At 29.5% G+C, this 115,343-nt stretch carries 113 protein-coding genes, 5 tRNA genes, 1 pseudogene and 1 riboswitch (1 of these 120 running past the window's edge); of the genes and pseudogenes, 21 read left to right on the top strand and 98 right to left on the bottom strand.

The genetic code is table 11. From position 1 onward, the window contains the following. From ISS06_00595 to ISS06_00485, 23 genes are all read right to left on the bottom strand, one after another. Positions 1-48: the start of a peptidylprolyl isomerase gene (locus tag ISS06_00595; GenBank protein MBL7053687.1), read on the bottom strand. 492 nt of this gene lie to the left of the window's left edge; 48 of the gene's 540 nt are visible here — the first part of the coding sequence; its start codon is at positions 46-48; its stop codon lies off the left edge, out of view. 172 nt (positions 49-220) lie between these two features. Then, positions 221-2,941, bottom strand: coding sequence for a UPF0182 family protein (locus ISS06_00590; GenBank protein ID MBL7053686.1), 2,721 nt, complete (start codon positions 2,939-2,941; stop codon positions 221-223). Positions 2,942-3,000: 59 nt separating this feature from the next. Continuing rightward, positions 3,001-3,561 (bottom strand): threonylcarbamoyl-AMP synthase, encoded by a 561-nt coding sequence (locus ISS06_00585; protein MBL7053685.1) that lies wholly within the window; start codon positions 3,559-3,561, stop codon positions 3,001-3,003. A gap of 10 nt (positions 3,562-3,571) precedes the next feature. Continuing rightward, positions 3,572-3,964, bottom strand: a complete 393-nt coding sequence (locus ISS06_00580) for a YjbQ family protein (GenBank protein ID MBL7053684.1) — start codon at positions 3,962-3,964, stop codon at positions 3,572-3,574. Beyond that, positions 3,957-4,487, bottom strand: a complete 531-nt coding sequence (locus tag ISS06_00575; GenBank protein MBL7053683.1) for a hypothetical protein — start codon at positions 4,485-4,487, stop codon at positions 3,957-3,959. The genes ISS06_00580 and ISS06_00575 overlap by 8 nt, the downstream gene beginning before the upstream one ends. Positions 4,488-4,504: 17 nt before the next feature. Then, a complete protein-coding gene (polX, locus tag ISS06_00570) occupies positions 4,505-6,220 on the bottom strand; it encodes a DNA polymerase/3'-5' exonuclease PolX (GenBank protein MBL7053682.1) in 1,716 nt (571 codons plus the stop codon). A 14-nt stretch (positions 6,221-6,234) separates the two neighbouring features. Further along, complete coding sequence (locus ISS06_00565) at positions 6,235-7,266, bottom strand: magnesium transporter (protein ID MBL7053681.1); 1,032 nt, start codon at positions 7,264-7,266, stop codon at positions 6,235-6,237. 113 nt (positions 7,267-7,379) lie between these two features. Then, a complete protein-coding gene (locus ISS06_00560) occupies positions 7,380-7,523 on the bottom strand; it encodes a hypothetical protein (protein ID MBL7053680.1) in 144 nt (47 codons plus the stop codon). Positions 7,524-7,573: 50 nt separating this feature from the next. Beyond that, positions 7,574-8,881: a M23 family metallopeptidase gene (locus tag ISS06_00555; protein MBL7053679.1), complete on the bottom strand. Its 1,308-nt coding sequence runs from the start codon at positions 8,879-8,881 to the stop codon at positions 7,574-7,576. Positions 8,882-9,165: 284 nt separating this feature from the next. Continuing rightward, positions 9,166-10,065, bottom strand: a complete 900-nt coding sequence (locus tag ISS06_00550) for a hypothetical protein (GenBank protein ID MBL7053678.1) — start codon at positions 10,063-10,065, stop codon at positions 9,166-9,168. Between the two features lie 31 nt (positions 10,066-10,096). Continuing rightward, entirely contained in the window at positions 10,097-10,471 is a 375-nt protein-coding gene (locus ISS06_00545) for a hypothetical protein (protein ID MBL7053677.1), read from the bottom strand. A gap of 81 nt (positions 10,472-10,552) precedes the next feature. Continuing rightward, entirely contained in the window at positions 10,553-11,107 is a 555-nt protein-coding gene (locus ISS06_00540; GenBank protein MBL7053676.1) for a DUF4340 domain-containing protein, read from the bottom strand. 15 nt (positions 11,108-11,122) lie between these two features. Beyond that, positions 11,123-13,348 carry a Gldg family protein gene (locus ISS06_00535; protein MBL7053675.1) on the bottom strand — a complete coding sequence of 742 codons (2,226 nt, stop codon included), beginning with the start codon at positions 13,346-13,348 and terminating at the stop codon, positions 11,123-11,125. 7 nt (positions 13,349-13,355) lie between these two features. After that, positions 13,356-14,285 (bottom strand): ATP-binding cassette domain-containing protein, encoded by a 930-nt coding sequence (locus ISS06_00530; GenBank protein MBL7053674.1) that lies wholly within the window; start codon positions 14,283-14,285, stop codon positions 13,356-13,358. Between the two features lie 184 nt (positions 14,286-14,469). Then, on the bottom strand, positions 14,470-14,856 hold the full coding sequence (locus ISS06_00525; GenBank protein MBL7053673.1) for a hypothetical protein: 387 nt from the start codon (positions 14,854-14,856) through the stop codon (positions 14,470-14,472). Between the two features lie 95 nt (positions 14,857-14,951). Then, a tRNA-Gln gene (locus ISS06_00520) sits at positions 14,952-15,022 on the bottom strand. Between the two features lie 113 nt (positions 15,023-15,135). Continuing rightward, positions 15,136-16,233, bottom strand: a complete 1,098-nt coding sequence (gene dnaX / locus ISS06_00515; GenBank protein MBL7053672.1) for a DNA polymerase III subunit gamma/tau — start codon at positions 16,231-16,233, stop codon at positions 15,136-15,138. Further along, on the bottom strand, positions 16,226-18,712 hold the full coding sequence (locus ISS06_00510; GenBank protein ID MBL7053671.1) for a type IV secretion system DNA-binding domain-containing protein: 2,487 nt from the start codon (positions 18,710-18,712) through the stop codon (positions 16,226-16,228). Before ISS06_00510 ends, dnaX begins: the two co-directional genes overlap by 8 nt. Before the next feature lie 10 nt (positions 18,713-18,722). Then, complete coding sequence (locus ISS06_00505; GenBank protein MBL7053670.1) at positions 18,723-19,220, bottom strand: hypothetical protein; 498 nt, start codon at positions 19,218-19,220, stop codon at positions 18,723-18,725. A 2-nt stretch (positions 19,221-19,222) separates the two neighbouring features. Then, complete coding sequence (locus ISS06_00500) at positions 19,223-19,624, bottom strand: hypothetical protein (protein ID MBL7053669.1); 402 nt, start codon at positions 19,622-19,624, stop codon at positions 19,223-19,225. Between the two features lie 299 nt (positions 19,625-19,923). Continuing rightward, on the bottom strand, positions 19,924-20,634 hold the full coding sequence (locus ISS06_00495) for a hypothetical protein (GenBank protein ID MBL7053668.1): 711 nt from the start codon (positions 20,632-20,634) through the stop codon (positions 19,924-19,926). Positions 20,635-20,843: 209 nt separating this feature from the next. Beyond that, entirely contained in the window at positions 20,844-21,809 is a 966-nt protein-coding gene (locus ISS06_00490; GenBank protein MBL7053667.1) for a radical SAM protein, read from the bottom strand. Positions 21,810-21,976: 167 nt separating this feature from the next. Continuing rightward, positions 21,977-23,767, bottom strand: coding sequence for an ABC-F family ATP-binding cassette domain-containing protein (locus ISS06_00485; GenBank protein MBL7053666.1), 1,791 nt, complete (start codon positions 23,765-23,767; stop codon positions 21,977-21,979). A 123-nt stretch (positions 23,768-23,890) separates the two neighbouring features. On the opposite strand from ISS06_00485, the gene ISS06_00480 reads away from it, so the two are divergent. From ISS06_00480 to cadA, 6 genes are all read left to right on the top strand, one after another. Then, positions 23,891-24,229: a hypothetical protein gene (locus tag ISS06_00480; protein MBL7053665.1), complete on the top strand. Its 339-nt coding sequence runs from the start codon at positions 23,891-23,893 to the stop codon at positions 24,227-24,229. Between the two features lie 231 nt (positions 24,230-24,460). Continuing rightward, a complete protein-coding gene (locus tag ISS06_00475) occupies positions 24,461-24,733 on the top strand; it encodes a metal-sensing transcriptional repressor (protein MBL7053664.1) in 273 nt (90 codons plus the stop codon). Positions 24,734-24,738: 5 nt separating this feature from the next. Further along, a complete protein-coding gene (locus ISS06_00470; protein ID MBL7053663.1) occupies positions 24,739-25,557 on the top strand; it encodes a DUF2318 domain-containing protein in 819 nt (272 codons plus the stop codon). A 139-nt stretch (positions 25,558-25,696) separates the two neighbouring features. Continuing rightward, a complete protein-coding gene (locus ISS06_00465; GenBank protein ID MBL7053662.1) occupies positions 25,697-25,966 on the top strand; it encodes a hypothetical protein in 270 nt (89 codons plus the stop codon). A gap of 72 nt (positions 25,967-26,038) precedes the next feature. Then, positions 26,039-27,535 carry a sulfite exporter TauE/SafE family protein gene (locus ISS06_00460; GenBank protein MBL7053661.1) on the top strand — a complete coding sequence of 499 codons (1,497 nt, stop codon included), beginning with the start codon at positions 26,039-26,041 and terminating at the stop codon, positions 27,533-27,535. Positions 27,536-27,552: 17 nt separating this feature from the next. Continuing rightward, positions 27,553-29,763, top strand: coding sequence for a cadmium-translocating P-type ATPase (gene cadA / locus ISS06_00455; protein MBL7053660.1), 2,211 nt, complete (start codon positions 27,553-27,555; stop codon positions 29,761-29,763). A gap of 218 nt (positions 29,764-29,981) precedes the next feature. Here the strand turns inward: cadA and ISS06_00450 are convergent, their stop codons facing one another. Beyond that, the gene (locus tag ISS06_00450) at positions 29,982-30,245 is read right to left on the bottom strand and encodes a hypothetical protein (protein ID MBL7053659.1); all 264 of its coding nucleotides are present in this window, start codon (positions 30,243-30,245) and stop codon (positions 29,982-29,984) included. Positions 30,246-30,360: 115 nt separating this feature from the next. On the opposite strand from ISS06_00450, the gene ISS06_00445 reads away from it, so the two are divergent. Continuing rightward, on the top strand, positions 30,361-30,735 hold the full coding sequence (locus ISS06_00445) for a hypothetical protein (GenBank protein ID MBL7053658.1): 375 nt from the start codon (positions 30,361-30,363) through the stop codon (positions 30,733-30,735). 51 nt (positions 30,736-30,786) lie between these two features. Here ISS06_00445 and ISS06_00440 read toward each other — a convergent pair whose 3' ends face one another. From ISS06_00440 to ISS06_00425, 4 genes are all read right to left on the bottom strand, one after another. Further along, on the bottom strand, positions 30,787-31,941 hold the full coding sequence (locus ISS06_00440) for a methionine adenosyltransferase (protein ID MBL7053657.1): 1,155 nt from the start codon (positions 31,939-31,941) through the stop codon (positions 30,787-30,789). 55 nt (positions 31,942-31,996) lie between these two features. Beyond that, positions 31,997-32,108: riboswitch (SAM riboswitch) on the bottom strand. Between the two features lie 28 nt (positions 32,109-32,136). Then, on the bottom strand, positions 32,137-32,547 hold the full coding sequence (locus tag ISS06_00435) for a hypothetical protein (GenBank protein ID MBL7053656.1): 411 nt from the start codon (positions 32,545-32,547) through the stop codon (positions 32,137-32,139). Between the two features lie 150 nt (positions 32,548-32,697). Next, positions 32,698-32,895: a hypothetical protein gene (locus ISS06_00430; protein ID MBL7053655.1), complete on the bottom strand. Its 198-nt coding sequence runs from the start codon at positions 32,893-32,895 to the stop codon at positions 32,698-32,700. A 19-nt stretch (positions 32,896-32,914) separates the two neighbouring features. Then, positions 32,915-32,986, bottom strand: a tRNA-Glu gene (locus ISS06_00425). Positions 32,987-33,071: 85 nt separating this feature from the next. Here ISS06_00425 and ISS06_00420 point away from each other — a divergent pair. The 8 genes from ISS06_00420 to ISS06_00385 all read left to right on the top strand — a co-directional run bounded on the left by ISS06_00420 (position 33,072) and on the right by ISS06_00385 (position 38,880). Continuing rightward, on the top strand, positions 33,072-34,274 hold the full coding sequence (locus ISS06_00420; GenBank protein ID MBL7053654.1) for a serine hydroxymethyltransferase: 1,203 nt from the start codon (positions 33,072-33,074) through the stop codon (positions 34,272-34,274). A gap of 2 nt (positions 34,275-34,276) precedes the next feature. After that, positions 34,277-35,098, top strand: coding sequence for a bifunctional 5,10-methylenetetrahydrofolate dehydrogenase/5,10-methenyltetrahydrofolate cyclohydrolase (locus ISS06_00415; GenBank protein ID MBL7053653.1), 822 nt, complete (start codon positions 34,277-34,279; stop codon positions 35,096-35,098). A gap of 15 nt (positions 35,099-35,113) precedes the next feature. Beyond that, the gene (secG, locus tag ISS06_00410) at positions 35,114-35,329 is read left to right on the top strand and encodes a preprotein translocase subunit SecG (GenBank protein MBL7053652.1); all 216 of its coding nucleotides are present in this window, start codon (positions 35,114-35,116) and stop codon (positions 35,327-35,329) included. A gap of 10 nt (positions 35,330-35,339) precedes the next feature. After that, positions 35,340-37,043 carry a peptide ABC transporter substrate-binding protein gene (locus tag ISS06_00405; protein ID MBL7053651.1) on the top strand — a complete coding sequence of 568 codons (1,704 nt, stop codon included), beginning with the start codon at positions 35,340-35,342 and terminating at the stop codon, positions 37,041-37,043. Positions 37,044-37,068: 25 nt separating this feature from the next. Continuing rightward, a tRNA-Leu gene (locus ISS06_00400) sits at positions 37,069-37,152 on the top strand. 135 nt (positions 37,153-37,287) lie between these two features. After that, on the top strand, positions 37,288-37,737 hold the full coding sequence (locus ISS06_00395) for a hypothetical protein (GenBank protein MBL7053650.1): 450 nt from the start codon (positions 37,288-37,290) through the stop codon (positions 37,735-37,737). 85 nt (positions 37,738-37,822) lie between these two features. After that, entirely contained in the window at positions 37,823-38,365 is a 543-nt protein-coding gene (locus ISS06_00390; protein ID MBL7053649.1) for a sigma-70 family RNA polymerase sigma factor, read from the top strand. Beyond that, the gene (locus tag ISS06_00385) at positions 38,350-38,880 is read left to right on the top strand and encodes a hypothetical protein (GenBank protein ID MBL7053648.1); all 531 of its coding nucleotides are present in this window, start codon (positions 38,350-38,352) and stop codon (positions 38,878-38,880) included. Before ISS06_00390 ends, ISS06_00385 begins: the two co-directional genes overlap by 16 nt. Positions 38,881-38,942: 62 nt before the next feature. On the opposite strand, the gene ISS06_00380 is transcribed toward ISS06_00385, so the two are convergent. Further along, positions 38,943-39,413 (bottom strand): hypothetical protein, encoded by a 471-nt coding sequence (locus ISS06_00380; GenBank protein MBL7053647.1) that lies wholly within the window; start codon positions 39,411-39,413, stop codon positions 38,943-38,945. A gap of 54 nt (positions 39,414-39,467) precedes the next feature. Here ISS06_00380 and ISS06_00375 point away from each other — a divergent pair, with 54 nt between their 5' ends. Beyond that, complete coding sequence (locus ISS06_00375) at positions 39,468-41,696, top strand: hypothetical protein (GenBank protein ID MBL7053646.1); 2,229 nt, start codon at positions 39,468-39,470, stop codon at positions 41,694-41,696. On the opposite strand, the gene amrB is transcribed toward ISS06_00375, so the two are convergent. From amrB to ISS06_00355, 4 genes are read right to left on the bottom strand one after another with little or no spacing between them, the layout of a single operon-like run. Continuing rightward, positions 41,674-43,203 (bottom strand): AmmeMemoRadiSam system protein B, encoded by a 1,530-nt coding sequence (gene amrB / locus ISS06_00370; GenBank protein MBL7053645.1) that lies wholly within the window; start codon positions 43,201-43,203, stop codon positions 41,674-41,676. The two genes, ISS06_00375 and amrB, sit on opposite strands and share 23 nt — an antisense overlap. A gap of 9 nt (positions 43,204-43,212) precedes the next feature. Beyond that, a complete protein-coding gene (amrS, locus tag ISS06_00365) occupies positions 43,213-44,319 on the bottom strand; it encodes an AmmeMemoRadiSam system radical SAM enzyme (GenBank protein ID MBL7053644.1) in 1,107 nt (368 codons plus the stop codon). Next, the gene (locus tag ISS06_00360; protein ID MBL7053643.1) at positions 44,316-44,630 is read right to left on the bottom strand and encodes a hypothetical protein; all 315 of its coding nucleotides are present in this window, start codon (positions 44,628-44,630) and stop codon (positions 44,316-44,318) included. The genes amrS and ISS06_00360 overlap by 4 nt, the downstream gene beginning before the upstream one ends. Positions 44,631-44,639: 9 nt before the next feature. Then, complete coding sequence (locus ISS06_00355) at positions 44,640-45,263, bottom strand: sulfite exporter TauE/SafE family protein (protein MBL7053642.1); 624 nt, start codon at positions 45,261-45,263, stop codon at positions 44,640-44,642. Positions 45,264-45,340: 77 nt separating this feature from the next. Between ISS06_00355 and trpS the strand changes: the two genes are divergently transcribed. Then, positions 45,341-46,321, top strand: coding sequence for a tryptophan--tRNA ligase (trpS, locus tag ISS06_00350; protein MBL7053641.1), 981 nt, complete (start codon positions 45,341-45,343; stop codon positions 46,319-46,321). Positions 46,322-46,355: 34 nt separating this feature from the next. Here the strand turns inward: trpS and ISS06_00345 are convergent, their stop codons facing one another. Together ISS06_00345 and ISS06_00340 are read right to left on the bottom strand one after the other, a co-directional pair. After that, positions 46,356-47,750 carry a phosphomannomutase/phosphoglucomutase gene (locus tag ISS06_00345; protein MBL7053640.1) on the bottom strand — a complete coding sequence of 465 codons (1,395 nt, stop codon included), beginning with the start codon at positions 47,748-47,750 and terminating at the stop codon, positions 46,356-46,358. 9 nt (positions 47,751-47,759) lie between these two features. After that, the gene (locus ISS06_00340) at positions 47,760-48,425 is read right to left on the bottom strand and encodes a class I SAM-dependent methyltransferase (protein MBL7053639.1); all 666 of its coding nucleotides are present in this window, start codon (positions 48,423-48,425) and stop codon (positions 47,760-47,762) included. A 54-nt stretch (positions 48,426-48,479) separates the two neighbouring features. On the opposite strand from ISS06_00340, the gene ISS06_00335 reads away from it, so the two are divergent. After that, a complete protein-coding gene (locus ISS06_00335) occupies positions 48,480-50,051 on the top strand; it encodes a tRNA uridine(34) 5-carboxymethylaminomethyl modification radical SAM/GNAT enzyme Elp3 (protein ID MBL7053638.1) in 1,572 nt (523 codons plus the stop codon). Positions 50,052-50,388: 337 nt separating this feature from the next. Here the strand turns inward: ISS06_00335 and ISS06_00330 are convergent, their stop codons facing one another. The 35 genes from ISS06_00330 to murB form a co-directional block, all read right to left on the bottom strand. Beyond that, entirely contained in the window at positions 50,389-51,681 is a 1,293-nt protein-coding gene (locus ISS06_00330; protein ID MBL7053637.1) for a hypothetical protein, read from the bottom strand. Between the two features lie 2 nt (positions 51,682-51,683). Beyond that, positions 51,684-53,480 (bottom strand): penicillin-binding protein 2, encoded by a 1,797-nt coding sequence (locus ISS06_00325; GenBank protein ID MBL7053636.1) that lies wholly within the window; start codon positions 53,478-53,480, stop codon positions 51,684-51,686. 6 nt (positions 53,481-53,486) lie between these two features. After that, on the bottom strand, positions 53,487-53,792 hold the full coding sequence (locus ISS06_00320) for a hypothetical protein (protein MBL7053635.1): 306 nt from the start codon (positions 53,790-53,792) through the stop codon (positions 53,487-53,489). 4 nt (positions 53,793-53,796) lie between these two features. Next, a complete protein-coding gene (gene rsmH / locus ISS06_00315; protein ID MBL7053634.1) occupies positions 53,797-54,669 on the bottom strand; it encodes a 16S rRNA (cytosine(1402)-N(4))-methyltransferase RsmH in 873 nt (290 codons plus the stop codon). 9 nt (positions 54,670-54,678) lie between these two features. Further along, positions 54,679-55,110 (bottom strand): division/cell wall cluster transcriptional repressor MraZ, encoded by a 432-nt coding sequence (gene mraZ, locus ISS06_00310; protein MBL7053633.1) that lies wholly within the window; start codon positions 55,108-55,110, stop codon positions 54,679-54,681. Positions 55,111-55,277: 167 nt separating this feature from the next. Continuing rightward, positions 55,278-56,405, bottom strand: coding sequence for a hypothetical protein (locus ISS06_00305; GenBank protein ID MBL7053632.1), 1,128 nt, complete (start codon positions 56,403-56,405; stop codon positions 55,278-55,280). A 3-nt stretch (positions 56,406-56,408) separates the two neighbouring features. After that, positions 56,409-57,338 carry a DNA recombination protein RmuC gene (locus tag ISS06_00300; GenBank protein MBL7053631.1) on the bottom strand — a complete coding sequence of 310 codons (930 nt, stop codon included), beginning with the start codon at positions 57,336-57,338 and terminating at the stop codon, positions 56,409-56,411. A gap of 15 nt (positions 57,339-57,353) precedes the next feature. Further along, the gene (locus ISS06_00295; protein MBL7053630.1) at positions 57,354-57,563 is read right to left on the bottom strand and encodes a hypothetical protein; all 210 of its coding nucleotides are present in this window, start codon (positions 57,561-57,563) and stop codon (positions 57,354-57,356) included. Between the two features lie 3 nt (positions 57,564-57,566). Continuing rightward, positions 57,567-58,430, bottom strand: coding sequence for a hypothetical protein (locus ISS06_00290; GenBank protein ID MBL7053629.1), 864 nt, complete (start codon positions 58,428-58,430; stop codon positions 57,567-57,569). Continuing rightward, a complete protein-coding gene (locus tag ISS06_00285) occupies positions 58,427-60,706 on the bottom strand; it encodes a hypothetical protein (GenBank protein ID MBL7053628.1) in 2,280 nt (759 codons plus the stop codon). Before ISS06_00285 ends, ISS06_00290 begins: the two co-directional genes overlap by 4 nt. After that, complete coding sequence (locus ISS06_00280; protein ID MBL7053627.1) at positions 60,672-61,841, bottom strand: glycosyltransferase family 4 protein; 1,170 nt, start codon at positions 61,839-61,841, stop codon at positions 60,672-60,674. Before ISS06_00280 ends, ISS06_00285 begins: the two co-directional genes overlap by 35 nt. 272 nt (positions 61,842-62,113) lie before the next feature. After that, positions 62,114-63,190, bottom strand: coding sequence for a glycosyltransferase family 2 protein (locus ISS06_00275; protein ID MBL7053626.1), 1,077 nt, complete (start codon positions 63,188-63,190; stop codon positions 62,114-62,116). Between the two features lie 14 nt (positions 63,191-63,204). After that, complete coding sequence (gene acs, locus ISS06_00270; protein MBL7053625.1) at positions 63,205-65,067, bottom strand: acetate--CoA ligase; 1,863 nt, start codon at positions 65,065-65,067, stop codon at positions 63,205-63,207. A gap of 5 nt (positions 65,068-65,072) precedes the next feature. Then, entirely contained in the window at positions 65,073-66,062 is a 990-nt protein-coding gene (locus tag ISS06_00265) for a carbohydrate kinase family protein (protein ID MBL7053624.1), read from the bottom strand. Positions 66,063-66,069: 7 nt separating this feature from the next. Beyond that, positions 66,070-68,400 carry a phenylalanine--tRNA ligase subunit beta gene (locus ISS06_00260; protein MBL7053623.1) on the bottom strand — a complete coding sequence of 777 codons (2,331 nt, stop codon included), beginning with the start codon at positions 68,398-68,400 and terminating at the stop codon, positions 66,070-66,072. Between the two features lies 1 nt (position 68,401). Beyond that, a complete protein-coding gene (pheS, locus tag ISS06_00255) occupies positions 68,402-69,442 on the bottom strand; it encodes a phenylalanine--tRNA ligase subunit alpha (protein MBL7053622.1) in 1,041 nt (346 codons plus the stop codon). Further along, positions 69,435-69,797, bottom strand: a complete 363-nt coding sequence (locus ISS06_00250; GenBank protein MBL7053621.1) for a hypothetical protein — start codon at positions 69,795-69,797, stop codon at positions 69,435-69,437. Before ISS06_00250 ends, pheS begins: the two co-directional genes overlap by 8 nt. Positions 69,798-69,942: 145 nt before the next feature. Then, entirely contained in the window at positions 69,943-71,595 is a 1,653-nt protein-coding gene (gene groL / locus ISS06_00245) for a chaperonin GroEL (GenBank protein MBL7053620.1), read from the bottom strand. 27 nt (positions 71,596-71,622) lie between these two features. After that, positions 71,623-71,916, bottom strand: a complete 294-nt coding sequence (locus tag ISS06_00240; protein ID MBL7053619.1) for a co-chaperone GroES — start codon at positions 71,914-71,916, stop codon at positions 71,623-71,625. A 194-nt stretch (positions 71,917-72,110) separates the two neighbouring features. Then, on the bottom strand, positions 72,111-72,338 hold the full coding sequence (locus ISS06_00235; protein MBL7053618.1) for a hypothetical protein: 228 nt from the start codon (positions 72,336-72,338) through the stop codon (positions 72,111-72,113). A 74-nt stretch (positions 72,339-72,412) separates the two neighbouring features. After that, complete coding sequence (locus ISS06_00230) at positions 72,413-72,670, bottom strand: hypothetical protein (protein MBL7053617.1); 258 nt, start codon at positions 72,668-72,670, stop codon at positions 72,413-72,415. Positions 72,671-72,753: 83 nt separating this feature from the next. Continuing rightward, positions 72,754-73,437, bottom strand: coding sequence for an ATP-binding cassette domain-containing protein (locus ISS06_00225; GenBank protein ID MBL7053616.1), 684 nt, complete (start codon positions 73,435-73,437; stop codon positions 72,754-72,756). 16 nt (positions 73,438-73,453) lie between these two features. Continuing rightward, positions 73,454-73,525: transfer RNA gene (locus ISS06_00220), tRNA-Thr, on the bottom strand. A 118-nt stretch (positions 73,526-73,643) separates the two neighbouring features. Further along, positions 73,644-73,718, bottom strand: a tRNA-Gly gene (locus ISS06_00215). Positions 73,719-73,861: 143 nt separating this feature from the next. After that, positions 73,862-74,365, bottom strand: a complete 504-nt coding sequence (gene def, locus ISS06_00210; protein ID MBL7053615.1) for a peptide deformylase — start codon at positions 74,363-74,365, stop codon at positions 73,862-73,864. Positions 74,366-74,459: 94 nt separating this feature from the next. Then, the gene (rplM, locus tag ISS06_00205; GenBank protein MBL7053614.1) at positions 74,460-74,822 is read right to left on the bottom strand and encodes a 50S ribosomal protein L13; all 363 of its coding nucleotides are present in this window, start codon (positions 74,820-74,822) and stop codon (positions 74,460-74,462) included. 6 nt (positions 74,823-74,828) lie between these two features. After that, complete coding sequence (gene rplQ, locus ISS06_00200) at positions 74,829-75,179, bottom strand: 50S ribosomal protein L17 (GenBank protein MBL7053613.1); 351 nt, start codon at positions 75,177-75,179, stop codon at positions 74,829-74,831. Between the two features lie 19 nt (positions 75,180-75,198). Then, the gene (gene rpoA / locus ISS06_00195) at positions 75,199-76,092 is read right to left on the bottom strand and encodes a DNA-directed RNA polymerase subunit alpha (protein ID MBL7053612.1); all 894 of its coding nucleotides are present in this window, start codon (positions 76,090-76,092) and stop codon (positions 75,199-75,201) included. A gap of 18 nt (positions 76,093-76,110) precedes the next feature. Then, positions 76,111-76,743 (bottom strand): 30S ribosomal protein S4, encoded by a 633-nt coding sequence (gene rpsD, locus ISS06_00190; GenBank protein MBL7053611.1) that lies wholly within the window; start codon positions 76,741-76,743, stop codon positions 76,111-76,113. An 11-nt stretch (positions 76,744-76,754) separates the two neighbouring features. Further along, positions 76,755-77,132: a 30S ribosomal protein S11 gene (gene rpsK / locus ISS06_00185; GenBank protein ID MBL7053610.1), complete on the bottom strand. Its 378-nt coding sequence runs from the start codon at positions 77,130-77,132 to the stop codon at positions 76,755-76,757. 17 nt (positions 77,133-77,149) lie between these two features. Continuing rightward, on the bottom strand, positions 77,150-77,539 hold the full coding sequence (rpsM, locus tag ISS06_00180) for a 30S ribosomal protein S13 (protein ID MBL7053609.1): 390 nt from the start codon (positions 77,537-77,539) through the stop codon (positions 77,150-77,152). A gap of 12 nt (positions 77,540-77,551) precedes the next feature. Next, entirely contained in the window at positions 77,552-77,665 is a 114-nt protein-coding gene (rpmJ, locus tag ISS06_00175) for a 50S ribosomal protein L36 (GenBank protein MBL7053608.1), read from the bottom strand. A gap of 11 nt (positions 77,666-77,676) precedes the next feature. Further along, on the bottom strand, positions 77,677-77,907 hold the full coding sequence (infA, locus tag ISS06_00170; protein ID MBL7053607.1) for a translation initiation factor IF-1: 231 nt from the start codon (positions 77,905-77,907) through the stop codon (positions 77,677-77,679). 62 nt (positions 77,908-77,969) lie between these two features. Next, positions 77,970-78,548 (bottom strand): hypothetical protein, encoded by a 579-nt coding sequence (locus ISS06_00165; GenBank protein MBL7053606.1) that lies wholly within the window; start codon positions 78,546-78,548, stop codon positions 77,970-77,972. 79 nt (positions 78,549-78,627) lie between these two features. After that, on the bottom strand, positions 78,628-79,569 hold the full coding sequence (gene murB / locus ISS06_00160; GenBank protein ID MBL7053605.1) for a UDP-N-acetylmuramate dehydrogenase: 942 nt from the start codon (positions 79,567-79,569) through the stop codon (positions 78,628-78,630). 62 nt (positions 79,570-79,631) lie between these two features. Here murB and ISS06_00155 point away from each other — a divergent pair, with 62 nt between their 5' ends. Both ISS06_00155 and ISS06_00150 read left to right on the top strand, forming a co-directional pair. After that, positions 79,632-80,558, top strand: coding sequence for a magnesium transporter CorA family protein (locus ISS06_00155; GenBank protein MBL7053604.1), 927 nt, complete (start codon positions 79,632-79,634; stop codon positions 80,556-80,558). A gap of 5 nt (positions 80,559-80,563) precedes the next feature. Continuing rightward, a complete protein-coding gene (locus tag ISS06_00150; protein MBL7053603.1) occupies positions 80,564-81,961 on the top strand; it encodes a cysteine--tRNA ligase in 1,398 nt (465 codons plus the stop codon). On the opposite strand, the gene rplA is transcribed toward ISS06_00150, so the two are convergent. The 26 genes from rplA to ISS06_00020 all read right to left on the bottom strand — a co-directional run bounded on the left by rplA (position 81,951) and on the right by ISS06_00020 (position 111,032). After that, a complete protein-coding gene (gene rplA, locus ISS06_00145; protein MBL7053602.1) occupies positions 81,951-82,628 on the bottom strand; it encodes a 50S ribosomal protein L1 in 678 nt (225 codons plus the stop codon). The genes ISS06_00150 and rplA overlap by 11 nt on opposite strands. A 19-nt stretch (positions 82,629-82,647) precedes the next feature. Further along, positions 82,648-83,070: a 50S ribosomal protein L11 gene (gene rplK / locus ISS06_00140; protein ID MBL7053601.1), complete on the bottom strand. Its 423-nt coding sequence runs from the start codon at positions 83,068-83,070 to the stop codon at positions 82,648-82,650. A gap of 20 nt (positions 83,071-83,090) precedes the next feature. Further along, positions 83,091-83,636 (bottom strand): transcription termination/antitermination factor NusG, encoded by a 546-nt coding sequence (nusG, locus tag ISS06_00135; protein ID MBL7053600.1) that lies wholly within the window; start codon positions 83,634-83,636, stop codon positions 83,091-83,093. 20 nt (positions 83,637-83,656) lie between these two features. Continuing rightward, positions 83,657-83,839 (bottom strand): preprotein translocase subunit SecE, encoded by a 183-nt coding sequence (gene secE, locus ISS06_00130; GenBank protein ID MBL7053599.1) that lies wholly within the window; start codon positions 83,837-83,839, stop codon positions 83,657-83,659. Positions 83,840-83,907: 68 nt separating this feature from the next. Then, positions 83,908-85,971 (bottom strand): DNA topoisomerase (ATP-hydrolyzing) subunit B, encoded by a 2,064-nt coding sequence (gyrB, locus tag ISS06_00125; protein MBL7053598.1) that lies wholly within the window; start codon positions 85,969-85,971, stop codon positions 83,908-83,910. Between the two features lie 504 nt (positions 85,972-86,475). Next, on the bottom strand, positions 86,476-91,572 hold the full coding sequence (locus ISS06_00120) for a hypothetical protein (GenBank protein ID MBL7053597.1): 5,097 nt from the start codon (positions 91,570-91,572) through the stop codon (positions 86,476-86,478). A gap of 10 nt (positions 91,573-91,582) precedes the next feature. Then, on the bottom strand, positions 91,583-91,756 hold the full coding sequence (locus ISS06_00115) for a hypothetical protein (GenBank protein ID MBL7053596.1): 174 nt from the start codon (positions 91,754-91,756) through the stop codon (positions 91,583-91,585). 15 nt (positions 91,757-91,771) lie between these two features. After that, positions 91,772-92,113 carry a hypothetical protein gene (locus ISS06_00110; protein MBL7053595.1) on the bottom strand — a complete coding sequence of 114 codons (342 nt, stop codon included), beginning with the start codon at positions 92,111-92,113 and terminating at the stop codon, positions 91,772-91,774. A gap of 264 nt (positions 92,114-92,377) precedes the next feature. Continuing rightward, entirely contained in the window at positions 92,378-95,362 is a 2,985-nt protein-coding gene (locus tag ISS06_00105) for a UvrD-helicase domain-containing protein (protein ID MBL7053594.1), read from the bottom strand. A 12-nt stretch (positions 95,363-95,374) separates the two neighbouring features. After that, positions 95,375-96,157 carry a TatD family hydrolase gene (locus ISS06_00100; protein MBL7053593.1) on the bottom strand — a complete coding sequence of 261 codons (783 nt, stop codon included), beginning with the start codon at positions 96,155-96,157 and terminating at the stop codon, positions 95,375-95,377. Between the two features lie 6 nt (positions 96,158-96,163). After that, positions 96,164-96,613, bottom strand: a complete 450-nt coding sequence (gene cdd / locus ISS06_00095; protein ID MBL7053592.1) for a cytidine deaminase — start codon at positions 96,611-96,613, stop codon at positions 96,164-96,166. 25 nt (positions 96,614-96,638) lie between these two features. After that, the gene (gene truB / locus ISS06_00090) at positions 96,639-97,283 is read right to left on the bottom strand and encodes a tRNA pseudouridine(55) synthase TruB (GenBank protein ID MBL7053591.1); all 645 of its coding nucleotides are present in this window, start codon (positions 97,281-97,283) and stop codon (positions 96,639-96,641) included. Between the two features lie 3 nt (positions 97,284-97,286). Further along, complete coding sequence (xseB, locus tag ISS06_00085) at positions 97,287-97,493, bottom strand: exodeoxyribonuclease VII small subunit (GenBank protein ID MBL7053590.1); 207 nt, start codon at positions 97,491-97,493, stop codon at positions 97,287-97,289. Positions 97,494-97,497: 4 nt separating this feature from the next. Next, positions 97,498-99,078, bottom strand: coding sequence for an exodeoxyribonuclease VII large subunit (gene xseA, locus ISS06_00080; GenBank protein MBL7053589.1), 1,581 nt, complete (start codon positions 99,076-99,078; stop codon positions 97,498-97,500). Between the two features lie 231 nt (positions 99,079-99,309). Then, positions 99,310-99,819: a hypothetical protein gene (locus ISS06_00075; GenBank protein ID MBL7053588.1), complete on the bottom strand. Its 510-nt coding sequence runs from the start codon at positions 99,817-99,819 to the stop codon at positions 99,310-99,312. A 204-nt stretch (positions 99,820-100,023) separates the two neighbouring features. Then, entirely contained in the window at positions 100,024-101,256 is a 1,233-nt protein-coding gene (locus tag ISS06_00070) for a replication-associated recombination protein A (protein MBL7053587.1), read from the bottom strand. Positions 101,257-101,265: 9 nt separating this feature from the next. Continuing rightward, the gene (gene ychF / locus ISS06_00065; protein MBL7053586.1) at positions 101,266-102,327 is read right to left on the bottom strand and encodes a redox-regulated ATPase YchF; all 1,062 of its coding nucleotides are present in this window, start codon (positions 102,325-102,327) and stop codon (positions 101,266-101,268) included. A gap of 134 nt (positions 102,328-102,461) precedes the next feature. Continuing rightward, positions 102,462-102,677, bottom strand: a complete 216-nt coding sequence (locus ISS06_00060; protein ID MBL7053585.1) for a hypothetical protein — start codon at positions 102,675-102,677, stop codon at positions 102,462-102,464. A gap of 75 nt (positions 102,678-102,752) precedes the next feature. Beyond that, positions 102,753-103,160: a desulfoferrodoxin gene (locus ISS06_00055; GenBank protein ID MBL7053584.1), complete on the bottom strand. Its 408-nt coding sequence runs from the start codon at positions 103,158-103,160 to the stop codon at positions 102,753-102,755. 22 nt (positions 103,161-103,182) lie between these two features. Beyond that, on the bottom strand, positions 103,183-103,770 hold the full coding sequence (locus tag ISS06_00050) for a rubrerythrin family protein (protein ID MBL7053583.1): 588 nt from the start codon (positions 103,768-103,770) through the stop codon (positions 103,183-103,185). Between the two features lie 10 nt (positions 103,771-103,780). Continuing rightward, positions 103,781-104,866, bottom strand: a complete 1,086-nt coding sequence (gene mnmA / locus ISS06_00045; GenBank protein ID MBL7053582.1) for a tRNA 2-thiouridine(34) synthase MnmA — start codon at positions 104,864-104,866, stop codon at positions 103,781-103,783. Next, on the bottom strand, positions 104,859-105,116 hold the full coding sequence (locus ISS06_00040) for a hypothetical protein (GenBank protein MBL7053581.1): 258 nt from the start codon (positions 105,114-105,116) through the stop codon (positions 104,859-104,861). The genes mnmA and ISS06_00040 overlap by 8 nt, the downstream gene beginning before the upstream one ends. A gap of 14 nt (positions 105,117-105,130) precedes the next feature. Further along, positions 105,131-106,372 carry an NAD(P)/FAD-dependent oxidoreductase gene (locus ISS06_00035; GenBank protein ID MBL7053580.1) on the bottom strand — a complete coding sequence of 414 codons (1,242 nt, stop codon included), beginning with the start codon at positions 106,370-106,372 and terminating at the stop codon, positions 105,131-105,133. Between the two features lie 311 nt (positions 106,373-106,683). Continuing rightward, a complete protein-coding gene (locus ISS06_00030) occupies positions 106,684-108,162 on the bottom strand; it encodes a DUF1669 domain-containing protein (protein MBL7053579.1) in 1,479 nt (492 codons plus the stop codon). Then, complete coding sequence (locus ISS06_00025; protein MBL7053578.1) at positions 108,134-109,846, bottom strand: ABC transporter ATP-binding protein; 1,713 nt, start codon at positions 109,844-109,846, stop codon at positions 108,134-108,136. The genes ISS06_00030 and ISS06_00025 overlap by 29 nt, the downstream gene beginning before the upstream one ends. After that, entirely contained in the window at positions 109,794-111,032 is a 1,239-nt protein-coding gene (locus ISS06_00020; GenBank protein MBL7053577.1) for a hypothetical protein, read from the bottom strand. The genes ISS06_00025 and ISS06_00020 overlap by 53 nt, the downstream gene beginning before the upstream one ends. A 293-nt stretch (positions 111,033-111,325) precedes the next feature. On the opposite strand from ISS06_00020, the pseudogene ISS06_00015 reads away from it, so the two are divergent. Further along, positions 111,326-112,324, top strand: a pseudogene (locus ISS06_00015) (virulence protein RhuM/Fic/DOC family protein). 131 nt (positions 112,325-112,455) lie between these two features. Here the strand turns inward: ISS06_00015 and ISS06_00010 are convergent. Together ISS06_00010 and ISS06_00005 are read right to left on the bottom strand one after the other, a co-directional pair. Further along, positions 112,456-112,947: a hypothetical protein gene (locus ISS06_00010; GenBank protein MBL7053576.1), complete on the bottom strand. Its 492-nt coding sequence runs from the start codon at positions 112,945-112,947 to the stop codon at positions 112,456-112,458. A 370-nt stretch (positions 112,948-113,317) separates the two neighbouring features. After that, on the bottom strand, positions 113,318-115,343 hold a 2,026-nt coding region (locus ISS06_00005), incomplete at its 5' end, for an N-6 DNA methylase (GenBank protein MBL7053575.1).

The raw sequence follows: 115,343 nt of genomic DNA, 5'->3' as shown, positions 1-115,343 counted from the left end.
ATCAAATTCAGTTGGCTCTATTTTTTTAACATCTTTAACTATTTCCATAATTAACTTGTCTTTAGGCTGATTAATTGCTTCAGGTAAATCTTTAACTGTTTTCACAACTGGTTCTTTAATTGTCTCTGCATCCTCCTTTTTTATTGTCTCAGATGATACACACCCAGACACAACTAGAGGGATTAAAAGTAAAAATAATAGTTTAATTTTCATAGTTTTTTTATTTTAATTTTTTAAGGATATTACCAAGATTTTCTAATTTAGTTCCATATTTAGACCAATCCCCTTGTTGCTGTGCTTGAATCGCTTCCTCAAAATATTTTTGGGCTTGCTTTATTAAGTCATTGGTTGTAGGGGCTGTTATTGTTTCTTGTTTATCGATTTTATCATTATATTGATTATTTCCAAATATTTCAGCTAAGCCAGTGTCTAAGTCTTCGGCCATAACTATATGTTTTTCATAAGCAACTATTACCCGTTTTAATTCTGGAATTTTACCACCTTCTGCTCTTAAATAAATTGGTTGAACATATATAAGCGATTCTTCAATTGGAATTACCAATAAATTCCCTTTAATTACCTCTGACCCTCTTTGGTCCCATAAAGTTAATTGTTGAGATACTTCTGTGTCTTGATTTATTCTATTGTTTATTTGGGTTGGACCAAAAATTAATCTTTGTTTTGGAAATTTATATATAATTAATTCTCCATATTTTTCATTATCATTTCTCGCCACCATCCAAGCAGCTAAATTATCCTTGCCTCTTGGAGTAAATGGAATCATTAAAATAAACTCTTCTTTATCTTCTTCTGGAAGTTTCATTATCATTCTACGCATCATTGGGTCATCTGTGTCGAGTCCTATTCTTGACGGAATAACCCACTGGTCTTCCTTGTTATAAAAAATCTGAATTTTATCCATATGATAAGTGGAATAAAGCTTGGTTTGATAATCAAATAAATCTTCTGGATATCTTGTATGTTCTCTTAAAGTTGTATTCATTTCTTCTATTGGCATAAACAAATCTTTAAAAATTTTGGCATATGTTTGTATAATTGGGTCATTTTTATCAGAAATATAAACTTTAATATCTCCATTATAAGCATCTATTACTATTTTAACAGAATTTCTAATATAATTTATGTTATTGGAAATATATGACTGATAATCATTAAAACCTGTCATAAAAATGGAATACGGATACTTGTTACTGACCGTATAAGCATCATAAATCCATTTTAAATCTCCTTCTTTTCCAATAACTAAATAAGGATCATTGTCAAATTTTAAAAATGGCAACACTTTTTTCACTCTTGTTCTAATATCTCTATAATACATTATCCTAGAGTCATTATTTATGTCATTTGAAAGAAGAATTTTTAAAGAACCAAATTTTATTGCAAATAATGCTTTTCTAAAAAAAGAATTAATCTTCACTCCCCCGCTCCCGCTATAATTAGTAAAAATATTTTCTTCTCCAGATGGATAATCGAATTCTTTAGCGTTTGTTTTCACAACAACATATTCATTAGAAAGCTCGCCATAATATATCTCTGGGTCGTTTATTAAAAGAGAATCAATACTTGAAACAGGCGGAAGGTCTTTTATTAATAACACTGGTAATCCTTCAGAAGTAACCTCATTAACAGGACTTAATGTTAATCCAAATCCGTGTGTAAAAGTTAAATGTTCATTAATAAAATTTCTTTGTGGTAAACTGTAGGAATTAAGCTCTCTGGGTGATAACAACACTTGCCTATAATCGCCATTTAGTTGATATCTATCATTATCAACTGAAACAAAGTCATAATAAGTCCTAATTTCTTGAATTTGAGAAAATGTATCTAATAAAGGTTCTCTGTCCCATAATCGAACATTTTTTATTGTTGATTGATTATTATTAATATCCTCTATTGTGAGTGACGCTTCTCCCTTTAAATTTCTTTCTATAATATTATCAATTCCAAAAGCTTTTCTAGTGGCAGCAATATGATGTTCCATATAGGGAGTTTCTTTTACAAGTTCATTTGGCAAGACAATAAATCTTTGTAACATGGCTGGATAAATAGTCCCACCTAAAATTGAGATGACAAAATACAACCCAATTGAATATATAATCCATTTATTACTTGATTTAAAAATACTTAAAATACATAAGCAAGCCACTAGCAATGCAAATATTATTGATATTTTTAGAAAAGGCAAGATAGCATGAATATCAGTATAACTTGCTCCAATAAAAGGACCCGTAGAACTATAAAGCAAGCTCGGAATTTTAACAAAATTAATATTCAAGGCAATTAAAAGAAAAAACAAGCCAGCCAAGATTGAAAGATGTATTTTTGCTCGCTTATTTTTAATTAAAAAACTATCAAAACTTTTCAATGATTTTAGCCCCCTTAAACTATAAGTAATCATAACTCCTATGAAAGAGAAAATTATTAGCCAAAAACATAAAGAAATAAAAAATTGAAAAAAAGGAAGTTGAAAAAAATAAAATGAAATATCTTTCCCAAATATAGGGTCATTTAACCCAAAACTAGTAGAATTAAAATATTTTAAAATGACTTCCCAATTACTTGCACAAGCAATCCCGATTATTATTGACAATATTAATGTTAATATTATTTTAAGTTTATTAATTCCATTAAATGCTATTTTTTTGACTGGATTAATCTCAATGTATTTTGCTGATAAATCTGATGATTTGGCTGTTTTTTGACTGATTAATAAGTTTAAAAATATAATTAAAAAAGAAATTATTCCAGCAATTATGCCAATCAAAATTTGTGACCAAATAATCGTCTTGAATACTGATAAGTATCCAATATTAGCAAACCAATGCCAATCAACTAAAATATTAAAAATATTTGGCATCAAAAAAATTGTTAAAAATAATAGTATAAAAATAATAGTTTGAATTTGTATTTTATTTTTCATAATCTCTTTTTTATAATTTTATTATATTAAAAATATCAGTCAACTAACGGATTTTCTGTTTATTTTCTTTTTATAATTATCTTTTGTTTGCTTATTTCAATAACCTTAGATGGTTTAGCGCTAATTAGTCCTTTGTCAACATAAAAATCTATTTTATTAGAAAAATATTTTTGAGCTTGGCTGACTGTTTTAGAATAGGCCATGCCAGCTATGTTAGCACTAGGGGCTACTATTGGTCCTGTTTGTTTTAACCAACTTCTTAATTTTTTGCCAGCAGGTAATCTTATTGCTAACGTTTGTTTTCCTCTATGAAGATATGAAAACTTAGGGTCAGAACATTTAAAAATAATACTTGTTTTTCCTGGCCAAAAACCAGCTAAAGCTTTTCTTATTTTATTATCTACTCTTATATTAAATATTTCTAAATCATTTAAATTCCCTATTAAAATAATCATTGGTTTATCTAACTCTCTTTTCCTTATTTTATAAATCATGGTTACTGCGCTTTTGTTTAAGGCACTGGCTACAATTCCATAAATTGTATCAGTTGGAATTACGCCAAGGCCTCCCTTCATTATAATTTCAGCTGTCTTTGTGTTTAGTTCATCAAATAATTCCATGATTTATTAATTATATAATTTTAATTATTATTGTCCTTGTTCTAGGGCCATCAAATTCAGCTAAAAAAATTTGTTGCCAAAATCCTCTATTTAATTTATTATTCTCAATTGAAATAGTTCTCCCCTGCCCCATTAAGCCGGCCAAAATATGTGAATCAGCATTATTGTCAATTTGGTTATGTTTAAAATCAATCCCAGACATCATTCTTTTAAAAAAATTAATCCAATCTTGTTTTAATCCTGCTTCATTTTCAGTTAAAATAACTCCGGCCGTAGAATGACGAACAAATATAAGAGCTAATCCATTTTTAATGCTTGCTTTTTTAATAATTTCTTCTAATTTATCAGTAATATCAATCATTTCATATCTTTGCTTGCTTAAAATTGTAATTTCTTTAATCATATTTTTTATTTTGGTCTTGTCCATACTGATATTTGTCTTTAATAATATCTTTTTTTTGCCAATCTTCAATCCATTCTTTTATAACAAAAATTTTAAATTTATTATTTTTCATAGAACAAATAACTTTTTTAATGCCGGAATTTATAATCATTTTTTTACAAATGAAACAAGGAAACATATTTATTTTTTCATTGTTAGTTGTCATTCCGGCAATATACATAATCCCATCAAAAATATTTGTACCTGCTCTAGCAGCATTTATGATTGCATTTTGTTCAGCATGAACAGAACGACATATCTCGTATTGACTACCATGTGAAATATTTAATTTATTTCTAAGACAATTTCCCCTAACAATACAATCTTTTGTTTTTCTAGGAGCCCCTATGTATCCAGTTGCTGCGATTTGATCTTTAGTTAAAATTACAACCCCTATTTTATTGCGAAAACAAGTTGAACGAGAGCCGATCTTTTCAGCAATTTTTAAATAATATTCATGCTTACTAGGTCTTGATTTCATAATTTATTAATTTTAAGATTTTAATCTTGAATTTTTAATTGTCGTGCAAATTGTTTAAAGCTTTTGGCATTAACTACATCTTTTACTTCTAACCACCCTCTCCGAGCAGTTAAAATGCCGTAAAACATTGTATTAAGATGGCTAGTTGAATGCGAGTCTGTTGAAATAACCATTTTAACACCAATGTCTTTAGCCATTTTAACATGTATGGCATTTAAATCAAGGCGAGTGTAAAATGCATTTATTTCTATTATTTTCTGAGCATCTTTAGCTGTTTTTAAAATTTCTTCCATATCAACTTTATATGGTTCTCTTCTGTTTATTAATCTGCCAGTTGGATGTCCTATAATATGAACACAAGGATTTCTAATGGCTATTTTAATTCTTCTAGTCATCTCTATTTCGTTCATCTTAAACCCTGAATGAACCGAAGCTATGACTAAATCTAATTTTTTTAAAATTTTATCTGGCAAAAATAATGAACCATCTTTTTTGATATCAACTTCTGCTCCTGCTAAAATTTTTATTCCTTTTACTTTTTTATCAGCCAATTTTATTGCTTTGATGTATTTTAATATTCTATGCTTATCCAGTCCGTTTACAATTTTTAATGGAGAGGCATGATCTGTGATTGCAATATATTTATATCCTATTGCCTGACAATGTTTAGCCATTTCAATTATTGTTCTAGTCCCATCAGACCATTTTGTGTGCAAGTGTAAATCTCCTTTAATATCATTAAAATTTATTAATTTTGGCAACTTGTTCTCTTGAGCTATTTTTATTTCATTCATCCCTTCCCTTATTTCAGGAGGAATAAAAGGGATTTTTACTGCCTCAAACACACTTGTTTCTGTTCGGCCAGCTATCTTTCGATTGTTTTTAAAAACACCATATTCATTAATTTTCAATCCTTTTGATATCCCTAACTTACGAAGCTTAATATTATGGGACCTTGAACCAGTAAAATAATGCATAGCTGACCCAAAACTAGCTGGCTTTACTACTCTTAAATCTGTCTCAGGGCCACTTTTAATAAGAACTCGAGCTTTGGTGTTTCCTTTTAATAATATTTTTTTTACAAAATTCATTGAACAAAAAAAATCAATTGCTTGCAATGGTTTTTTAGATGTCACTAAAATATCTAAATCCCCTACTGTTTCTTTTCCTCTTCTTACGGAACCACAAATAGCAGCTTTATCTATTAATTTTTCTTTGGTTAGTTGGTTAATAATATTATTAGCTAAAGGATAAATTTTTCCTAATAAAAAACGATTTTTAAATCTTTTATAAACTGTTATTTTATGAAGAATGTCTGCTTGGCTTTTATCTCCCCACCCCTTAAGTTTATCTAATTTTTTTGATTTTATTAATTTTTCAAGCGCTCTAATTGATTTTACGTTAAATTTATTAAAAAAAAGAGCCACTCTTTTGGGACCTATTCCTTGTATTTCTAATAATTTTACTACTCCTCTGGGGATTTCCTTTTTTAATTTTTCAAACTCTGAACATGTTCCAGTTTTAATTAGTTCTTTAATTTTACCTGCCAGCGCAATCCCTACGCCCGGAATATCTTCCAAATTCCCTGATTGATAAATAGTCCTAACATTAACTGGCATTTGTTTAATTGTTTCTCCAGCTCTACGAAAAGCAATAATTTTAAATCTATTAGCTTGTTTTATCTCTAAAATATCAGCCATTTGATTAAAAATCTCTGATACTTGTTTGTTGTCCATTTATTTATTTTATATTAAAGAATAATATTTGCTGTTAAAAAATATATTATAATGCTTGAAATATCTTGTATTGTTGTTGTGAATGGGCCCGCACTAAGAGCTGGGTCAAATTTGAATCTATTTAAAAGATAAGGAAGCACTAAAGATAAAACAGCTCCCCATAAAATGGTCAGTAGCATAGCTATGCCAAGAGCTAAAGCTAAATTAAATGAATCACCAACAAAAAATACAACCAAAAAAAGAAGTGAGCTTAAAAAGATTGCTAAAGAAAAACTTATTTTTATATGTTTTAAATAATATTTTAATAATGGCAATTTAGAAGTCATGGCCATGTCTCTCACAAAAAGAACTCTTGTTTGAGATCCAACTGCTCCACTCATATAAACAATGATAGGAATAAACATTGCTAAAATTAGATTTTCCTCCAATGATTCTTTAAAAAATCCAATTATTGCAGCTGAAAGTAGTCCACCACCAAGTCCTATAATTAACCATGGTATTCTTTGTTTTATTAAAGCAATTAAAGAAACACTTAAAATGTTACTTAAATGCGAACCAGGAGCATATATACCAGCTATGTGTAATAAATCTTCTCCATATTCTTTATCTAATATCTTTAAAATTTTATCACTTGGAACAATCCCTAATAAAACTTGGTTTTTGTCAACAACCGGGATTGACTTTATATTATTTTTAAGAGCCAACCAAACCACATCCTCTTGATCTGTTTTAGGAGAAACCGAAATAAGATTTTTAATCATTATGTCTTTGGCTTGCTTGCTATTTGGCTCTTTAAATATTTTTTTTATTGAAAAAACACCAACTAATTTTTTATTATAATCCACTACATAAATATAATTTATTGTATCTATGTATTTATTCTTAATTTTATCTGCTAGTTGATTTTTTATCTTCTCAATACTATCTCCTGGACTAACAATTGGGATTAACTTTATCATTTTTCGCCCAGCCATATCTTTCCCCCACTTATATTTAATGGTTTTGGCAATGATTTTTTCTGATATTATTTTAATTTTATTATTCATTTGATTTAATTTTATAAAGTGTTATCGCCTTGACAAAAATAAAGCCAAGGCGATTTCTGCTTAAAAGCAAAACTCTGCTATTTGAGAATAAAAAGGATTTTAAAAGACCCTTTTTATGCTTTTCCTAAAATTCTGTACATTCCAGTACCACATTTTGGGCATTTTCCTTTTAATGCCTTTCTTTTGTTCTTCATTGTAACTTCTTTGGCCTCTGCTATTTCTCTTTTTGCTTTACATTTTACGCAATAACCTTCCATAAATTTAAAAATTAGTTTATTATTTATGACTATATTATAACATATATTTTCTATTCTTTCAATAGGTTTATAAGGATATTTTTTTCAAATTCAAAATTTCCTACAAAATCTGCTTTAACCGGGTCTGAACGGTCGAATTTTTGTAACAACGGATTTACTGCTTGTCCATATTTTTTCATTCCATAATCAAGATGGCAACCTGTTGAAGTTCCTGTTGTGCCAACAAAAGCAACTATTTGTCCTTGTTTGACTTTAGTACCATATTTTATTCCTTTGGCAAAATTAGAAAGATGAGAGTATCTTGTTTGATAAACTCCATTATGTCTTACTTCAACCGTATAACCATAAACATAATTTTTCCAACCCGCGAATGTAATTATGCCATCCCCGGGAACATACACAGGCGTACCACAAGAGGCAGCATAATCAATTGAAGTATGAGTTGTATATACTCCCCAAACAGGATGCATTCGCTTATAACTGAATCCTGAACTAATATACCTATAGTTTATAGGCGAACGAAGAAATTGTCTACGCAAATTATGACCATTTATATCATAATAATCCCAACTTCCTTCAGGGTCTTTATAATATAAGGCCGTATGAACATTATTTTGATTATTATAACTAGCAATTAATATTTTTCCAGGAGACACTTCTTGTCCATCTAAAAAGCGTTTTTCATATAAAAATTCAAACACATCTCCTTGTTTGACTTCCATGCCAAAATCAATGTCCCATGCAAAAATATCAGCCATTTCCATTATGGTTTTGTCTTTAAGTCCGGCAGTTTGTCCGGCAAGATAAAAAGATTCGTCTACAATGCCTCTCACTTTTGTTAGTTTAATGTCATATTCTCTTTTAATTTTTTTTACTATTATATCTAAATTAGTATTTTCTATTAAAATATAATTATTTTCATTTATATTATAGACCATTTTTACAAATTCATTTGTTTTGAAATCAAAAAATGACTGAATAGAATTTCCAGCCATTATGCTGGCAAAATCATAAACATTGTTTGAATTATTTATAATTTGATGAATTCGTTCATTAGTTATGCCTAATTCTTCTGCTAGTAGTGAAAACACATCTCCTGACTGCACTATATATTCTTTGATAATAAATTCTGGTTGTGTTTGCCTCTCAGCAACATTAGGAATGTTTAATAAATTATCCGACTGATTATTTGGTAAAACATGTTTTGTTTGATTATTGTTTTTAGAATTGTTTTGAGCTATAACAATATTTTTTAAAAAAAAGTTACCAAATAATAAAAATGATAAAATACCGAAAACAATGAGCCAGTAATAAATCTTAGTTAAATCAGATTGTTTAATTTTAGAAATATATTCCATGTTTTTATATTATCAAAAATACATTATTTTTTCAACATACAAAGCTTGACAAAATATTTAAATATGCTATTGTTATAATACTTAAGAAATTATACAAAAAAAATGGAGGTTTTTAAGGTCTATGCTTATCCTTTATTGAATATCTCTCTGCTTTTGAAAAATCTTGGATAAAGATTTTGGGCAGTTTCTGCTATCCTCCTTAATAAGCGTAAGCAAGACCATAAAAGGGCTAGAAAATTCTAGCCCTTTTTTTATATACTTAAATTATTTTTAATAAAGTATTCTTACTTGTTTGCTTGTCTGTGCGCTGAAATCATTTGTTTAATACTATTTCTGCCTTCTTTTATATATGTCTGCGCTTGGCTAACAAACCCTCTACCTTTTAAAAATAGATTATTAGCCTCTGACAAGTTTGATATTGACGAAAATGTACTTTTAGCTGAGGTTGCTTTTACTTTTGCTAAATTAATTTTCTCATTAAGAACATTTGGAATTGCTTCTATGGCTGAAACATCTTTACCAGCTTGTTTTAATTTTTCTATTCTGCTTGAAATTTTAGTTGAAATTAATTCACTTTTTTTAATAAGAAAACTGATTCTTGATGCCATGATTTGACCAGTAATTTTTTTCATCTTTACACGATGCTCTTTCCAGTAATCTTTTACTTCTTTTGCTTTGACTTTTACTTGTTCTTGGGTTGCTTCATCTATATTGTCAACCATTGAATTTAGCCATGAAATATCTGAATCTAACTCAGTAATTATATTATTTTTTTCTTGGTCTTCTATGCTTTTATCATTAGAGACCCAGTCATTGATTGATTCTGTTTTTTTTATTAATACTAATATTGTCTTTTTTAAATAATCCCTAGCACTGTCTTCAAGCACTGCTTTGTTTTCTTTATTTTTGAAGCTCTTGAATTTCCCCCTGGCATCTAAAAATTGTTTTTTTGTATTCTTAAATGCATCTACTTCTTGCTTGTAACTACTTTTAATGCTTTTATATTTTAATATAGGTTTTTTGCTTTTAGCGGTTGGAGATTCGAGCATAATAGTACGGGCTTTTATTTGTTGTTTGGTCTTTAAATCACCTGCCTGAGCCAATGTGGCTGAAACTAAAATGCTAGACAAAATAGTACCAATTATAGCAATAATAAAAGTGCTTTTGATGTTTTTATTTTTCATAAAAATATTTTTATTTTTTTATTTTATTATTTTATTCAAAAATGTTAACTAATTCATCATCAAGAGATTCTAAAGCACTATCATCCCCTAAATCTTCTTCGATTTGTTCAAGTTCATTTAAAAATGAATCTATTTCTCCTGTAAGAGATTCTTCAATGTCCTCTAAATTAGCTTCCAATGTTTCTGCTCCACTAATTTTTTCTCCAAAAGGATCAAGTAATGCGTCTTTGTTGGTTGGGTCAACCAACAATTCCTCTGAATCTGTTTTAATTATTTCTTGTTTTTCAGTCGCATCAATTAATGCTTCTTCTGTAAGATTTTTGGTTGTGGTCTGAGAAATCATGCCAACAACAATTATTATTAACACAATGATTGCGATTAATAAATAAAGATACTTTTTTTCCATATTTTTTTAGATTAATTTCTTAAATGTAATTAATTATACACAGGTTAAATTATAACACTTTTTTTTACTAAAAAACAATTTTTAATCTATATTTTTATCTGTATTTACATTAATATCTTTATTCTCCCATTCTTGAGATTGTTTAATCAAAAAATCATTTATATTTGTTTTTACTAGATATACTTCATCTTGGTTGGGCCATCTTAAATAAACAGAATTGTATTCAACTCCTTTTTTCCCAGTCAAAAAACTTATTATATTATCTTCCTGGATTATAATAATTTCTTTACCCAAGTCATTCCCAAGCAAAAATTCTTTATGATTGCTTGGATTTTTTGAAACAATTTTATCTACTTTTATATTTTTTAAACTATTCAAAAAATTATTTACAATTTCCTTGTCTGCTTGAAAGCCATTCACTGACCATAAATCATCGTCTTTTTCTAAAAGAATTTCATCTTCATCAATTGATTTTATTCTTATTTTTTCAATTAAATTCAAATTTATGCCTACTAAAAAATTTGTGTCAATTTTTGTTTTATTGTTTGTATTTCTATTTTCAATAAAAGGATAAAGAACAATTAGCCCCAGCAAAAGAAATATAACAGCAAATGTAATTATTAATTTTTTAGACATAATTTATTGTTTTGTTTAAGACAAATAAGTTAGTTGTTGCTTGTTGCGTCTTTTTAATAAATAAGTAAACCCAATTATAAAAGGGATTATGATACTAATTGATAAATTAATATATTTAATTAATTTTGGTTGATTTTGATTTTGAAATAAAAGTTTATTATTATTTTTTTGTTTTATTTTTATACCAGCCAATGATATCTCTTGACTTAGCCATGAAGATGATTCAAGCGCAAAAGCGCTGTTTTGAATACTTCCCTGAATATGAGCATTAGAAAGAAAGTCAGAATCTGGAACCACTATAATCCTGCCTAAATTTGATTTTAATTGCTTTGGTTCTAAAGCAATTATTAAATCTTGTTTAGCTAAATTATCCTTAGGAAAAGTTTGGTCAGGAGCTATATTATAATTTTCTTTTATAGACCCGGCTGACTGACTTGTAGTAAATAAAACCATTGGATTAAATCCTTGTTCCAATGCCTTTGTTTCATTTACCTTTAAAGAACTGGTCCAAGGCAAAACAATATTAGAGATTCTATTAGTGATTGGAATATTGTCTAATGGTAATCCCCTAACCCATAATGGGTATGGTAAACTATAGCTAAAAAATCCTCCACCAAAAGAAACCATCTCGTTTGACTGCAAATCATAAACCAAATCATTATTTAATGTTATCCCGTAATTATCTTTTAGCCATAATATCAAATTGGTCTCATTTTTGTTAATCTGCTGTGCCTGAGGATTTATAAAAACGCCGTCCAATAAAACCATAATCGCTCCTTTGTTTTTAACATAGTTATCAAGCCCTTGCAAAACTGATTCATCAATTTGCTCTGACACTCCCGGAATAATTAACAAGTTAGTATTACTTGGAACTTCTGGTGTTTCAAGATTAATTTCAAAACTACTAACTTCAAATTGTTGTTCAAGTTCTTGTCTTATTAAGCTAAAGTCTTCTATTTTTTTTGACCCATAACCATCAAAAAAAACAATTTTCTTTTTATTTTTATTTGTTAATTTAGTTATAAATTTAGTTAAATTATATTCCAAATCTCTTGTATCTTGAACAAATGGTATTGTTTCGTATTTTGAACCATAAGAAACCACAATTCCTAATGTTCCTTTTTTTATTTTTAATTCCTCTTGTTCAATAACATTAAATTGCATTTCATTAACTCCATATGACCTCATTTCATTAACAACCGCTGGATTAACTGTTGGATTTTTTAAATCAACCTGAATATTCCCTTTTGCTAGTTTTTTATAATCATTTAAAGTATATTTTATTTCATTCATAACTGGCTTAACACGAGCAGGCAAATCTTTTGATACATATAATGTGATATTAACAATATCATCTAAATCTTTCAGTGTGTTTTTGGTTGTGGTTGTTAATGTAAAAATTTTATCTTGAGTTAAATCAATTCTACCAGGCAAGCGAGCACCAATAATATTTGTAAAGATGACTATGCCAATAAATAATAAAATACCTGTTTTATATGTCCTGTATCTCTTGGCTTGATTGCTATATTTGTTCTTCATTAGACGCAAATAAGCCAAAGCTGAAAATAACGATACAAAAGATATAAAATACCAGACATCTCTAAAATCAATAACTCCACGAGACATTGAAGTAAAGTGGGTTAGAACAGACAATTCTCCTGTAATATTTGCCAACCAATAAGGCAAACTAGCTGTAATAATGTCAAATCCAATAATTATAATAAAAAAACTTGATATAGCAGAAATTAAAAATGATGAAATTTGATTGTCAAAATAACTTGAAACAAATATACCTAAACTTATTAAAACACCTGCTAAAAATACTGCTGCTAAATATTGTGTTACAAATGCTCCCCAATCAAAATTTCCCAAAGTAGAAAAGCTAGCTGCTATGGGAATAAAAAATGATAAACTTATTGTTACAAAAATTAAAGATGATAAAAGCTTTCCAATAATAAGGTCTATTTCTTTTAAAGGTTTTGTTAAAAGGAACTCAAGAGTTGATTGATTTTTTTCTTGCGAGATTGAGCCCATGGTAATAGCTGGTATAAATAAAAGAAACAGCCATGGCAATAAAAAAAATAAAGATTGCAAAGAACTTTGTCCAATAAGAAATGCTTGTTTGAAAAATAAAAACTCGGCCATAAATAAAAAAGCAGCCACAATAACATAAGCAGTTGGATTATTAAAATAAGCTGATAACTCTTTTTTTATAATTGTTAAGATATTTTTTTTATTCATAATTTATTTAATCTTTTCTCGAAGTAAGAATTCTAAATACATCTTCAAGTTGTTTTTCTTGAGGATACATTTTCCAAATAGTCCAATTATATGTGCGAGATAATTTAGAAATTTGAGGTTCTACAACCCTGTCTTGTCTCACTATTATTTTAGCAGCCAAAACATCCTTATTTGATTGTAATAAATCAAATTCTTGAACATCATCCAATCTTTCAATATGTTTTTGAACATCATTTCCTTGAATTTTAACAACAATGATGTTTTCTGGTTGAGTTGACCTAGCAATATCTTCTGGAGAACCATCGCTTATTATTCTCCCTTTATTTATAACAATCAAACGACTACAAACAGCTGAAGCCTCTTGCATAACATGAGTACTCAAAATAACAGTTCTATCTTTTGCTAAATTTTTTATCAATTCTCTAATTTCAATTCTTTGATTAGGGTCCAACCCTTCGGTTGGTTCATCTAAAATAATAACTTTTGGTTTTCCCAAAAGTGCCAAGGCAATCCCAACTCTTTGTTTATACCCCTTAGACAACTCCTTAATTGGTCTGTAATAAATTTCTGAAATACCAGTTGCATTAACTATAAATTCAATTGATTTTTTTAATTTTGTTTTTTTTATATTTTGTAATTTTCCAGTAAAATTAACCATCTCCGATACAAGCATATCTCCATATAGTGGATTATTTTCAGGCAAATATCCAATCAATTTACGAGCATTGATTGGATCTTTGTTTACTGAAATGCCAACAATTTTAACATCTCCTCTGTCCGGAGATAAAAAGCCTGTGATAATTCTCATCGTAGTTGTTTTACCAGCTCCATTTGGTCCTAAAAATCCTACCACTTCTCCTTTATTTATATCAAAAGAAACATTATCAACCGCTAAAATATGTCCGAATTTTTTTGTTAGTTTATTAACTTCAATCATAATAATATTATAAAAAAATATTAAATTTTGTCAAATAAATTTCTGTGGAGTATGTTTATAATAAAAAGGTCGCTGAGGACAGAAGAACGCATTATGGCTAAAACATGCGCATTCTTGGATTAAAGAAGGAAAAGAAAACCTCTAATCCCCAGCGACAAAATTGTCCGCTCCTTTTTATATTATTTTATAAAGAAAATCCCATATATGCTAAATATGCCCCAAGCACCATCATAAAGACCACCATTGCTTGCAAGATACTGTCTTTTTTTTGAAGCTTGTGAATCATTTTAACTGTATATTTTGGACAAGCAAGCCTGACTATTCCCTTAATTAAAGCTAGCCAGCCAATAAGAGTAATTATAACTCTCCATATACCGCCATACCAGAAATCATGTCCAACTACCATGCAAAGCCCGAGCACTAATGAAAGGTAGCCAGATAAAACCATTGCTTCTTCATTGGCTATTGCTTTAAAGATTATTTTAAAGTTTTTTTTGTAAAAGAAAAATAACAGACCCATTATTACAAATAAAAGTCCAATTACTTTTGCCAGAAAAATAGATAATGCCATAAGATTAAAAATTAATACTAATTATATAAATTAATTATAACACATAAATAATCAAAATCCAGTCTTTTTTATTAAAAAAATTTAAAATATCTAAACTCGGGGGCAGGGACTCGAACCCCGATTCTTAGGACCAGAACCTAATGTCCTGCCATTAGACGACCCCCGAACAATATATTTATTCTATTTCTAATTTTTTACCAGTTATAAAAATATGAGAAAAATTCTCGAAATAATTACTCCTCTAATTATTTCTAATAAAAAATCACTCATATTATATTTTTAATTACAAATTTTTAAAACTGCTAATTCTAAAGGCAATTGTGCGATTTCATTGTATCTGAATTGCACTTTTGCTTTGATAAACTCTTCTATAAATAAAATTAAATCATTTAATTCAACTTCTTTGGCAAGTTTAGTCATTTTTTTGAAAAATTGTTCATCATATTTCCAAAAAACACTCTGTTTTACAGTGCCAATTTTTATAAGCATAATTCTTCTTAAAAACTCAATCAATTCTGTATTAAATTGTTCAACATTCATTCCTTTATCTATAAAATCATTAATCATTTTAATTGCACGAGCATCATTTTTTTTAAATATTACAGATGAAAACTCAAATAACAATCCTGATTGAGCCAACGGAATTACTAATTCTGCTTGTTTGGCTGTTATTTTTTTAGTATCAATAGCTAATACCTGATTTAATAAACTTTCAGCATCCCTGACACATCCTTCACTTCTAATAGCAATTGATTCTAATACTTGAGGATTAACTCTAATTTTTTCTGCTTTAACAATTTTAGCTAATCTTTTAATAATTTCATCAATAGAAACTTTTGCCAAGTCAAATCTCTGACATCTTGAAATAATTGTATCAGGTAGTTTAAAAATTTCCGTGGTTGCCAAAATAAAAATAACATTAGCAGGTGGTTCTTCTAATGTTTTTAACAAGGCATTAAAAGCTGACTTGCTAAGCATATGACATTCATCAATAATAAATATTTTATATTTTCCAGCGGATGGCGGAATACGACTAATTGAAATAATATTTTCCCTAACATTATCAACTCCTGTATGTGAAGCTGCATCAAGCTCTATTAAATCAAGAAATCTTGCTTGAGTGATGTTTTGACAATTTGAGCATTTATTGCATGGTTCTGATTCTCCCTTTTTTCTTGTTTGACAATTTACTGCTTTAGCGATTAAGCGAGAAATGGTTGTTTTTCCTAGCCCTCTTGGGCCTGTAAATAAATAAGCATGAGCTATTTTATCTTGTTTTATTTGCCCTTGTAAAATCTCAATAATATTGGCTTGTCCAATCACATCTTTAAATTTTTGTGGTCGATATTTTCTATAAATAACCATAATTTTATTCAAGTTCTTTTAATTTATTAACCCTGTCTGCTATTTCTCTTTCTATTATGGTTCTGTCTTTGCCATATTTAAGCCGGGAAATTTTAGCAATGGCTTCAGCCATGGCTGGATTAGCATCTCCAACCCCTGGAATATCATCAAATGGTACCGTGGCCATGCTAAAACCAGGGGGATTAGCATTATCAATCAACAGTTTAGTATAAGTTGTATATTTTGGCATATTCAAGAAATCACTGTCACTAAAAACAGGCGCAAACTCTTTTGTTAAGGCCTCTGCATCATCAACTCCAATTCTAAAAGCAACTTTTGTCCCCACATTACCGAAAATAGCATCTTTAAATTTAGTATCCCCTGCCTTTACTAACTGGCCTATGTATTGATGGGCAATGGTTAAACATAAACGATATTTTCTAGCTTCTGATAAAATCGTTTCCATGCTATCAGTTAAAAAATTTTGAAACTCATCAATGTATAAATAAAAATCATTCCTTTCTTCTTCTGGGATGCCCCCTCTTCCCAGGGCAGCCATTAAAAGTTTGGCGATTAAAATCATGCCTAATAAATAAGCATTATTATCCCCTATCTTCCCTTTTGACAATTTTACTAAAATAATTTTTTTATTATTCATGGCTTCACTAAAATTTAAACTACTTTTTTGTTGTGAAATAATGGGCCTCATAAAATCATTAGCAATAAAAGGGGTTAGTTTACTAGAAATATACGGAACCATGTTTTGTAAAGAAGCCTCTCCACCAGCTTTAAGAGCTTGTTTTTCCCAAAAATCCTTAACAACTTCTGTCTTGCATTTTGCTAATTTCATTTTTCTAAATTCTTCATCAGCCAAAACTCTTGGGACCTCTAATAAGGTTGAGCCTGATTCAGGGTCATCCATTATTAGTAAACATGCATTTTTAAAATATTGTTCAAACATTGGCCCCCCGGTTGCTTTTAAATCATATAGTTTGTCAAAAATATTCATTACTTCATTAACAACAAATGTTTTTTGTTCAGGAGTATCATATTCAAGCAAGTTAAGTGCTAAAGGTCTCTCAATATCAGCCGGGTCAAATAAAATAACATCTTCTGCCCGTTGTTTAGGGATTCTTTCCAAAAGATGGTCAATTGCGTCTCCGTGCGGGTCAATAAAACAAGCCCCTTCCCCATTAACAATATCTTGCATGCATAGTCCTTCAATAAACCATGATTTACCTACTCCTGTCATGCCAATAACATACATATGTCTTCTTCTGTCCCCTCTTTTAATTCTAATTGGTGTTTTCTCCCCCCTAAAAATATTATATCCCAAGAATAATCCTTGCTGAGGAATATTTATTGGTCCCGGGGCTTTTTTTGCTAAAAGCCAATTTATATTTGGAGTCTGTATTTCAGCTGTTGGTAAATGAAAAACACTAGCCATTTCTTCTGCATTAAGCAAACAAGCTCTTTTTCTATCTAGAAATCTGTATATAAAGTCATGAATTGTTTTGGCTTGCTTTTTCTTGTTTGGGAGAAAACCATTACCATATTCATAAGTTGTAAATTGAGCAAATGAATTTATAATATTATTTAAATACATCTCTGCTTTTTGAACTGTCTTTGAAGAAACAATAATTCTAATATTAACATCAAGGCCTGCCTTGCTTGATTTTTCTTCCAATGATTTAATAACCTCTTGATCCATTGGAGAAAGCTTATGTTCTTTGGGTTGTTCTGTTGACTGTTTTACTCCTCCAAACAAGCTTAAAAGATTATTTATCAAAGACATAAAACGACCAGTCATGGCAACTGAAATAGCTTTATCTAACTTTTTGCCTTGTTGCATCTCTCTAGCAACCTTGCTTCCCCAATTGTGCCAACCTTTTTTAGCTGACTGAACTACAAATTGAACACAAGCTGCATCTTCTTTTGGAATTTGACTTAGAGAATTTATTACTGCAATTAAAAGATCGGTTTCTGATTTTAAGTATGTTTTTATAGGAAACATTGAATAATTTTTTAGTTTTAAATAAGAACTTGTTACTTCTCCCTGGGGAATAAAAATATTATAATCAGACACTTGTTCTACATTAGCACTTGGATATTGTGCTTGAATTTGTTGTTCAAAAAATTGTTGAGATTCTTTTGGAATAACAAAATAAAAAGAAATTAAGCCGTCTTTATCAGATACAATTTCAAATGAAAAAGCATCACTTCTACCAAAAAGATATGATTTTATGCCTTTCTGCGCCTTGAGTCCAGCCACAATACTGAAAAAATCTTCCATTGGCTTTAACATTTCTTTAGCTGATTTTTGCTGGTTATCTTTGTTCTTGTCTCCTGAATGTTTTGGAATTGTAATCAATAAAACAATTCTCTCAAAAGAAAACTTAAAAGCACTAATTTTTCTTAAATATTTAATTAAAATAATAAAAATAACCATGCTGGCTATTCCTATTAAAGCTATCCCTATCATGTTAGAAGTAATTGTTATTGTTTCAAACATTTTAATATATTTATTCTTTTTTATACTTGTCAGCAAATTCTAATATTTTTTCTGTTTTAATTTTTGTTTCTTGTTCTAAAAAAAACTTATTAACTCCTGGGATAATTATTAACCATTTTTTAATAAGTCCAATGATTTTATAAATAGCTATTTTGGTTTTTGAAATAATTTCATCAATCTTAAAAGCTGTTTCCTCTCCTTGCTTTTTAAATTCTTTTTTAACATCATTTGGCAATTCATCATAAATCAAGTCCACTCCATCAGCTAAAATGTCTTCAATCTTTTTCAACCTAACTGACTTGTCTACTACTTCAACTGGTTGTTGAGGAACAGTTGGCTGAATTGATTGAATAGGGGTTTGAGGATGTTCTGCTTGAGGAACAGATTCTGATTGTTCATTGGTTTCTGTTTCGGGAATTGGGAAGGATTCTGTTTTAGATGTTTTTAATCCTTCTGGGGCTGGTTTTATAACCGACTCTATTTTTTTTTCCTTATTTAATTCAGGCATAATTAAAATTTAAATCTATTATTATTTTGTCTATCTTTTAAGAGATAGAGCACTAAACAAGTAGACAAAAATATAATCAAAATATTTATAATCCTGTCATCAATTTTTTGTTGAGTTATCTTTATCTCATCAACTTCTTTCCACACGCCAGTGCCAGTTCCATCTAAGTCAGTCAAAACTTTATTTATGCCTGGATTATCAGTTATTCTAATGCCACCTATTTCAATATTTTCTCCTAAAATTTTCCCAGCCACATTTAATCTTGCCTCCCCATTATTTTTATTTGAATTTACTTGTGTTTGCTCATTATTTTTATTAGAAATTAAATTAGAATAATTAAACATCAAAAAAATAGCCACCATTACCACTAAAATCTTGCCAAACTTTTTTGAACTAATTATCATGTTAAATATTATAAAGAATATTATGCTTAAAGTAAATACTCGTCAATCTTGACAAAAAACAATATAATTGATATTATTAAGCCATCTTTAAAATCAATCAACGGAGGAAAAAATGAAACAGAATCAAACAGATTTTGACCTTTTCATAAGAGAAATAATAAAAAATGCCTCTTCTCCAGGAGTTGTAGTAATAATGGCCTTTTTCAGTGGAACTATATTTGGCCTATTTCTCGGCTCATTTCTCAGATTTATGAATTGGTAAGTCTTCTTAAAAAAAAGCCCATATAAAATGGGCTTTTTTATTTTTCTTTTATTTCACAAATATCAGAAGCAAATTTATCTTCATATCCATCTAAACAATCACCGCACTTAAATTTCCCCCAACCCCCTGGCAAACAAATAGTTTCTCTTTTTTGTTGGTCGTAACAAAAATCACTCCTGTCACACCAAAATTTTTCATTATTATCACAAAAGGGCGCATTATTGTCTATGGGTGCATAACAATTAATTAAAAATCCTCCATTGGCTAATTTATTATCATATAAAAAATCTGCCCAATTTTTATTTGAAATTGCAATTGATTTTGGGGGAATTAATTTATTCATATTGTAACATTGAGCTATTTTATTACTTTTTCCGCAAATTTGATTTGGTTTACAATTTTGCCCTGGGAAAATTGACAAATCAAAATATGGACAATCAGCTGGATCTACAACCCATAAACCATTTTTATCAACTATTATTGTGGCTGGTTCTCTAAATATTTTTTGACTTGAAGTAATTGTCCTGTTTTTTAATTCTTTTATTTCTAATACTAATTTATCAATTCTATTATTAATAACATTTTGTTCTGTTGTCATCCTAGAATACATTCCAACAATTAAAACAAGGGCGATTAAGCCAAGTATGCCTGAACTAAAAATTGTTATTTTTATTTTTTTAGGTTGCTTGCTTTTAGATATCAATTTCCCTATTAATACTTTGACTTTTTTTGCTTTCTTTAAAAACATGTTTTAATTATAACAAAAATATTATAATAAAGTAAAGAAAAATCTCCATAAAAATTTTGTGGAGATTTTTTTACCAGAACTCCATATTCTAAAACAAAGAACAATGTTGCGTTAAAAATTACAATAATATCAAATAATCGCTATATTTTCATAACAGCATCTTTTTTTATTATTAAAAAATTCAATGAACTTTTCTTAACATATCACTTTTAAGCCCTTTTGTTAATCTGTTTTAAATATTTTTTGAACTCTTGAATTCCGTATGGATCAAGTCCATTTATATTTTTACTAAAAATATAAGATCGAGCTTGACATTCTTTAATGTTTCCTTCCCGAAATTTCATAAATAAAAAATTATTTTTCCATGCATTTAAAAAATTTTTATTAAAGGTTGGCAAAATATTATTATTATAATACCCAGCTAATTTTAAAAAAGGGCATGGAACCATTTTTCCATCAACATTTATTGTTAATCCAGACAATGTGGCCCTGCATTCATTTCTATCTTTTTCGCACATTAAACAAGAAACAATTGCTGCATTAGTTAACCCAATTTTCGCTTTGTTTTTTAATCTTTGACTAAAAATATCTTGAACAAAATTAAAATATTTGTCTGGATCAAGTATAAGATTTTTTTGACTACAATGAAATGGTTTAAATAAATTAAAATTACAAGGAATGTCTAACGACTTACTATAATCTATTATCTCTTGATAATTATTAATATTATTTTTACTTATTGTTGTAGAAATTTCTACATGTATATTATGTTTTTTTAAATTTTGAAGAACTTTATCAACTTTTTTAAAAACACCTATTCCTCTTATCTTGTCATTAACCATGTGAACGCCTTCCAAACTAACTAAAAATACAATATTTTTGAATTTTGCTAATTTTTTTATGAATTTATTATCTAACAATGTAGCATTAGTTATTATGTTAATTGCAAAATCATAATTATTACACAAATCTAAAATATCCCAAATATTTGGATGTGTAAATAATTCTCCGCCAACCAAACTAATTTCAAAAACATTTTTTTTATATAATATCTTCAAAATTTCTTTGATTTTATTCATGGGCATTATTTTTGAATAATTATCCTGACAACAATGTTTGCATCTTAAATTACATTTGTCTGTAATTTGTAATTCAATTGCAATCGGTGCATCCATAAGCTCTTTGTCAAGAATTGGATAACCTCCTTGAGATGGAGTGGCTAACTCTTTTTTTACTTGTTTTAAAAAATCAGAAATTTTATTTTTCTGATTTTTATTATTCTTTTTTTTATTTAATTTTTTTACAATTTCTCCAATGCTTAAATTTTTGTTAAAAAAATAAATTATAAAAAATTTTGTACTTTTTTAGTTAAACCTTGAACTTTATTTTTTATTGATTTTCTATGTTTACTATAATCTGATAAATATTTGACCTTTTTATCTGCTACCAAATAAAATTTATCTGGATTTATTTTTTCTAAAAAATAACGGTCATGAGAAGACATTATAATTGTCCCTTCATAATTTTTTAACGCAATTTCTATTGCTTTCATTGTTCTAATATCAAGATAATTTGTTGGTTCATCTAAAATTAAAACATTCGCTTTTTTTACTGAAAACTTTGCTAAAATTAACTTTGTTCTTTCTCCTGGACTTAAATTTTTGATTTTTTTATCTATATAATCAGATTGAAATTCAAAATGATTTAATATACGATGGATTTCATCATCCCTTATATTAGAATTTTTTTTAATATAAGAAAAAATTGTCTGATCTAACGGCAAATCTTCATGATTTTGCATAAAATTACCAACATTTAATTGCTTGCCTATTTCTATTTTTCCTGATATTGGTTTAATTTTTTGAGCTATTGTTTTAAGCAATGTACTTTTACCAGCTCCATTATCTCCAACAAAAACAATCTTTTCTCCGTGTTTAATATCTAAATCTATTGGACCCAATGAAAACCCATCTTTGTAGCCAACTTTAAGTTGATCTAATTGAATTGAATTTTTTGTGCTTATTTCTTTAAATTCTATTTTTATTTGTAATTCTTTTTCTTGAAATGGTTGTTTCGTTGTTTCTTTTATTCTTTTAATTTGCCTGTCAATAGCTTTTGCTCCGCTCCCCATTTTTGAAGAACGATCTCTTTGGTGCCCGCGCAAATATTTATCCTTGTCTTTAGTAGATTGGCCAGATCCTTGTATTGCCCATTGTTTTTTCTTTTTAGCAATTTTTTCTAAATTACTAATTTTTTTTTGTCCTTTTTTATATTCATTTTTTTCTCTTTCATTTTTTTTTTGTTTTCTTTCTAAAAATTCAGAATAACTACCAGATTGTTCAATAATATTTTTTTTATAAGAATCTATTTCAATTGTTCCTCCTATAATATTATCTAAAAATATTTTATCATGCGAAACAACCAAACAAGCCATATCACTTTGTTTAATAAAGTTTTCTAGCCAAATAATTGATTGTAAGTCCAAATTACTTGTTGGTTCATCTAACAATAACATGTCTGGGCTTCTTAACAAAGCTCCGACAAACATCAATTTAGATTTCTCTCCTCCACTTAGCTCTTCTACTTTTTTATCTAAATATTTCTCTAGTCCAAATCCTGATAGGATTATCTCTGCAATTGATTCAAAGTCATATCCATTTAATCTTTCATACTGTTCCTGTAATTTTCCGTATTCTTTTAATTTTTTTTTATCTGCTAGATCCTCTGCTAATTCTTTCATTGTTTTTTCTATCTGCATTATATGTGTTATTTTTTTTAAATAATCTAAAATATTTAAATTTAAATCATTTTTAATTGATAGTTCTTGTGGCAAATATTCTATTTTCATATTATTTGTCTCAATTCTCCCAAAATCTGAATTTTCTTCCCCTGCCATTATTTTTAATAAAGTACTTTTGCCGGACCCGTTATTTCCAACAAGAGCTTTTTTTTGTTTTTTAGCCATGGTAAAATTAATATCTTTAAAAAGATCTTTATTATTAAAAGATTTTGATATTTTTTCTACTCTTAAAACCTTTGTTTTGATTTTTTCCTTTTTCAAGATATTAAATTCAAAATTATTGCTATTGGCTATCATATAAAATGATTTTGATTTATTATATATTCTTAACATATCACTTTTAAGCCCTCTTGTCAATAAAAATTTATTTTGACAAAATTTATTTTTTGTGATAAGATAAATTTATATACATGCTTATGTAATATAAGTTACTTACAACAAAAAAAGGAGTAAAAAATGCCTCGGGAAAAAACAGAGATAGAAAAAATCAAAAAAGACGTGGAAACAATTCAAGCCATGCTTAATCTTTGGCAAATACCAAAGGAATTAAAAACAAGCAATAACGACGAATTGATTCCCATCTTAATCGTAGAAATAGAAAGTTCAGACGAAACTAATGATGAAGTGCTTGATACATTTGAATTTGTAGAAAAGCATATTGGCTGGACTGATGAAATATGCAAAATAAGAGGTCAATGCATTGATTGTGCTGACCCCGGCATAATGAGGCGCGGACACAGATCAAGTTGCATTAATTGTAATCAACCAGATCTAGGCATGCAAGCAGTTAATTAAATAATTAACCGTAAAATAAAAAGCCCTGTTAAAAAACAGGGCTTTTTTTTGTCACTTATCCCATTGAAAAGCACCCCATTAAGAAGCAAGGCCTATCAATGTTGTTATGGTATGTGTCTGACAAAAAGTTATCCACAATCAAATTACTTGATTATATAATTGTTTGATTATATAATTATAATACCTATACCATGGGTATAGGTATTTTAATAAATATTTTAATAAAAAATTATGACCAATGAAAAAAAGAAAGTCCTTGTTAATTTTAAAAAGGTTCAAGGCCTAATGACAAAAATTAATAGTATGATAGAAAACAAGGAATATTGCATTAACATTATGCAACAAAATTTAGCTGCTATTGGACTATTAAAATCAGCTCATCAAAAATTAATGGAAAACCATCTTAAAACTTGTTTTAAGAAAGCAATGGGGACAAGTAACGAAAAACTAAAAACACAAATGACAAAAGAAGTCCTTGGTGTTACTAAATTATTTAATAAATAAAATATATGTCAAAAAAATATTTATCATTTATTATTATTGCTATTGTAGTAATAATAGGAGGAATAATGATCATTCAATCAAGAGGAAACAAAATTGAAAGAAATAAACAAAACAATTCAGTAGCTTATCAATGTGAAATCAATAAAATGATTTTTTATTATCTTGACACTTGTGGCTGGTGTCAAAAAGTAAAAGATGAAGGGACTATTTCAGAATTAGAATCATTCGGAGTAAAAGTTGAGCAAATCAATGCTAATACTGGACAAGTTCGACATCAATTCAGGACAGTTCCGACTTTTGTAATAAATGAAAAACTATATAGTGGATACAAAAAACTACCTGAATTAAAAGAATTATTAAAATGTTCAACAAATCAACCAACTTTTTCACAAAACACAATCCCTTTTAAAGCATCTATGAAATTGCCTAATATTAAGTTTAATGGAGAAAATGGACAAAATCTTTCGTTATTAAGCAATAAAGTAATCTTAAATGCAAGTGATATTGATGTTGATGGATTTCATTATTACAATACAGAACTTCCTAATGGAAAAGTCGTTTATTATTTTGTTGTTAAAGACAAAAATGGTGTTTATAGGGCAGCTGCCAATGCCTGCCAAGTTTGTTTTGATGCTAGATTAGGATTTAAAAAAGAGGGTGATTTTATGACTTGTGATGCTTGTGGAAATAAATATCCTTTAGCTAAAATTGCAACTGAAAAGGGTGGTTGTAATCCAGCGCCAATCAATCCAAACTTAAAAAACGAGAATGGAAAAATAAAAATTACTCTATCAGAGCTCGAAAAAATTGCTAACCTTTTTTAAATAAATATATGAAAAAATTTATTATAGTTTTTTTAATAGTTTTAACTAGTATTTTTATTAGAAAAACTTTAATTAATAATACTAATTCATCTTGTCAAATTATTAAAGGAGAGTGTGATTTAATAAATCAATAATTAAAATGAACAATAAATTAAAAACAATTTTTTTATCTATAATCTCTTTTCTTACAGGCGGATTAGGCATCATCGGCCTACTGGGGTGGTGTTGTACCTTAACAGGAGCAGCTATTTTATCTTTTCTTGGAATTGCTTCTTTTAGTGCCTGGTTAGTATCTTATAATAAATTACTTATAATCATATCAATAATTTTTTTGATATTGGCAATTTATTCATATATTAAATTTAAACAAACAAAAACTTGTAATAATAAAAACAACACTTGCAAATAGTTTTGCTTGAAACTCCTCAGAGGCTGAGCCTCTCAAAAATAAAATAATAAATAATAAAATAATAAAAAAAACATGCTTAAAAAAATCAAAATCAAAATCAAAGGAACTCATTGTCAAAGTTGCAAGACATTGATTGAAACAGAAGTTGATATTTTAAAAGGAGTTAAAGATATTACAGTTGACCATGTTACTGGAAAAACTGAAATAGAATTTGATGACAACCAAATATCTCAACGAAAAATTTTTGCTAAAATTGAAAAATTAAAATATAAGGTTGAAAAGATTAAAAAAACAAAAGCACAAGTAAATAAAAAGAAGAAGATGTTAATTGCTTCTGGATTATTTATTTTACTAATCATTGTTTATGTTTTAATTAAAAATTCTGGTGCACTTGAATTACTAGCTAAATTAAATGAAGCCAAAATAAGTTATTGGCTTATTTTTTTAATTGGCATCTTGGTTAGCTTTCATTGTGTTGGTATGTGTGGAGGATTAGTAGTTGCTTATACGGCCAGACATCATGCCAAGGGAGATAAACAAACAAAAGCTTCTTGGCCCCATATTCAATACAATCTTGGAAGAACAATATCTTATACAATGGTTGGCGGAATTTTAGGTGGATTGGGATCATTTTTTGCCATCAACCCTACTTTTACAGGCAGTGTTATCTTAATAGCTGGTATTTTTATGATTTTAATGGGATTATCTTTTATTACCAGTATGTCCTGGTTTGAAAAAATCAAACTTAAAATGCCATCTTTTATGGGAAAATTTCTTTACTCACAAAGACATACTAGAAAACCAAAGGGACCTTTTATCATTGGTTTACTTAATGGCCTTATGCCTTGTGGACCATTGCAAGCAATGCAAATATATGCCCTAGCATCTGGGAGCATTGTCAGAGGAGCTCTTTCAATGGGAATATATGCATTAGGAACAGTGCCATTAATGTTTGGTTTTGGTAATTTTATTTCTTTAATTAGTAAAGATAAAATTAAACAAGTAATGAAAATATCAGGAATTGTAGTGATAATACTTGGATTATTTATGATTAACAGAGGTTTGACTAATTTTGGATATGGCTTTAGGGAATTTGTGCCACGAGAATCAAGTGCCCAAACAGAGTTTATAGTAACTGGCGATGTTAAGGAATATCAAACAGTTAATATGGCAATTAAATACAGAGGATATGATCCAAATGTTATATATATTAAAAAAGGCGTTCCTGTTAGATGGATTATTACTGCAAAAGAAATGACCAGATGCACTGATGAAATCATTCTGCATGATGGATATAATATAAGAAAAAAATTAAAACAAGGTAAAAATATTATTGAATTTACACCAACCAAAGTTGGTGAAATTAAGTTTTCTTGCTGGATGCAAATGGTTTGGGGCAAATTTATTGTCACTGATGAAAACAAACAACCGTCAAGAGAAACTATCTACAAAGAATCACTTAATTTACCTGAAGGAAGTTGTGGAGGCACTACTGGAAGCAGTGGCTCATGTGGCGGAGATTGTGGCATCCCAAGTTGTGGTTGTGGTTCTATAATTAGGGCATATTAATTAAAAAAAATAAAATTATGGAAAAAAAAGAAATATTAAAAATAAAAGGCATGCATTGCGCTTCTTGTTCAACAATTATTGAAAATAAACTAAAAAAAACAGAGGGAGTAAATTCAATTAATGTAAATTTTGCCAATGAAAAGGCTTATTTAGATTTTGATATCAATAAAATCAACCTCAAACAAATAACTAAAATTATTAATAACCTAGGATATAAAATTCAGTCAAAAGAGGAAGTAAACACCAATGATTATTCCTCCTCTCTAAAAAAACGCCTTATTTTTAGCTTTATATTTGGGCTACCTGTTGTTTATATGTCTATGGGGAAAATGATTGGTCTGCCAATCCCCTATTTTATAGAAACAAATACTCATATAATCGAATTTATTTTTGCCTCTGTTGTTATTGGATTTTCTATTAAAATATGGACAAATGGAATTAAAAATTTATTACAACTCAAACCAAATATGGATTCATTGGTTTTTATTGGAACCCTATCTGCTTATGTTTATAGTTTAGCAATTTCTTTATCATTGATATTTGGCTATAAAACCATCATACAAGATTTATATTATGAAAGCGCTGTCTTTATTTTAATTTTTATTAATTTAGGAAAATATCTTGAAGCCATTACAAAGGGAAAAACTAGCCAAGCAATTAAAAAATTAATTGGGCTTCAGCCAAAGCAGGCAATAATTTTAAAAGACAATCAAGAAGTAAAAATAGACGTATCAGAAGTAAAAGTAAATGATATTATTTTAATTAAGCCAGGAGCAAAAATTCCAGTTGATGGAATTATTATTGATGGCTATTCAAGCGTTGATGAAAAAATGATTACCGGAGAAAGTATTCCAGTTGAAAAAAATATTAATGAGCAAGTTATTGGAGGAACCATCAACAAAACAGGTTTTTTAAAATTTAAAGCAACTAAAATTGGAAAAGATACTATGTTATCTCAAATTATTGAAACCGTAGAGAAAGCCATGGGGTCTAAACCGCCAATTCAACTTTTGGCTGATAAAACTGCTCTTTATTTTGTGCCAGCTGTTATTTTTATAGCCATCATAGCGTTAACAACCTGGTTATTATTAGGTAAATCATTTGCTTTTGCCTTAACAGCTTTTGTGGCTGTTCTTATCATTGCCTGCCCCTGCGCTTTAGGGTTAGCCACTCCAACCGCCATAATGGTTGGAACTGGATTAGCAGCCAAATATGGCATTTTAATTAAAAGCAGTCAGGCACTAGAAAAAGCCAAAAATGTTGATTTTATAATTTTTGACAAAACAGGCACATTAACAAAAGGAGAACCAACTGTCACTGATATAATTAAAATAACCCAAAACACAAATGAACAAACCATACTACAATTAGCAGCTTCAATTGAAAAGTATTCAGAACATCCTTTAGCACAAGCAATCATTAACAAAGCTAAAGAGAAGCAAATAAATTTACTTGAAGCTAAAAACTTTCAAGCAATTTTAGGAAAAGGAATAAAGGCAGATATAAATAATCAAACAATATTATTGGGTAAACCAGCTCTAATAAAAGAAAATCAAATTAATATTGATTTGATTGAAAAAAAACTACAAAACTTAGAAGCAAGCGGAAAAACCTGTGTAATATTAAGTGTTGATAAAAAAATCCATGGAATTATCGCTATTGCCGATACATTAAAAGAATATTCTCAATTAGCAATTGCTAAACTTCATAAATTAAACAAAAAAACAGGCATTATTACAGGAGATAATATTATGGTTGGGCAAGCAATTGCTAAACAGCTTGGCATGGATAAAGTTTTAGCAGATGTCCTGCCTTCAGATAAAGCAGCTGAAATAGCCAAACTACAAAAACAAGGATACAAGGTGTGCATGGTCGGGGATGGTATTAATGATGCTCCTGCTTTAGCCCAGGCTGACATTGGTATTGCACTTGGATCTGGCAGTGACATTGCCGTGGAAACAGGAGAAATAGTATTAATTAAAGACGATTTGCGAGATGTTGTAACAGCCATTGATTTAAGTAAATATACCCTTAAAAAAATAAAACAAAATCTTTTTTGGGCATTTTTTTATAATACAATTAGTATTCCAGTTGCTGCTGGAGCTTTTTACTCTATGACTCAATCACTGCTATCCCCTAGTATTGCAGCTGGAGCCATGGCTTTTTCTTCTGTTAGCGTTATTTCTAACGCCTTGCTAATGAAAAGATATAAACCATTAATTAAATAAACATTGACAATATATATATTAAAATAAATTTTATTAACATTGACCAATTCATTAAAATCTAAAAAGTAAAAAAAACAAAAAAACAAGCGCGTAATCCATTTTAATGACATCACAATAACAAAAAGCCCTGTTAAAAAACAGGGCTTTTTTCTTTAATCATCTTGCTAATAGGCCTTGTCTCAATAAATTGATTGTCATGGCCTCTCTTTCACAAAGAATTATTTATCAATTTCACTTAATACTTGTCTTAAATAGTCCTCTATTTTTACTATATCTTTATTTTCTAGTAAAACAAATTTTCTTTTGAGAATTTTTGCGCTTCTATTTGTCTTGTCATTAATTAAAATATTAAAATATTCTGAATGATTTTTGTCTAGAGTCAATCTATTGTCATGAATATTATTAACAATCTCCATTGCCTCTTTGTCTGTTAATTTTTCAGGAATACTTTCTCTGTCAAAATTTTCAAATATTTTCTTCATATTCATAATAATAGCAAAAATACTAAAAAAAGCAAGGACTTTGTAATATCTTGACAAAAACACTAAAAAATGATATCTTAATGCATAGTACATCAAAATAAAAAAGGAGATGATTATGGAAACTCCAGGGATTCACTCTCTAGAAATGGCCCTAAAAATTAAAGGGCTAATAGAGTTAATCAATGAAAAAAAGAGATTTATGAAAAAAATAATCACTTATTTTTCAAGACACCCAGATAATAATCTAGCCCTAAAGTGCATCCTTTTAATAACAGAAGATGGTATCTTTGAAGACCTGAATAAGAAAGAACTATTATTAATTTCTGAAGCACTTAAAAATGTACCAGAAAAAGTTCTAGCAATGAAAGATAACCACTATAATATTACCACTAACAAGCATGTCCAGGTCTGTATTTGGAAGGAAATAAAAAACCTACACAAAATTCCTGATCAAGATATTAAAAGGATTGATAAGGTGATTCTTTGCTAATAAATCTCTCATCAAAAAGCCCTGTTAAAAAACAGGGCTTTTCTTTTTATTTCATCTACTTAATAAGGAATTAATTGAATTTAGCTTGTTTAACTTTTCCCATGGCAAATCCAAATCATCCCTGCCAAAATGTCCGTATTTAGCCGTTGGCTGATAAATTGGCCTTAATAAATCAAGTTCTTTAATTAACATACCTGGTCTTAAATCAAATACTTTGTTTATTATTTTAATAATTTTTTCATCTGCTAGCTTGGCAGTATTAAAAGTATCTATGTTAATTGATAATGGTTGAGCTTTACCAATAGAATAGGCCAACTGTATTTCAATTTTATCTGCCAACCCCGCGGCTACTATGTTTTTAGCCACCCAACGCGCTCCATAGCTAGCACTTCTATCAACCTTGCTTGGATCTTTTCCGGAAAAACATCCCCCACCATGTCTACCTGCTCCTCCATATGTATCAATAATAATTTTTCGTCCTGTTAAACCAGTGTCTGCTGCTGGACCACCAAATACAAAACGGCCCGTGGTATTAATAAAATATTTAATATTAGAAGTAAACATTTTTTGAGGAATAACTGGTTGAATGACATTTTTAATAATATCTGCCCTTAATTGATTTATGTCAATCTTAGGATTATGCTGTGCTGCCACGACAATATTATTTATTTTGCTTGGTTTATTATTCTTGTATTCTACTGTTACCTGACTTTTTCCATCAGGTCTTAAATAAGCCAATTTTTTACTCTTTCTAATAAGCATTAATTGTTTGGTAAGTTTATGCGCTAAAACAATTGGCAGGGGCATGTATTCATCTGTTTCGTTAGTTGCATAGCCATACATTAATCCTTGATCACCTGCCCCAATGGCTGTTAATTTAATTGCATTAACTCCCTGAGAAATATCTGGAGATTGCTTTTGAATAAATACCCTAATCTCACAATTATTAATATCAAAACCATAATCAGGATTATTATAGCCAACATTATTAACAACTTTTTTAACGATTTGTTCAATATCTACTTGTGCACTAGAAGTAATTTCGCCAGCCACAATAATATTATCTTTTGTTATTAATGTTTCGCAAGCAACTCGTGACTTAAAATCTTTTCTCAGATAAACATCCAAAATAGCATCTGATATTTGATCTGCTAATTTATCTGGATGTCCTTCTGTTACAGACTCTGATGTTAAATATTTTTTCATATGTTTTTAATTTAAAAAGCTCTTTCCTAGAGGAAAGAGATAAACAAATAATAGACCTTTATCTTCCCCTATTTTAGGGCTGAAATTAGCACCTTCTTAAAAAATTATTTTAAGGGTTGCTAGCAGGATCATTGGGTCAGTTCCCTACCCTGCTTTCTTAATAATTTAATTATTCAATTGTACTAAATAAATTTTTTACCAGTTAGACCCTCTAAAAAATGAGGATACTTGATTAAATCTTACAAGAACACCATCTTTCACTTCTGCCTCATAAGTCTTGTGTTCACTTCCTATATATCCCTTTCCATGATCATCATGCTTATCAATGTGCACCCATATCTTATACTTAACAATCCTGTCATCACTTGAATCAAATTTTTTTATGTCTCTTAAATGAATTAGGCCATTTTCATTAGCTTTATTATAATGCTTTCTTAATTTATCAATTTCTAGGCCAACAACATTTGGCAATTCTTCTATATTAACATCAATCCCTTTTTCTGGCATCATTTTATTAACAAGATCTTTAAAAAATCTTTTTTTATTCTTTTCTTCTTTTTTTTTCTCTTGGTTTCCATCTGGTTGCCCTATTTTTTCAAAATTCATAATATTTATATCAATTATTTATTATGCTTATTTTTATGAATTTATTTATAAACTAAAAAAATAATACCAAGAAAAATGTAATAAATAGCACTCTCAAAAAATAATCCACGATAAAATTTTTCTCTTTTTAAATTTATGTTTACTTTTTAATTAATTAAATAACATCCCTAAAACAGAAAATACAATCATTACAACCATACCAAGACAAATGCCTATAACAACCATTCTCCAATAAAATTCCCAAACAACTTTCCATAATGTAGGATTATTATCAAAAAAATCCTTGATTTTAATTTTCTTTTTTTTATTCTGCTTTTCTGAAATAGAGGCCTTTTTTTTGTTTTCCATAAAATTATTAATTTTTAAGTAGCCCTGAGGGGAGTCGAACCCCTGTTACATGATTGAGAATCATGCGTCCTGACCATTAGACGACAGGGCCATATATTTACAATAGCAAAAAATTCAATAAAAGTAAAGATTATCTAAAATTGACAAAACCCTACTTTTATTTTATTATTAAACAAATGGCTGATTTAAAAATACAAAAATTGATTAAACAAGAAAAACAACGCCAAACAAATGGACTGGTTTTAATTGCTTCTGAAAATTTTGTTTCTAACAATGTATTAAAAACAATTGGCTCTATTTTAAGCAATAAATATTCTGAAGGATATCCTCAAAAAAGATATTACACTGGCAATCAATTTATTGATAAAATCGAGCAAGTTGCCATTGAACGAGCAAAAGCAATATTCAATGTCCAACATGCCAATGTCCAACCCTATTCTGGTTCGCCAGCTAATCTGGCCGTTTATTTTGCCCTATTAAAACCAGGTGATAAAATTATGGGCATGAGTTTATCTGGTGGCGGGCATTTAACTCACGGTCATAAGGTTAATTTATCTGGCAAAATATTTGATTTCATCCAATACAATGTTGATCCCAAGACCCATTTAATTAATTATGATGAAGTAGAAAGATTAGCAATCAAGCACAAACCAAAAATAATTATTTCAGGAGCAACTGCTTATCCTAGGATTATAAAATTCAAACGCTTTCATCAAATAGCCAAAAAAATAGGAGCAATTTCAATGGCAGACATCTCGCATATTGCTGGATTGATCATTGGACAATGTCACCCATCCCCTGCTCCATATACAGATATTATTACAACTACCACCCACAAAACATTAAGAGGCCCCAGAGGAGCAATAATTATGTGCAAGCATAAATATGCTGCAAAAATAGATAAAATGATTTTTCCAGGCATGCAAGGAGGTCCTCATAATAACACCATGGCTGGTATTGCTGTAGCCCTAAAAGAAGCCAGTCAACCTAATTTTAAAAAATATGCCAAGCAAGTTGTTAAAAATGCCAAAGCATTAGCACAAGAGCTGAAAAGACAGGGATTAAATTTAATTTCAAATAACACTGATAATCATTTAATTTTAATTAATTTAATAAACACAAATATAACTGGTCAGCAAGCAGAACTTGCCCTAGAAAAAACAAACATTTATGTCAATAAAAATATAATTCCTTATGACAAGCAAAATCCTTTTAATCCTACTGGCATCCGGTTAGGCACTCCTGCCCTAACAACCATGGGCTTTAGGGAAAAAGAAATGAAAATTATTGGAAAATTAATTGCTAAGGTTATTTATAATATTGATAATAAAAAAATTTTAAAAGAAGTCAAAAAAAGAGTTAGCAAATTAACTAAATAAATATGAAAATATTAGATGGCCAAAAACTGGCTAACAAAATTGAAACAAATCTAAAAAAAAAGATTGCTAAAAATAATCTTCGACCTGGCTTGGCTGTGATTTTAATTGGTAAAAATCCTTCATCAATTATTTATACAAAATTAAAAGAAAAATTTGCTAAACGAATAAATGTTAATTTTAAAAAAATTTCTTTTTCATATGATGTAACTCAAATAAAAATATTAAAATTAATTGAACAATTAAATAAAGACAAAGCAATTCATGGAATTATAGTTCAAATGCCTTTGCCCAAAAAATTAAATGCCTCAAAAATTGTTGCTAAAATTTCTCCTTTCAAAGACATTGATGGCTTTCATTCCAAAACAAAATTTGTATCACCAGTTCATCAAGCAATTATTGAATTAATTAAATCTACTAACAAGTCAGTTAAAAATAAGAAGTTTGTTATTTTGTCTAAAAACCCTATTTTTGTCCGACCCTTGGTAAAGTTATTTGAAGAAAAACAAGCTCAATCTCTTTACAAAAGCTTAACTCACAACATAAAACAACTTACTAAAGATTTCAAAAAAATAGATATATTAGTAAGTGCACTTGGTATTCCTAAAATAATAAAACCAGCCATGTTAAAAAACAACTCTATTATCATTGATGTTGGATTTACTAGAAGACAGCAAAAAATATTTGGGGATGTTGATACAAGTGAGAAAACAAGCAATCTTTATTTGTCCCCCGTTCCTGGCGGAGTTGGTCCATTAACTATTGCTTATTTATTTAAAAATTTACTAATTTCATCTTCAAAGAGTTTACAAAATTTTAAAAAGTGATAAAATTTATATATCATGGAAAAAATATTAAGCATAACACAAATTATTGTTTCTTTTCTCCTTATAGTTGGAGTACTTTTGCAATCACGTGGAGGCGGATTATCTAGTTTAATGGGTGGTGGTGGCGAAGTATATCACACCAAGAGAGGAGCTGAAAAAATAATATTTAGAACAACAATTGTATTATCTGTTTCATTTCTTGTTTTAGGAATTGTTCGTTTAATTATTTAATTTTATTAAAATGCTTGCCAAGTATTTTAAATTTAAACTACCTGTATTAAAAAAAATTAAATATTTGAACAAATTTTTAACAACCAAAGAAAAAGAGATTATTCTTTTATTATCAATAATTGGATTTATATCTCTTTTTTTTCTTATTGCTAGAGTTTATTTTATTAAATCAGAAGTAAAATCAGTCAGCGGTGGTACATATATAGAAGGAATTGTTGGCCAACCAAATATAATTAATCCAATTCTATCAAATAATGAGGTTGATTTATCTTTATCAAAATTAATTTTCTCAGGACTTTTAAAATATAATAAAAAATTGGAACCAATTAATGATTTGGCCAAAGAATTATACATAAATTTTGACAAGAAAAAATACACAACCTGTCTAAAAAATGACATTTTGTGGCACGACAACAAAAAACTGACTGTTGATGATGTTATCTTTACTTTTAATTTCATAAAACAATCTGTCCCACAAAATCCTTTAGCTAGAATATTTAAAAATGTAAAAATATCAATAATAAACGAAAATTGTGTAGAATTTTCGTCTGAACAAGAATTACTTGATTTTGAAGAATATCTAACTTTTAAAATTCTCCCCAAACATATCTGGGAACAAATACCAGCTGAAAACTTCGGTCAGACAGAGTTTAATATAAAACCTGTTGGCAGTGGCTTATTTAAATTTTCATCTTTGACCAAAGATACACACGAGAACATAAAGTCATATGAATTTACAAGAAATGATAATTATTATAACCAGCCAGCATATTTAGAAAAAATAATTTTCAAATTTTTTCCAAGCTTTGAAATTGCCGAACAAGCAATAAATAATAAACAAATAAATGGACTAGGATATCTAGCCAGAGAAATGAAAGGAGAAATAGAACAAAATAAAAACATAAATTATCATCAATTCAATTTACCATATTATAGTGCCATGTTTTTGAACAACAGAGATGACTCAATATTAAAAGAAAAAACAATTAGAAAGGCATTATCATATCTAACGCCAAAAGAAAAAATAGCCGAAGAGGTTTTTAATAATAATGGAATTATTATTAACGGACCAATATTACCAAGCTCTGATTATTTTAATTCAAGTATAACAAAATATCCTCATAATCAAGGATTAGCAGAACAAGAACTGCAACAAAATGGATGGAAAATTAATGAACAAGGCTTCTGGCAAAAAAATAATGAAATTTTAAAAATAGACATAAAAACTATCAATACTTTTGAACACCGCCTGACAGCCGAAATAATACAAAAAACATGGGAAAACAATGGGATTAAAACAAAGTTAACCATTCTTTCTCCTGAACAAACAAGAGAAATAATTACTGCCAGGGATTTTGATTGTTTAATTTTTGGAATTTTAGAAAATTTTAAGACTAATCCTTATGCTTTTTGGCACTCCTCTCAATCAAATTCTCCTGGACTTAATTTGTCTGGATTTAGCAACCGAAGAATTGACGAATTACTTGAAAAGGCAAATATAACTAAGGATAAAAATAAAAAGCAAGAATATTATAATGAATTTCAAACAATAATCTCATTAAATGCCCCAACTATATTTCTTTATAATCCTACTTACACTTATGCAGTTGACCATAGAATAAAAGATATACAAACGGGCAATCTAAGGTTTTCAAAAGACCGATTTATTGAAATTGAAAAATGGTATATTCAAACAAAAAGAGTCATTAAATAAAATAATAATCAATAACTAATATATAGCCAGAGTGGTGAAATTGGTAAACACGTACGGTTCAGAGCCGTATGCCTTTACGGGCTTGTGGGTTCGAGTCCCTCCTCTGGCATTATATATTTTTTGAAACCATATGCTTACAAATAAATCTAAAATTATAAATTATTAAAATGAAATAAAAACGATCTTTCTATTGTATAATAATCAGAAAGGTCGATAATTATTAATAAATAAATATAAAAATAATATGAGTACTAAAAAAATTCTAATTTCTATTTCTGCTTTTGCCTTAATGGGTATTGTGGTAGGATTGACAACAACTAGCTTTAGTTCTGCATCATATTATAGCGATAGTGCTCTTAGGGGGTCTGACTGTACTCCTGACAGACACAAAGCAATGGAAGAAGCATTCGCTAATAACGATTATAATGCCTGGCTCGAGTTAATGACAGGCAAAGGAATAGTAAAAGATATTGTCAATGAAGAAAATTTTCACCTTTTCGCAGACATGCATAATCTTAGAGAACAAGGAGACATTGAAGGGGCTAATGAAATACGAGCCGAATTAGGATTAGGAGTTGGACGAGGAATGCACCGAGGATATGACCAAGGAAGACACGATCATGAATCATGCGAGGACGAATGTAATTTTGAACACATGAATATTGAGCACGGATACAAAACCTTGAACAATTAAAAAATTCCATGGTTTAATTAAGGCACAAGACTCCAAAAAAATTGGAGTTTTGTGTATTTAAACTTTTTAAATAAAAATCAAAAGAATGAAAGAATTAAAAAAAATGACAGACGAACAAATAATAGAATATGTCCGTACAAAAGACGAAGAAGCTTATAGTCAGATAATAAACAGATATCAAAATAAACTTATTAGATATTCTAATTACCTAATCAATGACAATGATGATGCTGCTGATATTGTACAAAATTCTTTCATTAAAGCATTTATTAACTTAAATAATTTTAATATAAAGAAAAAATTTTCTTCATGGATATATAGAATTGTTCATAACGAAGCAATTAATGCTATTAAAAAAAATAAATACGAACTACCAATAACAGACAAGATGGATTTTAAAAGCGAAGAAGATATTGAAATGGAATTTACTAAAAAAGAAATACAAGCAATGATACACAATTGCTTATCTCAAATCCCTCTTTTATATTCCGAACCATTAACTTTATTTTTTATAGAAGAAAAATCATATTCAGAAATTAGTGATATTTTGAGAGTGCCAGTTAATACAGTCGGGACAAGAATTAAGCGAGCTAAAATTTTAATGAAAAAAATATGTCAAAAAAAATAGACAAAATACAACAAAATGTAATGTCTTTAATTAAAAAAAAGAAAATTAAAATAAAACCAAAATGGCAATTTGTTTTAAATTCACTAACCATGATTACTGGTTTAACTGGAGTTGCTATTTTAACAATATTTTCAATAAGTTTAGTAACATTTTCCTGGCGGACACATGGCCGAATGAAAGAATTTCATTACCAACAACTATTAGCAAGTTTCCCTTGGTGGGCACTTGGCTTAGCTATTATCGGTATTGGAATTAGTGTCTGGCTTTTAAAAAAATTTGATTTTTCATATAAGAAAAATTTTGTTTTGATATCAACTAGTTTTATTTTGGCTATTTTATTAGCTGGTTGGTTAATAAATTATTCTGGTCTTGATGTTTTCTGGATTAAACATCGCCCAATGAGACAATTTTATCAAAGATATAATGGCGGCATGATGAATAGGTATAAATTTCAGGTGATGCCAGAATATGAAAATCATCAAAGAATGTTCCGTAATAGACAAGTCAATCAATAATCAATCTTTCAAAAATAAAAATACTGGCAATTAATTGCTAGTATTTTTTAATTAACAATTTACTAAGTTTTTATTGCTTGAATAAATTTTTTTAATTTAATAGAATACTCGTGATTTATAATCTGCTTAGTTGTAAAATCAATCACAGCTATCGGCTTTTGCTTACATAGCTCTTCCATGTGTTTAAATGTTTTCTCATGCCCCTTGCTTCCTTGCGTGCAAAAAAAAGCTACTTGCTTAAACTGCTTATAATAATTATTTATATAAGTTCTGATTGGAACTGACATTGTAAAAACCCAAACAGGAGTGCCAATTATCACTAAATCATATGAATCTGGTTTATTTTTAATTGGTTCAAGTAATGTTAATTTTTTCTGAATTGTTTGTTTGCCTGAAATCAAATAACCTCTTGCTCCTTGTCTATCAAATGTGTCAATAATCTCCTCTGAATCACAATCAATTTTGCCTGCCATTACTTTAGCAAGCTTGGCTGTTGTTTTAGTTCTAGAATAAAAAACAAGTAGGATTTTCATATTAAAAGCATAACAAACTAGAAATTATCTGTATATATATGTTATAATATATTTATGAGGAAGAAAAATGCTTTAACATCTATTTTTGTACTGGGGATTAGTTCTATTATAACTCAATCAATTATTATAAGGGAAGCGATTTCCACTTTTTATGGCAATGAATTTTTTATTGGCATAATTTTAGCTGCTTGGTTAGGATGGATTGCTTTTGGCAGTGGTTTTTTCAAAAAATATTTAAACAAATCTAAACAAGACTTATATTCCCTTGTCAAAATCCATTTTTGGATAGGGTGGTTATTTTTACTGGAAATATTTTTAATTAGAATTGTAAAATTATATCTAGGACTGGCAGGAGAAATTCCAAACTTAATTCATTCTTTTGTATTTGCCTTTATAATTCCAGCTCCTTTATGTATTACATTAGGATTATGGTGGACAATAGCCAGTAAAATTATTTCTAAATTATTTAATCAAAATAAAATTAAAGAAATAAATAAAGCCTATTTTTTAGAAATAATCGGCTTTATAATTGGAGGTTTTTTATTTAGTTTTTGGTTTATTAGATTTAATGAATTCTTTGTTGCTTTGATTCTACTTGTAATAAATCTAAGCATGATACTTTTGCTTGTTCATAAAAAACCACCCTATTTTTTAATAAAAATTTTTACAAGCATTTTAATAATAATACTAATTTTTCTTTCATTTTCTCCATATTTGAAACAACTAAACACAGCCACACAATCTCTTAGGTTCAAAAATCAAGAATTGTTAGCCACCAGCAACTCTTATTATGGAAACATTGCTGTCACAAAAATTGACTCACAACATAATTTTTATTTAAACAATAAGCTTATTTATTCAGACAAGGAAGCCTTGTTTTATGAAAGTTTTATTCATTTATCATTGCTACATCATTCATCTCCTAAAAAAATTCTTTTAATAGGCAATAACCTTTCTCAAGCCCTTGAAGAAACATTGAAGCATAATCCTGACCAGGTTTATTACGTAGAGCCAGACAAACAAAAATTAAACATATTTAAAAAATATATTTCAAAACAAGCTCGCCAAGCATTAAAAAATGATAAAGTAAAAATTATTAACAAAGATGCCTTTTATTTTTTAAACAAAACAAATGAACAATTTGATTTTATTATCATAAACATACCTAATCCTTCGACTGCTCACACTAACCGATTTTATACTCAAGAATTCATTCAAATAACTCATAAAAAACTAGCCAATAGTGGCATAATAGCAACTCACATGTCTTCTTCATTAAGCTCTATGACTGGCAATCTAGCTAATCTTAATGCATCTTTATACAAAACTTTAAAACAAGTTTTTCCAAGAGTATCTGTTTTAGCAGATGAATCAAATTTATTTTTAGGACACAAAAACCCTTATACTGGCATCAGTTCTAAAATTTTATCAAGTAGAATTAGCCAAAGAAACATTAACACTAAATTTATAAATAAAGATTATATTAAATACCGCATGACCAATCCTCGCTCAGTCAAAATGATTGAATTGTTTGATGAAAATAAACAAGCAGCCACAAATAAAATGTTCAAACCAATTGCCTATTTTTATCAAAACTTATTCTGGTTAGATCATTTTTATTTAAATTTCTCAAAATTATTAAAAACCTTATCCTCATATTTTTGGGAAATCTTTGCCATGTTATTACTAACAATATCTTTATATTTATCAAAGTCAAAACAACAATTATTAAAAAAATTACCTATAATTTCAATAATCATAGGCGGATTTTGTTTGATGGCCTTAGAAATAATAACTATTTTTACGTATCAATCAATTATTGGCCATATTTATCTCCGAATTTCTCTATTAATATCAGTATTTTTTATTGGTATGGCCCTAGGCATATTTTATGGTCAATCAAAAAAAGATTTTAATGATTTAATTAAAATGCACTTAATTTTAATAATATTTCCAATTATCCTTATAGGAATTTTGCCTTTGTTAATAAATATAAGTCATGTTCTATCTGAAATTATTATTTTAATAATCTTGCTAATGACTGGTTTTATAGGAGCAGCCATCTTTCCAATTTCAAATAATATTTTTCTATTATCTCAAACAAACCTTGATAATAAAACAGGCACCATATATAGCGCTGATTTAATTGGCTCAATGTTAGGCTGTTTGTTGCCTTCATTAATTTTAATTCCTATTTTCGGAATAATTAATAGCCTAGCATTTATATCAATAATAAATTTGTGGTTTATTTTAATTCTATCTATTCGAAAACCTGGGCCGTAAAAACATAAATTTCAACATTATTATTTTTCCAGCAATCATATGCCAGCCCTGCTTTTTGAGAACATAACTCACCCATAAACCTATTTATGTCCCAATTGTTATCAGTAGCAACTTGTGGCAAAAACACGCCACTTCTCATGCCCTGCCTGATTTGCACACCATGCTTACCTAATTCAATTTCTTGCCAATCATCAATTTTTATCAAATTACTTAAAACAGAAACCTCGTAATCAAGCTCTGCTAACTCATTTGGTTGAACTGGCGGAAATCTACTATCATTTGAAGAGGCAGATATAGCCATTTCAGATACAACTTGATGTAATGGAACTGTTGTTGGAGAAAACCTACCAATACAACCTCTTAGTCTCCCCTGTTTTCTTATGGTGACAAAGGCTCCTAAATTTTCTTTTAATTTGCCTGAATTAATTTCGAATTCAGGAATTTTTTTATTTAAAACATGCGATGTTATTGTTTGTTTAGCAATCTGTAAAAGTTTTTCTTTTTCTAATTTATTCAATAAATCCCCTCTTCTGGCTCCAAAAAAACCAATACTAGTATATCCAACCACTTTTTGCTCTGTCTCTATAACATCGCCTGAATTAGCATAATTAAATAATTTAATTTCATTTGCATTCATTTGTTTCAATGCCTGCATCACTGTTTTTATAGCATCCTGTCCACAAGCAAAGGTTGAGGCATTTGGAATCCCCTCTTGCTTTAATTTAAGTATAGTATTTTTAAATTGATCAACCTCTCCAGTTAAAATTGAATCAATTGTTTTTAAGTCAGCAATTCTCGCATGATTTCTGGACGGATAATGAGATAAGTCAGAACTAGCAATTAATAAAACATTTTTATTAGCCGTGTGTTTAACAATTGCTTCAGCTAAAATTTTATAATCATCATCGCTACCATTTCCAAACATAATCGGCACAATCTTAAAATTATCTAATACTTGTTGTAATAAAGGTAACTCAACCTCCAAACCATGTTCTTGCTCATGCGCTTTAGTTCTAAAAAAAATTCGCTTATTAGCATTGATAATCTTGCTCGCTAAAACAGAATCTATCTTGACTTCCCCCAAGGGTGTTTTATAATATCCTTGTTCATAAACAGAGATTCCGTCAAACCTATCATAATGACTATTGCCAATTAAAATAATTGTGTCTATTGATTGCCCTGCTAATTGCTTAATTCCATAACTAGCTACCTGGCCCGAATATTGATAGCCCGCATGAGGCAATATTAACCCCATTATTTGATTATCTGTTTCTATTATTTGCACTTTGTCTAAAAATTGATTGATAGTGTTTTTCAAAACAGATGGAGATGAAGGATAAAAAGTTCCAGCCACTGCCGGGCTTCTAATAATTTTTACTTGTGCTTGTTCAATAGGGAGTAATGAATATAATTGTTGATTTTTTTTGACCTGCCAAGATAACCAAAGCAAACAAATTACTATTATTAACAAAAACCAAAAACTAATTTTTAAATATTTCTTTTTCATATAATAAAATCATTGCCAAATTCCTGGCACTTGCGAGTCAGGCGAACAATAGCCATTTTTATCTAAATTATTATCTAAAAGAAAAAAACCTTGCCTTTTAATGGCTACATCCCCTGAGTCAGGACAATACGTAATACTGCCATCCGGGTCATAAATATTGCCCGTATAAACATAATTTAGTCCTGCGTTTAAAGCTATTTGTCTAGCTTTTTTTAGAGTATTAATTGGAGTTGGAGGAACATTTAACAATTTATAGTCTGGATGGAACCTAAGAAAATGTAACGGAACATCTTCTCCTAAGTTATCTTTTATCCATAAAGCTAAATTTTTCAAATTTTCATCATTATCGTTTTCTCCTGGAATAACTAAATTGACAATTTCCAACCAAGTGCCTGATTGCTTTATAATTTTCATTGTTTCTAACACTGGCTCTAATTCTCCTAAAGTCATTTCTTTGTAAAAATCAGGAGAAAATCCCTTAAAATCAATTTTGTAAGCATCAATATATTCCAAAAGGTCTTGCAATGGCTCTGGATTTATATATCCAGCACTAATCACCACATTTTTAAGCCCATTTTTATGAGCCAATTTAGCAATATCATACATGTATTCATAAAAAATAGTTGGCTCTCCATAAGTATAAGCAATTGCCTTAGCATTACTAGCCAAGGCATTATCAACAACCTCTTGCGGAGACATCTCCATTGAGGTTGCTTCCCATGGAAAAACTTGAGCAATTTGCCAATTCTGACAAAACTTGCATTGTAAATTACAACCAGCTGTTGAAATAGAATAAGCTGTTGTGCCTGGCAAAAAATGATAAAGTGGTTTTTTCTCTATGGGATCAACATGGGCTGCTGCCACCTTGTTATAAACCATTGTTTTTAATTCTCCATCAACATTTTTTCGGGCCTTACAAACCCCTATTTCTCCTGGCGATAAAATACATTTTCTAGGACATAAATTACATTGAACAATTTTATTCCCTAATGTTTGATAATATTTGGCTGGATAAAAATCAATTTGGTCTTTATTTTTTTCAGAACCATAAATCAAAAATCCAACTAAAAAGATAATTATTATTAAAAATAAAATTGCTCCTATTTTCCTAATCATAAAAAGTATAAATAAAGACCAGCCAACATAAATAGACCAAATAAAATAATTGTCCAAATATCTGCAATTATATCTTTACTAACTCTTTTTCTTAAATTAAAATTCATTTTAATAAAAGCATGCAAACCAATTACCATGAATAAAGGAATTGGCAACAATCTGCTATGCAAGGATTTGGCTAACAAGGGAGACATAATCCCTTTGGTTATGCCATAGCCCGATATAATATATATCAACATAATAATTCCCAACAAAGGTCCTGCATAATTTGATATTTTAAATAAAATTCTATTAATTTTGTTTCTATCCATATTTTTTTATTAATTTATTAGTAAAATGATATTATATATTCCATAAAACAAAAACAAGCAACCAACTATTAGCCCTGAAATTTTGCCGACAAGTTGGAACTCTTTCATTTTATTTAACAACCCTAAAAGCACTAAAGGAATAAAATAAAGAGTGGTGCCAACAAAAAACATTAAAAAATAAATAATACCTTTTAAAGCACTATTAAGAGTGAAAATGTAAGCCAATGACATTAAAAATGGCGGGCAAACATTTATCCCCATAAAAAAACCCATTAATAGTGGGAATTTTTTATTATGTTTTTTAATATTAGCACAAAACGAAGATTTAGTTGACCTTAACAAACCAAAAGCATGTAAGATTAAAATCAAAGACATTAAAACAAGAGCAATATTCAAGATAATATTTAAATTATCATTATTAATACTTTCCCCTAAATAACCAAACACAGCCCCAAATAAAATATAGCCAATTAATCTACCTAGAATAAAATGAGTAAGTGTCTTAATGTCTTGTTGTTTGCCTCTTTTCTCAGAAATCATTACTGGAGCAATAAAAGGAATACAATAAACAAAACAATATATTCCAGTTGAAAGACCTAATAAAAGAGGGGCTATGATAAAAGATTCTGGCATCTATAAATTATAACAAATTCTCTATATTTTTAAACCCTTTATGTTGAAAAAATTATAAAAAATGGTATAATAATACTATGAAATTATTTAGTGGCATTCAACCATCTGGAACAATCCATATTGGAAATTATTTAGGAGCAATTAAAAATTGGGCTAAGTTGCAAGATAAATACCAAAGCTTATTTTGTGTGGTTGACTATCATGCTATCACATCTCCATATGACCCTGACAAGCTACCAGCCCGAGTGATTAATACTGTACTTGATTTCGTTTCCTGTGGAATTGACCCTCAAAAGTCAATTATATTTGTTCAGTCTCATGTCAAAGAACATACTGAATTAGCCTGGCTTTTAAACTCTATTACATCTATTGGCAGCTTAAAAAGAATGACCCAATTTAAAGAAAAAATGATAAAATATCCCAAAGATGTAAATGCTGGTATTTTAAATTATCCTATTTTAATGACAGCCGATATATTGCTTTACAAGGCAGAAGTTGTACCAGTTGGAGAAGACCAGGTTCAACACATTGAATTAGCTAGAGAAATTGCTAGAAAGTTTAATAAAAAATTTGGAAAAACATTTCCTGAGCCAAAACCATTATTAACAAAATCCCGTCGCATAATGAGTTTAATTGACCCTACTAGAAAAATGAGTAAATCTTTTGACAAAAATACTTATATTGCCATGACTGACTCAAAAGAAACTATTTGGAAAAAAATAGCTTCAGCCATGACAGACCCAGCCAGAAAAACAATCAAAGACCCTGGCAATCCAAATAAATGTAATATTTATAATTTTCATGAAATTTTTTCATCAAAACAAGAACTAAACAAAGTAGTTGATGCTTGTACTAAAGCAAAATTCGGTTGCCTTGATTGCAAGCAAATATTATTTAAAAATATAATGAAAGAATTAGAACCAATTCAAGCCAAAAGAAAACAATTAGAACAAAATCCTGCTATGATTCAAGCAATTATAAAAAAAGGAGCTCAGCAAGCTCAAATAATTGCTACTCAAACAATACTTGAAGTTAAGAAAAAAATGGGAATAATTTAATATTCCCAAACAATATTCAAAATAAGAAAAACCATTAATTTTGGTTTTTTATTATTTTTGAAATAGCTGCTAATTTCTTTTTAGCAAAATCTTTTGTTTTTGCCTCAACAACAACTCTAAGCAAAGGTTCTGTATGAGATTCTCTAACATTAAACCACCAAGTTTTAAATTCAACTGTCAGGCCATCCAACCATGTCTTTTTTCCATGCCTATATTTTTTTGCTAACAATTTAATAACTCCTTGTTTATCTATAGCTTTAAAATTATTTTCTCCAATCCAATAATAATGTTTATATTTTTTAATTATAGATGACAAGGGTTGTTTACTCTGTGATAAAATTTTTAACATCAATAAAAGCGTGTATCCTCCTGATTCTGCATAAAAAATATCTTGATAATAAAAATGTCCTGATATTTCTCCACCAAAAATCGCTTGATTGGCTCTAGCAGCATCTTTCATAAACGCATGCCCTGTTCTTGTTTTTACTGGCTTGCCTTTATTTTTCTTTATTATAACTGGCACTGCTTTTGAACAGGTAAGATTATATACAATAGTAGATTTTGGGTTTTTCTTTAAAAAATACTCTGAGAACATGGAAATAATCATACTTGTCTCTATAATATCTCCATTTTCATCAACAAAAACAGCCCTATCTCCATCTCCATCAAAAATCAATCCAAAATTAGCCTTTTGTTTTATCACCTCTTTTTGTAAATCTTCAAGATTTTCTTTTATAGATGGATTTGGTAAATGATTTGAAAATTTACTATCCAAGGTAGAATATATAAAAAGCAAATCAGCTGAAATTTCTTTTGCTAATTCTTTCATAAGAACTGACCCCGTCCCACCAGAACAATCAATTACTGCTTTTATGTCTTCTGTCCCGTCCATATCTATTAGAGAAAAAATATGGTCTAAATATTTTGAAGTAATATTATAATGAGTAAGTTCTCCTCCTTTATCTGCCTTTAAAGGAATTTCATCCAAGGCATATTCTTTTATCTTATCCATTCCCCAGTCCGAACATATAAATTTAGCATATGGTTTTTTCTTGTTAAAAGAAATCCTGGCCACTAGTTTGATCCCATTATACTCTGGGGGGTTATGACTGGCTGTAATCATGGCTGCACCATCTGCCTCAAGAAAATTAAGGGCAAAATATAAAGCATCTGTTGACACTGTTCCAATATCAATTATATCAACCCCGTGTCTTAGCGCTCCTGAAACAAAAGATTTAAAAATCTCGGGAGAAGAAAAGCGTGCATCTTTCCCCACTATTATTTTTAATTTTCTTCTCCTTATTTTTGTAACTAATTTCAAAAATTTAATAAAAGCCAGACCTATTTTATAAGAGGAAATCTCATTTATTTCATCAGGGTAAATCCCGCGGATATCATATGCTTTAAAAATTTTTTCAGAAATTTGCATATATTTAAATTATTTCTTTTTAGCAAATATAGTAAAATTATGACTTTTCTTTTTATTAAAAATTAAAAAACCAGCTGATTTTATTCTTGTCTGAAACTCTTTAAATCTAAAAACATAATAATAACGCATTATTTTTTTAGATTTTAAAGTAAAAGGAATAAGGATGTTTTTTTGGCCCAGAAAAATTTGCCAAATTTTATATTTTTTAATTAAATTAATTTGCCAAAAATTCCACACACTTATAATCATAATTCCTCCTGGCTTAAGAATATTATAACAATCATTTAGAGTTTTTAATTGTAATTTTTTAGTTGGAATATGATGCAAAAAAGCAATGCTAAAAATAACATCAAACTTTGATTGTTTAAATGGCATGTTTAACGCATCTCCAACAATAAAATTAGCATTTGATGCTTGAATCCTTTGTTTTGCCTTGGCAATCAATTTGGCTGATTTATCAATACCAGTATATTTTATATTTCTATGTTTAAATAGATCATAAACACGTCCATTCCCGCATCCTAAATCAAGTACAGAATTATTATCTTTCACATACTTTGTTAAGGGAGATAATTCAGGCCAAAGATTTTCCCTTGATTTGGAAAATTCGTCAGCTATTTCTTCCCAGGCTTGTTTACTTTTATCTAAAATCTGCCTAACTTTTATTTGTTTCATTATATTATATTCTAACATTTTTTTTAAAAATAAAAAAGACAAATTCTTAAAAAAATGCTAATATTAAAATCAATGGCAAATAAAATAAATAATTATAAATTAACCCAGGAAATTAAATCAAGCAAAATTAATAATTTTGATGATTTTTTAAAATGGAAAAGAAAAATTTCAAAAAAATTAAATATCAACATGATTAGCAACATTGATATTTTAAGTGCATACAAACAAACCCGAGCAACAAACAAAATAAATATAATTCCATTTTTTGAAAATCAATTAAAAAAAAGACCTGTCCGATCTCTTTCTGGTGTAGCTGTCGTGGCTGTCCTAACTAAACAATGGCCATGTCCTGGAGATTGTATTTATTGCCCAACTGAAGCTGGTATTCCAAAAAGCTATCTATCAGGCGAACCAGCTGTTGAAAGAGCAAAATTACTTGATTTTGATCCATATAAACAAGTGGTGACGAGAATAAAATCATTAAAACAAACCGGTCACCCTGTTGATAAAATTGAATTAATTGTAATTGGGGGTACTTGGAGTTACTTGCCTAAACAATATCAAATTTGGTTTATCAAAAAATGTTTTGACGCAGCCAATCAAGCAAAAAGTAAAACTTTGCTATCTGCTCAGAAAAAAAATGAAACAGCCAAACATCGTATTATTGGATTAACACTAGAAACAAGGCCTGATTATATTAACAAGACAGAAATCAAGAGAATGAGAAAACTTGGTTGCACAAGAGTAGAAATCGGGGTTCAATCTGTTTATGATGATATTTTAGAAAAAAATAATCGAGGACATAAAACAAAAGAAATAATTAAGGCAACTAAATTATTAAAAAATAGCGGCTTTAAAATATGTTATCATATGATGCCTGGATTATTAGGGTCTTCAATTAAAAAAGATCTAGCCATGTTTAAACAAATTTTTACTAATCCTGTGTTTCAGCCAGACATGCTTAAAATATATCCTTGTGTAATTACTAAAGGATCTAAATTGTTTGATATTTGGAAAAACAATAATTATAAACCATATACTGACGAACAATTAATTGACTTAATTATTAAAATAAAATCAATCACTCCTAGATATGTTAGAATTAATCGATTAATTCGCGATATTCCTGCTTGGCAAATTGAAGCAGGTAGCAAGACTTCAAATTTAAGAGAGATAATTCAAGAAAAAATGAAAGACATGAAACTAAAATGTAAATGCATTAGATGCAGAGAGATAAAAGACAAACAAATAACAATTAAAAACTTGAAATTATTAAACAAAGAATATACTGCCTCTGATGGACAAGAAATATGGTTATCTTTTAATGACACTAAACAAGATAAATTAGCTGCTTTTATTAGATTAAGATTGCCAACCAACAGCTCAACAGCCCTAATAAGAGAATTGCATACATATGGACAATTAATTGAAATTGATTCAAGTAAACAGCCGCATAAAGCAACTCAGCATCTAGGATTAGGAAAAAAATTAATATTAGCAGCAACTAAAATCGCTAAACAAAGAGGTTGTAAAAAGATGTCAATAATAGCCGGCATTGGCACTAGAGAATATTACCGCAAACTAGGATATAGACTCAAAAACACCTATATGATCAAATCCCTCTAATCCCATCTACATGAAAACAATCTACTTACTCTACTTACTCTGCTTATTCTACTTAGGGGCAAGGCCCCTAAGTGATTCTTAGGAAGATTCGTGCTCAATATTTACTTAGGGGCAAGGCCCCTAAGTGATTCTAATTGAGATTATTGATTATTGATTATTGATTACTGATTATTGATTACTGATTATTAATTTCTATTCTACTTAGGGGCAAGGCCCCTAAGTGATTCTAATTGAGATTGTTGATTATTGATTATTGATTACTGATTATTAATTTCTATTCTACTTAGGGGCAAGGCCTCTAAGTGATTCTTAGGAAGATTCGTGCTCAAGATAAACATTATAACCAAGTAGGATTTTGCCTTACTAGTAAATCTTTTGCCTTGCCTGAATCCATTATTATTTCCTTAACAATCTGCTCCATTCTTGACGCCTGAGAGCCCTTTATTAAAATAATATCTCCTGTTTTCAATCTTTGCTTTAAAAAATCAATAACCTTGCGATAATCATGAAAGCTAAATATATTATTATCATTCATACCTGATTCTTCAGCTCCTTGTGCTAATGCTCTAGATTCTTCTCCAACTGTAATTAAATAATCAAAATTCATTCCTGCCACCAGCTGTCCAACTTCGTAATGAGATTTTTCAGACAATACTCCAAGTTCTTTCATGTCTCCCATAATAACCCATTTTTTAGCTTGAGAAGATGTATTTATCTTGGCAAATGTATTTAAAGCAGACATAGCTGCTCTAGGAGAAGAATTATAAGTATCATCAATTATTAATGTCTTGTTTATGCCTTTAAGCGGATTCATTCTTCCTTTTAATGGTTTATACCTCTTAAACGAATTAACCATGTCTTTAGTCTTAATATTAAATGTTATTCCAATCGAAATAGCTGCTAACACAGAATAAATACTTGATAAAGAAACCATCCCGGGCAAAAACAATGAAATAATATCATCTTTATATTTAACCTGAATTTTTATTCCTTTTATTTTAACCTGGTTGTCTTTTATTTCCTGTTCCATTGATGAATAAATAACTCTAACATCCGCATCAATTGAATTGCCAAAAGTTATTATTTTTGCCCTAGTAATCTGTTTCATTGGAATAATTCTTTCATCATCAGCATTTAAAATTGCCCAATCATTACTTGATAATTTTTTAATAATGGCTTGTTTTTCTCTAGCAATATTATCAAGCCCTCCTAAAAATTCACTATGAGCTGGGCTGATAGCTGTTATTATTCCCCTACTAGGAAGAGCAATATCTCTTAAATAAGCAATATCTCCAATCCTGTCAGCCGCCATTTCAAGTATTAACACTTTTGGGTAATCCTTTTTTGTAAAAAAAAGATTAAAGGAAGATAATAAAAATATTTTTAACCATCCAAAAACATTTTTCCCGGGCGAATCATATCCAATAATAGTTAATGGTAGGCCTATTTCATTGTTATAATTTTTAATATTTTTTCTACAAAAAATATGATTGCTTAAAATAGTATAAACAGCTTCTTTTGTGCTGGACTTGCCAACACTGCCAGTAATTCCAATAATTACTGGTTTATATTTTTTAATTGTTTTTTTAGCAAGTATTGCTAAAAAATTTTCTATGATACTTAAAAACATAATTAATTTTCTTTATCTAATGGTACATTATAATAATTTAAAATAAATTCTGCAATTTTTCCAAAACAAGGAGCAGAAGTTAAATCTGCAAAACGATGTTGCTTGGGTTTATCCAACTTAACTAAAGCAACAAACTTGGGATTAAAAGCAGGAGCAAACCCAACAAAAGAATGAATCACGCCTTCTTCCAAATATCCTCCTCCTTTTTTAGGAATAATAGCTGTTCCTGTTTTGCCAGATACTTGATATCCTTTAACTTTTGCCCTTCTACCATACCCGTTTTCAAGCACAGAAACCATCATTGAAGTTATTGTCGCAGCAGTATATGGGGAAATAACCTGTCTAATAAATTCAGGACTATAAATAATTTTTTCTTTGTCAGGGCTTATAATTGACTTAACTATATATGGCTTCATTAATTTTCCTGAATTAGCAATTACTGAAATTGCATTAAGCATTTGAATGGGGGTAACTGATATACCATGCCCATAAGATGCTGTGGCTAGATATGTTTTTGATTTTTTAGTTAAATTATCTATGTTTGCCTTTGCTTCCCCTGCCAATCCTATGCCTGTTAAACTGCCCAGCCCAAACTTTTTTGTATAATTTCTAAAATTATTTATTCCAATTAAATCAGCCACAAAAACTGCCCCTGTATTTATAGATTGTTCCAAGACATTGTTCATGGTGGTAATCCCAAAACTTTTTTCATCAACGTTTTTTATAATATAATCCTCTATCTCAATATATCCCTTATCATTATATGTTGATTCTGGTTTAACTAATCCTAAATCAATTCCCATAGCCATTGTGATTACCTTAAAAACAGACCCTGGTTCAAATGCAGAAGAAATTGCATTATTTTTAAATAGAGAAATGTCTTCCTCAAAAAACTTATTAGAATCAAAAAAAGGATAGTTACACATGGCTAAGATTGCACCTGTCTTTGGATCGGCTACCAAAATTGACCCTGATTCAGCCTCATATTCATTAACAGCCTCAACCAGGGTATTGCATACAAAAAACTGTATGGAGCGATCAATTGTAATTATAATGTCTGCCCCATCTTTAGCTGGCTTAATAATATATCTTTGAGAAGGAATAATATTACCCAGAGCATCAACATCTGACTTATACTCGCCATTTTCTCCAGCCAGTGTTTTGTCAAAAAATTCTTCTATTCCATATTGACCTTTTGCATTAGGGCAATTTTGCTCTTCAAAACAATCTTGATTTTTACTTAAAAAACCAATTAAATGAGAAAAAATATTTTTTTCAGGATAAAATCTTCTCTCTAGTGGCTCAAAGCTTATGCCAGCTAATCCAAGCTTTTTTATTTGCTGAACCTCCTCTACTTCTACTTCTTTTTTTAATAATTCATAAGAATCTGTTTTAGAAGAAAGACGAGAAAATAAAAATTTCAAATCTGCAGTGGTTTTATTCTCCTCAATCAATTCAACATCTTTATCATTTAATTCATATTCTATGTCTAAATAAGGACTTATTTGCATTATCCAATTGTCTAAACTTTCTTTATCTATTTGTCTTGGAGAAACAATTAAATTATATTTTCTAGAATTAACTGCTAATCTATATTCTTCCTTGTCTTCTTTTATAATTATTTCCCCTCTTCTAGCTGGGATTAATTTAACTAAAGAATCATCTCTATGAAGCGAATAGCCCCTTAAATGATCCTTTTTTAAAATTTGTAACTCAAAAAGTCGAGCAATTATCACGAAGCCAAAAAGAAAAATAACTAAAACAATAGTTATTTTTAAGCGCCCTGTCATGTTTTTCATATTGGTTTATTTTTGAGCAAATACTTCTTGATTTAAAGCAATATAATCAAATTTTTCGACCTTAACCATGTCTAAATTTTTGGAAACATAGGAAATATTCTCCATTGAATTAAAACTAACTATTTTTTTTGTTAAATATTCATTTTGAATCAAAAGGTCTTGAAGCATATCATTATTTTTATCAATCTCCAACCCATAATAAACCATTGAATTTGATTGATACAATAAAGCTCCTGTTAAAGCTAAAAATAAAATAATAAAAATACAATTTAATAAAGTAAAATTGATTATTGTTGTTTTTGTTTGTGCCATATTATTATTTTTTTTCTCCAGCCCTAAGCTTAGCACTTCTTGACCTCTTATTTAATTCAATCTCTTGCTTGCTTGGGGTTATTGGTCTTTTAGTCAAAATTTTAATTTGCTCTTGTGTTTTAAAAAATCTCTTAACAATCCTGTCTTCCAAAGAATGATAACTAATCACGACAATTCTTCCGCCTAGCTCCAATACATCAATGCTCTGTTCTAATACCTGTTTTAAATTATTTAATTCATTGTTTACTTCGATTCTTAACGCTTGAAAAACCCTTGCCAACGACTTAACATGAAATCCTTGTTTAAAAGAATTTATAACAATATCTCTTAATTCTGCAGTTGTTTTTATTTTTTTAATTTTTCTTTTTTCAATAATATTCCTGGCTATTTTTCTAGAATTTCTTTCTCCTCCATATTCATAAAAAATATCTGCTAGGTCTTGCTCTGAATAACCATTAAGTATTTTCATGGCCGTGAGACCTGATTGTGTTTTACCATATCTCATGTCAAGTAATTCCTCTCTCATAAAACTAAATCCCTTATTACTCTCTTCTATCAAGTTTGTTGAAAGTCCGAGGTCTAATAAAATGCCATGTATTGGTTTAATTTTTTTAGATTGAACAATTTTTTTTAAATTTGCAAAATTATCATTTACCAAAACAGCCCTGTCAAAAATTCCTATATTATTAAGTTGCTTTTGGCTAGATTCAATTGCTTGTTTAGATAAATCAATCCCGAGTATTTTTCCACTTGGTTTTGTTTTATTTAAAATTTTAATTGAATGCCCTAATTGTCCAATCGTACAATCAATAAAATTTTGGCCTGGTTTTGGATTAAGATAATGAATTGCTTCATTTAAAAGAACGGGTATATGCATGTTAAAATTTTATGACCCTATGTCATCAAGTGTTTCTGCTATTTCAGAGCTACTTGCTTCTGATTTTTTTCTATATTCATCCCACTTTTTCTCGTCCCATATTTCTAATCTATTATAAAGCCCAGCTATTACTACCTTTTTTTTAATCTTGCCATATTTTTTTAAATAATCAGGCAAAGTAATTCTTCCCTGTTTATCTATTTTTACATCCATTGCTCCAGCCAACATTAATCTTTGAAAAGCTCTATTTTTAAACTTACTAGTTGGCATAGCAGATATCTTGGTTACATATTTTCTCCACTCTTCCTTTGTATATAAAGAAAGGCAGTCGTCAATACCTTTTGTGACAACAGCCCCTTTTAATAGTTCAGACCTAAACTTAACTGGAATTCCCAGTCTATTTTTATCATCTATTGAATAATTATATTCCCCTATAAACATATATAATTTTCCACAGTTTTATTAAGTTATCCCCACTTTTCTCCACAGGCTTACACGATGCTTATATTATAAACCATTTTTTACCACCTATCAACCACTGACTGTGGATAACTTTTTTAAACAAAAAATCCCTGATTAACAGAGACCATTAATAAAAAAAATATATTTTAAAAAGAATAAACAAACTGATAAATAATTCCAATTATAAAAATAAAATAAATTAAATAAGCAAACGGCCTGGGAAGATTAAAAGAAAACTCTGGCTTCCTGTCCCCTATTTTCTTGGCCTTATAATAGCTAGCAATTAAAATCATGCTTTGCAAACCAGCTAATATCCCTCCGGAAAATCCAATTACTTTTACAAAACTTTTTAAACCTAAAGCAAATAAAATCATTGGTACAGAAATTGTTAACAGCCATGAAAAAAATAATGGAATATTATAATCAATTTGAAACAATTGACGAAGAACATATGCTAGAGCTAAAAAAGAAGTGGACATGGCTAAGATTCCAAAAATTCCACCAACTAATATTATTTTTCCATTTACAACTGTTTTTAACCCTGCCAGAGCTGTTTCTGTTGTATTAACTCCTGTTACTCCCATAATAGAAATTGAAAAAATTATATAAATTAAAACAGGGATAATCAATCCAACTATAATAGCTGGTTTTAGTAATTTAACTTGTTTGGTTAATATTTTTCTCATAAGAGGAATTGCTGTTGCCCCTCCTAATGCAAAAAGAACAATTCCATAAGGAAAAAATATGTTGTCAAAATTAATTATTTTTAAATTATTTATATCAACATGGGGATAAGTTAATATAAATATAAAAAAAACAACAAAAATAAGACCAGCCGACATAAACATTTCTAACCGAGAAATAACATTAATGCCAATTAAAACTACAATGCTTGCAAAAGCCCAAAAAATAAAAGACCAAACAAAAGGAGTGCCACCAATTAAAGGAGAAAGAATAATGTCTAAAAATTCTCCGACACCAATTGTATAAGCTGTTAAGGCTGCATATATTCCAAGAACTAAAGATACTGTAATTAATGTCTTCCCCCATTTGCCCAAATATTTATTAGCATATCCTGGCATCTCTAAGTCATCTTTGGTTCTTAATATTAATTCTGCATAACAAAATTTTCCTATCAATAATACTATAAAAAATAAAAACAAATACACTACTCCGATCAAAAAGCCTGATTTTGAAAAAGCAAAAGGCAGACCAAATATGCCAGCTCCAATTACAGTCCCCATTAAAATAGCCACGGCTTTAATAAAATTCATAAATTATTTTAATAATTTAACCTGATCAACTTTGCCCATTAATTTTGTATATTGATTATTTGCTTGATCAACAGCATTTTTAGCATTATTAATATGAGTATTAACTAATCCTAAAATTGTATTAAACTTGCTCATATCTTTTTGGACTGTTGTTAATACTCGTAAAAGTTGTTTTGAATTCTCTTGTATTTCTTGTCCTTGCATTCCAATCATTATAATTCTAAGAAAATAATAAAAAGAATTTGGTGAAACAAAATAAACCATTTTTTCTCTAGCATAATCATCAATTTTTTCTTCCATTTTAATAATCTCATAATAAACCGCTTCAGAGGGAACATACATTACTGCAAAATCAACCGTGCCTTCATCTGGAAGAATATATTTTTTGGAAATACTGTCAATGTGATTTTTAATATCACGAATAAATAATTTTTTAATTTTCTGTTCTTCTTGAGTTGACTTTGCTTTTATTAATTTTCTAAAATTATCAAGCGAAAACTTCGAATCAATCGGTATTATCCCCTCTTTTGTTTTTAAAATAGCATCAACTATCTTGCCTGTTTTGAATTTATGCTGAAAACTAAAATGCTGTTTTGAGAAATATTGTTCAAGTAAATTTTTTAAAACCTGCTCTCCTATCCCTCCTCTTGCTTTTGGAGATTTTAAAAAATCTTGAAACAACTGCATTTGATGACCTATTTCTTTCATGCCTCCTAATTCTTTGTTTAATTGAGAAATAATATCCGAAGTTTTCTCAAGACGATTACTGACTGAATTTTGAAAATTTTGTAAATTTTGATTTAGCATTAGAAAAGAACCATCTTGATTATTTTTTTCTTTAAGCTCTTTAAACCTATTATTAAAAAAATAAAATAACCCTGCAAATCCTCCCAAAAGAATAATAAATAAAATAATAAATAAAATATATATCATAATGTTCTTATTTTATCATTTTTTACAGTTTTGACAACCAATTCTTGATAAGAATAATGTCAAAAATCCACTAACAGTAATTATTAATAAAAATAAATTTAAATCCACCCAAAAACTTACAAAACCTGGCTGAATATCTTCAAGTATAAATAAAACTAATAACAAGCCAATCAATGTAAGCCATAATTCTTTAACTAGAGTATAAATTAATCTTAAATATTTCATAATTTAATTTATAATTTTAGCTATTTTTTTAGACAAATAGAAAACAATGTCTTCTATAAAAATCTTGAAATTACTATTTTTTCTATATAAATTAATTTCTATTTTATTAATTTTAATTTCATTACGATTAACTGTTAATCCCGGAGAAGATATTATAAATTCCAAAGCATGGTTATTCATATAATCTGGCCCAACTAAAAACTCTATTGTTTTTTCCTTCCATTCTCCCATGACCTGGGGTGGCTCATATTTAGCAATAATATAGTCAACATATTCTAATGGAGTTTTTCTATTCCAACCAACCACTTTTGTTTTATCCTTTATTGCCTGTTCATCAAACTGATAATAAAATGTGACTGTTTTTTGATCATCAGGGACATTATTAACATATTCATGAATAGTATTAAACTTTTTTTCTTTTTGCCATAATGTAACATTTTCCCTTGTTAATTTATGCCAATCTAGTTCATCAAAAATTTTATTTTCAATTAATTTTAATTTAAAATTCCAATCAAGTGGATTGATTCTTTTTTTCATCAATCCTACTTGAAAAATAGCTTGATCTGGATTAGAGTAACTTATTTTTACAGATGCTCTTGTAAAAGTTCTAGGAATTTTTGTTTTAAAATAAACCGGCTCTACAAAAATTTTTTGCCAACAATTAGAATTTTCATCTATTTCAATTTCTCCAACTCTATTTTCGGGATATAAATTAGAAACAAAACTTGATTTAGAGCAAAAATCCTTTGACAAAAATAAATGTCCTTGTGGAATTATATTTTTATTAAATAACCAAGCAAAAAAACAAACTAAAAATAAGCAAAGAATTAAACGATAAAAATATAAGATAATTTTTTTATATCTCATAAACTATTTTTTATTAAATGATTTGGTTGATATTTCCATATCATAACCTTACCAATATTAATATGACCCCCTATTATTTTATCTATTTGCTCAACTATTTCTTCCCTTTTATCAAATAAAATCCATCTTGATTCAGTCATGAAATAACAATTTTTTGACTTAGTGATTTCTATGGATTTATCTAAATAACGAACAGAAGGAGATTCATTCATGTTCTGAAATAATTGAACTCTTTCTGGTTGTCTATACTCATAATAAAAAGGAAACCCTCCAGTTAAAATCTGCCGACTTGAAACTGCCTCCAAGGCCAATAATGGCCACGTATTTGCAAGCACACAAGCATTCCCTGTTTCAGAAACCTCTGATTCTATTGCTTGCCAAACATATTTAGCTGATTGATATTCATCAGCAGTTACTACTTGGAACTTTGGCCCTGACATATAAACACTAGTAGCCACCAGAGAGAAAAATAAAGCCAGCAAATAAACAATTGCCTTAAAAGAAAAAAACTTTAATGATAAATTTTCTACTAATTGATGACCTCCCCAGGATAATAAAATCATAACTAAAAACGAACTAAAAATAACGAGACGTTTACTAAAAATATGATTGCCTTCCATAAAGTAAGTAGCTATCATTTGACTTGCAAAAACCAATATTAAAAGAAAAAGAAACAATATTACTATTTTAGGTTGTTTTAATTTTTTATAAAAAATTATTCCAAATAATATAATTACCCAAAGCAATGGTGTTAAAATAAAATTCCATGGCAAAATTTCAGATAGAATTGACCTGCTTAAATTTAATCCTGTTGTAGCATAAAGCCAATTGTCCTGTTCAAAGCCATAACTTCTAGGGAATATTACATTTGAATATAAAATATTTTTAGAAAATTCTTTAAAACTTTTTCCAATACTTGGAATATCATCCTTAAACCATGAATAATTATTATATGTATCTAAAATAGGAATAAAAAATAACAACAGCATAAAACAACCAACTAATAATAAAATAATTTTTATACTTGATAATTTTTTAAATGAAATATTTTTAAACAAAATAAGTAAAAATAAAATTTCTATAAATAAAATTAAATATAAAATATAATTAAAATACAAAAATATACTAAAAAACAAAAGATAATAAAATAATTTTTTAGAACTAAATTTTTCTGAAAAATATTTTAATAAAAAAATTAGAGAAAACAAAAAAGGCAAAAAAGCAAAACTCATTGGGACGGTAATACTTGCATATGCTTGCAAAGGATAAAACAAAAATGAAGACAAAACAAATAAAAATAAAAATGTCTTTTTTTGAGATATAAAACTCCCTATTTTTAAAAGCAAGTAGGGTAAAAAAAGCGAAAAAAGAATAATCCCTAAAATCAAATCAATGTAAAAAACATCAACACCTAACAACCATGATAAAGCAATTGTCATCCCCCACATGTTTGCATATGAAGTTTTATTGCCAGCAATAAATACTTCTGGAATTTTAAAAGAACCAAACTCTTTATATGTAATTTCCTCATCTAACAAGGAGGGCTTATATGCATTTCCTTGCATTAATGACTTGGCTGCCCCAATGTGTCTCCACTTGTCTCCACCAAAACCAGACTTATATGGAATCAACAAATAAGCATGGGTTAAAAAAGACATTAAAACAATTATTATTAAAAAATATTTTAATTTTATTTTTGAAAAAACAAGGCAACCCGTCATAAAAATAATTCCAGCCCAAGCATAAAGATATAGAGGATGAATAACTGTCCATGGAGAACGAATATATTGACCTGTCCTAGAATAAAACAAAAGAAAAAAACAAAACAACCAAAGAAAAACACCAAAAACAATATTTGCCTTCGGTACTTTAAAAATAAATTTTGATTTAATTAAAGTAATTTTTTTTGAAGAATATTTAATTTTTTTTGAAATAAAAGACAAAATCAAAGATAAACATAAAAGCAAGCATAACAACCAAACAGGTGTTATCTTGAAAAAAACTATCGGAATTGCCATGCCAAACGCAATCAAATAAAGTAATGCAAATATTCCAAAAATAAATTGTAACTCTTCTTCGAATCCAAAGTACCCCAATATTTTACCAAGACAACTTGAATTTATAACTACATAAATAAAAAAAATAAAAAAATAAAGAATTTGATTTTGCCAAAATTCAAAATTAAAATACCAAATAATAACTGACAACAATGATGTTATGCTGAAAATTAAATATTTATCCTTATTTATTTCTTTGATTATTGATAATTTTTTCATAAACTTGACCTAGTTCTTTGTTTATTTTTTGCCATTGATATTTTTCTTTAACCAAAACTAAACTTTGTTCTCCAAAATATTCTCTTTTAATCTCGTCTTTTAGCAATGCTTTTATTTTCCTTGCCAAATCTTTATAATCATTTATTTCAAAAACAAGACCATTATCTTTAACCAGCTTCCTTGGCCCAGGAAGATTTGATACTATAACTGGCTTTTGACAAGCCATTGCTTCAAGCAAAACAAGACCAAATGATTCTGATCTTGTTGTTGATGCTAATACAAAAATATCTGATAAATTATAATAATCTGGCAAAGATTCATCTGAAACGCTACCAGTAAAAATTATATTTCTACTTATATTTAACTTATTTGCTAATTTTTTATATTTAACAAGTAAATCCCCTTTACCAATAATTAATAATTTTACTCCCCTGATTTTATATTCTAATATCAATTTTTGATATGCTTTTATTAAAATACCAATGCCTTTAAAATAATGAGCTCTATCAAGTCCACCTACAAATAAAATAACTTTATCTTGTTTTTGAATATTATATTTTTTTAATAATTCCTCATTTTTTTTAGATGGATAAAACCTTTTATCATCAACACCATGAGGAATTTGTAAAAATTTTTCTTTATATTTTTTTAAATATTTCTTTATATTTGTATGACGAGCATAGTCAAAAGAATTAACAATTATTTTATCAGCAATTCTTGCAAACAAAAAATTAAAAAAAGTATTGTAAATATTAAAGACAACCCCTCTTATGCCAGTATCTACTAAATCCATGTCATACTGAACAACCACTGGAATTTTGCTTCTGCTAATATATTTCCACAAAATAACCACATCTGCTCCACCAATAAATGGCCAGTGGATATGAATAATGTCAAATTGTTTTAATTTTTTATAAATATTCGGCACAAAACCAGTGTTGCCATATCTAAAGATTGGTTTTATGTATTCAATGTTGAGATTATCTATTTTAGTATTACTCCTTTTCCCTTTATCAAGAGTAAAAACAATAATTTTATGCCCTTGTTTGGCCATGGCCTCTGCTTCTTTCAAACAAACATTTCCCATGCCTCCCTTATATGGTAGAAAAGTTGAAACAATGTGGGCTATTTTCATGCTCATATAACTTTTATTATATTTAAAATTAACTTAAAAAGCAAGATAAAATTGACTTTTAAGCCAAAAATTACTATTTTGTAGAATCAAGAAATATTATTATGACTTCATAGAAAAAGAGCAAACTATTCTGCTCTAAATATTTTAAAAAAAATAAACCTGGATCCAACTCTAGGTTCTTCTATTTTTGTAACTACTGCTACTGATATTAAAGGGCTTATAATCTTTCTCAAAATGACTACAACTATATTAAGAATTATAAATTAAAAAAATTACCATATAATAATTTTTTTTAAAATATTCCAAATAAAGCCAAAGATTGGATTTACTAAATATTTTATTAAAGGATGTTCAAAGCCAGCAAAATCAAATTTACTTTCCAACAAGGTAGCAAATTCTTTGTCATTAATTTTTCTAGACCCCTGGATCCTTTTTCTTTTTTTTAATACCTTAAATATTTGTAAAGAACAGGAAAAATAACTTTTTATTTTCAAGCGCCCCCAACCATCAAAAATACTAAAAAATAAAACGCCTGTATCCATTGCCCAAATCAACGGATAAAGCAATAGCAGTGTACTTGTTTTATAAAATTTTAATAAAGTTAATTGTCTATTTCTTTCTGACCAGTACCAACGAAGATTTGAAATTTCTTCTGTATATTTATGATAAACAATTGCCTTGTCATTTAATAAAATATCATATCCTAAAAATCTCGCTCTAAGACAAATGTCTAAATCTTCGTGATACATAAACAAATCCTTGTCCAGTAATCCCACTTGCTTTAATGCTTTTGTATTTATAAACATACCTGCTCCAGAAGCATATGTAATACTAGGAAATTCAGATGTTTTGGTGGCTAAAAATTCAGTTATTGGCTTTTTAAAATCTCCTGAATAACCAAATCCTAAAAAATGAATCTTGTCTCCCGATGTTTGAATTAATTTTTTATCTGAAAAACATAGAATTAATGGTTGCCATGCAAAAATCTTTTTTCTTGAAAAAAAACTTGCCTGGCTTGATAATTCAAGTAGGCAATTTTTGTCCATAACAGTATCCTGATTTAACATAAAAATATAATCACTAGAATCACGACTATTAAGATCTTCTATCATTGCTTGATTGTTTGCTTCCGCAAATCCTCTATTTTTTTTATTTAAAATAATTTCAAACTTAAACTTACTTGTTTTCCATTTTTTTAAATAATCTCTACTGCCATCAATTGAATTGTTATCCACAACAATAACTTTAATAGGCAAAAATGTTTGCTGGCTCAAACTATCAAAACAATCAGGGAGATATTTTAATCCATTATAATTTATAATGACTATTGTTATTTTAGTATCATTCATATTTAGCTGATATCTTAATTTTCTAAAGTCGATGTATCTCCTATCTCTTTCCCCAACTCTTTTGCCTTTAGTATCCTTCTCATAATTTTGCCACTTCTTGTTTTTGGTAAAGAATCAACAAAATCAATTTCTCTTGGTTTAGCAATTGGACCAACTTCTGTTCTGACATGATTAGCAATTTTCTTTTTTAATTCTTCTGATTTTTCACAACCTTGTTTTAAAATAACAAATGCTTTAATTGCTTCTCCCTTAATCTCGTCAGGAACACCTATTACAGCTGCTTCAACAATGTCTGGATAACTCACGAAAGCGCTCTCTAATTCAGCTGTGCCAAATCTATATCCCGATACCTTTAAAACATCATCTGTTCTCCCTTGTATCCAAAAATAACCATCTTCATCTATTTTAGCTGCATCTCCAGCAAAAAATGCCCCTTTTATCTCCTTGAAATATACTTTTTTATATCTTTTTTTATTTTTATATAAAGTTCTAAGCATGGCTGGCCATTGTGATTTAATAACTAAAAAGCCATCTTTATTAACTGGTAGCTGTTTTCCATTTTTATCAACAACCTCTGCCTTAACTCCAAAAAATGGTCTGCCAGCTGAGCCTGGTTTTAATTCTGTTACAGGAAAACTAGTTATCATCTGCATGCCTGTTTCTGTCTGCCACCAAGTATCCATTATTGGACATCTGTTTTGCCCTATGTACTTATAATACCAATGCCAAGCCTCTGGATTAATTGGTTCGCCAACACTGCCAAGTATTTTAAGGGAATCTAAGCTATATTTTTGAGGCCATTTTTCTCCATATTTCATTGAAGCACGAATAGCCGTTGGAGTACTATAAAATTTTGTAACCTTATATTTTTCAATCAATTCCCACCATTTTCCAGGAGTAGGATACAATGGTGGACCTTCATAAAAAAACTGGGTTGTCCCACATATAAAGGGAGCATAAGCAATATACGAATGACCTGTAATCCAACCAGGGTCTGCAGTGCACCACCAAACATCATTTGAATGAATATTAAAAATCCACTTGAGGGTAATATAAATTCCGACCATATATCCACCATGAACATGTATCACTCCTTTTGGTTTTCCAGTTGTTCCAGAAGTATATAAAATAAACAAGGGCGTGTCAGAGCTTAATTGTTCTGTCTTACATTTTGAACTTTGTTGAGCAATTAATTCATCATAATAAATATCTCTTGAGTCTTTCATGTCTACTTTGTTTCCCAATCTTCTAACTACTAACAATGTTTTGACACTAACTATGTCTTTAATTGCTTTATCAACAATTTCTTTTGTTTTTATAAGTTTTTCATGATAATTATAGCCATCCGTGGTAATTACAATTTTAGCATTAGCATCTTTAACTCTTGTTTTTAATGCTTCTACGCTAAAGCCACAATAAACAACACTATGAATTGCTCCTATTTTAGCAGAAGCAAGCATTGCAATTATTTGTTCTGGCACTCTTGGTAAATAAATACTTATTCTATCTCCTTTAGTTATCCCCAAGCTCTTAAAAGCATTAGCTGTTTTACATACTTGTTCATTTAGTTCATTATAAGAAAACTTTCTTTCTGTGCCATCTTGTCCCTCCCATAGTAAGGCTGTCTTGTTCCCATTACCTGAATTAATGTGTCTATCTATTGCATTATGAATAATATTACATTTAGCCCCAACAAACCATTTAGCAAATAATCGTCTCCACTTCAAAGCCTTTCTCCATGGCTTATACCATTCCAATTCATTAGCAATTTTCTCCCAAAACTTATTTGGATTATCAATCGACTCTTTATAAAGTTTTTCATAATCTTTAACATAAAGATTATGAAGTTTATCTAAAGGTGTTTTTATTTTTTTCATAATTTCTAAATATCAGGATATTTATTTATTTGACGCTTATTTAAGAGGCCTATTTGTGCCCCTGTTTTTTTTATTACTGAAGTAGAATTTGCCACCCCCCAGCGCAAAGCATTGCTTATATCTCCGGGATGATAAAATAAACTACCAATAAAACCTGAAGAAAAAGAATCACCCGCGCCCGTGGCATTAATTACTTTAGCAGGCATTTCCATTTGATAAAAAATTTTCTGCCCATTATAAGCATAAGCTCCTCTTGGCCCAACTGTAATTACAACAATTTTAGGCCCCATATCATAAATTTCCTTAATAAGAGAGCGCACATTTAAATCTTTAATTTTTTTTCTGGAAAGAACTAATTCCCTTGCTTCGTCTTCATTCAAAACAAAAACATCTGTCATTTGTAAAAATTTTTTCAAACCATTATAGCCTGAGCTTATCTGTACATTAGTTGGGTTCCAACCAACTAATGTTTTTGATGCTTTAATTACTTTAAAAATATTTTTCATGGCTACTGGCCAATCAACACAACTTAACGAAGATATATAAAACCAACTTGCTTTTAATGATTTATATGAATTAAAAGGGAAAACAAAATAATCACTAGCTCCCCTATAAGCAAAAATCACATGCTTTCTTTTCCTAGTAAGCCCAAGAATAAAAGAAAAGCCTGTGCTATTTTTTTTATCTATTTGCATTAAATCTGTGCTTATTTTTCTCTTGTTCATCTCCAATAACAAGGACTCTCCTTCTTTATCATCGCCTACTCTAGCTATGATTCCTGTTTTTATACCCATGCTTGCAAAACCAGCCGCCGTATTATTTGCTCCTCCGCCACCCTGAAAATAAACCTTATCAATATATGCTTTTGAGCCAACTTCAAAGCCGATTATGCTATCACATAACCTGTCTTTAGGGGTTTCTATGATTTTCCCTTCTTTTGTATAAAAAAAGATATCTCTCATAGCTCCTCCAATTGTAATAATATCATATTTCATATATTTTCTAAAAATCTCTTAATTTTGCCTTAAATTTTTTAGCCAACCTGGTTGTAATGACTGATTGAATTCTATCAACCTCTTCAGACTCAATTGTTTTTTTATTAGATTGAAAAATAAGACGAAAAGCAATACTTTGTTTGTTTTTGAATTTTTTATCTTCAAAAACATCAAATAAATCAACTGATTTAATTAATGGGTCAATGTTATTGACTGTATCAAAAATATCTTTCCATTTATTTTTTTTCTCAATTAAAAATGCCATATCTCTTTTAATGGAAGGAAAAAGAGAAATTGGTTTATAAAAACCTTGTTTATCTCTTAAATTATCCAAAAAATTGATATTACATTCAAAAACAGCTGTTTGCTTGTCAATGGTTACAATAACGCCTATTTTCTTTTTTTTATAAAATATTTCTACAATATTATTTGATTTGGTTTTATATTCCAAATTATTTTTACTAATCCTTATTTTGTCTAAAAATAATTCAACTACTCCTTTTATCTCAAGATAAATATTTTTATATTTCCCAAAAATCAATCCAGCTATATTTTTTTCTTCTTTTTTTAAGAATACTTTACCAGTTTCAAAAATTTTAAATTTTGAAAAATATTTAGAATTATTAACAGCATTTTTTAGAAGTCCTGGAATTAAACTCACTCTTAAATATTTTTGTTCTGGATTTAAAGGATTTTTTATTTTTTTATGATATAAATTCCCAACAATAAAATTATTCAATCCTGAATCTCCATAAAAAGAATAATTATAAACTTCATCAAATCCAATCCCAACTAAAATATTTTTTAACTTATCATCTAAAAAGAAGTCATCACTTAATAAAACTGGCTTTAATTCTGTTTTTATTGGTTTTGGGACAATATTAGTCGTCCCTTGAACTCTAATTATTTCTTCAATTATATCTGGAAAAATATTTAAATCCGGTCTATGAATTGGAGGAATAATAGTTATACTTTGTTTTTGATTTAAAATTATTTTACACCCTAACTTTTTCAAAATTAAAATTACTGCTTGTTTATTTATTTTACTACCAATAAATTTAGCTGCCTCATCAAAATTAAACTTTATATTAACTGGTTTTTTTATTTTTTTAGAAGCAGTCTCACTTTGAATATCATATATTTTACTAATCACTCTACCTTGTGCTAATTGTTTTATTAGTTCAACAGCTCTTAGTAGTCCAATGGCTGGAAAATTAATCGGCAAACCTTTTTCAAACCTAATAGAAGAATCTGTTCTAATCCCCGAAATCCTGGAACTTCTCCTTATCATAGGACCATTAAAATTAGCCGACTCAATAACAATTGTAGTTGTATTATTGTTTATGCCTGAAAACTCTCCTCCCATTATACCAGCCAAAGCAATTGGTCTATTTTTGTCAGAAATTATTAAATCATTTTTATTTAAACTATATTCTTGACCATCTAATAATAATAATTTCTCTTTATTAACCGCCGGGCGAATTAAAATTTTATTACCTGAAATTCTATCAAAATCAAATGCATGTAATGGCTGTCCAATTTCATTTAAAATATAATTCGTAATATCAACCACATTATTTATTGGCTTAAGCCCTAAACACATTAATTTCTCTTGCATCCATCTTGGAGATGGTTCAATTTTTATATTATCCATCACAATCGCCATATATCTTGAGCAGGAAATATTATCTTTAACCTTAATATCTAAATTGATATTTGTTTTTAGGTTTAATTTCTTTTGCTTGTCAAATAAAGATTCATCAAAATTGCCAACCCCCAATACTGCCATTTCTCTAGCAAAACCAATATGATTAAATAAATCTGCTCTATGAGTAATTGATTTATTCTCTATTTCCAAAATAGAATCATCAAGTCCCAATGCCTTGTCAACCCTCATGCCTACTTTTATGTTTTTAGGAAAAACATAAATCCCTTCATGGTCACTACCTATTCCCATTTCATCCTCTGCACAAAGCATTCCATCTGATTTTATTCCCCTGATAGTGCTTTTGGTTATTTCTAGGTCATTAATAAGTTTTGTTCCTGATAATGCCAATGGTACTTTTTGCTTGTTTTTAATATTTAAATCTCCACAAACTATTTTAAATATTTTATTTTTTTTATTAACAACTGTTTTTACTGTTACAATTTTTAACTTATCTGCATTCGGATGTTTAGCTATTTTAATAATTTCAGCAACTATTAAATCTTTCAAGCAATCTATTGGCTTGGTTACTCTTTCAACTTCAGCCGTATGCATACTAAAAATATCTGCCAACTGCTTTGGAGTTTTTTTAGTTTTAGTAAGTTGTTTTAACCAGTTATAAGATAAGTCCATATTAAAATTGTTTTATAAATCTTAAATCACCTTTATGAAACCACCTAATATCATCAATTCTTGCTTTCATCATTACAACTCTGTCAAGCCCAGCCCCAAAAGCAAATCCAGTGTATTTTCCTTTTTTATAACCCGCGTGTTCAAAAACTTTTGGATGTATCATTCCACAAGGTATTAGTTCAACCCACCCAGTTTTTTTACAAACAGAACATCCCCTTCCCTTACAAAAAACGCATTGAAAATCTAATTCAAACCCTGGTTCAACAAAAGGAAAATAACCCGGCCTCAATCTTACTTCAATGCTTTCTTTAAATAAAGAAGAGAGAAAACTTCTTAATGTATATATTAAGTTAGAAATTGTAATGTCTTCATCAACAACAAACCCTTCCAATTGATAAAATGTATGCTCATGAGATGCATCAGTTGCTTCTGGCCTAAAACATCTACCAGGCACAATTACTCGCAATGGTGGGTCTTTTTTTTCCATTACTCTAGCTTGCATAGGAGATGTATGTGTTCGTAATAAAAATTTATCTTTTTTCTTTGAATTCTTGTCTTCAGACAACCAAAATGTGTCCCACATATCTCTGGCTGGATGCCCGGCCGGAATATTCAATGCTTCAAAATTATAATAATCTGTCTCTAATTCATATCCTTCTAAAATCTCAAATCCCATGGAGGAAAAAATCTCAGATACTTTACGTCTAATCTGAGTAATGGGGTGTAAGTGACCGAAATCTATGTTTTTGCCAGGCAAAGTAATATCTATTTTATCAATTAAAGAAGATTTGGTTGATAAACTTAATTCTTGTTTCTTACTAGCTATATTGTTTTCAATTATAAGCTTGCTCTTGTTTGCAAAAGAACCAACTTCTTTTCTTCTGTTTTTGGGAATATTTTTAATATCTCTTAAAATATTACTAAGCTCTCCGTTCTTTCTGCCAAAATATTTTCTCCAAATTTTGGCAAGCAACTCTATGTTTTTTGCTTTATCAATTTCTTCAATTGCTTTCTTTTTAATTGCTTCAATTTTATTAATCATATTTATATTTTTTACTAGAAGTGAGGAAAAAAAGCTCCAAAGCTATAAAAAATAAAATCATAAATAAAAAATTCCACCATCTTAAAATCCTTAAACTCAACAGAATTAAAACACCAATAATTAAAAAAGATGTCCAAATTGCCTGCCTAAAAGACACTTCCACTTGTTTAAATACTGGCTTTTTCTTTCCAATTTTTGCCCTTATAACAAATCCCAATAAAGCCAATGTGCCAATTATTGCCAAAAATAAACTTGCATAAAAAAGCACATATCCATTTAATCCTGTTTTCCATGGATTAATAAATACAAGCACTAAAAGACATAAAGCCCAGCAAATAATTGTTAATATTACCATTAAATTGAGATATCTTTTAAGGGTCATAAATCTATAAATTATATTTTATATTATAACAAATTATAACATTATACAAAAATATAACAAGATAAAAAAGAGGACCTAAAAGAAATTAAGTCCTCTTCTTTAGAATAATTTATCTAATTTACATCATGCCTGGCATCATGCCTGGCATTCCTCCTCCTGCAGAAGCAGGGGAAGTGCCACAAGTATTTCCTTCCTCAGCTGGTTCATCAGTTATAATTGCTTCTGTTGTTAAAAATAACGAAGCAATAGAAGCTGCATTTTCCAATGCTGTTCTGGTTACTTTGGTTGGGTCAATAACACCTGTTTCCACCAAATCTTCAAACTTGTTTGTATGTGCATTATATCCATAATTTCCCTGATTTTTTTTAACCTTTTCTGAAATAACTCCACCATCTTTACCTGAATTATCAGCTATTTGCCTTAATGGCTCTTCTAATGCTCTTTTTAATATTTTTATACCAATTCTTTCGTCCCCAAAAACACGCACATTATCTAAACAAGGTAAACAACGAATTAAAGCCACTCCTCCTCCAACTACAACTCCTTCTTCAACAGCAGCCTTAGTAGCGTTGACAGCATCTTCAACCTTGAATTTTTTTTCTTTCATCTCTGTTTCTGTCACAGCTCCAACTTTAATAATAGCTACTCCTCCTGCCATTCTGGCTAATCTTTCTTGTAATTTTTCCTTATCAAACTCTGAAGAATTTAACTCTATTTGTTTTTTAATGTTAGTAATTCTATCTTCTATATCTTTTTTACTGCCAGCGCCATCTACAATCGTAGTAAAATCTTTAGTAGAAATGACTCTCCTTGCCTTGCCTAGATCTTTTAACCCAATGTTTTCTAATTTTATGCCGAGTTCTTCTGAAATAACTTTTCCGCCAGTCAAAATTGACAAATCTTTCAACATTTCTTTTTTCCTGTCTCCAAAACCAGGCGCCTTAACAGCTAAAACATTAAACGCTCCTCTTATTTTATTAACAACAAATGTTGCTAATGCTTCTCCTTCAATTTCGTCAGCTATAATAACTAAATCTTTTTTTCCTGCTTGAGCCATTTTTTCCATTAAAGGCAATATCTCACTTAAAACTGAGATTTTTTTATCTGTTAAAAGAATTAATGAATCTTTATACTCAGCCGACATTTTATCTGCATTAGTCACCATATAAGGAGATTCATATCCACTATCAAACTGCATCCCTTCTGTAATATCAAGCTCCATGCCAAAAGATTGTGACTCCTCAACAGTAATTACTCCATCTTTGCCAACAGACTCCATTGCCTCTGAAATAACTTTTCCTATTTCTTCATCATTTGCAGAAATAGAAGCAACCTGTCTAATCCTTTCTTTTGTTTTGACAGGTCCCGCAATATTATCTTTTAATTCTTTAATAACTGCTTTTACTCCCTTATCAATTCCTCTTTTAATCATTAATGGATTTGATCCAGCAGTAACATTTTTTAACCCAACTTTAATAATAGATTGAGCTAACAACACAGCTGTTGTAGTCCCGTCTCCAGCAATATCATTGGTCTTTGAAGCAACTTCTTGAAGCAATTGAGCTCCAACATTTTCAAATTTATCTTTTAATTCAATCTCCCTAGCTACTGTTACTCCGTCATTTGTTAGGGTTGGAGACCCAAACCCTTTATCTATAGCAACATTTCTACCGATAGGACCAAGCGTTACTTTGACTGCATTAGTCAATTTATCTACACCTTTTTTTAAAGCCTCTCTGGCTTTTTCATTAAATAAAATTTGTTTTGCCATATATAGTTTATTTTAATTTATAATTTTTTAATTTATAATTGCAACCACTCTGTCATAATCAACAACTAAAAATTCTTGATCATCTATTTTGTATTCATCTGACCCATACTTTTCAAACAAAATTTTGTCGCCGACCTTTAAATCAATTGTCTCTCTTTGACCATTATCAAGTACTTTGCCACTCCCAATGGAAACAACTTCTCCCATAATTGGCTTTTCCTTGTCCATGGTCTCAGGTAAAATAATACCTGATTCAGTTACATCATTTTTAATAATCGGCTTAACTATTAACCGACTTCCTAATGGTTTAATTTTAGTCATAATTTTTAATAATTAATTTATTTTATTTTTATTTGACCTTTTAGCACTCTAACATGCCTAGTGCTAATTATAAATGTAATAAAAAATCTGTCAAGAACCACAACATAAAAAAATCAATAAGAGAACCTAAAAACAATAATAACCATTAATTAATAGTTATTATATAATCACTTTATTTTAGATGCCTTGCTTATCTAACCGGGGAAATACTTTTGAGTCAAAGCCAAAGAAATAGCCCCCCAAAATAGTGAGCAAATTATCATTAGCTCCCCATATTTTTTTGTTTTCGGATTTTTAAATAAAAAAAATCCATAAATTAATCCAGATGGAAAAGGATTAAAAATAACAATAATTAATCCCATGTTAATTAATTTATTCCTTGGAATGGATATTTTGTCTAATGAATTTTTTTTATCTGACATAAAAAAATAAGAAACAAAAATACTAATTCTATTTTAATAGAATTTTTAATTTATCAATTTTTATTTTTAATAAATTATTCTTTAACTAAAAAAACCTTATCTCCATTTTTAACTATTTCATCAACCTTAAGCCCTACTGCATCTCCTTTTTTTGCTTTTTTAATACTTTCATGTTCAACTTGCATTGAATCAACAACCTGCTCAACATCTCTTTCTCCTCCAACAATATGAATTTTATCTCCTATTTTAATCCCGGCTGTTAATTCTATCACACATACTCCAATATTTCCAAAATAATGGGTAATTTTTCCAATTTGTTTTTCTTTTGCCATAAATTTTTATTTTAAATTTATTTATTACTATAGTTAGTATAATTATAACACATAAATATTAAAAATTTCAAACTTTTTTTTAACTATATAACATATCTTCCATGATTAATCTGATCACTGATAATATTCCCTCGGTCTAATGTAATCACTCTTTTCCCTAAAAAATTAACTACTTCCCTATTATGAGTAACTAACAAAATTGTTGTTCCAAGTTTATTTATCTTTGCAAATAATTCAACTATACTTCTAGTTGTAATGGGATCAAGATTCCCTGTTGGCTCATCAGCAATAAGTATTTTTGGGTGATGAGCTAATGCTCTAGCAATAGCAACTCTTTGAGCTTCTCCAGATGAAAGATTTTCCGGAAAAAGATCTTGCTTGCTCTCAATACCAACTATTTTTAAAACCTGGCCAACAATGGTTGGAATTTTTTTCTTAGGAGTAGATATTATACTCAACGCAAAAGCAATATTTTCATAAACTGTTCTTCTGGGTAATAATTTAAAATCTTGGAAAACAACCCCAATTTGTTTTCTCAATACTGGTATTTCATTTGGTCTAATATCTGTAATATCCCAATCTCCTATAATAATTTTACCGCTGGTCGCTTTTTCTTCAGAAATTAACAACTTAAATATAGTGCTTTTCCCTGCTCCTGACTGTCCAACCACAGAAACAAATTCCAATGGTTTTACTAAAAAAGAAACATCTTTTAAAGCATATGTGTCTGGTTTATAAAATTTACTTACATTAACGAATTTTATCATAAATATTTTTTAACAAAGCCGATGGTCGGAGTTGAACCGACGACCTATCCTTTACGAGAGGATTGCTCTACCACTGAGCTACATCGGCCTAAAGGGTTAATCCCCGCTTAAAGGGGTCTGGCCCCTGTATATTAGTGACGAATAATCAATAATTAGTAATCAATAATTAATAATTAGTAATTAATAATTACTAATCATTATCTTGCTGGAGCGGGAGACGGGGATCGAACCCGCGATCTTCTGCTTGGGAAGCAGACATTCTACCACTGAACTACTCCCGCTTAATCGGGCCTCACTCCCATGTGTTAGTAATCAATAATTAGTAATCAATAATCAATAATTAGTAATCAATAATTAGTAATCAATAATCAGTAATCAATAATTAGTAATCAATAATCAGTAATCAATAATCAATAATTAGTAATCAATAATTACTATCTATTCTTTTTAATGCTTTTCTTTTTGCAAAAAAACCCACCCTATCAATAATCAAAACTCCATCCAGGTGATCAATTTCGTGCTGTAGAACAGCTGAAAGCAACCCGCTTGCTTGTATAATAATTTCTTTTTTATGTTTTACTGAGTATGCCTTTACTTTGATTGTTTTATGTCTTTTAATCTTTAAATTTACCCCTGGCAAACTTAAACAACCTTCATTTATTTTAATATATTTTTCGCTTGTTTTTATTATCTCAGGATTTATCAAAGAAAACAACCCTTTATTTTTTTTTCCTATAATCGGGTTTATATCAATAACAATAATTCTCCTATTATCCCCTACTTGTGGAGCAGATAACCCAATACCATCATTTAAATGCATTGTTTTTAACATCTTCTCTGTAAATACTTCTACTTGTTCTGTAACCTGTTCAACTTTTTTGCATTTAACCCTTAAGCAAGAATTATTATATTTTTTTATCTCTAACATAAATATATATTAACATTTTTATTAATTAAAGCAATGTAAAAAAAATTTAGGGGTTAAACCCCTAAATACTTATTTTCCAAAAATAAAAAACATTTTATTCAAACCGCAATCTTTTCATTCTTGGTTTTCTTAATTTATTTTTAGGCAACATGTTAAAAACAGCAAACTCCAACAATTTTTCAGGAGATTCTTCTAGTATTTCTTCCATTTTTTTTATTTTCAGATTACCAGTATATCCACTATGTCTATAATATTTTTTTTGTTTTAATTTATTGCCAGTAACTTTTATCTTATCCATGTTTTTAACAATAACAATATCCCCAACATCAACATTTGGAACATAACTCTCTTTCCCTTTACCCATAAGCAATTGAGCTATCTGACTAGCAAATCTTCCTAAAATCTCTCCCCGGGCGTCTAATTTTTGAATTTTTCTATCTATTTTTATTTTTGACATATAATTTTAAACAAGTTCCAATATTACCATTTTTGCATTATCTCCTTTTCTTGGACCTGTTTTAATAATTCTAGAATACCCACCTGGTCTAGTTTTGTATTTTGGTCCTATTTCTTCTAAAATTTTTTTAGTTGATTCCCTACTCTGTAAAAATGAATTTATTCTTCTATAATTAGTAATACTATTTTCTTTTGCCCTTGTTATTAATCTTTCAACTATAGGCTTAACTGCCTTTGCTTTAGCTTCTGTTGTTTTTATTTTATCATTTAAAATCAAAGCATTGCTTAAATCTCTATATAGTGCTTTTCTTTGAGCATATTTTCTTCCTAAAATTTTCCCCTTTTTCCTGTGTCTCATATAATTATCTTAATTCGCTTTATTTTTTCTTGATTGTTTTCTTCTTAACTGCTTTTTTAACAACTTTTTTCTTAACAGGGACTTTCTTAACTGCTTTTTTAACAACTTTTTTCTTAACAGGGACTTTCTTAACTGCTTTTTTAACAACTTTTTTCTTAACAGGGACTTTCTTAGCAATTTTTTTAACTACCTTTTTAGGCTTCTCGTCCTCTGAATTAGTCAAATTAATAAAAAAATCAAATTGAGATGATAATAATTTTGATGCCTTAAGAAAAGCATCAATCGGACTAATAATGCCATCTGTTTCTATTCGTAAACTAATTTTGTCAAAATCTGTTCTTTTCCCAACACGAACATCATCTATATTTAACCCAACATTTAAAATAGGGCTAAAAATGGAATCAACCACAATCACACCAACATCAAGCCCTTGCCTTGATTTGTCTTCTGATGATACCCACCCATATCCTTTTTCAACCCAAATATCTATATCTAATTTTGCTTGCTTATCTGTTAAATTTGCAATCACTAAATCCTTATTAACTACTTCTGCACTTAAAGATTCATTAATGTCCTTTCCTAAAACTTTTTTTTCTCCTTTGACTGATAATGTTAATTTGATTGGCTCATCTTGATTTTTTAAAATTTTAAATCTTAATAATTTTAAATTCAAGATAATCTCCATTACATCTTCTTTTATATTATCAATAACAGAAAATTCATGCTTTGTTCCTTTTATTTTTATGCAAGTAACAGCCGAGCCCTCAAGAGATGATAACAAAACTCTTCTAATCGCATTCCCCCAGGTTATTCCATAACCCGGATAACATGGCTCTATCTCTATTAATCCTTTATTTTTATTGGTTGAATCTTCTGTATATTTAATTTTCTTTGCTAAAAAATTTTTCTCCATAAAATTATATTATTTTTTTTATCTACTTAAAAAAGAAATGATTAGTCCTGTATTAAACTCTTTTGGTAAACTTTCTTCTGAAATTTCTTTTAAAACCTTTATTTCTAGTTTTTTAGAGTCAAAACTAAGCCATAACGGGATTGATTCTTGATCTTTTTTACTAGCTTGGCCAATTGATTCTTTTATAAATTTAACTACTCCTTGCTTGTCTTTAATTTTAATCAAATCTCCAGCCTTTACTTGATGAGAAGGGATATTTAATCTTATCCCGTTCACTAAAACATTCCCGTGACTAACAATCTGTCTTGCTTGTCTTCTTGATTTAGCTATCCCACCCCTATAAACAACATTGTCTAGTCTTTTTTCTAATAATTTTAAAAAATTTGTTTCTGAATTTCCTTTTAATCTCTGTGCCTTGGCAAAATAATTTCTTAATTGTTTTTCTGAAATTCCAAAAAATCTTTTTAATTTTTGTTTCTCTCTCAACTGAATACCATACTCTGTTCTTCTAATTCGTTGGGTTGGTCCATGTATTCCAGGTGGATATTTCTTCTTAACAAAAGAACACTTAGAAGTTGAGCACCTATCTCCCTTTAAAAAAAGTTTTACGCCTTCTCGTCTACAAATTTTACATCTTGGGGTTGCTTTCATAATAAATAAAATTAAACTCTTCTTGGCTTCCTTTGCCTACATCCATTGTGAGGAATAGAAGTAACATCTTTTATTGATAATATATTAATACCATTTGCATAAATCGATCGAATGGCTGATTCCCTCCCCATGCCAACTCCTTTTACAAAAACCTGCGCATCCTTAAAGTCATATTCTTTTGCTTTATCAATCGCATGTTTAACAATAACACTAGCAGCATATGGAGTTGCTTTTTTAGGGCCCTTAAATCCTAATTTTCCAGCGCTAGCCCAAGCAACAACATTTCCTGACTGATCCGTAATACTAACAATTGTATTATTATAAGTTGCTTTAATATGAACCTGTCCTTTTCTAATATTTTTAATAATATTTTTTTTCTTACTTGCCATAAAATAAATTTACAATTTTAAACTTTTTTACCAGACGCTTTTTTTCCACTAGCTCCTTTTTTTCTAACATTTCCTCTTATTGTCCGGCTATTTGTTTTTGTTCTTTGCCCTCTAACTGGCAACCTCTTTGAATGTCTCGTGCCTCTATAAGAATTAATCTGTTTTAATCTTTTTATATTGTCCAGGATTTGTCGTTTTAATACTCCTTCTGCTTTATAATTTTTTTCGATAATAGACCTAACTTTTTCTACTTCCCCTTCAGACAAATCTTTTATTAATTTATTTTTATCTATTTTAACTGTTTCTAATATTTTATTTGATGTACTCTTCCCAATCCCAAAAATATAGGTCAAGCCTATTTCTGCTCTTTTGTTTAATGGTAAATTAATCCCTGATATTCTTGCCATAAATAATAATGCTTACCCTTGTCTTTGTTTATGTTTTGGATTTTTACAAATAACACGAACCCTCCCTTTCCTTCGGATTACTTTACACGATTGACATATTTTTTTTACTGAAGAACGTACTTTCATAAAAATTTAAATTAAAACCTATAAACTATCCTTCCTTTAGATGTATCATAAGGACTTACTTCGAGCTTTACTTTGTCACCTGGAGAAATTCTTATTCTATGTATTCTCATTTTCCCTGACAAGTGAGCTAGAATAGTTTTATCATTATCAAGCCTTATCTTAAAAGTGGCTGAAGGTAATAACTCTTCAACTTCTCCTTCTATTATAATAAAGTCTTTTGATAAATTTTTGTTATTAGACATAAATGTAATTAATATTTTACATTTTTATATTTAAAGTGTCAAGGTTTTTTATAAACAAAACTCTAATTTATATTATGTTTTACTTTAATTTTCATTCTATTCTCGAACATTGGCATTTGTTTTTTAAAGCCAGGCCAAACATTAATAACAATGTCTTCTACTATTAAATATTTTTTAATTTCTATTTTGGCTTGATTAATTTTTTTTGAAACAATCTTACCTCTTAAAGAATTATAATCATAATCTCTAACAACCTGTTCATTTATTTTTAAGCTTATCAACGCATTTTTATTAATAAAATCTTTTTTCAATACTTCTACTTGCCACTTATCAGGATTAATTGAAATAATGTTTTTGTTAGTCAAAGAGCCCTTTGAGATATCTTTTATTTTATAATCCACGAATTTTAATAAATCATCCTCTTTAAAAATAATTATATTTCTGTTATCCTCATCAATCAATCCATTAATAAACCTGCTATCCTCTTGTTTGTTAAATTGATTGAGAGACACAACTTCAGCCGGAATAGTTTCTAAGTTAAAAAAAATATCATTCACGCTAGCATTTAACTTTATTCTAAAATCAGCAATTAATGGTTCCGGGAAAGTAGTTAAAACTATCTCTGCTGTTGGTAACCACATGGACAAAAAAAATATCAATAAACAAAATACTCCCAAAATATATATCTTGAACGATTTAAAATTATGTTGCATTTTAGGGTCAGACATATTTAATTTCTTCCCTTAAATTAATATTGAATTTATCTTTAACACATTTTTTAATTTTTTTAATAAGAGCCACAACATCTTCTGATTTAGCATTTTTTTTATTTATTATAAAATTAGCATGTTGTGTACTAATTTGAGCATCGTTGATAATCTCTCCCTTTAACCCACATTTATCAATCAGTAGTCCAGCTGGAATCATTCCTAATTTCTTAAAATTATCTGAAATTAAATCACTTTTTTTTATTTGAAATGGGATATCATTAAGTTTTATATTTTTAAAAATACAGCCAACGCTTGGTTCTTTCGGCTGAAATTTTCTTCTTTGCTTAATGTTAGCTTGAATTATTTTTTTACTTTCAATAGAAGATGTTTTACCAAACCGTAAAACTATATTTAAAATAACATCTTGATTATGTTTAAAAATGCTATCTCTATAAAAAAACTTTATATTTTTATTTCTCAAATCAATGATTTTGCCATCCCTTAAAACACTCACTTGTTCCACAAAATCAGACATTGACACTCCAAATGCCCCAGCATTACCTCGGACAGCTCCTCCAATTGTACCAGGGATGCCTGCCATGTGCTCTAATCCCTTCCCACCCCTACTTGATACAAAATTAATTAATTGAGATAAATTATTACCAGCCCAAGCAATTACTCTTAAATGACCTGATTGCTTAGGCAAAACAACCATACCATTCTTTATACTCTCAATTTTTATTATTAACCCATTGAATTCTTTGTCTGAAAATAAAACATTGCTCCCGCCTCCTAATATAAAAAAATCTACTTTTTCTTTATTAGCCCACTGAATAGCTTTAATTATATCTTGAACTTTTTTGACTTTTAAAAAATATTTGGCTTGACCACCAATTTTAAAAGTTGTAAAAGGGGCTAATAAAATATTCTTTGATATTTTTTGTTCAATCATATTCTTAATATTACCATTTTTTTAACACTTGGCAAATTATTTAAAAATTGTATTATATAAATATGGCAATATCTATTATACAAAAAATTAAATCAGACAAAATAACTTGGGTAAATATTTCAAAACTAAACAACCAAGAATTAAAATATTTAACCAAAAATTTTGATATAAATCAAAAACATATAGATGAGTGCTTGTCTGATGCCAATCATCAAAAAATTGAAAAAACTTCAAAATATACTTTTTTATCATTACATTTTCCTATTTATCATAAAAAAACAAGAAAAATTACATCATCTGAGATTAACTTTTTTATTTACTCTGACTTGATTATTACTTTACATAAAAACGAATTACCTGATTTAATTAATTTTTTCAATTCCTGTAAAATATCAACAGAAGAAAAAGAAAAATATTTTATAGAAACTCACTTTCTTGTATATCAAATTTTGAAGAGATTATTAAAAAATTGTGAACCAATTTTAGACATCATAAATAATAATATACAAAATATTGAAAAACAAATATTTGCAGGCAGAGAAAAAGGCATGGTTAACGAAATTCTAATTGCTAAAACAAATATTATTAATATCAAAAAAGTAATACGACTACATAAAACAATCCTTTTAAAATTTATTGAAAGAAACAACCTAAAACCTTCTTTAGAAGAAATAAAATTTTATTTTGATAAATTGATTGAAAGCACTGAAAAAAACTGGCGAGATATGGAAAGCATGAATCAAATAATTCAAGCAATTGAAACAACTAACAATTCTTTAATTTCGTTCAAACTAAACAATATTATTAAAATCTTGACTATTATTTCTGTAATTATATTGCCATTAACATTGCTAGCCAGCCTCTTTAGTATGGGGTTAGACCATATCCCTTTTTCAGGTCATAAATTTGCATTTTTTTGGATTATTGCTGTAATGATAATGATTGTTCTAATTATGATATATAACTTTAAAAGAAAAAAAATACTTTAATAAAAATGATAAAATTATATAATACTCTAACAAGAAAAAAAGAAATATTTAGACCAATTAAACTAAAACAGGTTGGGTTATATAGTTGTGGTCCAACTGTTTATAATTATGCCCATATTGGAAACTTAAGGGCATATATTTTTGCTGATATACTAAAAAAAACATTGGAATATAATGATTATAAAATAAAACATGTAATAAATATTACTGATGTTGGACATCTAACTTCTGACCAAGATGAAGGCGAAGACAAGATAATAACAGCCATTAAAAGGGAGGGTAAAAAACTAGATATTAATTCAATGAAACAAATATCTAATTTTTATACTAATGCATTTAAATCTGATATTACAAAATTAAATATTTCTCATCCTAGTAAATGGGCAAAAGCAACTGAACATGTTGAAGACATGATATCAGATATTAAAAAAATTGAAAAAAATGGCTATTGCTACGAAACAGCTGATGGAATTTATTTTGATACTGCCAAGCTTAAAAATTATGGAAAAATTGCTAAAATAGACATTGAAAATCTTTTACACGGAGCCAGAGTTTGTGTAAACCCTACTAAAAAAACTCCAACCGATTTTGCTCTTTGGCTTAAATCAACCCCTAAAAATAAAAATCATATCATGCAATGGGATTCTCCTTGGGGAAAAGGATGGCCTGGCTGGCACATTGAATGTTCAACCATGTCAGTTAAATACTTAAAACAACCGTTTGACATTCATACTGGAGGAATTGACCATATCCCTGTTCATCACACAAACGAAATTGCACAAGCACAAGCAATTAACCACAAACCACTAGCAAATTATTGGGTACACAATGAATTTCTTATTCTTGATAAAGCCAAAATGTCAAAAAGCAAAGAAACATTTATAACTCTATCAACCCTAATTGCCAAAAATTTTAATCCAATTGCATACAGATATCTCTGTTTAAGCGCTAAATATAGGTCTCCTCTTTCCTTTTCCTGGCAAAACTTAAAATCAAGCCAAAATGCATTAAATAATCTATATAACACAATATCATCATATAATCGTCCAAGCAAAATAATAAAATTATACCAGAAAAAATTTCAAACAGCCATTAATAATGATTTAGATACGCCAGCAGCAATTGCTATTATGTGGGATATTATAAAAAGTAATCACAAACAAGCAGACAAACTGGCCACTATATTAGATTTTGATAAAGTTCTCTGTCTTGGGCTTGATAAAATTAAAAAACAGGCAAAAATTCCTGCTAAAATAAAAAAAATGGCTATTCAACGCCAAGTAATGAGAGACAATCAAGAATGGGAAGAATCTGATAAACTAAGAAAACAAATTAATAAATTAGGATTTGATATAGAAGATAAGCCGAATGGGCCAAGTATCAAAAAAAGAACTATAAACTAATTTCTATTGCAGGCCCCATTGTTGAACAAATAAAAATTTTTCTAATAAATTCACCCTTTGTTCCAGAGGGTTTTATTTTTTTTAATAAAGTTAAAAGAGCATCAAGGTTTTCCTTTATTTTGCCTGCTTCCCATGAAGACTTACCAATAGCACAATGAATATTTGCTCCTGCATCATTTCTAAAGAAAATTTTACCTGCCTTGATTTGCTTAATTATACTAGAAACATCATTGCCAAGCGTTTCTGCTTTTTCACTTGGCATTAACCCTTTTGGTCCTAAAACTTTTGCTATTTTAGACAATATTTGCATCATGGCTGGCTCTGCTACAGCTATATCAAAATTACATTTTTTTTCTTTACTAATCTGATCAATCAAATCTTCTCCTCCAACTAAGTCAGCCCCTGCTTCTTTGGCTGATTTCTTCTGCTTGTCAGACACAAAAGCAACTATTTTGATTTTCTTTGGCATTGGATTTGGTAATAAAATAGACCCCCTAACCTTTTGCTCTGTCTTAATTGGATTTATCCCTAAATGAATATGTGCTTCAATTGATTCTTCAAATTTCACAACTGGATTTTTCTTAATAAAATCAATTGCTTCATCTAAACTATATAATTTAGATTTATCTATTTTTGAGGATATGTTTTGATGTTTCTTGCTTTTCATAAAATACTTATATAATTATTTATTCTTCTGTCTCTATTCCCATCTGTCTGGCTGTTCCTTGTATAATTTTGCAAGCCTGCTCAAGATTATTAGTATTTAGGTCAGGCATTTTAATTTTAGCTATTTCTTCAATCTTGGATTTAGATATTTTGCCCACTTTTTCTTGAAGAGGGCTACTTGATCCTTTTTTAACATTAACAGCTTTTTTAATCAATGAAGACGCTAAGGGCGTTTTTAAAACAAAAGAATATGTATTGTCCTGAAAAACAGTTATCCTAACAGGAATAATGTCGCCCGACATATCCTTGCTTCTATCATTAAATTGCTTACAAAATTCAGCTATATTAAGCCCGTGCTGTCCAAGAATTGGACCAATAGGAGGAGCAGGAGTTGCTTGCCCTGCCATAATTTGTAATTTAATTGTGCTTTTTATTTTTTTCATAAAGAATATAAATCTTAATCCTATATTTTTTTAATTTGCAAAAAATCTAATTCAGCTGGAGTTTCTCTACCAAAAACTGAAATTAATACCTTTATTCTCCCTCTAGCTTCATCCACCTCTGAAACTCTTCCTTCAAATCCCTTAAACGGGCCATCTATTATTTTAACTGGCGAATTAATAGCAATATCTATCTTGTACTTTGGCTCCTCTATTTTCATTCTCTTTTTTATTGACTTTATTTCTTGATCAGACAAAGGCGTTGGCGTCACTCCCGACCCAATAAAACCTGTCACACTTGGTGTATTTCTAACAGCATACCAAGAATCATCATCAACAACCATTCTAACTAAAACATATCCAGGAAAAATTTTTTCAACAATAGTCCTACGCCTACCATTTTTAACTTTGATTTTCTTTTCTGTTGGAACCAATACTTCAAAAATCTTATCAGACATGTTCATTGATTTAATTCTTTTTTTTAATGTTTCTGAAACATTTTCTTCATAGCCCGAATAAACATGAATTGCATACCATTGACGGCCTTCTTTTTGTATTTGCTTTGGCATATTTTTTTAAAAAATAAAAATTAAATTACTAGTTGCAAAACATTAGTTAATATAAAATCAATTACTCCTAAAAAAGCAGCTACTACAAGACTCACCCCAACAACAAGTATAGTATGTTTTATTGCTTGTTCTCTGCTTGGCCACTCAACTTTTCTTAATTCTATAATTGAATTTTTAATATAATCTGTGAATTTTTTTACCATATATTTTTAAATAAAAAATTCTTAAAATGACCCCTGGGCGGGTCCTATAAAATCATAACATATAAAAATTAAATGTCAAGATTTTTAACTGTTTTAGCATGGGTTTGAATAAATCTTTTTCTCGGTGCAACTTCCTTGCCCATTAAAATTTCAAAAACTTCATCAACTGATTCAAGGTCTTGTATCTCTATCTTTTTTAACAACCTTTTGTCTGGGTCCATGGTTGTGTCAAATAACTCATCTGGATTCATTTCGCCTAACCCTTTATATCTCTGAATACTGACTGCTGGTAATTTGGTTGGGTCCTCTTGAACTTCTTGTTTATCTGTATCTTCTCCAATGCTTTTAGTTCTAAACCCTTTTACAATCGTAGTTGCTTTGGCCGGTTTTACGTCTTTTACTTTTTGTAACTTGGCTAGTTCTCTTTCTTTTTCTTCCTCTGTAAAAACATAAATAACTTTTTTCCCTTTCTTCAGTCTATATAAAGGAGGCATGGCCACATATACATATCCTTTTTTAATTAATTCTGGGAAATAATGATAAAAAAATGTTAATAAAAGTGTTTTAATATGCATGCCATCACTATCTGCATCAGCCATTAAAATTATTTTATGATATCTTAGTTTGGCTATATTGAACTGTTCTCCAATTCCTGTTCCCATAGCAATCACTAATGATTTTAATTCTTGATTTGCTAAAATTTTATCCAACCTAGCTCTTTGAACATTAAGTATTTTGCCCCTTAACGGTAAAATCGCCTGATAATTTCTGTCCCGCCCCATTTTACACGAGCCTCCGGCACTATCTCCCTCAACTATGAATAATTCACTTTCTTCTGGTTTTTTAGAAGAACAATCTGATAACTTGCCAGGCAATGACAAACTATCTAAAACCCCTTTCCTTAAAACCGCTTCCTTGGCTGTTCTGGCAGCTTTACGGGCATTTGATGCTAAAATACATTTCTGAATAATTGCTTGAAAATCTTTTGGATTTTCATCTAAAAATTCTTTAAAAATAGTTGAAAAAGCCGTATCAACAGATGACCTTGCTTCGGCATTACCAAGCTTTGCCTTTGTCTGCCCTTCAAACTGAGGATTTGGTAATCTCACACTAACAACAGTTGTTAACCCCTCTCTCACATCATCCCCTGTCAGATTAGAATCCTTTTCTTTTATATATCCTTTTTCTCTAGCAAAATTATTTAAAGTTCTGGTTAAAGCAGTTCTGAACCCAGAAATATGAGTTCCTCCTTCTGGTGTATAAATATTATTAGCAAACCCAAAAATAGTTTCTTTATAATCCTCTGTATATTGAAGTCCTATTTCTACAAAAACATCATCAACTTCTTTTTTCATATAAAAAATATTTTCGTGACGACACTCATTTGTTCTGTTCAGATGTCGAACAAAAGAACTAACTCCTCCTTCAAAATAAAACTTATAAGATCGCTTATCTTTTTCTTCTCTGCTATCAATAATTTTAATAATCAGCCCACTTGTTAAATAGGCCTGTTGTCTTAAATGAGAAAGTATTACCTCCCATTTAAATTCATTTTCATCAAATATACTAAAATCTGGCTGAAAAATAACCGTGGTCCCTGTACTTGTTGATTTACCAATTGATTTAACTTTCCTTAATGGTTTTCCTTCTTTATATTCTTGCACCCATAACTTACCTTCCCTTTTAACTTCTGCTCTCATTTTAGACGACAAGGCGTTAACAACAGAAATGCCAACCCCGTGCAACCCTCCTGACACCTTGTATGTTTCTGAACTAAATTTTGCTCCAGCATGAAGCTTAGTCATAACAACTTCTAAAGCTGACACACCTGCTTGCTTATGAATATCAACTGGAATTCCTCTACCATTGTCACTAACTCTAATCTTTGATTCAGGCAAAAGTTCTATTTCTATTCTATTACAATGACCTGCAATTGCTTCGTCAATTCCATTATCAACACATTCCCAAATTAAATGATGCAACCCTCTTGAACCAGTTGAGCCAATATACATTGCCGGCCTTTTTCTAACTGGCGCCAACCCTTCCAAAACAGTAATTTGACTAGCTCCATAAGAACTTTTTTTTGCTTGTTTTTTATTTTGAGTATCCTTCTGGTTTGCCTTTGTATTCATAGAATTAGAACGTTGATTTATTTATTAACATACCAATATTATACCATAAAAATTAGTTTTTAACAAGCCAAAATCGGACAAATAATCCTTGCGAAGATTCACTATGCCACACGATTTAGCACCAAAGCCGAGCAGAAAAATCGCCTTTTCCTTTTACCTGCCCACCTAATCCTCAGCGCAGGCGAGAAAAAAATTGCGTAGGAAAAAACTAAAAAATGTAGACCTACCTGTTGGTAGGCAGAAAAACGCACCTTATTCTTGTTCGAGATTTTCTTTGAAAAAAATTCGAATTTCGTTCAAAATACGGAACCATTTATAAATTTTTAAAGAGATTAACAAAAAATAAAAAATATGCTGCTATTGTATAGCACTTTAAGAAAAAGTAAAGTTAACCAAAAAGGTTCTGTCAACGACAGATCCTTTTTTTATTTAAATTAAATGATGTAAATCTCTAATAGTGAGTCAACAAAACAACGACCATTAAGAGACACGTCTTTTTTTCCTTCATTGTTTCTTTAAAAATTCCTGCCAATCTTCTTTATCTTTTATAATTGAACCATCTTCTACTACTAAAATATCGCCATACTCAGTCAATCTCATAAATTCAATCCCGCCCATATTAAACTTAGTGCCGACTGTCATGGCCTCAGCGGTTTTACTAAACTCGTCATAAGTACCAAATTTTGAATCAGGAACTATCTCTGACTCTCCCTCTGTTGTCACTGGTTCAACGTCAGGAGTCACTGGTTCAACATCAGGAGTCACTGGTTCACCCTCAGAAGTTACTGGCTCTCCCTCTGTCGTCACTGGTTCACCCTCAGAAGTCACTGGTTCACCCTCAGAAGTCACTGGTTCACCCTCAGAAGTCACTGGTTCACCCTCAGAAGTCACTGGTTCTCCCTCTGTCGTCACTGGCTCTGTGGTTTCTACAGGGTCTAACTCTATATTCCCTTCTGCTATGTCATTTATATTCCCAGCATCTATCTTAACTGGTATAAATTGATCTTTGGTACTAAAATTATCCCCCAAATAAGAAATGTCGCCCTCCGCATCTCTTGAGAATATTTTTCGATTAATCATAACAATGCCTTCGTCAACATCCTTGCTTTCAAATATTTCATTTAATGCTGTTATTCTTTCATCATAAACATCACTACTCATAAATTTTTCATAGCTTTGCCGTCTTTCTAAGAATTCAAGATTTTCCTTTATGCTACCACTAATTACTTTATAACGATTATTAGATTCTATTTCTTCATTAATTTCTTGCAAAACTTTAATTTTATCATCAGTAGATAAATTACTACTATAATATATTTTTTCCATATCCCCACTAAAATCATTATTAGATCCTGATTTATGAATCATCCCATCATTAGCTTTCAGCCTATTATTAATAAAATCCTTTGCTGTAATCTCACCATTTGATAGCTGAGTCGCTTGATTATCCAATAGTTGTTCAGCAGGTTCAACGTCAGGAGTCACTGGTTCAACGTCAGGAGTCACTGGTTCAACATCAGGGGTCACTGGTTCAACATCAGGGGTTTCCGCATCTGTGGTTTTTGGAACAACTTCTTCAGCGCTATCACCTTCTGCTGCTAGACTGTCAGCACCTCCTGTTGGCAGTTCAGTCCTAAAGCTCCCGCTTGTATAACTGCTTCCCAACATTTCATCATCTTTATTAAAAAAATCAATCTGGGCTGTATTATTAGGAGTTTGAGTTATAATATATTTTTCAGCACTTGGATATGACCCATTTTCTCCTAAATAATTTGTGATTTCTTGTTTTGTTCCTTCTGGAGTATTTTGCCATTTATTTATTGTTGCTAGAAGTTCTTCTTTATTGTCTGACGAGAATGTACTATCCCCTTTAGCAATTACACTATCAAATGTTGGAATTTCTGATACTGGTTCAACATCAGGAGTCACTGGTTCAACGTCAAGGGTTTCCGCATCTGTGGTTTTTGGAACAACCTCTTCAGTTACTTCACCCTCAGGAGTTACTGGTTCAATATCAAGAGTCACTGGTTCACCCTCAGAGGTCACTGGTTCTCCCTCTGTCGTCACTGACTCTTCTTCTGTCGTCACTGACTCTTCCTTTGTCGTCACTGACTCTTCCTTTGTCGTCACTGGTTCTCCCTCTGTCGTCACTGGCTCTCCCCCTGTCGTCACTGGTTCAACGTCAGGGGTCACTGGTTCAACGTCTTCAACTACTTTTTTAGTCATTAAATCTTGAAGCTTGTCTTCAGCAGTATCTTTGCCAAGAAATCCTGCTCCCTTGATTGATTCAATACTACCATCTTGATGGGAAATTTCATATTTATGCCAGCCGATTTTTCGAAAATTTGTTAATTCTGCCTCTCCTTCCTCATTATAAATATATCTTGGCGTCCAATTTTCACTATCAGGCAATTCTTCACTAGTTGTGGCTTGCTTAAAGTGTTCAGTAGCATCTTTCAAAACATTTTCATCAAATTTACCAGAACCTGCTAAAAGTCCACCAAGATTTTTGTCTATATGGCCATCTTCCCCTCCCAAAACTTGCAAAAATACTTTTGTTTCTTGAGCATCTTTTAAATAACCACCTTTTTGTAATGTATCTGATAATAAATCTTTAGCTTTTGTTTCGTCAAATGTTTCAGCATTTAAAACTTCATTAAATTCATTGATCCATGGCTTTTCTGTAAAACCATTTTCCACTAACCCGTCATGTCCTAATACATTGTAATCAACATAATCAACTTCTCCTGTAGGCCATTCTGCTGAATACTTTAATCCACCATTTTCTCCAAAATCAACAATTTCTATTGTCTGGCCATCTGTATTTATTAATTCAATTGCTGGATGTCCATCAACAGTTGTTGATAGTATTTCAGCTCCAGCTGGTTGATAAAATTTTTCACCAGCAAACTCTACATATTCATCTCCATAAGCATCTATCTTAATATCTGCAACAATTGGTTCTGCTTCAACAGATATTGGTTCTAATGATTCTAAATATTCATCAACTCCTCCTGCTTCTTTAACGTCTACAAGGATCTGATCAACTGTATCTGAATCTAATGGTTCGCCTGTTTTACTTACAATCTCTTTTAGAATTTCATCATTATTTGCAATATTAGCAATAGCATCTTTTGTTAAATCATCTGCCTCGCCTGTAATCTCTCCTAAAAACTGCTGGTTATCTGGTCCTAAATATTTATTAAGGTCTATTTTGTCGCCTACTTTTAAAATATCTGCATCAAGCCCTTTTGATTCATAGTCAGCAACAATATCATCTTTTATCCTGTCAATTAAATAAGTTTGTTTTTCTTTTCCTAATTCATCCCACTCTTTTTCTCCCATGACGGTTTTCAATCTCTCTTCTGTTACACTCCAAACTGAGTCGCCCTTGCCTACTTCTACTATATTTGCTTCTGTGAGTGCTTGATTTGCTTTAACTAAATCTTCAATATTTGTTTCAGCCGGTTCAACGTCAGGAGTCACTGGTTCAACATCAGGAGTCACTGGTTCAACATCAGGAGTCACTGGTTCAACATCAGGAGTCACTGACTCTCCCCCAGAACCAAGTACTTCCTTCCCCTTATCAGTAAAGGCAAATGATACTAATCCTCCAGCAACTGCACCACCAACCATAGCAATAGCTCTCTTTCTTTTTATGGTCTTGGACATTCTTTTAACATCTTCTTCAACTTGTTCCTCTAATTTGTCATTATTTTCTTTTACTGTGTCTAATAAATTATCTAATGTTTCTTGGTTTTTCATTTCAACTTGACTGACATTGAATATAAAATTTTCCGCCCTGGATTTTAACATTTTATCAGAATCCAGAAGCCCTAATTCTAATCTGGACTGAACAATTAAAGCACTTTCTCTTAATTCAGGCAATTTTTCTGCTGGAAAATCAATATCTTTGATTTTTTCTTCTGCTTCACTCACCATTGTTGCAATTTCTTTTAAGGCCTTTTTCTCTCCTTTCTCAATCCATTTTTCACCTAAAGCATATCCGCCAGCAAGTCCACCAACAACTCCCATAACTACTCTAGCAATATCACTAACCCTGACTGCTGCAGCAGCGGCCGTACCAACTGCTACACAAGCCACATCATATTTACTTTTTTCCCATATCTTTTTTATCTTGTCCCACACTTCTTTGTATTCTTTTGTTTCTAATCCTTTTTCAAGCTCTTCAACAGTTGTCCCGGCTTTTAATGCATTAAACTTATTTATCCATTCAATAATTTTTGGTTTATGTTTCTTTAATTCTTCTAATTTTTTACTACCATTTATTCTTGATTTTTCCGAGAAAGCCATTGTTTCTGCCATTAAGACAGCCATGTTTCTATGTTGCTCAAGAGATGCTTCCGGATGTTCCATTTTAACTTGTCCTAAAGCTTTTAAATAAAAAGCTCTCTCCACTTCTCCCATATTTTTCATTATTTGATTGTCTCTTTCTTCTGGTGTAGGGGCAGTATCTATTTCGTCAAAAGCTTTCTTGGCATCCTTGTCTGTTTCTTTTCTTATTTCACTACTAATTACTCCGCTTATCTCTTCTTTTCTTTTTGTTTTTGTTTCTTCATCGTTTTTAAGAAATATTTCAATTGCTTTTTTCTCGGCTGCTTCGATTTCCTTATTCTGTTTATCTCGTTGTTTTTTCTCTTTCTTTATTGTTTTTAAAGTTTTCTCTGCTTGTTCTCCCTTTTTTCGAAACTTTTTCATCAAAAACCTTACACCAACAACTCCAGCTGACACAGCCAAAAGTCCAACCCCTGCTCCAGTAGCTATCCCTAAAGCTCCCATAACTGCACCAACTCCTGCATATGTTCCGCCCATTATAGCAATGTTTTTTACCATGCCTTTTGCAAAACCAAAAATTTTTTTACCACGCTCTTTCCATGTTGAATTTTTTTCCGCTAATTGCTCTGCTGTAATAAGGTCTATTTGCTGTTCTATGATTGCATTTATTTTTTCAGCCATTTTTTCTGCCATTTTTTCAATTTTTTCTTGCTCCATACCCTTGTCTAGTAGAAGTTCTTTTATTTTCTCTTTCCAAAAATTTAATTTTGCTGTTTCATTAACCGCTTCCTTGGCCTGGTCTAGTTTTTTCTTTAGTTCGTCTATCTCTTTTTGCTTGGCTTCCTTGTTTTTCTCATTTTTTCTACGCTTGTCTTTGTTTCTAGGATTAAATGATTCAAGATCTTTTAACTCTCTACTTAATCCTTCTAAATCTCTCTCTATTTTTGCAATTTCAGGCTCACCTTCCATCAACCCCTTTAATTCATCTATGTCTTTATCCTCTAAACTGTCAAAAATTTCTTGGGGCTCAATATCAATAAAACCCAAGCTTTCAAGTGATTCTTTGGCTTGCTGGGCAATATCGCCTATTTTTCCTTTATTATCTTCTAGCTCTTCATTCTCTCCATCAGTTGCTTCGTTTTTTACTTCTTTAGGAAGATTTCCTACATTCTTTGCTTGTTTTTCTATTTTTGTTTTTGTTTCTTCTGTCTTTTTTTCAACATTCCTTTGGGTTGAATCCTTCTCTGGAGTTACTTTATTTTCTCCCTCTTCTTGTTCAGGTTGTTGTGGTTTTTCATTTACCATATAATTAAAATTATTTTTTTAATTTATCTGATTCTTGTTTAATTTTTTTAGTTTCAATCCTTTTTACAATCTTGTCTATAATCTTGTTTCTATCTGATTTCAAAGCATTGAGCTCTTTCAAGAACTTATTATAAATCTCTTCAATTTTCTTAATTTTTTTCAAATTAATTTCTGATTGATTCATATTTTTTATATTAAATTATTCACTTAACTTTGTTCCTTTTAATCTATCTGCTCCAGCAATAAATTCTTTGCCAAATTTTTCTAATTCTCCTGTAATTTTTTGTTGAAAGTCAGGAATCCTGGAACTAAAAAATTCCAAAACTTCATCTGGTTTTGGATTTTTAGCTGTTTGCATAAATTTTTCAAAATCTTTTAATCCTTGTTCGTCCATGGCATCAATGGCCACCATGCCTAAGCGCCGTTGAGCTTCAACCGCTAATTTTTCTACATACTTTTTTTTAAAATCTGCTGGCATATTATCTATGCCTGCTTTTTTTATAATGCCTTGAACAAATTCTTGAATAATGTCTTTTTCCATAAAATTAATATTTATTTTTTTAAACTTTATCTCACTTAAAAACAATATTTCACTTAGGGACAATTCACTTAGGGGCAAGGCCTCTAAGTATCAATAGGTACCACTAAGTGAGAAAACTAAGTGAGAAAGCTAAGTGAGAAAGCTAAGTGAGAAAGCTAAGCAGGTAATTCAGGCGATTTGTGCTCAATATTCACTTAGGGGCAAGGCCTCTAAGTGAATGATTTATATATTATATTATTATGATAGTTGAAAAAAAGTATTTTATCAATACCTGTATTCACAAATTCCCTTAAAATCACAATATTTACAAAGCTGGCTTGGTTGAGGCGGAAAATGCTGTTGTTTTATTTTGTCTATAATAGAAATAATTTTTAATCTCATTTCATCTAATTCAGCTGGCTTGGCCTGGAAGGAAACCCGACTACCATCTTTTAAATAATAAAAAGTTAATTGCTTAATTGGTTTGTCAAACTTGTCTGGCAAAGCCTCACAAGCTAGTTGATAAATAAATAATTGCTCTTTATCTTTGGCAGACATGATTTTCTTTGGATTGCCTGTTTTATAATCAATTATCTCAAATCCTCCCTTAATTTCATCAACTCTATCTATCTTTCCAATAATTGAATAATTTTTAATCTTGAAATAAATTCCTTGCTCTAGATATTTTACATTTGGCTTTGTTTTTATAAAATTATTGTAAAACATTTTTAATTGCTCTTTGCCTGATTGTTTAAATTCTTCAGCATGTTTTTGACTATCATACCAGTCATCTATCCAAATTTTTTCATAAATATTCAACAAATTTTTTAAAGACAAGCCACTGTGATTACCTTTGCCCGGCTTTGAAAATAAATTAGATTGCTTATTATTTTTTTCTTTTAACCATTGTTTTAAAAATTTATCTAAAGTGTCATGCATTGTCTTGCCAAAACTAAAAACAAATTTTCCTGCACGTGGTATTTTTAAAAGAAAAGAAAACTTATATTGTAGGGGGCAATTTTTAAATCCTTCAAACTGAGAAAAACTAAATTTAGTTGGCAAGGGTAGTTCAAACTTTTCTTTACTTGCTTTTATATTTGCAGTTGGTTGGAAAAAATCATTTTGATTATATGTCTTGGCTTTTATTTCTTTATCAAAACCTATTTCTGTTAAAAAACGTGACTTTTTTTTCTTTAACTTGCCACCATAATTTTCAGCAAAAGACAAATATAGCCCTTGTTTTGCTCTGGTTAAAGCCACATAAAAAAGTCGCCTCTCTTCTTCAATATGAATGTCACCTATTGGGATAATTTCCTTAATTAATGGCTCTGGAATTTCAATTGGTTCTTTCCTGTTTATGGTTGGAAATCTTTTGTCAGCCAAATTTGTAATAAAAACCCATTGCCATTCAAGTCCTTTGGCGCTATGAATTGTGCTAACTTTTACTGATTCTGGGCCAGCTTGGTCATCAGAAGAAATACTACCAACATCGCCCGTGGCAATCATTAGTTCAACTATTCTGGAAAAATTGGCGATTGATTTATCTGTATTACTGGCTTCAAAACTAGCAATTTTTTTTAAAAATTGGTTTAAATAAGAAATTATAGCTACTGACTGCTCTTCTTTTTTATCAGCTAATTTTATTAAAAACCTGGCATAACCACTATCATTTAAAAATGCTCGCACAATCTTACTAACTGGCTCTGTCTTGGCCATTTGAGTATGTTTTTCAATCCAAGATAATAAATGCTTTAATTGCTCTACTGTTTTAACAGAAATTTTAGGAACATTGGCTGAATTTTTAATTGTTTCATATAATGATAAGTTTTTTCTTCTAGCAAAATACATTAGATTGATCAAATCTTCATTTTTGATTTTATTTGAAAAAATTGGCGAAATTAAAATACGATAAATGGCCGGACTTTCATGATAATTATCCAATAACTTTAAATAAGAAAGAATATCCATTATAACTGGCTTTGAAAACAAACCTGTCCTAGCCAAATATTGATGAGAAATATCAGCTGAACGAAGGGCTGAACAAAACTGTTCTGCTTGCGCATTTGTCCTCACTAAAATGGCAAAATCATTCCAACTGGTTTTAGGATTCTGTTTTTTTAATGAAATTATTTTTTCAATTGTGCCATAAACTTCGTCTGTTTGTGACTGATAACAAGTATAATTTATCTCTCCTTGCCCCGCTTGTTTGGCTGTTAATTTTTTATTGATTGTTTTATCTTGTGCTTCTAATCTGTTAGGGTTATTTAATTGAATAAACTTATATGCCATGTCAAGAATATTTTGCTTGGTTCTATAATTGGTTGTTAAAATTACTTGCTTTAAAGCAGAAAAATCTTGCTTAAACTGAATAACATTATTATATGAAGCCCCTCGCCATCTATATATACCCTGGTCGCCATCAGACACAACCGTAATATTATTTTTAGGAGCAGATAAAAGTTTAACTAATTCATATTGGGCATAATTAGTATCTTGAAACTCATCAACCAGAATATATTTGAATTGTTGTTGATATTTTTTTAAAATATGAGGACGTTGCTTAAATAATTTAATAGTATAATTTATTAAATCACCAAAATCCAAAAAATTATTATCTAAAAGAAGTTGCTGATAGGCATGATAAGCCTTAGCAATTTCTTTTATTCTTGCTACTTCTACATCTAATGCTTCGTCCGACATCACTGAATCTTTATTTAGCTCTAATGTGGCAGCATATTTTAAATAATCAGCAGGAGAAATTGATTCATCTTTTAAACGTGAAAAATGGCTGGTCATTTCCCTGACAAATTTGGTTGGATTGCCTAATGGTTTATAATAATCAAGTTCAAATTTGTCAAAATTATCTAAAATTAAAAATGCCTGCTGAACTGAATTAAGCAGGGTAAATTTCAATGGCAAGCCAATATCAGTGCCATTATCATCTAAAATTCTCTGGCAAAAAGAGTGAAAAGTTGATATCCATAAATCAACATATCCATATGGCAATATTTTATCAACCCTTTCTTCCATTTCTTGAGATGCCTTGTCAGTAAAAGTAAGTGCTAAAATATTATCAGCACTGGCTTGTTTATTTAAGATAAGCCAAGCAATTTTTTTAGTAATAACCATTGTCTTGCCTGTGCCAGGCCCAGCAATTATAAGTAAAGGACCTTTGGTATGCTTAACAGCCTGAGCTTGAGCTTGATTTAATCCTTTTAATAATTTTTGTGTTTTTAGTTTATTTGACATAATATTATTTTTATCTGCCATAATTTTCTCTAATTATAGATTGAAAAGCGTTTGAGCATTTTTATCAGTAATTTTACTAACCTCTTCAAATGATATGTTTTTTAATTTAGCAATTTTTCTAGCTATAAATTCAACATAATAAGGTTGATTTTGCTGTCCTCTATGTGGTTCAGGAGCTAAAAAAGGAGAATCTGTTTCAATTAAAATCCTGTTCAATGGCATATTGCCAACAACTCCTAAAAGGTCTTGACCAACATTTTTAAATGTTATTGGCCCTGTAAAACCAACATAAAAACCTATTTTTAAAAATTGCTGAGCAATCTTCCAATCAGATGAAAAACAATGGATAACTCCTTTTAAATTAGGATAGTTGGTTATTATTTCTAAAATTTTTTTATAAGAATTTAAGGAAGCGTTTCGGCTATCTCTAGAATGTAAAATAACTGGCAAATTAAACCTTTGTGCTAATTCCAAATGTTTTATAAAAATCTTTACTTGTAAATCTTCATCAGCTGGTTTATGAAAAAAATCAAGTCCTGTCTCCCCTATTGCCTTAACATATTCTAGATTATTGGCCATTAAATTAGTAAATTGATTTTTATCAAACTCTTCATCTGAAACATGAATGGGGTGTAAGGCAACAGCTGCATAACAACGATTATATTGTTTTGATATTTCAATTGCTTTAGCAGATGTTTGCAAGTTTGAGCCAACATTAATAATTGCCTTTAATTTATGTTGCCAACATTTTTTAATAACATCAGCATAATTATCTGCAAAATCCTTAAAATTCAAATGAGCATGAGTGTCAATCATAAAAAATTAATTAATTCTGACTTTAAATGGTAGAGGCAGGAGTTCTGAAATATTCGCAATAATAATTTTATCTTTCTTCTCATTAGACATAATTACCTTAAAATCAATTCTAGTTATTTGAGACATTTCAATCAACATTTGTCGACAAGCACCACAAGGCGTAATTATTTCATCTTTGCTATGATTCTTTCCTTTACCAATAATAGCAATGGCCTTGAATTTTCTTTTTCCTTTAGCATTAGCAGAAGAAATGGCTGTTCTCTCAGCGCAAATTGACAACCCCCAAGAAGCATTTTCAATGTTTGAACCAATAATTACTTCATTATCTTGTGATAAAATTGCTGCTCCAACATAAAAATTAGAATAAGGATTGTAAGCTGTATCCATTGATGCCTCAGCAGTCAATAATAATTCTTTATATTCATTGTTTAGCTCTTTAAAATTTGTTTTTTCCATTTTGTTTTATTCATTAAAAATTAAATTATATTTTTTGGGCTTGGGATAAATTAAAATCACCAACTTTTGTTCTTCTTAATCCTGCTAAACAGGCTGGGCAGTTTAATTTTCTGCCAATTTCTTCTGCTATTGACCGAGCATAAGTTCCTTTAGAGCACTTCATAACTACTTTTAAAATATAAAAATCATCGTCTTTTTTCAGCCCTAAAAATTTTAAATCATAAATAGTTGTTTTGCGATTAGGTAAATCCACTTTTATTCCTTGCCTGGCATACTTATACAAAGGCCTTCCTTTTAATTTTAGAGCAGAATAAATAGGTACTGGTAATTCTATTTCACCTATCATTGTCGCCAAAATTTTTTTAACTTCTTTTTTATTTATATTAACTACTGGCTGCTGCTTAAGAATTTCTCCCTCTAAATCGCCAGTGGTTGTTTGTTTGCCTAATAAGATATCCATTTCATATACTTTGTCTAGTCCAATCAACTTTGATAATTTTTTTGTTCCCAAACCAACCCCCAAAATAAGTAATCCAGTAGCCAAAGGATCCAATGTGCCAGCATGTCCTATTTTTTTAATGTTTAACTTTTTCCTTAAAATCCTAATAACATCAAACGAGGAAATGCCCTTTGGCTTGTCAATCAAAATAATATCTTGTTCTAATTTCATTTATTATTTGCCTTCCTCTAATTCGTCTGTTAGTTGTTTGAATTGATTTTCAGCTGTTTTAAGTTTAGCTTTACAAAATTTAATTAATTCAACTCCCTGCTTGAACTTTGTCAGGCCAACATCAATATCAATATCATTTTTGCTTAGGTCATCAACAATTTGATTGAGTTTTTTTAATGATTCTTTTAAGTTTTGTTTTTCTTTTGCCATAATATTATTTTTTTATTTTTTTTATCTTAGATATAATTTCTCCTTTATATAATTTAGTAAAAATAGCTTGATTTAATTTTACCTTGGCACTATCTTTAATTACTTTGTTATTCTCGTCATAAACAATACTATAACCTCTTTTAAGGACTGATTTAGGATCTAATGAAGCTAGAGCTGTCTTGTTTATGGCTATCTGTCTGTTTATTTTATTATATTTATCTTTTAATATATTTAAGGACTTTTGTTCTAAAACATTCAAGACATGAAGTTGTTGCTGTGTATATGATTGATATTTATAAAACAACCTGGCCAATTTTTGTTCTAATGCTTTAAATCCAAAAAATACTTTATTAAGCCCGCTCAACATTTTTTCAAAAATATTAGTTAAAGTAAATTTATATTTAGCTATTTTTTCAGAGAATAAAGCAATTAACTGTCTTGCCATCTGAGAAATATTATGTCTTTCTTTTTCAAAAATCTTAGCAATATTAAATTTCAAATCCCTTAACAATAAATCTGTTTGTTCTAATAATTCTTCGTGCTTGTTTTTAATAAAAACAGCTGTTTTGGTTGGAGTAGAAAATGCCTTGTCAGCAGTAAAATCAGCAATACTAACATCTTGCTCGTGCCCAATGCCAGTAATAATAGGTATTCTTGATAATACAATTGCGTCAGCTATTTTTTCAGAATTAAATGCTTTTAGGTTTTCAATACCGCCTCCTCCGCGAATTAAAACCAAAACATCAATATCTAAGCAATGCTTATTAAACCATTGAATTGTCTGAACAATTGATTCTTCTGCTTTATCCCCTTCAACAAAAACATCTTTTAAATAAATTTCAAAACCATAATCACCCAAGTTCTTTCGAAAATCATGGATGGCTTGACCAGTTTGAGATGTAATTAGTCCTATTTTTCTAATAAAATCAGGCAAAGGCCGTTTCTTCTCAGGATCAAAATAACCCTTGGCTTGTAATTTTTTCTTTAAAGCCTCAAAAGCTTTTTTTAAAGCCCCCGCTCCAACTGGCTCAATATTAGTAACAGTCAAATTAAATTGGCCTTTTTTATAAACATTGGGGCGACCATAAATTATTACTTCTCCTCCTAATTCTAATAAATGATTTAATTGCTCGTAATTATTCCACCCCAAAAAACAATTAACAACATAACCTTCTTTTGAGTCAGAATCTTTGATTTGAAAATAAGCACTACCATTTCTAACACTTAAATCATTGATCTCTCCCAAAACCTTAACAAAGCCAACTTGATAAATTGTCTTGTTTATTAACTCTATAAATTCCTTAACAGACATGGCCGTTGGCTTGGTAATAGAATTAGCTGGTTTTACTTGTTTAGAGTTTTTTAACAATTCTAATATCTTGTTACCATACTTGTTTATTTTTTTTGGCCCCCACCCTTTAATATCTTTTAACTCTTGTTTTGTCTTTGGCAATGTCGTAGCAGTCAACATCAAGGTTTCATTTCTAAAAATCATAAAAGGTTCAACCCCTTTTGCCTGGGCTTCTTCATTTCTCCATGACCTTAATCTTTCAAAAATTTCTAATATATTTTTATTAACACTCATATTTTTTTTATTTTCACTTACTATGTAGGTTTTTTATTTTTTCGCCCACAAAGATATCTCATCTACTTAGGGGCACTCTACTTAGGGGCAAGGCCCCTAAGTGATTATTGATTTGTGTTCTACTTAGGGGCAAGGCCCCTAAGTGAGATTATTGATTTGTGTTCTACTTAGGGGCAAGGCCCCTAAGTGATTATTGATTACTGATTACTGATTATATATTTTTTAGGACTATTAAGTTTTGGAAATATGGTTAGCAATTATCATTAATAATATTGTAGTAAAGAATATTACTGGCATAAAAGGATATGCTCTAGCCCTACCAAACCTCATCCATATTTTTTTAGTTAAATAATCAATAATACCAATCAAGGCTATAAAAACAATAATAAAAAATGGGGGCAATAAAGAACAAGCAGACATTTTCGCCCAAACATCTCCTCGGGCTACTTTTTGGATATAATGAAAATAGATTGGCAAAAATATCAAAATAATCCCCCACTTTATTCCCAAATAAACTAAATTAGCACTCAAATAATAGTGATAATAAATGTCTGTTCCTAGCATGGCTATTGTAAAAATAATCCATATTTCTATAAACTCTCTTTGGGCAGACAAATACTTTAAATCAGATAAAGTGGCAACCGTAAAAGAACCAAGCAAAAACCAAAGCAAGTAAACCTGAATAGCACTTATTTTTATTATTAAAAGTTGATCAATTAATTGAGAAAATATACTTGACATTTTTAAAAAAATTAGATATTATTAAATTATATTTTTACAATCAAAACACTCAGGAGGCATTATCATGAGAAATCACAGAGATAATGGCGCTACAAAATACGCTTTCTTAACATTAGCAATTATTGTCCTGGCTGTCTGGCTTATGGTCAAATATGGCGTCATTTAAACTGAAATAAAGGCCCTGTCTTAAAAAGATGGGGCTTATTATTTTAAGTACTTTCTTGATTTTAATTGTTTAGGTAAATATTCTTGCTCTTCTTTATAATCATAATCAGGACTATATTTATACCCCTGACCATAACCATGTTTTTTCATCAATTTTGTAGGGGCATTGCGAATATGTAAAGGAACTGGCAAACTGCCATATTTTTGAACATCTTCAACCGCTTGCCTATATGCCATATATAAGTCATTTGATTTGCTACATTTTGACATATAAACAACTGCTTGGGCTAAAATAACATTACATTCTGGCAGACCAATAAAATGACAAGCATTATAAGCAGCCACGGCTTGTTCTAGGGCTCTTGAATTTCTCAAACCAATATCTTCTGAAGCAAATCTAACGATTCTCCTAGCAATATACAAAGGATTCTCCCCCGCTTCAAGCATTCTAGCCAACCAATATAATGAAGCATTAGCATCTCCTCCTCTCATTGATTTGTGTAGAGCAGAAATTATATTATAATGTTCTTCGCCATCCTTATCATAAAACAAATGTGTTTTTTGAAAGGCCTGTTTTATTAAATCCAAAGTAATTTCTATCAACCGACTACTTTTAGAGGACTTAAAAGAAAAAATCGCATACTCCAGGACATTAAGAGATGTTCTGGCATCTCCGTTACTCATATCTGCTAAAATTTTTATGGTCTTTAAGGCTATTTTTATTTTTAATTTACCAAAACCTGTCTGCTTGTTTTTAATGGCATTTTTTATAATTTTAACAATATGTTCCTGTTTTAATCGTTCAAAAACAAAAACACGACAACGAGACAACAAAGGGCTACAAACCTCGAAGCTTGGATTTTCAGTTGTTGCTCCTATTAAAATAATTATTCCCCTTTCAACTTCTGGCAAAAGAGAATCTTGTTGCTTCTTGTTCCAACGATGTATTTCATCAATAAAAAGGATAGTTGATTTAGCTACTTGCTTGTTTTCATTGGCCTGTTTTATAATTTCTCTCAAATCTTTTAACCCGCTATTAACTGCGCTTATCTCTATAAACTCTGACTTTGTTTGTTGGGCAATAATATAAGCCAAAGTTGTTTTGCCTGAACCAGGTGGCCCCCAAAAAATCATTGATGGCAATTTATCAGATTCAATTGCTCTTCTTAGTAAAGAATTTTTGCCAATAATTTTATCTTGCCCAAAAAAACCAGTAAATGATTTTGGTCTTATTCTGTCAGCTAATGGTGTTTTCTCATGTAAATCACTCATATTATTAAATTATGCATTAAATAAAAAATGACAAATATCTCCATCCTTCATTATATACTCCTTGCCCTCCGTCTTTAAAAGCCCTTTTTCTCTAGCATCTTGTTCTCCTTCACACTTAAGAAAATCTTGCCAACCAATTACCTCCACTCTAATAAACCCCTTTTCAAAGTCACCATGAATAACACCAGCTGCTTGGGGAGCCTTGGTGCCATTTTTAATTGTCCAAGCCCTGCATTCTTTTGGTCCGGCTGTTAAAAAAGTTATTAATCCTAATAATTTATAACTAACTTTTATTAATTTATCTAATCCTGTCTGCTTAATGCCTGCTTCTGCTAAATACTCTTTTATTTCATTGTTAGATAATTCTGATAAATCTGATTCCAGTTTAGCACAAATATTTATTGATTTATCTGTTTCTGGCACAAGACCAATTTCTTTTTCATCAATATTATTTACATATAAAAGTGGTTTGATTGTAAATAAATTAAACCCTTTGATTATTTTTTTCTCATCATCTGTAAAATCCAATAAACGAGCTGGCTTGGCATCTGACAAGCTTGCTTGTAATTTTTCTAAAATTTCAATCGTTTGGAAAGTAACCTTGTCTTTGATTGACTTAATTTGTGTTTTTAATTTATCTAACCTTTTTTCAACTGTTTCCAAGTCAGCTAGAGCAAATTCTGTATCAATTGTTTCTTTGTCGCTTTCCGGTTGAATCTTTCCCGCTACATGAGCAATATTTTTGTCCTCAAAATGACGCACTACTTCAATAATGGCATCTACTTCACGAATATGCGATAAAAATTTATTACCAAGCCCTTCTCCCTTGCTAGCTCCCTTAACAATTCCAGCAATATCAACAAATTCTATAATAGTTGGTAATACTTTGGTTGGTTTATATATGGTTGCTAACCTATCTAAACGCTCGTCTGGCACTTCCACAATTCCAATATTTGGATCAATAGTACAAAATGGATAATTTTCAATTCCAACCTTTTTTTTAGTTAAAGCATGGAATAAAGTTGATTTACCAACATTTGGCAAGCCAACAATTCCTATTTTAAGTGACATATATTCTATTATAACTACTGCTCCAACTTTTTACAATACCTCCTTACTTAGGGGGTCAACCCCCAAGTACTATATTTTAAATAAATATCTAACTAAAAACAAAAAACCCGAGAAAAATCTCGAGTTTTATTTTTTTATATAATTTGAGACAACTGCCATTTCTTATAAGCAATATAACACTCTTGACACCTTACTCCACTAGGCAAGTAATAATGCGCCATCACTCTTACTTCTCCATCATCATTAATATGCTTTAATGTTTTAGAGCATTCGCAACAAGTCAATGGCTCTTCTTTTATTGCTTGAGAAATTTTATTTGAATTAGGGTTGTCTGCTTTCTGAGTATTCATTAATAGTCCCTCCTTTTTTGTATTTTAAGTTTAATTTTATTATTACAAAAAACTACTCTCTTGTCAACCTGTCTCTTAGTTAACTTCTATTCCCCATAATCCATGAACATTGCAATAAGCCGTTATATTAACAATTTTTTTAATATTACAAAAATTCATCTCTGGATTATCTCCTGGCTTAAAAAACTTTTTCACTCTCTTGTTATCAATTGTGGTAACTTGAATCCACTCAATGTAATGACTCTCTTCCATGGGATGTTCTATCTCTCCTACTTTTATAATTGTGCCATTATTTCCAGAGCAAGCATTGCTGACAGATTCTTCAACAACAGGCAAATGCTTCTCTTGTCCTTGATCTTCTGTTTGCTTGTTTTCTAATTTCATTGGCTGGTCACAACAGACCAATTCTCCTGCTCCAGTATGTAGAATATCTACAATATTACCACAAACTTCGCATTTATATATTTGATTTTGTTTTGTCATAATAATTTAATTAATAAACAAATTAATAATCTTCTGATTTTATTTGATAATATGCTTGCGGATGATCACAGGATGGGCATTCTGCAGGAGCTTCTGGCCCTACATGAATATAGCCACATTCACGACAAACCCAAACTACTTCTTCTTTTTTCTTAAAAACGGTTTCATTCTCTACTTGGGCTAATAATTTTTTATACCTTTCTTCGTGATGCTCCTCTGCCTTAGAAATTGCCCTTAATCTGTTAGCAATTTTAGTTAAGTTTTCTTCATCTGCAATTTCAGCAAATTTTGGATACATTTCTGTGTTTTCATAATGCTCACCAGCAATAGCTGCTTTAAGATTTTCAGCAGTTGTATCATAAACTGTTGGGGCCGATGCTTCAACTTCTATTGTTGAAAAATCTTTATCCCTAGCTACTTGTTTTAATTCCTGGATATGTTCAAATAATCTTTTAGCATGCACTTTTTCTTGCTCGGCTGTTTCCATAAAAATGCCTGCAATTTGCTCGAATCCTTCCTGTTTAGCAATCTTAGCATAAAAAGTATAACGATTTCTTGCTTGCGATTCACCAATAAAGGCTTTGGTTAAGTTTTTAATTGTTTTTTCCATATATTTTTTTTTATTGCTTAATTTCACCACCACCCAAACAAACATTTGCTTTGTAAAAAACAGCAAACTGTCCTAAAGTAATAGCTTTTTGCGACTTAATAAAGTTTAACTTAATTTTATTTTTTGTCAAAGGAGTTAAATAAGCTAGGGATGGAATATGTTGTGATCGAATTTTTACTTGAACCTTAATACTTGCCTCAAGAGATTCTCCTGAAATAAAATGAACTGGTGATAAAATAGCTTGCTTACTATATAGATCTTTCTCCTGCTTGCTTACTATTAAAACATTCTCTTTATTATTCTTCTTAACAACAAAATACGGCCCGCCTGACAAATTAATCCCTTTTCTTTGCCCAATAGTATAAAAATGAAGACCATTGTGTTCTCCTAAAAGATTCCCTTTAGTGTCCTTGATCTGTCCTGATTTAATGCCTAATTCTTTTTTCAAGAAAAAAACCATTGACTTGCCTGCCACAAAACAAAAATCCTGACTCTGTTTTTGTTTTATAAAAAAATCAAACCCATGTTTGATGGCTAATTTAAAAACCTGTTGCTTAGTATATTTACCCAACGGAAATTTAATATATTTTAACCATTTTTGAGGCAACCAAGACAATGAATATGTTTGGTCTTTTTTATTGTCCTTTGCTTTTAATAATTCATGTTTACCTGTTTTCTTATTGACTTTACTTTGAGCAAAATGACCAGTAGCAACATATTTAATATTATGTTTCTTCGCATATTTAAATAATTGCTTAAATTTCAAAGACGGATTACACCTTATGCATGGATTGGGCGTCCTATTATTCTTTAATTCTTTTACAAAATATTCAATCACCTGTTTTTTAAAATCTGCTGACACATCTAAAACATGATAAGGCACTTTTAATTTTTTGCAAATATTAGTGGCAGTGGCAAATGATTCTTTACTACAACAAACATTTTCTCTCAAACAATTGGCTTTGTCTGGCCAGATAGCATATTTTAATGAGACTCCAATTGGGTCCCAGCCCTGTTCTTTAAGTAAAATCAAGGCAATTGAAGAATCAACTCCCCCTGACATGCCTACCACGATTTTCTCATTTTTGTTAATCATGTTTAATCTTATTTTCTAATCTCTTATTTTCTTTTTGTTTACATTTAAATAGTTTACAATGTTTGTTTTTACTAAAAACAAATATATATAAAATTTCAAGAATTGCCAATGTGTTTAATAAAAGAATGGCGATAAACCAAGACTTTTGTCTTAATTTGACTGCCTTCCATAGAGCAATCCCCTTCCATGGCAATGTCCATCCAATGATTAATAATAATATTAATTGATTTTCAAAAATTTCTAGTTCCATGATTTTAAATTATATTATTTATTAAGGATATTAGAGCCAGCTAACCAGCCAGTGCTCCAACAAATCTGTAGATTATAACCACCAGTTGGTCCATCTAAATCTAAAATCTCTCCTGCTAAATAAAGATTTTTTATTATTTTTGATTGCATTGTTTTAGGGTCAATCTCTTTTAAAGAAACTCCGCCTGAAGTAATGATTGCCTTGTCAAAGCCAGTCAAACATTCAACGCTTAATTCAAAACTTTTAAATAAATGTACTAATTTTTTTCTCTCTTCTTTTGTAATAAAACTAACTTTTTTATTAGGACTTATCTTTGACAACTTTATTATAAGTGGTATTAGTTTTTTGGGGGCTAAATTATTAAGACAATTTTTAAATATTTTTTTATTAAATTTTTTAAAATCATTTTGAATACGTTTATCTAAATCATTAAAAGTTAACCCTGGCTTATAATCTATTTTTAATTTAACTTCTTTTTTAGTCAAGGCCTTGCCTATGTTTTTGCTCATATCTAATATTATGGGACCACTCACTCCTTTGGCAGTAAATAATGCTTCTCCAAAACGTGAATCTATCTTTTTATTATTTTGATACACACTAATATCTACATTTTTAAGACTTAATCCTTCTAATTCTTTAATAAAGCCCTCTTTAATTATCAATGGACTAAGAGCTGGCTTAGTCTCTACAATAAAATGTCCCATTTTAATCAACCACTCATAACCATCTCCAGTTGAACCAGTGCTTGGATACGTTTTTCCTCCAGTAGCGATAATATACTTAGTTGCTCGCAATTCTAACTGATTATTTAATATTATTTTATCTATTAAGTTATTTTTTAATATAATCGATTTTATTACAACATTTGTTTTTATGGTCACCTGGCCTTGTTTTAGATAATCCTCCAATACTTTTAAAACATCAGATGACAAATCACTCTCTGGAAACACTCTCTCCCCCCTAGTTACTTTTATCTTTAACTTTCTTTCCTCAAAAAACTTAACAATATCTTTGTCATTAAATTCATTAAAACCAGTCAGTAAAAATTTTCCATTGCTACCAAACTTATCTGTTAAATTTTTTAGATTAAGTCCAGTATTAGTAATATTACATCTCCCCTTGCCAGTGATAAGTAATTTCCTAGCTATTTTGCTATTTTTTTCTAAAAGCAAAACATTAGCCCCTGTTTCACTTGCTCTACCAGCAGCCATAATTCCGGCTGGTCCTCCTCCAATTACTATTAAATCATATATCATACCAATACAGTATCTCATTTTTTACCCTAAAAGTCAAAACTAGAGATATGAAAATCACTAGTTTTTCTTTGCATATAACTTAATAATTTTACTCAATCACTTAGAGTTACTTAGAGGCCTTGCCCCTAAGTAGAGTTACTTAGAGGCCTTGCCCCTAAGTAGATAATCAACAACCTCACTTAGAGGCCTTGCCCCTAAGTAGATATTGCGCACGAAAATCAAATGAGTATATTTATATCCCAGACCTAAAAGAAAAGGTTTTTGACACCTTTATTCAAATACTCTATATTTTCATCTTAAATATAGGGTTTTTATTTTAGATTTAAGTAATTGCTTCCTAAAACTTTATTATTATTATCTATAATATAAATTATTGAATGTTTTTGAAAACAACTATCAGGAATTTTAAAAGAAAAATTAACTTGATCAAATATGGTTGTAAAACATAATTTTGGCACTTCATTTTTTTCGCTTTCCTCATTATAAACTGATAATTTATTGCCAATAAAATCTTTTTTACCAAATATAGTAATTAAATTATTCTCTTCAACGTTTAAATCTAATTTCTGGTTCCTCAAGTCATTGTAGTGTTTATGAAATGAATTTTGAAAAGCATTAACCCAAAAATCAGCATTTGAAATAATAATACTTTCATCATTTTTAAAAAACCCATTATAAGTCCAATTATTAGTGCCAGATAAAGTAACCTTTTTATCAACAATTAAGGTATGTTGATGAATATATGGGTTAAAATAATCTTTATTTGTTTTTATTTGATTATTTAAATCTAATGTTCTGTAAAGATCACTTACAATCTCTATGTTCTTTTTAGTTTTTTTATCAGACCAGTTAACTAACCTATCTAGCATGGAATTATTAGACCAAATATAATAATCATCAGTAATAATTTTAACCTTTACTCCTTGTTTAGCTTTTTTTAAAATAGCGATAGCAACATCTTCATCTGTAAATCTCCATATTATAATATCAATACTTTTATCAGCTGATTCAATTAATTCAATTAACCGTTGCTTAAGGGAGTTTTTTCTAAAACCAGGGGAAAACCAAACCTCTACCCAACCATTATTATAGAAAATCTTGCTATTAAAGGGCTTATACTCGTTGATTCTAATTTTTTTATATCCTCTTAAACCTTCTGATAAAAGATTATATTCTTCTTTGAAAGCTTGAATAATTGCTTGGTTTTTAGTTTCTAAAACAAAGCTAGGATCATATTTTTCCTGAAGGCCAGTATAATTAAAAGAACCAAACAATAATTTTTCTTGATTTGTATCTTTATCAAAAATAGTAAATTTATTATGCATATAATCACCAGTTTTATTTAAAGGGTCACCCAAATAATTTATATTTAATCCAGATATATCTTTAAAAACTCGTTCATGTTTTTCTTTGCTACTTTTATCTAAAATAAGATTAATATCAAGGCCTTTTTTTCCAGCCATATTAAGAAAATCTACTATTATTCTATTATTAATAGAATAAATAGACATATCAATGCTTGAATCTGAATTATCTATACTTCTTGTTATAAGATCGCTTAATTTAGAAGTATGCATAGAATCATTAAAAAAAACTTCGCCTTGAAAATCCTTATTTTTAACAATTTCTTTTTTAGGTAAATAAAACTTACTTTTAGAGACTTTAAATAAATTTAAATCAGTTTTAAAAGAAAAATAAACTAACACTCCCCCAATTAATAAAATTAAAGAGAGTATTATATAAAACTTACTTTTATGCTTTTTAATCTCCCAAATTATATTTTTTATCATAAGTTATATTTTTTTGATTTTTTGTAGACAAAACTATAACAATAGTTTGTTTTAACTCTTTGTCCAAGATAGAAAGCATTTTTTTAATTCTTTCAGAATCTAAATCAATATATGCATTATCAATAACCAGGATTGAAGGTGGGTCTAATAAAACATGAGCCATTTGAATTAAAGCTTTATCTATAAATGAAAATTTTCTTTTATCAATTTTCTCAGCAATAAATCTATTATATTTAGTAATGAAATCTAAAACAGAATATTTTGACAATGTATTAAAAATTTTTTCAAGATTTTTATTAGAAACAGAAGAAAAACTTTTACCTAATAAAACATTTACTATAGTCTCGTCAGTTTGAAAGTCTGGATGAATAATATAAGTATTAAGCTTATAAAATTTTTGCCATTCTCTATATAAAAGATATTTCCCATTTAACCGTAAAGTCCAGGGGCGAGAAACGGTAGCCGGAGCATTGCCTGAAAATATAATACCTAAACTAGTTTTACCACCTGCTTCTTTACCGCAAATTAAAACTCTTTGGCCTTTTTTAAATTTAAATTCTAAATCTTTGACATATTCACCATCCTCACCTAATTTAAATTTTTGACTTTTAAATTTAATGCTTTTTAAATTTAAAGATTTTTTAGGTTGATTTAAAATAGCATTTTTGTTAGGGATACAAAGAGCTGCTCCTAGTTTTAAGGGAAAACTAAATAAACCAATTCTTAAACTTAAATAAAATAATCTAATAATTAAGCTTACAAATATAGCATACACTAAATACTGAAACGAATTTTCTAATTTTAAAAATGGCTGGTAAATCTCAACTAAATAAATTAAAGCCCCTGCTAAAATGACTAAACTAAATATAATCTTGTTACCATAATTTAATAATAATTCTCTTCTAATTCTAAAATAAGTATCAATATTAACTAAATCATTTAAATGATCCATTGACTCTTTTTCTTGACGATTTAATTTAGTTAATGAAAACTCCCCTAAAGTATTACCTATAAAAACTAATATTTTAGAATAAAGAGTTTGATCCTGGCTAACATAATATTTAGCAACAATATAACCCATAAAACTAACCAGTAGTGTAACAGGTAAACTAATCAAAACAACAATAAGTAAAGTAGAATTAATAAAAAAACTTCCTATTAATAAACTAAAAGCTAAAAACAACCAATGTATTATGGAAAATAAAGAATTAGAAATCCCCATTTGCAAAAGAGCAAAATGATAAGAAATTTTGGCAATTATTTTACTTTGATCTCTAGTTTTTACAGCAAAAAGATTTTTATCTAAATACAAGGCAAACCATTTATAACGTAAATAATTTAAAAATTTCACTATAAAGGTCTTTTCATACTTAATACTAAAAAAAGATATAATTAAATAAACTATTAAAAAAACAACAAGCCCTAATAAAACATAAAACAATCTATTAATTTCTAATAAGAATGAATACCTTTTAACATAAAAACTTGCAAAAAAAGGGATAAAAACTTGCAAAAAAGTAGCTGTAGCAGATAAGACAATTATCCAAATACAAAGCTTTTTATTTTTTTTACAAAAATATTTAATATGCTTTATCTGGGACTTTTCTAACTTTAAGGGTTTAGTTCTCTGTTTAATTAAACTTCTCTTTTGATAAAGATATTTCTGTAATACTTTTTTTTCCATGATGAAAATCTAAAAAATATTTATAAAGTGAAGGGATTTCAATGCCTGACAAAAGTTTTTTAGTTAAATACTGATTACGATGAGAATAACGTTTAAAAAAATATTTTGTTAAAATTCTAAAAAACTTTTCTGACATTTTTTTTATTTGATTTTTGTTATTAACATATTTATAAGCAGAAACAATTTCAACAAATTGGTTGTGAATACACTTATCATCATTATATATGATTTTTTTTAATGTATAAATCTTTTTTTTATCTGACATATCATAATACCTTAGCTTTTTTTTTAAAAAAGAAAAAGCTTTTTTTACAGATGCCTGATTAATACTAATCTTTCTATTTTCAAATTCATATCCTAAAAAACTAAATTTCTTATTACTTTTTATTAAATTAGTTTTTGATTGACTAATATGAAGACCTAAATTATCTATTGTTTTTAAAATATAATTCTTCATTATTTTAACTTTTTTTAAATTTCTATCAAATATAATAAAATCATCCCCTACTCTTCTATAAAGTTCTACTTTTTTACCAACATATTCATCCATTTTGTTGAGATAAATATTCGCAAAAAAAGTAATAACTGGAACGCCTTGAATTACTCCTTTGTCCCAGTAATTAAGTTTCCCATTAGAAATAATAGGATTTTTAATAAATAATTTTAGAAGTTTTATAATTTTTTCATTTAAACCAGCTGTTTTAATCTTTTTAATTAAAATATCATGTTCTATAGATTCAGTATAATCAGATATGTCAGAACAAAATAGAAAATCTTCACCAAAATATTTTTTATATCTTTTACAAACACTTTTAGCAGCATATCCACTTGGATGAGAGGATCGATAAGAAAATAAAAAAGGATTATATAATTTTTCAAAAAAAGGCTCTAATATCCTATAAATAGCTTGAGCCTTTATCCTATCTTTAATAGTATAAACAAAAATTTTTCTTTCTCCTCCTCTTTTTTTGGGAATAATAAACTCAAGAGCTGGGAGTAATGGCTTTAGATCAATCAATTCCTGCTTAATTTCTTTTAAAGCCCGAGATGAATCAACGTCAAAATCATCCAAACAAAGACCATCAATACCTAAATACTTTTCTGATTTACTATATTCGTCAAACTGTTTTGCTAAATCAAAATATGCTCTTTGTATATTTTTAACACTAATTATTTGATTATACATGTTTAAATAAATAATACCCCCTTTAAGCAACACAGCTTTCCAAGCGGATCACTGTAAATCAAATGAAAGTTTACATTTCAACTTTCTCCTTCGGGAGAATACCGAAATGTTTACTTTTTTTTATTAAATCTATTATCAGTGTTATCAGACACTTACAAACAATAACAGACCAAATAAATATTGATAACTTTTAAAGGTTTAGTTGCTAAAAGAGGGTATTAATAATTATAATACAATTTAAATATAAACACAAATTAAAAAAAACATAAAGAGCGGAATCCTTAGGTTTTTTTATGCCCAAACCTAAAAAATCTCAACAACAACTGGTTATTTATCAAGGAAAAAGCGGAGCTATCGAGTTTCGTGGTGATTTTGATAAGGAGGAAAATGTCATTTGGGCAAACCTGAATCAGATTGCTGAATTGTTTGGTCGTGATAAGTCCGTTATTTCCCGTCATTTGAAAAATATATTTTCTAGCGGTGAATTAAAAAGAGACATGGTTGTTGCAAAAATTGCAACAACCACTAAACACGGTGCAATTAAAGGAAAAACACAGACAAAATCGGTTGATTATTATAATTTGGATGTAATTTTGTCAGTGGGATATCGAGTTGACTCAAAAGTAGCCACCGAATTCAGAAAATGGGCAACAAAAACATTAAAACAGCACCTGCTTGAAGGATATACCGTCAACAAAAAACGAATCGGGCAAAATTATGAAAAGTTTATGCAGGCAGTAGCCGATGTTAAAGCCCTGCTCCCTTCTGGCAGCAAAGTGACAACCGAGGATGTTTTAGAGCTAATCAACGCTTTTGCTGGCACGTGGTTTTCTTTGGACGCTTATGACACAGATACTTTCCCCAAAACAGGCTCAATAAAAAAGAAAGTTGTTTTTACCGCCAGTGAATTATCTGAGGCATTATTGGAATTAAAACAGAATTTGATAAATAAAAAGCAAGCGACCGACCTTTTTGGTCAAGAACGAAACAAGGACACGGTTGAAGGAATTATTGGTAATGTCTTGCAAACTGCATCTGGAAAAGATGTGTACCCCAGCGCTGAAAAAAAGAGTGCTCATTTACTGTATTTTATGATCAAAAACCACCCGTTTACGGATGGAAATAAACGTAGCGGTGCTTTTTCTTTTGTCTAGTTTTTACGAAAGGCAGGATTGCTTCGTGCCAGCTTAACGCCCGAGGCTTTAACCGCCTTAACTCTGCTGATTGCAGAAAGTAACCCGAAAGATAAAGAAAAAATGGTTGGGCTGGTTTTATTATTACTAAAAAAATAATTTTACTTAATTACTTAGAGGCCTTGCCCCTAAGTAGATAATTCAGCACGAAAATCAAATAAGTATATTTATATACCTAATCTAAAAGAAAAGGTTCCTAACACCTTTTTTTTCTTCCTATATTTAATCCACTATCTATTTTCCCAAACCTCTTCCCATGTTAAATTATTGGATTTATCCTCTGAATCATAAAATATTTCTTCTGCTGATTCATATTCATTTCCATTCCATATCCATTCCGTAATATATCTTCCAGCCCATGACATATGCATACCTGTAATTAGGTTGGCATAGCCCTCTGTGCTATCAATTTTAGTCTTTTTTATATCATTTCCAATTAAAGATCCGATTAATTTCCATTCTTTATTAATAACCCCATATATTAAAATATTTCCATTTCCACTCGCACCACGCATCTCTATTATTCTCTCCCCTCCTTTATAAAATGCAGTTGGAAATGTAAGATATTCTGAAATTCCGTCTTTATTTAAATCTATCTCCTTGCCACAACAATCCCAAAGAGAATCTACCTTACATAAATTTTCTTCTTGTTCTATTCTCCCCCTCGGCAACATTATTGGATAAGATGATCGAACAGTATCTACAGAATCTTGGACAATCAAATCCTTTAATGATTGGTCTATAATTTCATTTGCAATATCACCTGTAAATTCAATTTTGGAGCATGGTATTTCTTCTACTTCTTCAAAATTTGTTAATTCTTCTAAGGTTTCTTCTTCTAAATATGACGATGATTCTTCGTCAGAAAATTGGTTATATTATTGCCTCTGATGTGCTTATTAAAAGCGATTTATATGTTTATGCGTCGCACTACACCTCATAAACGACCCTTGTTTGTGGCTTTCCGACAGAAAAACCTGCTTACGCAGGTTATTTTATTCCTCTATTTTTGTATGGCACCTCACTTTTATGTGCCTTAGCAATATAGATGTAAATAATTTTTCAAATTTTTAAAGATAATTTCTTTATTCATTAATTTTTATATTTTTCCTCTAAAAATTTTGCTTTATTTACAAAATCTATATGTTTTGGATTATTTTTATCAAAATTTTCAATCTTTATTGGTAATTTTGTTCCTATGCTTCTTGAATCTGTGGAATTTTCCACGAAAACCTTTACCTCGGGTAAATTTAGAATATATGAAATATAATATGCCTCTGATTCAGTAATAAAATCATCTTTTTTTTGATCCTCTGAAATATAAGAAACATGACCATCAAAAAGGGGTTTTTTATATTCTCCCCAATGTGTTTTAATTTTTTTAACAACACAAGCTGTCATTTTTGTATTGTCTCTAATAGCTACAAAATTATTTGCATAACAGTAATATCCAATCCTTATCAAATTATAAAATTCTTTTGAATTTTGTACTCTTTGATTAAAACTACTTTGTTTGATAATTTCACTATAATTTTTTTTGAAATATTCATGTAATTTAGGTGCTATTATTTTTAAAGATTTCTCTTCAATTGGTTGCTTCTCACCCTCAATATAAGGGAATGCGACGTAAAGATTTTTCCAATCACACTTAAAATCTTTTATGTCTGGTGATAATACCAAAGGTTTAACAAATTTTTTCTCCAATATTATTTCTTCCTCCGAAAGATTAAGGAGGCTTCCCCTTTTTTTAAAAAGACCAAATTTCGCATAATCTTTATTAATATTAGCTTTAAAATAAAGTCTAAATACCTCTCCTTTTGCTCCCACACCTTTTCTAAACTTATAATAATTTTTTCCTACAATCATTGAAATTCTATTGACCATATTTTTTTTATCTACAATTGTAAAACCGTTATTCTCTTCATTTGGAAATTGTACTAAATATGCTGATTTTATATTAAAGCTTTTTTTCATTTTATCAAAGGAAATAAATCTATTTCTCAAGCTTTCAATATCTCTTTTCTTAATATATCTTTTTAATTCAATTCCTTTAGAATAATCTTTTTTCTTATAGGAAAAAATATATATACAGAAAGGCAACCCAACATTTTCAAATGGTTTCCCTCCCTTTTCCCAATCTAATACCTTTTGTAGGTATGCTCTTTTTAATTTATCTCCAATGTAAAAATTTCTGAAACCTTCAAAGGATTTATTAAATAAAATTGATTTCGGCATTATATATGACAAAACCCCATTACTTTTCATAAAGGTTTCCAACGATTTATTTGCAATTAATGCACATATATTTAAATTATTGCCTCCAATATTTTTATCTTCTGAAAATAAACCCTCTAGCCTGCATTTACTTTTTACTTTTTCTCTATATTTCTCTGGTAACGCACTCCAACTAACCCATGGAGGATTACCAACGACTAGATCAAATTTTTCTAAAGCTCCTGTTTTTAAATAATTTGCAAACACTCTGAGCCAAATACTATTTAAATTTGTACTTTCTAAAAAAATTAACTCTTTAATAAAATTTTCTATATTTTTTATTACCTTTGGTTTTAAATCTCTTTTATTAATCTCATTAAAAATAAAATTCCGGGCTTTCTTTTCATCTTTTCTAAGTATAAAATATTCTAATTCTTCCATAATAGAAATAAATTCTTTTTTTTCTACCAAAGAATAAGGAAAAACGATCTTTAGTTCTCCTTTTGGAAGCATTGTGGAGGTCAATAAATCATAAGTCAAACATTTTACACCATCTAGAAATACGACTTGAGGTGTATAAGTAGCGTCCCCCAGATAAACAGGAATTTCAATTATTTGTTGCTTTTCAATATATGGTGAAATATTTATAAAATAATTTACCTTAGCCATTAAAACCGCTATAGGATTTAAATCTATTCCTTTTATATTATTGATAATAGAATTTATATCCCCGTTCTTCTCTATCTGTCTTTTTATAGCATTTATTAAAAAGGTACCACTTCCACATGTGGTATCTATAAGTCTAAAATTCTTCTTTTTTTGAACTTCTTTAAAGGCAGAATCTATGACAAGATCAGCCAACCAATAAGGCGTATAATATTCACCAAAAGAATGTCTTACTATT

The organism is Patescibacteria group bacterium, assembly GCA_016784145.1.
GTDB lineage: Bacteria > Patescibacteriota > Patescibacteriia > UBA2591 > UBA6264 > BS150m-G65.
The sequence above is the reverse complement of the archived record's forward strand: the minus strand, read 5'-3'. Positions and strand labels throughout refer to the sequence as shown.

Coding starts and splice junctions, on each gene's coding strand:
- ISS06_00325 (MBL7053636.1), bottom strand. CDS start 53,480: ATGAAAAACATGACAGGGCGCTTAAAAATAACTATTGTTTTAGTTATT.
- polX (MBL7053682.1), bottom strand. CDS start 6,220: ATGGACAACAAACAAGTATCAGAGATTTTTAATCAAATGGCTGATATT.
- secG (MBL7053652.1), top strand. CDS start 35,114: ATGGAAAAAATATTAAGCATAACACAAATTATTGTTTCTTTTCTCCTT.
- ISS06_00050 (MBL7053583.1), bottom strand. CDS start 103,770: ATGGAAAAAACAATTAAAAACTTAACCAAAGCCTTTATTGGTGAATCG.
- ISS06_00340 (MBL7053639.1), bottom strand. CDS start 48,425: ATGAAACAAATAAAAGTTAGGCAGATTTTAGATAAAAGTAAACAAGCC.
- rplA (MBL7053602.1), bottom strand. CDS start 82,628: ATGAAAAGCAAGAAACATCAAAACATATCCTCAAAAATAGATAAATCT.
- ISS06_00025 (MBL7053578.1), bottom strand. CDS start 109,846: ATGGAAAAAAAAGTATTACAGAAATATCTTTATCAAAAGAGAAGTTTA.
- ISS06_00580 (MBL7053684.1), bottom strand. CDS start 3,964: ATGATTAAAGAAATTACAATTTTAAGCAAGCAAAGATATGAAATGATT.
- ISS06_00500 (MBL7053669.1), bottom strand. CDS start 19,624: ATGATAATTAGTTCAAAAAAGTTTGGCAAGATTTTAGTGGTAATGGTG.
- ISS06_00590 (MBL7053686.1), bottom strand. CDS start 2,941: ATGAAAAATAAAATACAAATTCAAACTATTATTTTTATACTATTATTT.
- ISS06_00415 (MBL7053653.1), top strand. CDS start 34,277: ATGAAAATATTAGATGGCCAAAAACTGGCTAACAAAATTGAAACAAAT.
- mraZ (MBL7053633.1), bottom strand. CDS start 55,110: ATGTTTATAGGGGAATATAATTATTCAATAGATGATAAAAATAGACTG.
- ISS06_00465 (MBL7053662.1), top strand. CDS start 25,697: ATGAACAATAAATTAAAAACAATTTTTTTATCTATAATCTCTTTTCTT.
- ISS06_00565 (MBL7053681.1), bottom strand. CDS start 7,266: ATGAATAATAAAATTAAAATAATATCAGAAAAAATCATTGCCAAAACC.
- ISS06_00330 (MBL7053637.1), bottom strand. CDS start 51,681: ATGTTTTTAAGTATCATAGAAAATTTTTTAGCAATACTTGCTAAAAAA.
- ISS06_00355 (MBL7053642.1), bottom strand. CDS start 45,263: ATGCCAGAATCTTTTATCATAGCCCCTCTTTTATTAGGTCTTTCAACT.
- ISS06_00070 (MBL7053587.1), bottom strand. CDS start 101,256: ATGAGTGATTTACATGAGAAAACACCATTAGCTGACAGAATAAGACCA.
- rpsK (MBL7053610.1), bottom strand. CDS start 77,132: ATGGCAAGTAAGAAAAAAAATATTATTAAAAATATTAGAAAAGGACAG.
- ISS06_00280 (MBL7053627.1), bottom strand. CDS start 61,841: ATGAAAATAGCCCACATTGTTTCAACTTTTCTACCATATAAGGGAGGC.
- mnmA (MBL7053582.1), bottom strand. CDS start 104,866: ATGATTAACAAAAATGAGAAAATCGTGGTAGGCATGTCAGGGGGAGTT.
- ISS06_00510 (MBL7053671.1), bottom strand. CDS start 18,712: ATGTTTGAAACAATAACAATTACTTCTAACATGATAGGGATAGCTTTA.
- ISS06_00345 (MBL7053640.1), bottom strand. CDS start 47,750: ATGCAAATTTCTGAAAAAATTTTTAAAGCATATGATATCCGCGGGATT.
- truB (MBL7053591.1), bottom strand. CDS start 97,283: ATGAAATTAGAACAAGATATTATTTTGATTGACAAGCCAAAGGGCATT.
- ISS06_00150 (MBL7053603.1), top strand. CDS start 80,564: ATGATAAAATTATATAATACTCTAACAAGAAAAAAAGAAATATTTAGA.
- ISS06_00505 (MBL7053670.1), bottom strand. CDS start 19,220: ATGCCTGAATTAAATAAGGAAAAAAAAATAGAGTCGGTTATAAAACCA.
- ISS06_00295 (MBL7053630.1), bottom strand. CDS start 57,563: ATGAAATATTTAAGATTAATTTATACTCTAGTTAAAGAATTATGGCTT.
- ISS06_00055 (MBL7053584.1), bottom strand. CDS start 103,160: ATGACAAAACAAAATCAAATATATAAATGCGAAGTTTGTGGTAATATT.
- ISS06_00230 (MBL7053617.1), bottom strand. CDS start 72,670: ATGGCAAAAGAAAAACAAATTGGAAAAATTACCCATTATTTTGGAAAT.
- rsmH (MBL7053634.1), bottom strand. CDS start 54,669: ATGCATATACCCGTTCTTTTAAATGAAGCAATTCATTATCTTAATCCA.
- ISS06_00405 (MBL7053651.1), top strand. CDS start 35,340: ATGCTTGCCAAGTATTTTAAATTTAAACTACCTGTATTAAAAAAAATT.
- xseA (MBL7053589.1), bottom strand. CDS start 99,078: ATGAGTGTTAATAAAAATATATTAGAAATTTTTGAAAGATTAAGGTCA.
- ISS06_00420 (MBL7053654.1), top strand. CDS start 33,072: ATGGCTGATTTAAAAATACAAAAATTGATTAAACAAGAAAAACAACGC.
- rpsM (MBL7053609.1), bottom strand. CDS start 77,539: ATGGCAAGAATATCAGGGATTAATTTACCATTAAACAAAAGAGCAGAA.
- ISS06_00155 (MBL7053604.1), top strand. CDS start 79,632: ATGGCAATATCTATTATACAAAAAATTAAATCAGACAAAATAACTTGG.
- ISS06_00540 (MBL7053676.1), bottom strand. CDS start 11,107: ATGTCTAAAAAATTAATAATTACATTTGCTGTTATATTTCTTTTGCTG.
- ISS06_00305 (MBL7053632.1), bottom strand. CDS start 56,405: ATGAATTTTATTAAAGCCGTGGCTATTTTAATGGGGACTGTAATTGGA.
- ISS06_00395 (MBL7053650.1), top strand. CDS start 37,288: ATGAGTACTAAAAAAATTCTAATTTCTATTTCTGCTTTTGCCTTAATG.
- ISS06_00390 (MBL7053649.1), top strand. CDS start 37,823: ATGAAAGAATTAAAAAAAATGACAGACGAACAAATAATAGAATATGTC.
- ISS06_00460 (MBL7053661.1), top strand. CDS start 26,039: ATGCTTAAAAAAATCAAAATCAAAATCAAAGGAACTCATTGTCAAAGT.
- rpsD (MBL7053611.1), bottom strand. CDS start 76,743: ATGAAAGCAACCCCAAGATGTAAAATTTGTAGACGAGAAGGCGTAAAA.
- ISS06_00250 (MBL7053621.1), bottom strand. CDS start 69,797: ATGGTAATATTAACAATTATTTGCTGGGCTTTATGTCTTTTAGTGCTT.
- amrS (MBL7053644.1), bottom strand. CDS start 44,319: ATGATTAGGAAAATAGGAGCAATTTTATTTTTAATAATAATTATCTTT.
- nusG (MBL7053600.1), bottom strand. CDS start 83,636: ATGCCAAAGCAAATACAAAAAGAAGGCCGTCAATGGTATGCAATTCAT.
- ISS06_00290 (MBL7053629.1), bottom strand. CDS start 58,430: ATGAGATATAAAAAAATTATCTTATATTTTTATCGTTTAATTCTTTGC.
- rplK (MBL7053601.1), bottom strand. CDS start 83,070: ATGAAAAAAATAAAAAGCACAATTAAATTACAAATTATGGCAGGGCAA.
- rpoA (MBL7053612.1), bottom strand. CDS start 76,092: ATGGAGAAAAATTTTTTAGCAAAGAAAATTAAATATACAGAAGATTCA.
- cdd (MBL7053592.1), bottom strand. CDS start 96,613: ATGGAAAAAACAAATTTTAAAGAGCTAAACAATGAATATAAAGAATTA.
- ISS06_00380 (MBL7053647.1), bottom strand. CDS start 39,413: ATGAAAATCCTACTTGTTTTTTATTCTAGAACTAAAACAACAGCCAAG.
- ISS06_00525 (MBL7053673.1), bottom strand. CDS start 14,856: ATGGCATTATCTATTTTTCTGGCAAAAGTAATTGGACTTTTATTTGTA.
- cadA (MBL7053660.1), top strand. CDS start 27,553: ATGGAAAAAAAAGAAATATTAAAAATAAAAGGCATGCATTGCGCTTCT.
- ISS06_00445 (MBL7053658.1), top strand. CDS start 30,361: ATGGAAACTCCAGGGATTCACTCTCTAGAAATGGCCCTAAAAATTAAA.
- ISS06_00530 (MBL7053674.1), bottom strand. CDS start 14,285: ATGATTGAAGTTAATAAACTAACAAAAAAATTCGGACATATTTTAGCG.
- ISS06_00035 (MBL7053580.1), bottom strand. CDS start 106,372: ATGATATATGATTTAATAGTAATTGGAGGAGGACCAGCCGGAATTATG.
- ISS06_00555 (MBL7053679.1), bottom strand. CDS start 8,881: ATGGAATATATTTCTAAAATTAAACAATCTGATTTAACTAAGATTTAT.
- ISS06_00020 (MBL7053577.1), bottom strand. CDS start 111,032: ATGTATAATCAAATAATTAGTGTTAAAAATATACAAAGAGCATATTTT.
- groL (MBL7053620.1), bottom strand. CDS start 71,595: ATGGCAAAACAAATTTTATTTAATGAAAAAGCCAGAGAGGCTTTAAAA.
- pheS (MBL7053622.1), bottom strand. CDS start 69,442: ATGATTAATAAAATTGAAGCAATTAAAAAGAAAGCAATTGAAGAAATT.
- ISS06_00260 (MBL7053623.1), bottom strand. CDS start 68,400: ATGGACTTATCTTATAACTGGTTAAAACAACTTACTAAAACTAAAAAA.
- infA (MBL7053607.1), bottom strand. CDS start 77,907: ATGTCTAATAACAAAAATTTATCAAAAGACTTTATTATAATAGAAGGA.
- ISS06_00040 (MBL7053581.1), bottom strand. CDS start 105,116: ATGGAACTAGAAATTTTTGAAAATCAATTAATATTATTATTAATCATT.
- ISS06_00105 (MBL7053594.1), bottom strand. CDS start 95,362: ATGGCAGATAAAAATAATATTATGTCAAATAAACTAAAAACACAAAAA.
- ISS06_00265 (MBL7053624.1), bottom strand. CDS start 66,062: ATGAAATATGATATTATTACAATTGGAGGAGCTATGAGAGATATCTTT.
- ISS06_00550 (MBL7053678.1), bottom strand. CDS start 10,065: ATGAAAAATAAAAACATCAAAAGCACTTTTATTATTGCTATAATTGGT.
- ISS06_00030 (MBL7053579.1), bottom strand. CDS start 108,162: ATGATAAAAAATATAATTTGGGAGATTAAAAAGCATAAAAGTAAGTTT.
- ISS06_00430 (MBL7053655.1), bottom strand. CDS start 32,895: ATGGAAAACAAAAAAAAGGCCTCTATTTCAGAAAAGCAGAATAAAAAA.
- ISS06_00060 (MBL7053585.1), bottom strand. CDS start 102,677: ATGAATACTCAGAAAGCAGACAACCCTAATTCAAATAAAATTTCTCAA.
- acs (MBL7053625.1), bottom strand. CDS start 65,067: ATGAAAAAAATAAAAACACCTTTAGATAAACTTCATAATCTTTATGTT.
- def (MBL7053615.1), bottom strand. CDS start 74,365: ATGTTAGAGATAAAAAAATATAATAATTCTTGCTTAAGGGTTAAATGC.
- ISS06_00120 (MBL7053597.1), bottom strand. CDS start 91,572: ATGGTAAATGAAAAACCACAACAACCTGAACAAGAAGAGGGAGAAAAT.
- ISS06_00475 (MBL7053664.1), top strand. CDS start 24,461: ATGACCAATGAAAAAAAGAAAGTCCTTGTTAATTTTAAAAAGGTTCAA.
- ISS06_00300 (MBL7053631.1), bottom strand. CDS start 57,338: ATGATATATATTTTATTTATTATTTTATTTATTATTCTTTTGGGAGGA.
- ISS06_00165 (MBL7053606.1), bottom strand. CDS start 78,548: ATGTGGTTACCAACAGCAGAGATAGTTTTAACTACTTTCCCGGAACCA.
- xseB (MBL7053590.1), bottom strand. CDS start 97,493: ATGGCAAAAGAAAAACAAAACTTAAAAGAATCATTAAAAAAACTCAAT.
- ISS06_00115 (MBL7053596.1), bottom strand. CDS start 91,756: ATGAATCAATCAGAAATTAATTTGAAAAAAATTAAGAAAATTGAAGAG.
- ISS06_00100 (MBL7053593.1), bottom strand. CDS start 96,157: ATGATTGACACTCATGCTCATTTGAATTTTAAGGATTTTGCAGATAAT.
- ISS06_00440 (MBL7053657.1), bottom strand. CDS start 31,941: ATGAAAAAATATTTAACATCAGAGTCTGTAACAGAAGGACATCCAGAT.
- ISS06_00375 (MBL7053646.1), top strand. CDS start 39,468: ATGAGGAAGAAAAATGCTTTAACATCTATTTTTGTACTGGGGATTAGT.
- ISS06_00320 (MBL7053635.1), bottom strand. CDS start 53,792: ATGGCACAAACAAAAACAACAATAATCAATTTTACTTTATTAAATTGT.
- ISS06_00560 (MBL7053680.1), bottom strand. CDS start 7,523: ATGGAAGGTTATTGCGTAAAATGTAAAGCAAAAAGAGAAATAGCAGAG.
- rplM (MBL7053614.1), bottom strand. CDS start 74,822: ATGTCAAAAATAAAAATAGATAGAAAAATTCAAAAATTAGACGCCCGG.
- ISS06_00495 (MBL7053668.1), bottom strand. CDS start 20,634: ATGTTTTTAAAGAAAGCAAAAAAAGTCAAAGTATTAATAGGGAAATTG.
- rplQ (MBL7053613.1), bottom strand. CDS start 75,179: ATGAGACACAGGAAAAAGGGGAAAATTTTAGGAAGAAAATATGCTCAA.
- ISS06_00385 (MBL7053648.1), top strand. CDS start 38,350: ATGTCAAAAAAAATAGACAAAATACAACAAAATGTAATGTCTTTAATT.
- ISS06_00585 (MBL7053685.1), bottom strand. CDS start 3,561: ATGGAATTATTTGATGAACTAAACACAAAGACAGCTGAAATTATAATG.
- ISS06_00480 (MBL7053665.1), top strand. CDS start 23,891: ATGCCTCGGGAAAAAACAGAGATAGAAAAAATCAAAAAAGACGTGGAA.
- murB (MBL7053605.1), bottom strand. CDS start 79,569: ATGATTGAACAAAAAATATCAAAGAATATTTTATTAGCCCCTTTTACA.
- ISS06_00485 (MBL7053666.1), bottom strand. CDS start 23,767: ATGTTAAGAATATATAATAAATCAAAATCATTTTATATGATAGCCAAT.
- rpmJ (MBL7053608.1), bottom strand. CDS start 77,665: ATGAAAGTACGTTCTTCAGTAAAAAAAATATGTCAATCGTGTAAAGTA.
- trpS (MBL7053641.1), top strand. CDS start 45,341: ATGAAATTATTTAGTGGCATTCAACCATCTGGAACAATCCATATTGGA.
- ISS06_00435 (MBL7053656.1), bottom strand. CDS start 32,547: ATGAATTTTGAAAAAATAGGGCAACCAGATGGAAACCAAGAGAAAAAA.
- ISS06_00335 (MBL7053638.1), top strand. CDS start 48,480: ATGCTAATATTAAAATCAATGGCAAATAAAATAAATAATTATAAATTA.
- ISS06_00235 (MBL7053618.1), bottom strand. CDS start 72,338: ATGTCAGATAAAAAAAATTCATTAGACAAAATATCCATTCCAAGGAAT.
- ISS06_00225 (MBL7053616.1), bottom strand. CDS start 73,437: ATGATAAAATTCGTTAATGTAAGTAAATTTTATAAACCAGACACATAT.
- ISS06_00110 (MBL7053595.1), bottom strand. CDS start 92,113: ATGGAAAAAGACATTATTCAAGAATTTGTTCAAGGCATTATAAAAAAA.
- ISS06_00490 (MBL7053667.1), bottom strand. CDS start 21,809: ATGGATGCACCGATTGCAATTGAATTACAAATTACAGACAAATGTAAT.
- ISS06_00450 (MBL7053659.1), bottom strand. CDS start 30,245: ATGAAGAAAATATTTGAAAATTTTGACAGAGAAAGTATTCCTGAAAAA.
- ISS06_00360 (MBL7053643.1), bottom strand. CDS start 44,630: ATGGATAGAAACAAAATTAATAGAATTTTATTTAAAATATCAAATTAT.
- ISS06_00470 (MBL7053663.1), top strand. CDS start 24,739: ATGTCAAAAAAATATTTATCATTTATTATTATTGCTATTGTAGTAATA.
- secE (MBL7053599.1), bottom strand. CDS start 83,839: ATGGTAAAAAAATTCACAGATTATATTAAAAATTCAATTATAGAATTA.
- ISS06_00075 (MBL7053588.1), bottom strand. CDS start 99,819: ATGTCAAGTATATTTTCTCAATTAATTGATCAACTTTTAATAATAAAA.
- ISS06_00275 (MBL7053626.1), bottom strand. CDS start 63,190: ATGAATGATACTAAAATAACAATAGTCATTATAAATTATAATGGATTA.
- ISS06_00545 (MBL7053677.1), bottom strand. CDS start 10,471: ATGGAAAAAAAGTATCTTTATTTATTAATCGCAATCATTGTGTTAATA.
- amrB (MBL7053645.1), bottom strand. CDS start 43,203: ATGAAAAAGAAATATTTAAAAATTAGTTTTTGGTTTTTGTTAATAATA.
- ISS06_00285 (MBL7053628.1), bottom strand. CDS start 60,706: ATGAAAAAATTATCAATAATCAAAGAAATAAATAAGGATAAATATTTA.
- ISS06_00535 (MBL7053675.1), bottom strand. CDS start 13,348: ATGAATAAAAAAAATATCTTAACAATTATAAAAAAAGAGTTATCAGCT.
- ISS06_00240 (MBL7053619.1), bottom strand. CDS start 71,916: ATGACTAAAATTAAACCATTAGGAAGTCGGTTAATAGTTAAGCCGATT.
- gyrB (MBL7053598.1), bottom strand. CDS start 85,971: ATGAATACAAAGGCAAACCAGAAGGATACTCAAAATAAAAAACAAGCA.
- ychF (MBL7053586.1), bottom strand. CDS start 102,327: ATGTCACTTAAAATAGGAATTGTTGGCTTGCCAAATGTTGGTAAATCA.